Annotated in this window: 103 protein-coding genes, 3 tRNA genes and 1 riboswitch (1 of these 107 running past the window's edge); of the genes, 47 read left to right on the top strand and 59 right to left on the bottom strand. The window is 73.3% G+C overall.

The features are described from left to right. The first annotated feature begins 83 nt into the window (after nt 1–83). The 4 genes from D7M15_RS09235 to D7M15_RS09250 all read left to right on the top strand — a co-directional run bounded on the left by D7M15_RS09235 (nt 84) and on the right by D7M15_RS09250 (nt 4,875). A complete protein-coding gene (locus tag D7M15_RS09235; RefSeq protein WP_121517066.1) occupies nt 84–1,400 on the top strand; it encodes an extracellular solute-binding protein in 1,317 nt (438 codons plus the stop codon). Between the two features lie 13 nt (nt 1,401–1,413). Continuing rightward, the gene (locus tag D7M15_RS09240) at nt 1,414–2,457 is read left to right on the top strand and encodes a sugar ABC transporter permease (RefSeq protein ID WP_121517067.1); all 1,044 of its coding nucleotides are present in this window, start codon (nt 1,414–1,416) and stop codon (nt 2,455–2,457) included. A gap of 12 nt (nt 2,458–2,469) precedes the next feature. Then, complete coding sequence (locus D7M15_RS09245) at nt 2,470–3,306, top strand: carbohydrate ABC transporter permease (protein ID WP_121517068.1); 837 nt, start codon at nt 2,470–2,472, stop codon at nt 3,304–3,306. A 111-nt stretch (nt 3,307–3,417) separates the two neighbouring features. After that, a complete protein-coding gene (locus D7M15_RS09250; protein ID WP_121517069.1) occupies nt 3,418–4,875 on the top strand; it encodes a GH1 family beta-glucosidase in 1,458 nt (485 codons plus the stop codon). A gap of 343 nt (nt 4,876–5,218) precedes the next feature. Here D7M15_RS09250 and D7M15_RS09255 read toward each other — a convergent pair whose 3' ends face one another. Next, nucleotides 5,219–6,613: a HAMP domain-containing sensor histidine kinase gene (locus tag D7M15_RS09255; protein ID WP_121517070.1), complete on the bottom strand. Its 1,395-nt coding sequence runs from the start codon at nt 6,611–6,613 to the stop codon at nt 5,219–5,221. 34 nt (nt 6,614–6,647) lie between these two features. Then, nucleotides 6,648–7,346, bottom strand: a complete 699-nt coding sequence (locus D7M15_RS09260; protein ID WP_121517072.1) for a response regulator transcription factor — start codon at nt 7,344–7,346, stop codon at nt 6,648–6,650. A gap of 182 nt (nt 7,347–7,528) precedes the next feature. Here D7M15_RS09260 and D7M15_RS09265 point away from each other — a divergent pair, with 182 nt between their 5' ends. After that, nucleotides 7,529–8,146: a hypothetical protein gene (locus D7M15_RS09265; protein ID WP_121517073.1), complete on the top strand. Its 618-nt coding sequence runs from the start codon at nt 7,529–7,531 to the stop codon at nt 8,144–8,146. Between the two features lie 48 nt (nt 8,147–8,194). On the opposite strand, the gene D7M15_RS09270 is transcribed toward D7M15_RS09265, so the two are convergent. Together D7M15_RS09270 and D7M15_RS09275 are read right to left on the bottom strand one after the other, a co-directional pair. Beyond that, nucleotides 8,195–9,052 (bottom strand): fused MFS/spermidine synthase, encoded by an 858-nt coding sequence (locus tag D7M15_RS09270; protein WP_121520478.1) that lies wholly within the window; start codon nt 9,050–9,052, stop codon nt 8,195–8,197. 164 nt (nt 9,053–9,216) lie between these two features. After that, nucleotides 9,217–9,609 (bottom strand): hypothetical protein, encoded by a 393-nt coding sequence (locus D7M15_RS09275; protein ID WP_121520480.1) that lies wholly within the window; start codon nt 9,607–9,609, stop codon nt 9,217–9,219. A gap of 234 nt (nt 9,610–9,843) precedes the next feature. Here D7M15_RS09275 and D7M15_RS09280 point away from each other — a divergent pair, with 234 nt between their 5' ends. Then, complete coding sequence (locus D7M15_RS09280; RefSeq protein WP_121517075.1) at nt 9,844–11,397, top strand: tetratricopeptide repeat protein; 1,554 nt, start codon at nt 9,844–9,846, stop codon at nt 11,395–11,397. A gap of 62 nt (nt 11,398–11,459) precedes the next feature. On the opposite strand, the gene D7M15_RS09285 is transcribed toward D7M15_RS09280, so the two are convergent. Then, entirely contained in the window at nt 11,460–12,056 is a 597-nt protein-coding gene (locus D7M15_RS09285) for a histidine phosphatase family protein (RefSeq protein WP_121517076.1), read from the bottom strand. A 161-nt stretch (nt 12,057–12,217) separates the two neighbouring features. On the opposite strand from D7M15_RS09285, the gene D7M15_RS09290 reads away from it, so the two are divergent. From D7M15_RS09290 to D7M15_RS09330, 8 genes are all read left to right on the top strand, one after another. Then, nucleotides 12,218–13,336 (top strand): phosphatase PAP2 family protein, encoded by a 1,119-nt coding sequence (locus tag D7M15_RS09290; RefSeq protein ID WP_121517077.1) that lies wholly within the window; start codon nt 12,218–12,220, stop codon nt 13,334–13,336. After that, entirely contained in the window at nt 13,317–14,516 is a 1,200-nt protein-coding gene (locus tag D7M15_RS09295; protein ID WP_121520482.1) for a hypothetical protein, read from the top strand. The genes D7M15_RS09290 and D7M15_RS09295 overlap by 20 nt, the downstream gene beginning before the upstream one ends. Next, entirely contained in the window at nt 14,507–16,039 is a 1,533-nt protein-coding gene (locus D7M15_RS09300) for a hypothetical protein (RefSeq protein ID WP_121517078.1), read from the top strand. The genes D7M15_RS09295 and D7M15_RS09300 overlap by 10 nt, the downstream gene beginning before the upstream one ends. Before the next feature lie 74 nt (nt 16,040–16,113). After that, complete coding sequence (locus tag D7M15_RS09305; protein ID WP_121520484.1) at nt 16,114–17,451, top strand: AAA family ATPase; 1,338 nt, start codon at nt 16,114–16,116, stop codon at nt 17,449–17,451. A gap of 172 nt (nt 17,452–17,623) precedes the next feature. Then, nucleotides 17,624–17,989, top strand: coding sequence for a hypothetical protein (locus D7M15_RS09310; protein WP_121517079.1), 366 nt, complete (start codon nt 17,624–17,626; stop codon nt 17,987–17,989). 218 nt (nt 17,990–18,207) lie between these two features. Then, nucleotides 18,208–19,092: a bifunctional DNA primase/polymerase gene (locus D7M15_RS28185; RefSeq protein WP_165906167.1), complete on the top strand. Its 885-nt coding sequence runs from the start codon at nt 18,208–18,210 to the stop codon at nt 19,090–19,092. Continuing rightward, nucleotides 19,083–19,156: transfer RNA gene (locus tag D7M15_RS09325), tRNA-Lys, on the top strand. Before D7M15_RS28185 ends, D7M15_RS09325 begins: the two co-directional genes overlap by 10 nt. A gap of 429 nt (nt 19,157–19,585) precedes the next feature. Next, entirely contained in the window at nt 19,586–20,626 is a 1,041-nt protein-coding gene (locus tag D7M15_RS09330) for an IS30 family transposase (RefSeq protein ID WP_165906359.1), read from the top strand. Between the two features lie 91 nt (nt 20,627–20,717). On the opposite strand, the gene D7M15_RS09335 is transcribed toward D7M15_RS09330, so the two are convergent. Continuing rightward, complete coding sequence (locus tag D7M15_RS09335) at nt 20,718–21,926, bottom strand: M6 family metalloprotease domain-containing protein (protein ID WP_121517082.1); 1,209 nt, start codon at nt 21,924–21,926, stop codon at nt 20,718–20,720. 394 nt (nt 21,927–22,320) lie between these two features. On the opposite strand from D7M15_RS09335, the gene D7M15_RS09345 reads away from it, so the two are divergent. Continuing rightward, entirely contained in the window at nt 22,321–24,282 is a 1,962-nt protein-coding gene (locus tag D7M15_RS09345) for an EAL domain-containing protein (RefSeq protein WP_240649202.1), read from the top strand. 63 nt (nt 24,283–24,345) lie between these two features. On the opposite strand, the gene D7M15_RS09350 is transcribed toward D7M15_RS09345, so the two are convergent. From D7M15_RS09350 to D7M15_RS09360, 3 genes are all read right to left on the bottom strand, one after another. Then, the gene (locus D7M15_RS09350) at nt 24,346–25,437 is read right to left on the bottom strand and encodes an LLM class flavin-dependent oxidoreductase (RefSeq protein WP_121517083.1); all 1,092 of its coding nucleotides are present in this window, start codon (nt 25,435–25,437) and stop codon (nt 24,346–24,348) included. A gap of 162 nt (nt 25,438–25,599) precedes the next feature. Next, the gene (locus D7M15_RS09355) at nt 25,600–26,325 is read right to left on the bottom strand and encodes an aspartate/glutamate racemase family protein (RefSeq protein ID WP_121517084.1); all 726 of its coding nucleotides are present in this window, start codon (nt 26,323–26,325) and stop codon (nt 25,600–25,602) included. 87 nt (nt 26,326–26,412) lie between these two features. Further along, on the bottom strand, nt 26,413–27,366 hold the full coding sequence (locus D7M15_RS09360) for an aspartate/glutamate racemase family protein (RefSeq protein WP_121517085.1): 954 nt from the start codon (nt 27,364–27,366) through the stop codon (nt 26,413–26,415). A 204-nt stretch (nt 27,367–27,570) separates the two neighbouring features. Here D7M15_RS09360 and D7M15_RS09365 point away from each other — a divergent pair, with 204 nt between their 5' ends. Together D7M15_RS09365 and D7M15_RS09370 are read left to right on the top strand one after the other, a co-directional pair. Continuing rightward, on the top strand, nt 27,571–28,533 hold the full coding sequence (locus D7M15_RS09365; protein WP_121517086.1) for a D-2-hydroxyacid dehydrogenase: 963 nt from the start codon (nt 27,571–27,573) through the stop codon (nt 28,531–28,533). A gap of 102 nt (nt 28,534–28,635) precedes the next feature. Further along, nucleotides 28,636–30,039 (top strand): amidase, encoded by a 1,404-nt coding sequence (locus tag D7M15_RS09370; protein WP_121517087.1) that lies wholly within the window; start codon nt 28,636–28,638, stop codon nt 30,037–30,039. A 124-nt stretch (nt 30,040–30,163) separates the two neighbouring features. On the opposite strand, the gene D7M15_RS09375 is transcribed toward D7M15_RS09370, so the two are convergent. Beyond that, nucleotides 30,164–30,664 (bottom strand): DUF3830 family protein, encoded by a 501-nt coding sequence (locus D7M15_RS09375; RefSeq protein WP_121520486.1) that lies wholly within the window; start codon nt 30,662–30,664, stop codon nt 30,164–30,166. Nucleotides 30,665–30,786: 122 nt separating this feature from the next. Here D7M15_RS09375 and ehuB point away from each other — a divergent pair, with 122 nt between their 5' ends. The 6 genes from ehuB (at nt 30,787) to D7M15_RS09405 (ending at nt 35,051) form a co-directional block, all read left to right on the top strand. After that, the gene (gene ehuB / locus D7M15_RS09380) at nt 30,787–31,692 is read left to right on the top strand and encodes an ectoine/hydroxyectoine ABC transporter substrate-binding protein EhuB (protein ID WP_121517088.1); all 906 of its coding nucleotides are present in this window, start codon (nt 30,787–30,789) and stop codon (nt 31,690–31,692) included. A gap of 2 nt (nt 31,693–31,694) precedes the next feature. After that, nucleotides 31,695–32,435: an ectoine/hydroxyectoine ABC transporter permease subunit EhuC gene (ehuC, locus tag D7M15_RS09385; RefSeq protein WP_206337468.1), complete on the top strand. Its 741-nt coding sequence runs from the start codon at nt 31,695–31,697 to the stop codon at nt 32,433–32,435. Then, nucleotides 32,432–33,082, top strand: coding sequence for an ectoine/hydroxyectoine ABC transporter permease subunit EhuD (ehuD, locus tag D7M15_RS09390; RefSeq protein WP_121517089.1), 651 nt, complete (start codon nt 32,432–32,434; stop codon nt 33,080–33,082). Before ehuC ends, ehuD begins: the two co-directional genes overlap by 4 nt. After that, on the top strand, nt 33,072–33,887 hold the full coding sequence (ehuA, locus tag D7M15_RS09395; RefSeq protein WP_121517090.1) for an ectoine/hydroxyectoine ABC transporter ATP-binding protein EhuA: 816 nt from the start codon (nt 33,072–33,074) through the stop codon (nt 33,885–33,887). Before ehuD ends, ehuA begins: the two co-directional genes overlap by 11 nt. Before the next feature lie 200 nt (nt 33,888–34,087). Beyond that, nucleotides 34,088–34,846, top strand: a complete 759-nt coding sequence (locus D7M15_RS09400) for an IclR family transcriptional regulator C-terminal domain-containing protein (RefSeq protein WP_121517091.1) — start codon at nt 34,088–34,090, stop codon at nt 34,844–34,846. Between the two features lie 131 nt (nt 34,847–34,977). After that, nucleotides 34,978–35,051: transfer RNA gene (locus tag D7M15_RS09405), tRNA-Lys, on the top strand. A gap of 329 nt (nt 35,052–35,380) precedes the next feature. Here D7M15_RS09405 and D7M15_RS09410 read toward each other — a convergent pair. From D7M15_RS09410 to D7M15_RS09420, 3 genes are all read right to left on the bottom strand, one after another. Continuing rightward, nucleotides 35,381–35,593 carry a DUF397 domain-containing protein gene (locus D7M15_RS09410; protein ID WP_121517092.1) on the bottom strand — a complete coding sequence of 71 codons (213 nt, stop codon included), beginning with the start codon at nt 35,591–35,593 and terminating at the stop codon, nt 35,381–35,383. Nucleotides 35,594–35,703: 110 nt separating this feature from the next. Then, nucleotides 35,704–35,916 carry a DUF397 domain-containing protein gene (locus D7M15_RS09415; RefSeq protein ID WP_121517093.1) on the bottom strand — a complete coding sequence of 71 codons (213 nt, stop codon included), beginning with the start codon at nt 35,914–35,916 and terminating at the stop codon, nt 35,704–35,706. Beyond that, nucleotides 35,898–36,728: a helix-turn-helix transcriptional regulator gene (locus D7M15_RS09420; protein ID WP_240649204.1), complete on the bottom strand. Its 831-nt coding sequence runs from the start codon at nt 36,726–36,728 to the stop codon at nt 35,898–35,900. The genes D7M15_RS09415 and D7M15_RS09420 overlap by 19 nt, the downstream gene beginning before the upstream one ends. Before the next feature lie 126 nt (nt 36,729–36,854). On the opposite strand from D7M15_RS09420, the gene D7M15_RS09425 reads away from it, so the two are divergent. The 6 genes from D7M15_RS09425 to D7M15_RS09450 all read left to right on the top strand — a co-directional run bounded on the left by D7M15_RS09425 (nt 36,855) and on the right by D7M15_RS09450 (nt 42,430). Then, nucleotides 36,855–37,100 (top strand): hypothetical protein, encoded by a 246-nt coding sequence (locus D7M15_RS09425; RefSeq protein ID WP_121517094.1) that lies wholly within the window; start codon nt 36,855–36,857, stop codon nt 37,098–37,100. Then, entirely contained in the window at nt 37,097–37,351 is a 255-nt protein-coding gene (locus tag D7M15_RS09430) for a hypothetical protein (protein ID WP_121517095.1), read from the top strand. Before D7M15_RS09425 ends, D7M15_RS09430 begins: the two co-directional genes overlap by 4 nt. Before the next feature lie 134 nt (nt 37,352–37,485). After that, a complete protein-coding gene (locus tag D7M15_RS09435; protein ID WP_127201732.1) occupies nt 37,486–37,788 on the top strand; it encodes a hypothetical protein in 303 nt (100 codons plus the stop codon). Continuing rightward, nucleotides 37,785–38,237, top strand: coding sequence for a hypothetical protein (locus tag D7M15_RS09440; RefSeq protein ID WP_121517097.1), 453 nt, complete (start codon nt 37,785–37,787; stop codon nt 38,235–38,237). Before D7M15_RS09435 ends, D7M15_RS09440 begins: the two co-directional genes overlap by 4 nt. Before the next feature lie 62 nt (nt 38,238–38,299). Further along, nucleotides 38,300–39,034: a DUF2470 domain-containing protein gene (locus tag D7M15_RS09445; RefSeq protein ID WP_121517098.1), complete on the top strand. Its 735-nt coding sequence runs from the start codon at nt 38,300–38,302 to the stop codon at nt 39,032–39,034. A 99-nt stretch (nt 39,035–39,133) separates the two neighbouring features. Next, nucleotides 39,134–42,430 (top strand): type I polyketide synthase, encoded by a 3,297-nt coding sequence (locus D7M15_RS09450; RefSeq protein ID WP_165906227.1) that lies wholly within the window; start codon nt 39,134–39,136, stop codon nt 42,428–42,430. 57 nt (nt 42,431–42,487) lie between these two features. Here the strand turns inward: D7M15_RS09450 and D7M15_RS09455 are convergent, their stop codons facing one another. From D7M15_RS09455 to D7M15_RS09465, 3 genes are all read right to left on the bottom strand, one after another. Next, nucleotides 42,488–43,222: an antibiotic biosynthesis monooxygenase gene (locus D7M15_RS09455; RefSeq protein WP_121517100.1), complete on the bottom strand. Its 735-nt coding sequence runs from the start codon at nt 43,220–43,222 to the stop codon at nt 42,488–42,490. 141 nt (nt 43,223–43,363) lie between these two features. After that, nucleotides 43,364–44,395: a DUF3533 domain-containing protein gene (locus D7M15_RS09460; protein ID WP_121517101.1), complete on the bottom strand. Its 1,032-nt coding sequence runs from the start codon at nt 44,393–44,395 to the stop codon at nt 43,364–43,366. A gap of 144 nt (nt 44,396–44,539) precedes the next feature. After that, entirely contained in the window at nt 44,540–45,166 is a 627-nt protein-coding gene (locus tag D7M15_RS09465) for a lytic polysaccharide monooxygenase auxiliary activity family 9 protein (protein ID WP_121517102.1), read from the bottom strand. 569 nt (nt 45,167–45,735) lie between these two features. Between D7M15_RS09465 and D7M15_RS09470 the strand changes: the two genes are divergently transcribed. Together D7M15_RS09470 and D7M15_RS09475 are read left to right on the top strand one after the other, a co-directional pair. Further along, nucleotides 45,736–48,033 carry a cellulose synthase catalytic subunit gene (locus D7M15_RS09470; RefSeq protein WP_240649205.1) on the top strand — a complete coding sequence of 766 codons (2,298 nt, stop codon included), beginning with the start codon at nt 45,736–45,738 and terminating at the stop codon, nt 48,031–48,033. Continuing rightward, nucleotides 48,030–50,036, top strand: coding sequence for a kelch motif-containing protein (locus D7M15_RS09475; protein WP_121517103.1), 2,007 nt, complete (start codon nt 48,030–48,032; stop codon nt 50,034–50,036). Before D7M15_RS09470 ends, D7M15_RS09475 begins: the two co-directional genes overlap by 4 nt. Nucleotides 50,037–50,156: 120 nt before the next feature. Here D7M15_RS09475 and D7M15_RS09480 read toward each other — a convergent pair whose 3' ends face one another. From D7M15_RS09480 to D7M15_RS09495, 4 genes are all read right to left on the bottom strand, one after another. Continuing rightward, entirely contained in the window at nt 50,157–51,401 is a 1,245-nt protein-coding gene (locus D7M15_RS09480; RefSeq protein WP_240649206.1) for a glycoside hydrolase family 6 protein, read from the bottom strand. Then, on the bottom strand, nt 51,398–52,174 hold the full coding sequence (locus D7M15_RS09485) for a class F sortase (protein WP_346428789.1): 777 nt from the start codon (nt 52,172–52,174) through the stop codon (nt 51,398–51,400). The genes D7M15_RS09480 and D7M15_RS09485 overlap by 4 nt, the downstream gene beginning before the upstream one ends. A 4-nt stretch (nt 52,175–52,178) precedes the next feature. Next, nucleotides 52,179–52,982, bottom strand: coding sequence for a hypothetical protein (locus D7M15_RS09490; protein WP_240649207.1), 804 nt, complete (start codon nt 52,980–52,982; stop codon nt 52,179–52,181). Between the two features lie 138 nt (nt 52,983–53,120). After that, a complete protein-coding gene (locus D7M15_RS09495; protein ID WP_121517104.1) occupies nt 53,121–53,900 on the bottom strand; it encodes an HAD-IIA family hydrolase in 780 nt (259 codons plus the stop codon). A gap of 303 nt (nt 53,901–54,203) precedes the next feature. On the opposite strand from D7M15_RS09495, the gene D7M15_RS09500 reads away from it, so the two are divergent. Then, entirely contained in the window at nt 54,204–55,259 is a 1,056-nt protein-coding gene (locus tag D7M15_RS09500; protein ID WP_240649605.1) for a Gfo/Idh/MocA family oxidoreductase, read from the top strand. Between the two features lie 13 nt (nt 55,260–55,272). Here the strand turns inward: D7M15_RS09500 and D7M15_RS09505 are convergent, their stop codons facing one another. Then, nucleotides 55,273–56,130 carry a fumarylacetoacetate hydrolase family protein gene (locus tag D7M15_RS09505; RefSeq protein WP_121517106.1) on the bottom strand — a complete coding sequence of 286 codons (858 nt, stop codon included), beginning with the start codon at nt 56,128–56,130 and terminating at the stop codon, nt 55,273–55,275. 369 nt (nt 56,131–56,499) lie between these two features. Next, nucleotides 56,500–57,942, bottom strand: coding sequence for a DUF445 domain-containing protein (locus tag D7M15_RS09510; RefSeq protein WP_121517107.1), 1,443 nt, complete (start codon nt 57,940–57,942; stop codon nt 56,500–56,502). Nucleotides 57,943–58,115: 173 nt separating this feature from the next. Here D7M15_RS09510 and D7M15_RS09515 point away from each other — a divergent pair, with 173 nt between their 5' ends. Beyond that, nucleotides 58,116–59,459, top strand: coding sequence for a GDSL-type esterase/lipase family protein (locus D7M15_RS09515; RefSeq protein ID WP_206337342.1), 1,344 nt, complete (start codon nt 58,116–58,118; stop codon nt 59,457–59,459). A 66-nt stretch (nt 59,460–59,525) separates the two neighbouring features. Here the strand turns inward: D7M15_RS09515 and D7M15_RS09520 are convergent, their stop codons facing one another. From D7M15_RS09520 to D7M15_RS09530, 3 genes are all read right to left on the bottom strand, one after another. Further along, entirely contained in the window at nt 59,526–60,614 is a 1,089-nt protein-coding gene (locus D7M15_RS09520; protein ID WP_121517108.1) for an ATP-binding cassette domain-containing protein, read from the bottom strand. 43 nt (nt 60,615–60,657) lie between these two features. Further along, on the bottom strand, nt 60,658–61,422 hold the full coding sequence (locus D7M15_RS09525; protein ID WP_121520502.1) for an ABC transporter permease: 765 nt from the start codon (nt 61,420–61,422) through the stop codon (nt 60,658–60,660). Nucleotides 61,423–61,534: 112 nt separating this feature from the next. Then, the gene (locus tag D7M15_RS09530; RefSeq protein WP_121517109.1) at nt 61,535–62,347 is read right to left on the bottom strand and encodes an ABC-2 family transporter protein; all 813 of its coding nucleotides are present in this window, start codon (nt 62,345–62,347) and stop codon (nt 61,535–61,537) included. A 262-nt stretch (nt 62,348–62,609) separates the two neighbouring features. Here D7M15_RS09530 and D7M15_RS09535 point away from each other — a divergent pair, with 262 nt between their 5' ends. Together D7M15_RS09535 and D7M15_RS09540 are read left to right on the top strand one after the other, a co-directional pair. Further along, on the top strand, nt 62,610–64,952 hold the full coding sequence (locus D7M15_RS09535) for a transglycosylase domain-containing protein (RefSeq protein ID WP_121517110.1): 2,343 nt from the start codon (nt 62,610–62,612) through the stop codon (nt 64,950–64,952). Between the two features lie 71 nt (nt 64,953–65,023). Continuing rightward, nucleotides 65,024–65,092, top strand: a riboswitch (guanidine-III (ykkC-III) riboswitch). Nucleotides 65,093–65,123: 31 nt separating this feature from the next. Next, on the top strand, nt 65,124–65,444 hold the full coding sequence (locus D7M15_RS09540; RefSeq protein WP_121517111.1) for a multidrug efflux SMR transporter: 321 nt from the start codon (nt 65,124–65,126) through the stop codon (nt 65,442–65,444). 22 nt (nt 65,445–65,466) lie between these two features. On the opposite strand, the gene D7M15_RS09545 is transcribed toward D7M15_RS09540, so the two are convergent. Together D7M15_RS09545 and D7M15_RS09550 are read right to left on the bottom strand one after the other, a co-directional pair. After that, on the bottom strand, nt 65,467–65,769 hold the full coding sequence (locus tag D7M15_RS09545) for a co-chaperone GroES (RefSeq protein ID WP_121520504.1): 303 nt from the start codon (nt 65,767–65,769) through the stop codon (nt 65,467–65,469). 166 nt (nt 65,770–65,935) lie between these two features. After that, nucleotides 65,936–66,277, bottom strand: coding sequence for a DUF3618 domain-containing protein (locus D7M15_RS09550; RefSeq protein WP_121517112.1), 342 nt, complete (start codon nt 66,275–66,277; stop codon nt 65,936–65,938). Between the two features lie 226 nt (nt 66,278–66,503). On the opposite strand from D7M15_RS09550, the gene bcp reads away from it, so the two are divergent. From bcp to D7M15_RS09565, 3 genes are all read left to right on the top strand, one after another. Then, nucleotides 66,504–66,971 carry a thioredoxin-dependent thiol peroxidase gene (gene bcp, locus D7M15_RS09555; RefSeq protein ID WP_121517113.1) on the top strand — a complete coding sequence of 156 codons (468 nt, stop codon included), beginning with the start codon at nt 66,504–66,506 and terminating at the stop codon, nt 66,969–66,971. 105 nt (nt 66,972–67,076) lie between these two features. Then, nucleotides 67,077–68,609, top strand: coding sequence for an MFS transporter (locus tag D7M15_RS09560; RefSeq protein WP_121517114.1), 1,533 nt, complete (start codon nt 67,077–67,079; stop codon nt 68,607–68,609). Nucleotides 68,610–68,639: 30 nt separating this feature from the next. Then, nucleotides 68,640–68,724: transfer RNA gene (locus D7M15_RS09565), tRNA-Leu, on the top strand. Nucleotides 68,725–68,747: 23 nt separating this feature from the next. Here D7M15_RS09565 and rdgB read toward each other — a convergent pair. The 4 genes from rdgB to D7M15_RS09585 all read right to left on the bottom strand — a co-directional run bounded on the left by rdgB (nt 68,748) and on the right by D7M15_RS09585 (nt 71,081). Continuing rightward, on the bottom strand, nt 68,748–69,368 hold the full coding sequence (gene rdgB / locus D7M15_RS09570; protein WP_121517115.1) for an RdgB/HAM1 family non-canonical purine NTP pyrophosphatase: 621 nt from the start codon (nt 69,366–69,368) through the stop codon (nt 68,748–68,750). A 46-nt stretch (nt 69,369–69,414) separates the two neighbouring features. Then, nucleotides 69,415–69,804, bottom strand: coding sequence for a hypothetical protein (locus tag D7M15_RS09575; protein WP_121517116.1), 390 nt, complete (start codon nt 69,802–69,804; stop codon nt 69,415–69,417). 201 nt (nt 69,805–70,005) lie between these two features. Then, nucleotides 70,006–70,749 (bottom strand): ribonuclease PH, encoded by a 744-nt coding sequence (rph, locus tag D7M15_RS09580; protein ID WP_121517117.1) that lies wholly within the window; start codon nt 70,747–70,749, stop codon nt 70,006–70,008. 98 nt (nt 70,750–70,847) lie between these two features. Further along, nucleotides 70,848–71,081, bottom strand: a complete 234-nt coding sequence (locus D7M15_RS09585; RefSeq protein ID WP_121517118.1) for a PTS glucose/sucrose transporter subunit IIB — start codon at nt 71,079–71,081, stop codon at nt 70,848–70,850. A gap of 264 nt (nt 71,082–71,345) precedes the next feature. Here D7M15_RS09585 and D7M15_RS09590 point away from each other — a divergent pair, with 264 nt between their 5' ends. Next, nucleotides 71,346–72,620, top strand: a complete 1,275-nt coding sequence (locus D7M15_RS09590) for a PTS transporter subunit EIIC (RefSeq protein ID WP_121517119.1) — start codon at nt 71,346–71,348, stop codon at nt 72,618–72,620. Between the two features lie 89 nt (nt 72,621–72,709). On the opposite strand, the gene D7M15_RS09595 is transcribed toward D7M15_RS09590, so the two are convergent. Next, nucleotides 72,710–73,471, bottom strand: a complete 762-nt coding sequence (locus tag D7M15_RS09595) for an MBL fold metallo-hydrolase (protein WP_121517120.1) — start codon at nt 73,469–73,471, stop codon at nt 72,710–72,712. A 206-nt stretch (nt 73,472–73,677) separates the two neighbouring features. Here D7M15_RS09595 and D7M15_RS09600 point away from each other — a divergent pair, with 206 nt between their 5' ends. Continuing rightward, nucleotides 73,678–73,872, top strand: coding sequence for a hypothetical protein (locus D7M15_RS09600; RefSeq protein ID WP_121517121.1), 195 nt, complete (start codon nt 73,678–73,680; stop codon nt 73,870–73,872). A 32-nt stretch (nt 73,873–73,904) separates the two neighbouring features. On the opposite strand, the gene D7M15_RS09605 is transcribed toward D7M15_RS09600, so the two are convergent. The 8 genes from D7M15_RS09605 to clpS all read right to left on the bottom strand — a co-directional run bounded on the left by D7M15_RS09605 (nt 73,905) and on the right by clpS (nt 80,669). Continuing rightward, nucleotides 73,905–74,855 carry a cysteine synthase gene (locus D7M15_RS09605; RefSeq protein WP_121517122.1) on the bottom strand — a complete coding sequence of 317 codons (951 nt, stop codon included), beginning with the start codon at nt 74,853–74,855 and terminating at the stop codon, nt 73,905–73,907. Further along, nucleotides 74,855–75,142, bottom strand: a complete 288-nt coding sequence (locus D7M15_RS09610; RefSeq protein ID WP_121517123.1) for a MoaD/ThiS family protein — start codon at nt 75,140–75,142, stop codon at nt 74,855–74,857. Before D7M15_RS09610 ends, D7M15_RS09605 begins: the two co-directional genes overlap by 1 nt. Before the next feature lie 104 nt (nt 75,143–75,246). Further along, entirely contained in the window at nt 75,247–75,438 is a 192-nt protein-coding gene (locus D7M15_RS09615) for a putative leader peptide (RefSeq protein ID WP_206337343.1), read from the bottom strand. Between the two features lie 66 nt (nt 75,439–75,504). Continuing rightward, the gene (locus D7M15_RS09620; protein WP_121517125.1) at nt 75,505–75,936 is read right to left on the bottom strand and encodes a M67 family metallopeptidase; all 432 of its coding nucleotides are present in this window, start codon (nt 75,934–75,936) and stop codon (nt 75,505–75,507) included. Between the two features lie 96 nt (nt 75,937–76,032). After that, nucleotides 76,033–77,595: an alanine/glycine:cation symporter family protein gene (locus D7M15_RS09625; protein ID WP_121517126.1), complete on the bottom strand. Its 1,563-nt coding sequence runs from the start codon at nt 77,593–77,595 to the stop codon at nt 76,033–76,035. 394 nt (nt 77,596–77,989) lie between these two features. Further along, the gene (locus D7M15_RS09630) at nt 77,990–79,426 is read right to left on the bottom strand and encodes an amino acid permease (RefSeq protein WP_121520506.1); all 1,437 of its coding nucleotides are present in this window, start codon (nt 79,424–79,426) and stop codon (nt 77,990–77,992) included. A 332-nt stretch (nt 79,427–79,758) separates the two neighbouring features. Further along, on the bottom strand, nt 79,759–80,358 hold the full coding sequence (locus D7M15_RS09635; protein ID WP_121517127.1) for a DUF2017 domain-containing protein: 600 nt from the start codon (nt 80,356–80,358) through the stop codon (nt 79,759–79,761). Continuing rightward, nucleotides 80,358–80,669 (bottom strand): ATP-dependent Clp protease adapter ClpS, encoded by a 312-nt coding sequence (gene clpS, locus D7M15_RS09640; RefSeq protein ID WP_121517128.1) that lies wholly within the window; start codon nt 80,667–80,669, stop codon nt 80,358–80,360. Before clpS ends, D7M15_RS09635 begins: the two co-directional genes overlap by 1 nt. A gap of 110 nt (nt 80,670–80,779) precedes the next feature. On the opposite strand from clpS, the gene D7M15_RS09645 reads away from it, so the two are divergent. Both D7M15_RS09645 and D7M15_RS09650 read left to right on the top strand, forming a co-directional pair. Then, complete coding sequence (locus D7M15_RS09645; protein WP_121517129.1) at nt 80,780–82,123, top strand: nicotinate phosphoribosyltransferase; 1,344 nt, start codon at nt 80,780–80,782, stop codon at nt 82,121–82,123. A gap of 238 nt (nt 82,124–82,361) precedes the next feature. Continuing rightward, nucleotides 82,362–82,949, top strand: a complete 588-nt coding sequence (locus D7M15_RS09650; protein ID WP_121517130.1) for an isochorismatase family protein — start codon at nt 82,362–82,364, stop codon at nt 82,947–82,949. 41 nt (nt 82,950–82,990) lie between these two features. On the opposite strand, the gene D7M15_RS09655 is transcribed toward D7M15_RS09650, so the two are convergent. Both D7M15_RS09655 and D7M15_RS09660 read right to left on the bottom strand, forming a co-directional pair. After that, nucleotides 82,991–83,308, bottom strand: coding sequence for a hypothetical protein (locus D7M15_RS09655; protein ID WP_240649606.1), 318 nt, complete (start codon nt 83,306–83,308; stop codon nt 82,991–82,993). A gap of 474 nt (nt 83,309–83,782) precedes the next feature. After that, nucleotides 83,783–86,164, bottom strand: coding sequence for an immune inhibitor A domain-containing protein (locus D7M15_RS09660; RefSeq protein ID WP_121517131.1), 2,382 nt, complete (start codon nt 86,162–86,164; stop codon nt 83,783–83,785). A 321-nt stretch (nt 86,165–86,485) separates the two neighbouring features. Here D7M15_RS09660 and D7M15_RS09665 point away from each other — a divergent pair, with 321 nt between their 5' ends. Further along, the gene (locus D7M15_RS09665; protein ID WP_121517132.1) at nt 86,486–86,839 is read left to right on the top strand and encodes a hypothetical protein; all 354 of its coding nucleotides are present in this window, start codon (nt 86,486–86,488) and stop codon (nt 86,837–86,839) included. 39 nt (nt 86,840–86,878) lie between these two features. Here the strand turns inward: D7M15_RS09665 and D7M15_RS09670 are convergent, their stop codons facing one another. Both D7M15_RS09670 and D7M15_RS09675 read right to left on the bottom strand, forming a co-directional pair. After that, complete coding sequence (locus D7M15_RS09670; protein WP_121517133.1) at nt 86,879–87,613, bottom strand: RDD family protein; 735 nt, start codon at nt 87,611–87,613, stop codon at nt 86,879–86,881. A gap of 88 nt (nt 87,614–87,701) precedes the next feature. Continuing rightward, entirely contained in the window at nt 87,702–89,639 is a 1,938-nt protein-coding gene (locus tag D7M15_RS09675) for an RDD family protein (RefSeq protein WP_165906228.1), read from the bottom strand. A 340-nt stretch (nt 89,640–89,979) separates the two neighbouring features. Between D7M15_RS09675 and D7M15_RS09680 the strand changes: the two genes are divergently transcribed. Further along, nucleotides 89,980–90,456 (top strand): SsgA family sporulation/cell division regulator, encoded by a 477-nt coding sequence (locus D7M15_RS09680; protein ID WP_121517135.1) that lies wholly within the window; start codon nt 89,980–89,982, stop codon nt 90,454–90,456. A gap of 183 nt (nt 90,457–90,639) precedes the next feature. Here the strand turns inward: D7M15_RS09680 and D7M15_RS09685 are convergent, their stop codons facing one another. Beyond that, nucleotides 90,640–91,116 (bottom strand): Lrp/AsnC family transcriptional regulator, encoded by a 477-nt coding sequence (locus D7M15_RS09685; protein WP_121517136.1) that lies wholly within the window; start codon nt 91,114–91,116, stop codon nt 90,640–90,642. A gap of 134 nt (nt 91,117–91,250) precedes the next feature. Here D7M15_RS09685 and hppD point away from each other — a divergent pair, with 134 nt between their 5' ends. Both hppD and D7M15_RS09695 read left to right on the top strand, forming a co-directional pair. Next, entirely contained in the window at nt 91,251–92,396 is a 1,146-nt protein-coding gene (gene hppD, locus D7M15_RS09690) for a 4-hydroxyphenylpyruvate dioxygenase (protein ID WP_121517137.1), read from the top strand. Nucleotides 92,397–92,687: 291 nt separating this feature from the next. After that, nucleotides 92,688–94,061 carry an FAD-linked oxidase C-terminal domain-containing protein gene (locus D7M15_RS09695; protein ID WP_121517138.1) on the top strand — a complete coding sequence of 458 codons (1,374 nt, stop codon included), beginning with the start codon at nt 92,688–92,690 and terminating at the stop codon, nt 94,059–94,061. A gap of 71 nt (nt 94,062–94,132) precedes the next feature. Here the strand turns inward: D7M15_RS09695 and D7M15_RS09700 are convergent, their stop codons facing one another. From D7M15_RS09700 to D7M15_RS09735, 8 genes are all read right to left on the bottom strand, one after another. Next, nucleotides 94,133–95,083 (bottom strand): S16 family serine protease, encoded by a 951-nt coding sequence (locus D7M15_RS09700; protein WP_121517139.1) that lies wholly within the window; start codon nt 95,081–95,083, stop codon nt 94,133–94,135. 22 nt (nt 95,084–95,105) lie between these two features. After that, nucleotides 95,106–95,750: a helix-turn-helix domain-containing protein gene (locus D7M15_RS09705; protein WP_121517140.1), complete on the bottom strand. Its 645-nt coding sequence runs from the start codon at nt 95,748–95,750 to the stop codon at nt 95,106–95,108. A 458-nt stretch (nt 95,751–96,208) separates the two neighbouring features. Further along, nucleotides 96,209–98,002, bottom strand: a complete 1,794-nt coding sequence (locus tag D7M15_RS09710; RefSeq protein WP_121520510.1) for a DEAD/DEAH box helicase — start codon at nt 98,000–98,002, stop codon at nt 96,209–96,211. Between the two features lie 257 nt (nt 98,003–98,259). After that, the gene (locus D7M15_RS09715; RefSeq protein ID WP_121517141.1) at nt 98,260–99,432 is read right to left on the bottom strand and encodes a putative sulfate exporter family transporter; all 1,173 of its coding nucleotides are present in this window, start codon (nt 99,430–99,432) and stop codon (nt 98,260–98,262) included. Then, on the bottom strand, nt 99,432–100,064 hold the full coding sequence (locus D7M15_RS09720) for a cysteine dioxygenase family protein (RefSeq protein ID WP_121517142.1): 633 nt from the start codon (nt 100,062–100,064) through the stop codon (nt 99,432–99,434). Before D7M15_RS09720 ends, D7M15_RS09715 begins: the two co-directional genes overlap by 1 nt. A gap of 118 nt (nt 100,065–100,182) precedes the next feature. Continuing rightward, nucleotides 100,183–101,088 (bottom strand): LysR family transcriptional regulator, encoded by a 906-nt coding sequence (locus D7M15_RS09725; RefSeq protein WP_121517143.1) that lies wholly within the window; start codon nt 101,086–101,088, stop codon nt 100,183–100,185. An 85-nt stretch (nt 101,089–101,173) separates the two neighbouring features. Further along, a complete protein-coding gene (locus D7M15_RS09730) occupies nt 101,174–102,610 on the bottom strand; it encodes an MFS transporter (RefSeq protein ID WP_240649608.1) in 1,437 nt (478 codons plus the stop codon). Between the two features lie 259 nt (nt 102,611–102,869). After that, nucleotides 102,870–104,342: an FG-GAP and VCBS repeat-containing protein gene (locus D7M15_RS09735; protein ID WP_121517145.1), complete on the bottom strand. Its 1,473-nt coding sequence runs from the start codon at nt 104,340–104,342 to the stop codon at nt 102,870–102,872. A gap of 433 nt (nt 104,343–104,775) precedes the next feature. Here D7M15_RS09735 and D7M15_RS09740 point away from each other — a divergent pair, with 433 nt between their 5' ends. Further along, nucleotides 104,776–105,423, top strand: coding sequence for a CatB-related O-acetyltransferase (locus D7M15_RS09740; protein ID WP_121517146.1), 648 nt, complete (start codon nt 104,776–104,778; stop codon nt 105,421–105,423). A gap of 1 nt (nt 105,424) precedes the next feature. On the opposite strand, the gene D7M15_RS09745 is transcribed toward D7M15_RS09740, so the two are convergent. From D7M15_RS09745 to D7M15_RS09770, 6 genes are all read right to left on the bottom strand, one after another. After that, nucleotides 105,425–106,618, bottom strand: a complete 1,194-nt coding sequence (locus tag D7M15_RS09745) for an aldose epimerase family protein (protein ID WP_121517147.1) — start codon at nt 106,616–106,618, stop codon at nt 105,425–105,427. Between the two features lie 110 nt (nt 106,619–106,728). Then, nucleotides 106,729–107,454 (bottom strand): hypothetical protein, encoded by a 726-nt coding sequence (locus D7M15_RS28190; RefSeq protein WP_127201733.1) that lies wholly within the window; start codon nt 107,452–107,454, stop codon nt 106,729–106,731. Between the two features lie 25 nt (nt 107,455–107,479). Next, nucleotides 107,480–109,702 carry a hypothetical protein gene (locus tag D7M15_RS09755; RefSeq protein WP_121517149.1) on the bottom strand — a complete coding sequence of 741 codons (2,223 nt, stop codon included), beginning with the start codon at nt 109,700–109,702 and terminating at the stop codon, nt 107,480–107,482. Further along, on the bottom strand, nt 109,699–110,163 hold the full coding sequence (locus tag D7M15_RS09760) for a hypothetical protein (protein ID WP_121517150.1): 465 nt from the start codon (nt 110,161–110,163) through the stop codon (nt 109,699–109,701). Before D7M15_RS09760 ends, D7M15_RS09755 begins: the two co-directional genes overlap by 4 nt. A 519-nt stretch (nt 110,164–110,682) precedes the next feature. Beyond that, nucleotides 110,683–113,040: a molybdopterin cofactor-binding domain-containing protein gene (locus D7M15_RS09765; RefSeq protein ID WP_121517151.1), complete on the bottom strand. Its 2,358-nt coding sequence runs from the start codon at nt 113,038–113,040 to the stop codon at nt 110,683–110,685. Nucleotides 113,041–113,197: 157 nt separating this feature from the next. After that, on the bottom strand, nt 113,198–113,483 hold the 3' end of the coding sequence (locus tag D7M15_RS09770; protein WP_240649209.1) for a 2Fe-2S iron-sulfur cluster-binding protein. 2,051 nt of this gene lie beyond the right edge of the window; only the last 286 of its 2,337 coding nucleotides appear in the window; its start codon lies off the right edge, out of view — the gene reads right to left on this strand; it ends in the stop codon at nt 113,198–113,200.

Here is a 113,483-nt window from a genome sequence, read left to right on the forward strand (position 1 = left end):
TCCGTAACTCTTCAAGCCATCACACATGGGAGCGCTCCCAACCCGGTTTTTCCCTTCATGTCCCGTACATTCGGGAGGTTGCGATGCACGGCAGCAGGACCCGCTCATCCTCGTTCCGCCTGGCCGCGTTCGGCCTTGTCGCCGCACTCGGCGGCGGGCTGCTCGCAGGGTGCGCTTCGGACGACTCGGACTCGGGCGGCGACGGGGAGAAGGTCGAACTCTCCATCGGCGTCTTCGGTGTCTTCGGCTACAAGCAGGCCGGTCTCTACGACGAGTACGAGAAGCAGAACCCCAACGTCACCATCAAGGAGAACTCCACCGAACGCAACGAGGACTACTACCCCGCGCTGCTGAACCACCTCTCCGCGAACAGCGGGCTCCAGGACATCCAGGCCGTCGAGGTCGCCAACATCAACGAACTGGCCGGTATCCAGGCCGACAAGTTCGTCGACCTCGGCAAGGAGTCCGCCGTCAGCAAGGACGACTTCCTCCCGTGGAAGTGGGACCAGGCGAAGGCCGAGGACGGCAAGGTCATCGGGGTGGGGACCGACATCGGCCCCATGGGTGTCTGCTACCGCAAGGACCTCTTCGAGAAGGCCGGGCTGCCGACCGAGCGCGAGGAGGTCGGCAAGCTGTGGGCCGGTGACTGGTCCAAGTACGTGGACGCCGGCGAGAAGTACATGAAGAAGGCGCCGGGGAAGACGCACTTCACCGACGGCGCGGCCGGTGTCTACAACGGCGCCGTCTCCAGCTACGCCGAGAAGAACTACGACAAGAGCGGCAAGCTGATCTACAAGGACAGCCCCGCCGTGAAGACCTCGTGGGACCTGGCGATGCGGTCCGTCGAGGGCGGCATGACCGCGAAGCTGAAGCAGTTCGACACCGAGTGGGACCAGGCGTACGCCAACGGCGACTTCGCCAGCGTCGTCTGCCCGCCGTGGATGCTCGGCTACATCAAGGAGAAGGCGGGCGACAAGGGCGCCGACCAGTGGGACGTCGCCGCCGCGCCGAAGCCCGCCAACTGGGGCGGCTCGTTCCTCTCCGTGCCCGCCTCCGGTCCGCACAAGGAGGAGGCCGTGAAGCTCGCGGCCTGGCTGACGGCGCCGGAGCAGCAGGCGAAGCTGTTCGAGAAGCAGGCCAGCTTCCCCAGCTCGCAGGCGGCGTACGAGCTGCCCGCGGTGAAGGACGCCAAGCACGAGTACTTCGGTGACGCGCCCATCGGGAAGATCTTCTCCGACGCGGCGAAGGACATCCCCACGGCGATCCTCGGCCCGAAGGACCAGGTGATCGGCGAGACCATCGGGAACGTCGGCATCCTCCAGGTCGAGCAGCAGGGCAAGTCGCCGGACGAGGGCTGGAAAGCGGCGGTGAAGGCCATCGACAACGCGATCGACGAGTGACCGGGGCCCTTCGATGACCTCTGAGGACCTCGGCACCGCGTCCCCCGTGAAGACGGGGGACGCGGTCCCGCCGCCGGCACCGGACGCGCCCGCCGACCGCGCCGGCGGCGGCGTCGACAAGGGCGCGCCGGACGACCGGGAGGCGCGCCGCGCGGCCCGCCGCAGCCGCCGCTACCAGCGGGACGCGCGCTGGAGCCCGTACGCGTTCATCTCGCCGTTCTTCGTGTTCTTCGCGGCCTTCGGCCTCTTCCCGCTGCTGTACACGGGCTGGGCGTCGCTGCACAAGGTGTCGCTGCACACGCCGACGCAGATGGAATGGGTCGGGCTGCGCAACTACTCCCGGCTGCTGGAGGACGACTTCTTCTGGCAGGCACTCCGGAACACGTTCACCATCGGTGTCGTCTCCACCGTGCCGCAGCTGCTGATGGCGCTCGCGCTGGCGCACATGCTCAACTACCGGCTGCGCGGCTCGATGTTCTTCCGCGTCGTGATGCTCACGCCGTACGCCACGTCCGTGGCCGCCGCGACGCTGGTCTTCGCGATGCTCTACGGGCGCGACTACGGCATGATCAACTGGGCGCTCGGCTCGGTCGGCATCGACCACGTCGACTGGGAGAACGGCACGTGGACCTCGCAGTTCGCGATCTCCACGATCGTGATCTGGCGCTGGACGGGCTACAACGCGCTGATCTACCTCGCCGCCATGCAGGCCGTCCCCGACGACCTGTACGAGTCGGCCTCGCTCGACGGGGCCTCCCGCTGGCAGCAGTTCCTGCACGTGACGATCCCGTCGCTGCGCCCGACGATCCTGTTCACCGTCGTCGTCTCGACGATCGGCGCGACCCAACTGTTCGGTGAGCCGCTGCTGTTCGGCGGGACCCAGACGGGCGGGGCCTCGCACCAGTACCAGACGCTGGGCCTGTACATGTACGAGCAGGGCTGGTTCAACTTCCATCTCGGCCGGGCGTCCGCCATCGCCTGGACGATGTTCCTGATCCTGATCGTGATCGGCCTGCTCAACTGGCTGGTCGCCCGACGGCTCCAGAAGAGCGACTGAGGGGGATGCGTCATGGCACGACGCGCCGGTAGGCAACTGCACGGCGGCCCGGTGACCTACGGGGTGCTGGCCGTCTTCGCCCTCGGCTCGCTCTTCCCGCTGGTGTGGACGGCGATCGCCGCGTCCCGGGACAACCAGCGGCTCGCGGAGACGCCGCCGCCCCTCTGGTTCGGCGGCAACCTCTTCGACAACCTGTCGACGGCGTGGACCGACGCCAACATGGGCAAGGCGCTGCTGAACACGACGGTGGTGGCCGGTTCGATCGCGATCACCACGGTCCTCTTCGCCACCCTGGCCGGCTTCGCCTTCGCCAAGCTGCGCTTCCGGGCGAAGAACCTGCTGCTCCTGCTGGTGATCGGCACGATGATGGTGCCGCCGCAGCTGAGCGTCGTCCCGCTGTTCATGGCGATCGCCGAGCTGGAGTGGACCAACCACCTCCAGGCGGTGATCCTGCCGATGATGGTGAGCGCCTTCGGGGTGTTCTTCATGCGGCAGTACCTGGTCAGCGCGCTGCCCACCGAACTCATCGAGGCGGCGCGGGTGGACGGGGCGCACAGCCTGCGGGTCGTGTGGCACGTCGTGTTCCCCGTCGCGCGGCCGGCGATGGCGGTGCTGGGCATGCTGACGTTCGTCATGGCGTGGAACGAGTTCTTCTGGCCGGTCATCGCGCTGACGCAGGAGAACCCGACCGTCCAGGTGGCCCTGACCGGGCTGGGCCGGGGCTACATCCCCGACCAGTCCGTGATCATGGCGGGCGCGCTGCTCGGGACGCTGCCGCTGCTGATCGCGTTCGCGCTGTTCGGCAAGCAGATCGTGGGCGGCATCATGCAGGGCGCCGTCAAGGGCTGACCCTTCCCCGGCGGGCGGCCACGTACCGGCCCCCGCCGGGCTCGCGGGGTCCACCGCCGCGTACCCGTATCCGTACCCTCCTCCAACGCGATCACGAATGGGAGCGCTTCCATGACCGACCCCGCCGCCGACGGCAGCAGCGGACCCTCCACCGCCCCCGTCAGCTTCCCCGCGGACTTCCTCTGGGGCACCTCCACCGCCGCGTACCAGATCGAGGGCGCCGCGCAGGAGGACGGCCGTACGCCGTCGATCTGGGACACGTTCGCGCGGCAGCCGGGTGCGGTCTTCGAGGGCCACAACGGCGACACCGCGTGCGACCACTACCACCGCTACCCGCAGGACGTGGACCTGATGGCCGGGCTGGGGATGGGCGGTTACCGCTTCTCCGTCTCGTGGCCGCGCGTCCAGCCGACCGGGCGCGGCCCGGCCGTGCAGAAGGGCCTCGACTTCTACCGCTCGCTCGTCGACGAGCTGCTGGAGAAGAACGTCACGCCGCTCCTCACCCTCTACCACTGGGACCTCCCGCAGGAGTTGGAGGACGCGGGCGGCTGGCCGGAGCGCGACACGGCGTACCGCTTCGCGGAGTACGCCCAGCTCGTGGCCGACGCGCTCGGGGACCGCGTGTCCATGTGGACGACCCTCAACGAGCCCTGGTGCAGCGCCTTCCTGGGCTACGGCTCCGGCGTCCACGCCCCCGGCCGTACGGACCCCGCCGCCGCCCTGCGCGCCGCGCACCACCTCAACCTCGGCCACGGCCTCGCCACCCAGCGGCTGCGCGCCGCGCTGCCGGAGGACGCGCGGCTGTCGGTGAGCCTCAACCCGGCGTACGTGCTGGCCCGTACGGACTCGGAGGCCGACCGGGACGCCGCCCGCCGGATCGACGCGCTGGCCACCCGGGTGTTCAGCGGGCCGATGCTGCACGGGCGTTACGACGACGACCTGATCGCCGACACCCGGCGGATCACCGACTGGTCGCACGTGCGCGACGGGGACCTGGCGGACATCCACCAGCCGCTGGACGGGCTCTGCGTCAACTACTACACGCCGTCGCTGGTCTCCGGTGTCACGGCGGAGGACGCGGAGGTCGAGCGCCGGGACGGGCACGGCGCGAGCGCGCACTCGCCGTGGCCGGGCGCGGACCGGGTGGCGTTCCACCAGTCGCCGGGCGAGCAGACCGCGATGGGCTGGAGCATCGACCCGACGGGCCTCACGGAGCTGCTGCTGCGCTTCTCCCGCGAGGCGCCCGGCGTCGCGCTGTACGTGACGGAGAACGGCGCGGCGTACGACGACAAGCCGGACGCCGACGGCCGCGTCGACGACCCGGAGCGCACCCGCTACCTGCACCAGCACCTGACCGCCGTGCACGAGGCGATGGCGGCGGGCGCGGACGTACGGGGCTACTTCCTGTGGTCGCTGCTCGACAACTTCGAGTGGGCGTACGGCTACAGCAAGCGGTTCGGGATCGTGCGCGTGGACTACGAGACCCAGGCGCGGGTGCCGAAGGCGAGTGCCGAGTGGTACGCGGAGCTGGCCCGCACCGGACGGCTGCCGGAGGCACCCCGGCCGTAGGGCCGGGGCACCCCCCGCAGCGGCAGCCGACCGGCCGACCGCGAGCGGGCCGGCGACACCCCGGCGGGCCCGGGAGGGGGAAGGCCGGTGGGGCGCGGCGTGTGGGGGAACCGCGCCCCGCGCCCTTCGGGGCGGGGCGGCTGCGGACGCCGTGGCGTCCGGCTGTGGTCCAACAGGCAGCACGCTACCCGCCCCGATCCGGGCGAACGCCGCGAAGCGGGCGGGTGGTGCGGGACTTATGGCGCGCTTAAGGATGCGCAAGGGCTCGGTTAGGGCTGCCGGGCCGGGGCCGCTCCCCTGTACGGCGCGCGGGCGGGCGTACGTACGGGCGCGCGTACGACGCTCAGCGCGGTACGACGCGCCTGCGCACCCGGCGCCCGCGCCGCCGCGCCCCGCGCCCGGTCGGCCCGTCGCCGTGCAGCGCGAGCCACATCCGCACCTCGGAGCCGCCCAGCACGGAGCGCCCGATCCGTACGTCTCCCCCGGTCGACTCCGCGACCCGGCGCACGATGTCCAGGCCAAGGCCGGTCGAGCCGGGCCCGCCGTCGCCGTGGCCGCGACGGAGCGCCGCGTCCGGGTCGGCGATGCCGGGGCCCGCGTCGGAGACGAGGACGAGGACCGCGTCGGTGGTCTCCTCGCCGTCGTGCACGTCGACGGCGAAGGCGGTGCCCTCGGGCGTGTGCCGGAAGACGTTGCCGAGCATCGCGTCGAGGGCGGCGGCCAGTTCGGCGCGCGCGACGGGCACCCGTACGGGCCGGTCGACGCCCGCGAGCCGCACCTCGCGCCCCTCGTCCTCGGCCAGCGCGGACCAGAACGACATGCGGTTGCGGATCACCTCGGCGGCGTCGCAGCCCGCCGCCGCGGCGGCGTCCGGGGACGGGGAGCGCTGTTCGCGCGCGGTGCGGATGATCTGGTCCACCTCGCGCTCCAGTTGGGCGACGGCCTCGCGGGTCTGGCGGGCGTCGTCGCCGTCCCCGAGGGACGCGGCGTTGAGCCGGAGGACGGTGAGCGGGGTGCGCAGCCGGTGCGACAGGTCGGCGGCCAGCTCCCGTTCGTTGGCGAGGAGGCGTACGACCTGGTCGGCCATGGCGTTGAACGCGACGGCCGCGGACCGCAGTTCGGTCGGGCCGCGCTCCGGGACGCGTACGCCCAGCTTGCCCTTGCCCAGTTCGTCGGCGGCGTGCGCGAGTCCCTCGGCGGGTCGGACCATGCGGGTGCCGAGGCGGTCGGCGAAGGCCACCGACCCGACGATCAGGGCGAGTCCGACGCCCGCGAGCACGAGCCACGAGGTGGCCACGCCCTGCGTGATGTCGTCGTCGGGCACGAAGACCTCGACGACGGCGACCTCGCTGCCCATGACGGCGGTCGGCTGGAGCAGGGCGTAGCCGCCGGAGACGGCCATGAGGGAGGCGCGTCCGCGCCGTGAGGCGGCGTCCACGTCGCCCTGGCGGGAGTGCCAGGTACCGATCTCGACGGCCTGCCGCCCCTGTCGTCCGGCCGGTACGTGCACGGCGATACGGCCCTCCGCGCCCGCCTGGCTGCTGGCGACGGCGCGTTGCAGCTGCTGCCGGTCGGTGGTGATGGCGAGGACGGGGCCGATGGCGGCGGCCTGGCGTTCGGCGTTGGAGATGGCGCGGTCGCGGGCCATCTCCTTGACGACGAGGCCGAGTGGTACGGCGAAGGCGACGACCACCATCACGGTCACGGCCAGGCACACCTTGACCAGTGCCCATCTCATACGGGGGCGCCACCCCTCTTGCCCCGCACGCCCTTCACGCCGGTGGCTCCAGCTTCACGCCGACGCCGCGCAGCGTGTGCAGGTAGCGGGGGCGGGCCGCCGTCTCCCCGAGCTTGCGGCGCAGCCACGACAGGTGCACGTCAATCGTTTGGTCGTCGCCGTACGACTGCTGCCAGACCTCCGCCAGCAGCTCCCGGCGGGCCACCACGACCCCCGGGCGGCGGGCGAGGAACGCCAGCAGGTCGAACTCACGGCGCGTCAGGTCCAGCGGTCTGCCGTCCAGTCGCGCCTGTCTCCGTAACGGGTCCACGGCCAGCCCGCCCACCCGTACCTCCAGGTCCTGCGCGGGCACGGCCCCCGGCCCGACGCGCGCGTGCGAGCGGCGCAGCACGGCGGCCATGCGGGCGGACAGGTGCTCGACGGAGAACGGCTTGACGAGGTAGTCGTCGGCGCCGTCGTTGAGCAGCCGGACGATCTCGGCCTCGTCGTCGCGGGCCGTCGCGATGATCACCGGTACGTCGGTGATCCCGCGCAGCATCTTCAGCGCCTCCGAGCCGTCCAGGTCCGGCAGCCCGAGATCCAGCACGACGACGTCGAAGCCGACCTGGGCCACCTCGCGCAGTGCCTCCAGTGCCGTGCCCACACTCCGTACGGTGTGTGCGGCGTCCGTGAGATGCCTGATGAGTGCGGACCGGACGAACTGGTCGTCCTCCACCACGAGCACGCGAGCCATGCGCGGCACGCTACGACATTCCGCGCCGGAGCACCCCCGTGGGGACGGACGGATTCCCGTACGGGCGGCGGGAGTCGGGACGTACCGGCCCGTGGCGGACCGGACGGAGCCCGCCCGGGCGGTGTCCGCGCGATCGTCGCGAGCCCGAGAAGATCGCGCGGGCATCGCCTAAGCTCCGCCCCATGCGACGGACTCTGCTGAGCGCGGGCGCGTGGACCACGGCGACCGGGGCGGCCGTCACGCTGTCGTGGTTCGCGGTGCACACCATGTTGGCGGGCACCGCGTACGACCCGCCGCGCGCGCTGCCGGTGTCCGAGGCCGCGGCGTCCCAGGAGGCGTCCGACGGCGCCACGCCCCGCTCGTCCTCCACGCACCGCCCCCGGCCGAGCGGCTCCGGCGCCTCGCCGGACGGCGGTTCGGAGAAGCCGTCCGAGACGTCCGACGGGGGCGGGGACGGCGACGGGAACGGCGGCAAGGGCGGTACGGACGGCGGCGCGGACGACGCCGGGAGCACCCCGCGGGACCGGCCGACGCGCACGGAGTCGCCCGCCGCCCCCACCACCCCGGAGGGCAACATCCGCAGCTACTCCGTGGAGGGTGGCCGCGTCGCCTTCGACCTCCGCCAGGACTCGGCCGACCTGGTCTCCGCGACGCCGAACCCCGGCTGGGACATGCAGGTGTGGGAGGGCGAGGGGTGGATACGGGTGACGTTCACCGGCAGCGGCGGCTCCCGTTCCACCTCCGTCTTCTGCACCTGGAACGGGCACCCGCCGATGATCGAGCACTACGAGGAGGGCTGAGCGCCGGGACCGGGCACCGGCCGGAGCGCCGAGGACGCCCGCCCCCGCTCAGTCGAAGACCCCCGCGGGCGGCGCCGGGGACGGCACCGCCGTCGCGTCGCTGACCGGGCGGGCGCCGCCCGCGAAGTCCGCGAGCGCGGCGCCGTGTTCGACCCGGCCGGGGTGCGGGTCGGCGGCCGTACGGCGGGTCAGTTCGGCGACGGGCAGCTGTCGGTCGGCCGCCAGCAGCACCGCGTTCCCGAAGCGCCGCCCGCGCAGCACGGCCGGGTCCGCGACGACGCACACCTCCGCGAACGCGGCCCGTACGGTGGCGATCTGCGCCCGCAGGTACGCGAGCGGGCCCGCGCCACCGCCCACGCCGGGGGCCGAACCCCCCGACCCGTCCGCGAGGTTGGCCGCGTAGAACGCGCCGGGGCGCAGCGTACGCCGCACCTCCGCGAGGAACTCGCCGCTCGTCAGGTGCGCGGGCGTGCGCGCCCCGGCGAACACGTCGCACACCACCAGGTCCGCCCACGCCTCGGGCACCCGGTCGAGCGCCGCGCGCGCGTCGGCGGACCGTACGCGGATCCGCCACCCGGCGTCCCACGGCAGTTCGGCGCGTACGAGGCGGACCAGCGCCGCGTCCCGCTCGACGACCTGCTGGGTGGAGCGCGGGCGGGTGAAGGCCGTGTAGCGCGCGAGGGTGCACGCGCCGCCGCCCAGGTGCAGCACGTGCAGCGGGCGGCCGGGCGGGGCGGCCAGGTCGGTGATGTGGCCGAGCCGCCGCTGGTACGCGAAGTCCAGGTACGCCGGGTCGTCCAGGTCGACGTGCGACTGGGGCGCGCCGTCCAGCAGCAGCGTCCAGCCGCGCGGGCGGTCCGGGTCGGGCAGCAGCCGCGCCAGCCCGCCATCGACCGGTGCGCTCAGCGGTTCGCGCCGCCGCCGCGTGCGCCGGTCCGGTGCCGTACCGCCGTCCCGGTCACGCCTGTTCCTCGCCTTCGCCACGGCACCATTCTGGCGCGTGCCCGCGCGGGCGACCCGCCGGGGCGGCGCGGGAGTCAGGGGTGCGGGGACTCATGCCGTGCGGGGGCTCAGGTCGTGCCCTGGCAGGGGCGGTCGCTGCGTACGCACCGGTCGACCGCCTCGATCGTCCGGGCCGCCTCCCGCAGCGCGGCCCGGAGTTCGGCCGGTCCGGTCGCCGGGGTGTGCGCGCCGTCGGGCGGCACCAGCCAGCCGGTGCCCCGTACGGGCGGCGCCCCCGGGGGCAGGGCGCCGACGCCGTACGTCTCGGCGCACGCGCTCCCCGGCAGGTCCCAGGAGGCGGCCGTGCCGGGCGGTACGAGGAAGCCGAGGGTGGCGCACTCCCCGTCGTGCAGCACGGGCCCGACGCCGGTGCGCAGCCGCAGGATGTCGACCGCCTCCAGCCCCTGCCGTGCGGGAACGGTCACCAGGTCGCAGGGTGGGTCGGACCGGTCGGCGTACATGGCGCGGGCCTCCGCGAGTCGTTCGGCTCCGATGGCAGCACCTGTGTCCAGCACGAGGACCACTCCTCCGCAGTCGCTGCGTTCGCTTGTGGAGAGTCCAACGCGACACGGCGTCAACAGCTACGGCGGCGGAACGCTGCAAAGGATGGCAGTTCATGGCGGATCGCGGGGGAGATTTCCGTTTTGTAGGCAAACCCTGCGTGGCGACACCATCACAGCCGGTACCGTCCGGACATGGCGTCGTCACCATCCACGTCACCGGGCGGGCCCCACAGACCCAACACGGCGTTCCGCCGGCTGCGGGGCAGTCTCTCACCGGGCGAGTTCGCGGCGGCCGTACGGCGGTCGGCGCGGGACATCGGTGAACGGGTGTCCTGCGACGCCCGTTACGTCGGGCGCGTCGAGTCCGGGGAGATCCGCTGCCCCAACTACGCCTACGAGCGGGTGTTCCGGCACATGTTCCCCGGGCTGACGCTCGCGGACATGGGCTTCGCACCCCGGGAGTCCGTGCGCGGCCGGACCGCGCGCGCCCACCGGGCGGAGGGGGGTGAGAGCGCGCCCCCGGCGGTCCCGGTCCGTGGGACGGAACCCGGCGGGGCCCCGGGACGTCAACTCCCGGAGGACCTCGGCAGCAACACCCGTGGTCTCGTACCGCACGGGCACCGGCAGCAACATCCGTACCGACCACAACACCCGTATCACCCGCAGCACGTGAACCACCCGCAACAACACCCACCACACCCGCACCACCCGCACCATCCCCCGCAACCCGAGAGCGACGAGGAGAGCGACGTGCTACGTCGCGCGTTCATGACCGGCGGTCCCGCCGCACTGGCGGCCGTACCGCTGCACGGCGAGGCCGCCGCCGCGCCCCGCGCCGCCCACTCCCCCCGCCCCGGCGCCGCCGAGGCGGAGGCCGTGGAGCGGGCCGTACGGCAGATCCGGCTGCTGGACGACCGGTACGGCGCCGACGGACTCTACGAGCGCGCGGGCGACACCCTGCGCGCCGCCTACGAGTTGCTGGACGCCGGGGCGCACCGGCGCGAGGTCTCCGACCGGTTGCACGCCGGCGCGGGCGAACTCGCCATTTCCGTCGGCTGGCTGGCGCACGACTCGGGCCGCTTCGAGGACGCGCGCTCCCACTACGCCGAGGCCCTGGCCACCGCCCGCGTCGCCGCCGACCCCGCGCTGGAGGCGCACGCCTTCTGCAACACCGCGTTCCTCGCCCGGGACGCCGGGCGCCCGCGCGAGGCCATAAGGGCCGCGCAGGCGGGCCAGCAGGCCGCCGCGCCGCTCGGCTCCGCCCGGCTCGAATCGCTGCTCGCGCTGCGCGAGGCCGGGGGCTGGGCGGGCATGGGCGACCGGGCGGGCTGCGCGGAGGCGCTGGGGCGGGCGCACACGCTGTTCGCGCGCGGCGCCTCGGACGCCGACCCGGCGTGGATGTCGTTCTTCGGCGAGGCGGAGCTGGAGGGCCTGGAGGCCCAGTGCTGGGCGGCGCTCGGCGACTGGGAGCCCGCCACGGCGCACGCCCGCCGCGCGGTCGACCTCCAGGAACCCCACTTCGTACGGAACCGGGCCCTGTTCACCGCCGAACTCGCCGGTGACCTCGCCGCCCGGCGCGAGCCCGAGGAGGCCGCCGCGGCCGCCACCGAGGCGCTCGCGCTGCTCGGCCCCGTGCGCTCCGGCCGCATCCGCGCCATGCTCACCACCACGGCCCGCACCCTCGACCCGTACCGCCGCACCCCGGCGGTCGCGGCCTTCCTCGACCGCCAGGCGCGTACGGCGTGACCGGGCGTGACCGCGTGCACGGCGTGCGTACGGCGTGACCGCGCGCCCGGCGCGCGCTGCCGTCAGCCCAGGTGCCCGGTGTCGTTCCAGCGCTCGACGGCCGGGGCGCCGTACGACCAGCCGAGGATCGACAGCGACGCCGGGTCCAGCTGGACGCGCGCCCCGAAGTCCAGCCCGAAGCCGAGCCAGCGCGCCCCCAGCGCCCGCAGCACGTGCCCGTGCGCGAAGACCAGCACGTCGCGGTCGGCGGAACGGGCCCACTCCACGACCGTGTCGACCCGCGCGGTGACGTCGGCGATCCGCTCCCCGCCCTCGACGCCGTCGCGCCAGATGAGCCAGTCGGGACCGGCGCGTTCCGCGATCTGGGGGGAGGTCAGCCCCTCGTACGCGCCGTAGTCCCACTCCAGCAGCGCGTCCCAGTCCTCCGCGCGCTCCCCGAAGCCCGCCAGCGCGCACGTCTCGCGGGCCCGCGCGAGCGGGCTGGTACGCACCTCCACGTCCGGCAGGCCGTCCCAGGGCGGGCCCTGGAGGCGCGCGCCGAGCAGCTCGGCGCCGCGCCGTCCCTCCGCGAGGAGCGGGACGTCCGTACGGCCGGTGTGCTGTCCCGTGCGGGACCACTCCGTCTGGCCGTGCCGGACGAGCAGGATGCGCGCTGCCATGGGTTTGCCCTCCGTCGGAGCCGGATGCTGGACTGACCGTCCCATCATCACCCAGGGGGTCGCGGGCAACCCGACGGAGGGGCTGCGCGTCCCTTCCCCCGGCGTACTCCGTACAGTCGGGCGCACGCCACCCTCACTTCACCGTCACGGAGGCCGCTCGGATGACCGTTGTGCGTCGGATGCGCTGGTGGGCCGAGCTGCCGTTGCTCATCGCGATGTACGCGCTCTACTCGGCCGGGCGGCTCGTGGTCAGCGACGACTCCACCGCGCGCGCGGTGGACAACGGGCTCGCGATCCTCAGCTTCGAACGCGACCTCAGTCTGAACTTCGAGCACCCCCTCAACCGGGTCCTCACCTCCGAGGCGTGGATCGGCATACCGGCCGACTTCGCGTACGCCTCCCTGCACTACCTCGTCACCCCCGGCGTGCTGATCTGGCTGTGGAAGCGCCGCAAGGGCGAGTACCGCGCCATGCGCACCTGGTTGATGCTGTCGACGCTGCTCGGCCTCGTCGGCTTCACGCTGGTGCCGACCTGCCCGCCGCGGCTGCTGGACGCCACGCACGGCTTCACCGACACGATGGCGCAGTACGGCGACTACGGCTGGTGGAGCACGGAGGCCAGCGCGCCGGAGGGTCTGGGCGGACTGACCAACCAGTACGCGGCGATGCCCAGCCTGCACGTCGGCTGGGCCCTCTGGTGCGGCGTCGTGCTGTGGCGCCACGGGCGCCGCTCGGGCTGGCTGCGGACGCTGGCCGTCGCGTACCCGCTGAGCACCACGGTCATCGTGATGGGCACCGCCAACCACTACTTCCTCGACGCGGTCGCGGGCGCCGCCGTCATGGGCGTCGGCCTGCTGCTGACCCCCTCGGCGCTGCGCGGCGCGGACCTGCTGCGGCAGCGGCTCACACCGGTCCTGGAGCCGGTGCTCGAACCGGTGCTGGGACCCGTACGGGACGCGCTGGCACGGCGGTTCGGCACCGGCGACCCGGAGCCCGGCACGGACGGCGGGGACGGCGCGGCACGGCACGGGGCGGCCGTTGTCGGTGGCGGGTGCGAGACTTCGGCGCGTACCGCATACCCCGGCGAGGCGCGCGAGGCGAAAGCCGATGACGACATCCCACGGCAGCACGGCCGTGTCGGCACAGCAGACAGCAGACGGTCAGGAGGAAGCCCGGAGAGAGCCGCGACAGCGGGCCGTGCCGCGCCCTCCGGCGGACCCGGACGCGTCGGCTCCGACGGCGGCGCACGCGCCGACGCGGCTGCGCCGGCGGCTCGCTGAGCTGCGCGGCGGCCCGGACGTGCCGCCGCGCCCGCTGGACGCCCGCGCGCTCGCGGCCCTCGCCGCCAACCCTGGGTGCCGCCGCCGCGCGCTGCTGGACGGCGCCGGGGTGGACAAGACGGCGCTGGCGTCGGCGCTGGGCTCCCCCGCGCCCTTCGGGCAGTCGCAGTTCGCCCTCGTCCGGGGGAACTCCTTCGAGGCGCGCGTCACCGCCGACGGCGGCGCCGAGCTGATCGGGCTGCTGTGCGCCCGTACGGAGGGCGGGGCGCTCACCCCGCCGGACCCGGGAGACGTGGCCGTGCCCGACCTGGCGGCTGACGGCCCGGCGGGCCGTGCCGCCCGGACCCGGATCGAGCTGGAGAAGGCGACGGCGGCGGGCGGTTGGGCGTTGCTGCGGCATCCGATGGTGGCCGTGGAGATCGCCGGTTCGACGGCCTTCCTGGAGCCGGACGCGGTGGCGGTGCGGCCGGACGGCGGGTGGACGGTCGTGGAGATCAAGTCCTTCCCGATCCTGGACGGTTCGGCCGATCCCGCGAAGGTGGGCGCGGCGGCGCGGCAGGCGGCGGTGTACGCGCTGGCGCTCGGCGGGCTGCCGGGCGGCGCGGAGCGGGTGCGCGCGGAGGCACTGCTGGTCTGCCCGAAGGACTTCTCGAACCTGCCGACGGCCGCCGCCGTCGACCTCCGCAAGCAGCTGGCCGCCACCCGGCGGCAGTTGGCGCGCCTCACCCGGCTCGACGAGATCGCCGGTTCCGTGCCGGAGGGGACGTGCTTCGACCCGGCGCTCCCGACCGGTGAGCTGGTCGCGGCGGTCGACACGGTCCCGGCGGAGTACGCGCCGGAGTGCCTGGCCAGTTGCGAGCTGGCCTTCCACTGCCGCGCGCAGGCCCGTACGGCGGGGTCGGTGGCGGCGCTGGGGCGGGCGGTGCGCGGCGAGTTGGGCGGGCTGACGACGATCGGCGCGGTGCTGGCGGCGGCCCGCGGGGACGACGCGGACGCGGCGGGTACGACTGCGGCTGCCATTGCGGACGTCGGGGGCCTCGGGGACGGCGGCCCGGACGCGGACCCGGCGGCCGTGGCGCTGCGCCGGGCCGCCCGGCTGCGTACGGAGGCGCTGGCGGAGGCCGGGTACGGCACGGGCGTGACGGGCGGCGCGGAGGACGGGGCGGCCGGATGTCCCTGATCACCACGCTCGCCCGCATGGAGGCCGCGGAGACGGGCCGCGCGCAGCCCGCCGCGACCGTACGCCACCGGTGGCTGGCCGAACGGCCCATGGTGTTCGTGCCGTTGACGACCGCGGGCGAGGCGGGCGCGCCCCTCGGCGCCCTCGTCGGCACCGACCGCGCGCACCCCCTGCTGCTCACCGTGCGCCAGCCGCGCGACCGCGACCTGCGCTTCGCCTTCCTGGGCGACCTGGCGGACGCGATGCTGCCGCACCTGGAGTCCGCGCAGGACGACGTCGAGACGGAGCAGCGCGGCGACGAGGTGACGGAGCTGTGCACGGACGCCCCGCAGCTGCTCGTGCCGAACGGTCCGGGCGTCGACTTCGTACGCCTGCTGGGCCGTTCGACCCGCTTCCGGCGTACGGCCGAGGAGGACCCCGAGACGCCGTTCCCGGCGCCCGCGCGGCTGCCCCTCCTCGGCCGCTGGCTCACGCACTACGGCGAACGGGCGCGCGTGCCCGGCTCCGCGCTGCTGCTGCCGATGACCGAGCTGCTGGTCCGGCACTGGGCCACGGGCCAGAGCCAGGTGGAGGACCAGCATCTGGGCGCGCTGCTCGGCTGGCTCCTGCCCGAGGGGCGTACGCGTCGGGAGGGCCCCGAGGCGCGCGACGGCGCCGGGCAGCTGCTGCTGCCCCCGGCGGGGCCCGCGACGGACCCGGCGTTCGACAACAGGCTGCTGGCCCCGGCCGTCGAGCGGTACGACGCGGGGCTGCCCGGCGCCGCCGAGCGGCTGGACGAGCTGATCGCGTCCCAACTGCGGCCCACCTGGGACCTGATGTGGCAGGGCCTGGACCTGCTGCGGACGCTCCCGGCGGGCGGCGGCGTCGCCGACCGGTGGCGCCGCGACCGCTTCTCGTACACGCACCACCGCGACCGCGTACGGGCCGGTGAGCCGCCCCAGCCGCGCCACGACGACGCGGTGACGGCCGCCGCCAAGCTCGCCTCCCGCGAGCAGGCGCAGGCCCGGCTGGAGGCGCAGGAGGCGCTGGACGACCCGCTGGCGATGGCGGGGCGGCGGCTGGCCGGTGAGGCGTTCGCGGGCGAGGTGGTCGAGGTGGTGCCGGAGTGGACGGAGGGCGGCCGACCGCGCCCGCGCCCGCTGGTGACCGTACGGACCGGGGACCACCCGCACCTGAGCGAGCGCGGCAAGGTGCACCGGGCGCTGCCGGAGGAGTACGGGGGCGGGAAGCAGAGCGCGGAGTACGTGCTCGACGGGCCGCACCGGGAGGGGCTGCTCACGGTGCGGCTGCTGACCGGGATGGGGCGGGGGAAGGAGCCCGCCGCCGGTTCGGTGCCGGAGCCGGGCGACCGGGTGTGCTGGACGCTGTTCGAGCACACGCCGCGCGGCGGGCCCGGCCTGCCCGACCCGGAGGACACCCCGTGGACGCACGGCGGGCCGCCGGGCGGCGCCGCCGACGCGCTGCCCGTGGCCGCCGTGACGGCCCCACCGCCCGACGCCGAGACCGCGGAGGACTTCCTGTGAACGCCCTTTCCACGGACCCGGGAACGGGCCCGAACGCGGACCCGGGCGCGGGCCCCGGCGCGACACGCGCACCGGTGCGCGACCCCGGCGAGGCCGCCGCCCGCGCGACCGCCGCCATCCTGCGCGACACGCTGCACGGCACGCACCGCGGCGTCGTCGTCGACTCCCCGCCCGGCGCCGGGAAGTCGACCCTCGTCGTACGGGCCGCCCGCGAACTGGCCGCCGCCGGGCACCCGTTGATGGTGGTCGCCCAGACCAACGCGCAGGTCGACGACCTCGTCCACCGCCTCGCCGTGGCCGATCCCGAACTGCCGGTGGGCCGCCTGCACAGCAGCGACCCCGACCCGTACGACCCGGTCCTCGACCAGCACCCGTCCGTCCGCACCTCCGCCAAGGCGGGCGACCTCGCCGGGCTGGACGTCGTCGTGTCGACGGCCGCGAAGTGGGCCTGGGTGAAGGCGGAGGAGCGCTGGTCGCACGCGATCATCGACGAGGCGTACCAGATGCGTTCGGACGCGCTCCTCGCCGTGGCCGGTCTCTTCGAACGGGCGCTGTTCGTGGGCGATCCGGGGCAGCTCGACCCGTTCAGCCAGGTCGGCGCGGAGCAGTGGGCGGGGCTGTCGTACGACCCGTCGGCGAGCGCGGTGACCACACTGCTCGGGCACAATCCGGAGCTGCCGCAGCACCGGTTGCCCGTGTCGTGGCGGCTGCCCGCGTCGGCGGCGCCGCTGGTGTCGGCGGCCTTCTACCCGTACACCCCGTTCCGCAGCGGCACCGGCGAGGGCGACCGCACGCTGTCGTTCGGCGTGCCGGGCGACGGTTCGGCGGTGGACGCGGTGATCGACGAGGCCGCGGCGGCGGGTTGGGGCCTGCTGGAGCTGCCCGCGCGCACCACGCCGCGTACGGACCCGGAGGCGGTCGCGGCGGTCGCCCGCGTCGTCCGGCGGCTGCTGGCGCGCGAGGGCGCGGCGGGCAGCGCGCGTACGGGCGGCGGCGTCGACACCACCGCGCTGACGGCCGACCGCGTGGCGGTGGGCACGGCGCACCGGGACCAGGCGGCTGCCGTACGGGCGGCGCTGGCGGACCTGGGGGTGCGCGGCGTGGCGGTGGACACGGCGAACCGCCTCCAGGGGCGGGAGTTCGACGTCACCGTCGTGCTGCACCCGCTGTCCGGGCGTCCGGACGCGACGTCGTTCCACCTGGAGACGGGGCGGCTGTGCGTCCTGGCGTCGCGGCACCGGCACGCGTGCGTGGTGGTGTGCCGTGCGGGTGTGCCGGAGTTGCTGGACGCGCATCCGTCGGCGGAGCCGGTGCGACTCGGCGTGACGGTGAAGTTCCCGGACGGCTGGGAGGCGAACCACGCGGTGCTGGCGCATCTCGCCGCGCACCGCGTGCCGTACGTGCCGAGCTGAGCGCCGCCGGAGGTACGTACGGGACGCGGCGGGCGAACGGATCCGGTCGCCGTACGGACACACCTCGACCACATCCGGTCGCCTTCCGGTCGCGGACGGGCCTCGACCGGAAAAGACGGCCGCTTGCGCGGCACGGGACAATGGACGGCGGCAACGAAACAGGAGGTCCCCCATGCCCGAGCCGCACGCGGCTTCCGAACCGCCGGCCGGCAGCGCCCCCCGCTTCCGCCGACCCGCTCCGCTGCTCTTCGAGCCCGCGGACACCATGGCCGACGAGGAGCACTTCTTCGACCTGGAGTCGATGGACGACCCGCGCGAGCTGCTGGACCGCGCGACCGAGCTGACGCTCGCCTTCCGGGCGGCGGCGGACCGTGCCATGGAGTTCCAGGCGATGGCGGCGGCGCAGCTCGCCGACCGCAGCCGCTTCGACCGGCTGCCGGACGAGGCCATCGCCCAACGTGCGGACTGGACGGAGGACTACGCCCGCAAGATGATCGAGTTCGGGCACCAGCTGCTGAACGACCGCGCCGAGGAGTAGGCCCGGGGCGTACGCGGCGACGGACGGACGGGGGCCGCGTACCGCCGGAGCCGCGCGCCCGCGGCCGTACGGGGGCCAGCGACCGTACGGGGAACGTGCCCGCGGGATGCACGCAACGCATGTGCGCGGGCGCGGAGAGTACCCGACACCGCCATGTCCCGCGCGGTTTCCGCCGATTCACACCGTCGCCGTCCGGCGTCCCGGTACTTGTGGACGTCATGAGCGAATCCGGCGATCCGACCGCGTGCGCCCCCGTCACCCGCGTCACCCCCGCAGGCGCGGACTGGCTCGCCTCCGCGAGCCGCTTCCCGCGCAGCGTCCACGCGTTGTGGGCACTGCGTCCGGGGGCGCCGAGCGTGCTGCCGTGCGGGACGGCGTTCGACGTCGTGAGCACCCCGGTGCTGTACGGGCGCCGCCTGCTGGAACGGCTCTGGGCCAACGGCCCGGGGAGCGGCCCGGTCGCGGTGCACCGCTCCCGCCTCCTCCTCTTCACCACCCCGGGCAGCGCGGACCGGCTCCTCGCGCTGCTGCGCTGGGAGGAGTGGGACCGCGCGGGCAGACCCGGGGACGGACAGGGCGGGGAACGCCCCGAAGAAACGATCCCCCCGCTGCTCTGCCACGGCGCCGGTGACACCGTCACCGTCCCGCCCCTGCTGCCCGACCCGGCCCCGCGCCCGGCGGCGGGGCCCGACCCCGCCGACACCACCACCGACCCCGACGTGGGCGCGCTCACCGGCCTCCCCGCCGTCGCCGCCGCGATCTCCGCGCCCGGTGGCCCCCACGCGCCCGGCGCCCCCTCCGACGCGGCGCCCGCCGGTGACTCGCGCTGGCTGGTCGCCCCCGGCGTGCGCCGCCCCTGGCTGCCCGGCGCCGAGGTACTGCTCTGGGCGCACGTCCGCGTCCGGCGCGACGACGCCGCCGCCCGCGCGGCCCGCGAACACGGACACCGGCACGGACACGGGCGCGCGTACGGGACCGGGCACGCGTACGGCGACGGCGGCCGGGAGCCCGACGCAGGTCGCGGCGGTGACGGCGGGGCCAAACCGATTTTCGCTCCGCGGGATCGTGGTGCTAAGGTCTACGACGTCAGCAGGCGCCGCTAGCTCAGTTGGTTAGAGCAGCTGACTCTTAATCAGCGGGTCCGGGGTTCGAGTCCCTGGCGGCGCACCGACAGTCGAAGGCCCCCTCGTCCTTGGGTTCTAACGGTCCTCGCAACACCTGCGATCTGTGGGAGTTGCGAGGACCGTGGCTGTTGGGCGTGATGATCTTGCAGGGTTGAGGGAGCGTTTCCTTGCGCGGCTGGATGTCGTGGGGAATGTGACCGTGGTGGCGCGTGAGCTGGGGGTGAACCGGAACACGGCTTTCGGTTGGGCTCGGAAGGCCGGACGGATTTCGGTGCGTCTGCCGCGCCGGCATCCCGGGCGTGACGAGTACGAGCGGCTTCGGGCCGCTGGTGTCGCACGGCGGGTGGCGGCCCGGCAGGTTGGTGTGAACGAGCGCACGGCCAAGGACTGGGACTGGGGCGTCAAGAAGACCAGTTCTTCGCGCACTTATGCCGACGGGCGCCGTGTCGACTACGCCACCGGGACCGTCACGATGTGCGGTGTGACCACAGCACCGGTGGGCCTGACGGCCCTGGACAAGCAGCTCGACCCGCGGTTTCTGACACTGGCCGAGCGTGAACGGATCCGCGATCTGCGCGCGACAGGCACGTCGCTGCGGGCGATCGGACGGGCCCTGGGACGGTCGGCGAGCACCGTCAAGCGGGAGATCGACGCGAACTCGGGCAGCGAGGGCTACCAGCCCTACGCGGCCCACCGGGCGGCCGCCTCGCGCAGGCCCCGGCCCAAGGACCGCAAGCTGCTGCGCGAGGGACGGCTGCGACGCTTCGTGAAGGACGGACTGCGCAGGCGGTGGTCACCGGAACAGATCTGCCACGCTCTACGCAGGGAACATCCCGACGACGAGAGCATGCGGGTGAGCGTGGAAACGATCTACCAGGCGCTGTATTTCCAGGCTCGCGGCGGCCTGAAGCGGGAAGTACAGGCAGCCATCCGCTCCGGCCGGACCCGCCGCAAACCACGCCGGGACCCCCAGCGGCGCACACCGCGGTTCAACGACCCGATGATCATGATCAGCGACCGGCCCGCCGACGTCGAGGACCGGGCCGTGCCCGGTCACTGGGAAGGCGACCTGATCATCGGCGCAAACGGCCGTTCCGCGATCGCCACCCTGGTCGAGCGCAGCACCCGCTACACCATGCTGGTCCACCTGCCGGGCGGAGCCCACGACGCCGAGACCGTCCGCGACGGCCTCGTCACCACGGTCCAGACCCTGCCCGCCCACCTGCGCGGCTCCCTCACCTGGGACCAGGGCAGCGAGATGGCACGCCACAAGCAGTTCAGCACGGCCACCGACATGCCCGTCTACTTCTGCGCCCCGGCATCCCCCTGGCAACGCGGCTCCAACGAGAACACCAACGGACTGCTCCGCCAGTACTTCCCCAAGGGCACCGATCTGAGCGCGCACAGCCCCGAAGACCTCGAACACGTCGCCCAGGAACTCAACGGACGCCCACGCAAGACGCTCGGCTGGGATACCCCAGCCGAGCGTCTACGTGATCTACTCACCACCTAAAACCAAGTGGTGTTGCAACGACCCCTCGAACCCAAGGTCCGCGAGGGGGCCTTCGGCGTTCCCGGACACCGGGCGCCGGACACCGGGCGGCTCACCCGCGCGTGATCTCCACGTCCCAGCCCTCGTCGGGCGTCCAACGCCCCACCTCCACGCGGAGTTCGCCGTCCTCCGAGACGTAGCGCTCCCCCGCCCCCAGCGGCGCGTCCGCGAGCGGTGGGTAGACCGAGTCGCGCGGGCACGCGGCGGTGTCCGGGTGCCCGTCGACCACCTGCACCGGTCCGTCGGCGGACGCGGTGTCGGCCCGTACGCGGTAGAGCAGTACGCCGCCCCGGCACAGCCCGACGTCGTTGCCCACGGGGGCGCGCGCCTCGACGGCGAGCGCCTCGGCCGGTCCCGTACGCACCACCGCGAGCCGGGTGTCGGCGCGGCCCGGCCGGGAGCCCATCGGCGCGCTCAGCGGGCGCAGCGCGTACCGGCCGGTGCCGGGACCGGGGCCGAGGCAGGCGACGTTCCGCCGACCCAGCCAGCCCAGCTTCCACTTGTGCCAGCCGAAGGGCTCGGGCGCCAGTCCGAACTGGCTGCCCATCAGGTCCCAGTCGCCGACGTGCGTGTCCCAGTCGGCGTTCCCGCGCTCCGGCCGGTGGTAGAGGTCGGGCAGGTCGAAGACGTGGCCGGTCTCGTGGGCGAGGACGTGCCGGTCGGGCGGGTGCCGTTCGAAGACGGTGACGACGCGCGGCACGTCGGCGTCGTCGACCCGCAGCGGCTCGTCGAAGTTGACGACCTTGGTGGCGTCGGAGTTCACGCCGGGGGCATCGGGGTCCGCGACGAGGTACACGATGTCGTACGCGCCGAAGTCCACGCGCGGATCGGCGGCGGCGACGGCGTCGTGCAGGAACGTGCCGCGCAGGGCGGGGTCCCAGTCGCGCTGTATGCCGTAGACGCTGGAGTCCGCGGGCATCCGCACCCACTGCCGCAGCGGGTGGAGCCGCAGGTCGAAGCGGCCGTACGAGGCGCGGGCGAAGAAGTCGGAGGTGGCCGGGAAGTGGTCGGCGACCAGCTCGCCCGGGGTGACGATCGGCTTCCAGTCCGGGAAGGAGAGGAAGACCATCAGCGCGTCGAGCGACCGTACGGGGCGGGCGTACGACGTGTTCCAGGTGTCCAGGCCCTCGGAGTGGTGGTCGTCGGTGCGCGGGAGGGCGCAGGGGAACGGGGCGTCCGCCACGGCGGTGGCCGGTCCGGCGACGAGGCCCGTGCCGATGATCGCGGTCAGGCTCGTGAGGACGTGCGCCGTACGGCGCATCGGGCGCCGCCCGGCCACGCCCTCCGGTATGAGCCATCGCGCCACGTGTCGACCTCGCGGGGGTGGGGAACAGGTACCTGCTCCACGATGCCCCGCTTCGCGTGCTTTGCACCGTTTCGCTACGCCGCTCGGGTTACCCGCGATATGACTACCGTGGGTGATTTCCGACCGAGGACGACCGACTCGTTTCGGATGGGTGACAGGAGCGGTCAGCCGCGTGCGCGGTCACGCCCCACCGCGCGCTCCGGAGCCCCTCGGCGCGCGCCGGGCCGCTGGCGGGCCCGTCCGGCGAACCTCTATGATCGGCACATTTCCAGCGCGGACCCGCTCGCGAAGGGCCCACGCGCGGCCACTCGCCCGGTCCGCGGGCGACGAGTCACCGCGGGAGTGATCGGTGAACGGACCCTTCGAAGGACCGGGCGCGGCCCCCGGTGACACCACCGAGAGCGTCCCGGAAACCCTCACTGAGAGCGATCACGGCAGCCGTCGCGCCGACGACGACGGCCCCCGCCCCAGCGACTTCCGCGCCGCCTTCAACGCCGCCCAGGTCGCCATGGCCGTCGTGGACCGCGACGGCCGCGTGCGTACGGCGAACCGCGCGCTGGAGGCGATGCTCGGCGCCGTGCCCAACGGCCTGGTCGCCGCCCCGGTGGCCGGGCTCGGCGGCATGGACCTGGCGGAGGCGGACCTGCTGACGGGAGCGGGCCGGTCCGCGGAGTCGGACCCGTCCGGCGCGGACCCGCCCGGCGCGGAGAGAGCCGTACGGGACGGCGCCCCCGACCCGTACGACACGCGCCCCGGCGCCGTGGTCCCCGAGCCCCGCGCCCGTACCGGCGCGGTGGGCGACGGCGCGTGGGACGGCGCGCGCGCCACCGCGCCCACGCAGCGGCGTACACGCCGCCTCAAGCACGCCGACGGGCACACGCTGTGGGCGGAGATCACCGTCACCCCGACCGCGTACGGGAAGGGCGGCGGGCCCGACGAGGCGCTGCTGTCCGTCGTGGACGTCAGCGAGCAGCGCTCGCTGCGGCAGCGGCTGAGCCACCTCCAGCAGCACGACCCGGTGACCCGGCTGCCCAACCGCGCGCTGTTCTTCGCCCGGCTGTCGGCGGCGCTCTCCGGCTCCGCCACCGGCCGCATCGGCATCTGCTACCTCGACCTCGACGGCTTCAAGGCCGTCAACGACACCCTCGGCCACCAGGCCGGGGACGAGCTGCTGGACGCCGTGGCGCGCCGGCTGGCCTGGTGCGCGGAGGGCGGCGGGCACCTGGTGGCGCGGCTCGGCGGCGACGAGTTCGCGGTGCTGGTCGACGGCTCGACCGGTACGGAGCAGCTGACGGACCTGGCGACGACGCTGCTGCACGCGCTCCAGCGCCCGTTCGAGCTGCCCGGCCAGCGGCTGGCGGTGTCGGCGTCCATCGGCGTGGTGGAACGGGAGACGGCGGGGACCAGCGCGACGGCGCTGATGCAGGCCGCCGACACGACGTTGTACTGGGCGAAGGCCGACGGCCGGGCCCGCTGGACCCTCTTCGACCCGGAGCGGAACGCGGACCGGGTGACCCGGCAGGCGCTCTCCAGCACGCTGCGCCCGGCGGTGGAGCGCGGCGAGTTCCTGCTGGAGTACCAGCCGATCGTCGGGCTGGGCGACGGGGCGCCGCTCGGGGTGGAGGCGCTGGTCCGGTGGGGGCACCCGCAGTTCGGGCGGCTGGGGCCGGACCGCTTCATCGAGCTGGCGGAGGAGAACGGGGCGATCGTGCCGCTCGGCCGCTGGGTCCTCGCGGAGTCCTGCCGCCAGGCCCGCCGCTGGATGGACGCGCACGGCGGACGGCCCGTCTTCGTCAGCGTGAACGTCGCCGTGCGCCAGGCGTGGGACTCGGACCTGGTCGCGGACGTCGAACGCATCCTGGCCGAGACCGGCGTGCCCGCCGCGCTGCTCCAGCTGGAGCTGACCGAGTCGGCCGTGATGGGGTCCGCGGGGCGCCCGCTCCAGGCGTTGCAGGCGCTCAGCGAGATGGGCGTACGGATCGCCATCGACGACTTCGGCACCGGCTACTCCAACCTCGCCTACCTCAGCCGCCTCCCGGTGCACACGCTGAAGCTCGACGGCACCTTCGTGCGCGGATTCCGTACGGCGCCGCACCCCAACCCGGCCGACGAGACGATCGTCTCGGCCCTCGTGCAGCTCGCGCACAAGCTGGACCTGACGGTGACGGCCGAGTGCGTGGAGAGCCGGGCGCAGGCCGAACGGCTGCGGCGGATCGGCTGCGACTCCGGCCAGGGCTGGTACTTCGCGCGGCCCATGGCGCCCGAGGGCGTCTCCGCCCTCCTCGACCGGCGGGCCCGCGCGGCGGGCTGAGGGCGGTCGGCTGAGGGGCGCGCGGTACGGGGCACCGGGTACGGCGGAGGCGCCCCGCCCGGCCTACGTGTCCGCCCCCGCGGACGGCAGTGCGTACGCGTCGGCGATCAGCTCGTAGCTGCGGACGCGCGCCTCCGGGGTGTGCGCGTTCGCCGTGATCATCAGCTCGTCGGCGCCGGTGCGCTTGGTGAGCGCGTCGAGGCCGTCGCGTACGGCGTCGGGGGTGCCGTGCACGATGTTGCCGAGCCAGCCGTCGACGAAGTCCCGTTCCACGGCGCTGAACTCGTACGCCTCCGCCTCCTCCGGCGTGGGCACCAGCCCCGGGCGGCCGGTGCGCAGCCGGAGCATGGACAGGGCGCCGGTCAGCACCTGGCGGCGCGCCTCGCGCTCGTCCTCGGCCGCGAGGGCGGCGACGCCGATCAGGGCGTACGGCTCGGCCAGCGCGGCGGACGGGCGGAAGGTGGAGCGGTACAGCTCCAGGGCCGGGACCGTGTTGGCCGCCGAGAAGTGGTGCGCGAAGGCGAACGGCAGCCCCAGCTGCCCGGCCAGCCGGGCGCTGAAGCCGGACGAGCCGAGCAGCCAGATGGGCGGGCGCCCGCCGTCGCCGCCCTGTACGGGTCCGGGTACGGCGTGGATGCGGGCGTAGCGGTGACCTTGGGGGAAGTCGTCGTCCAGGAAGCGGGTCAACTCCGCGAGCTGCTGCGGGAACTCGTCGGCGCCCTCGCGCAGGTGGTCCGTACGCCGCAGGGCAGCCGCCGTCGCGCCGTCCGTGCCGGGCGCCCGGCCCAGGCCGAGGTCGACGCGGCCCGGCGCGAGCGCCTCCAGGGTGCCGAACTGCTCGGCGATGACGAGCGGCGCGTGGTTGGGCAGCATGACGCCGCCGGAACCGAGCCGTACCCGCTCGGTGTGGGCCGCGAGGTGGGCGAGGATCACCGCCGGGGACGTGCTCGCGACCCCCGGCATGGAGTGGTGCTCGGCCACCCAGAAGCGGGTGAAGCCGCGGTCCTCCGCGAGGCGCGCGATCCGGGTGGAGGCGCGGAGCGCGTCACCCGCCGTACGGCCGACCCCCACGGTCACCAGGTCGAGGACGGACAGCGGCACGGGGGCCGCGCCCCTGGCCTCGCCGCGGATGGGGTCGGTGCGGTCGTCGGCCACGGCTGGCCCGCCTCCCTGCTCGTCAGCTGCGCGTACGCACCGGGCAACCGGCCGCCGCGCCGCGCTATTCCCCGACGGGAGGCGGGAGGTGCGGGCGGGCGGCGCGGGCGCGGGGCCGGGCGGCGGGCCGGGCGCGGGGCCGGGCGGCGGGCCGGGCGCGCGTCAGGCGAACAGCCTGCCCAGCGCGGGCGTACGCACCCGCCGGTCCAGCAGCCGCAGCCCCTCCCAGGCCGTGACCTGGTTCGCGGTGAGCACCGGCTTGCCGAGCGCGGCCTCCAGCTCCGGGACCCAGGCGGCGGTGTGCAGCGCTGTGTCCGGCAGCAGTACGGCGTCCGCGTCCGGGTGGTCGCCGCCACGGGCCAGCGCGAGCACCTCCTCGCGGCCCCAGGTGCCGACCTCCGCGGCGGTGATGATGCCGCTGCCGCGCATCGCGACGACCTCGGCGCCCGCCGCCTTCAGGAACGCGGTGAACAGCGCGGCGACGTCCTCCGGGTACGTGGCCGCGATGGCGACCCGTTCCGCGCCCACCTCCCGTACGGCGTGGGCGAAGGCGAACGACGTGCTGGACGCGGGCAGCCCGGCCGTCGCGGACAGCTCGCGCACCTGCGCCTCGGCGCCCTCCCAGCCGAAGACGAAGCTGGCGCTGGTGCACGCCCACACGACGGCCTCCGCGCCGAGCGCCTTCACCTCCTCGACCTTCGCCGCGAGGCGGGCGGCGGAGCCCATCTCCAGGAGCGCGTCGACGCGGTGGGCGTCCTCGCCGATGTCGGTGTGGACGAGCGGCAGCCGTACGTCCGCCGCCCCCGCCTCCCGGACGATGCCCTCCAGCCGGGGGAAGTCGTCCTCCGCCGAGTAGCCGGGGTAGAGGAACCCCACCGCCTGTGCCATGTACGCCTCCCTGCGCGGTCGTCGCGTGTGCTCTGCCGGGTCGCTCGTCCGGGTGGTTCGTCGGGGTCGCTCGTCCGGGTGGTCCGGTCAGCCCGCGGGCTGCGCCCCGCCGCCCCGGTCGTCCGGGCCGGACGGCGGGTACAGCGGGTCGTACGCGTCGAGCGGCTCGCCGCCGCCCTCCAGGTCCGCGCCCGCGAGCGCCGCCTCCGGCGTCGACTGCGGCGGCACCGCGTCCGCCAGCGGCGGGCCGTGGCCGGCGGCCGGGGACGGCCCCGGATCGGGCGCCATCGCCGCCGGGCCGCTGCGCGCGACGGGGTCGAGCAGCGCCTGGTACGGGCCGACGGCCTGTACGCCGACGCGCCGCAGCGCGGCCCACATCGTCACCTGGTTCGCGGAGAGCACCGGCATCCGCAGCTCGGCCTCCAACTGCGGGATGACGTCGTACGTCGGCAGGTTGGTGCAGCTGATGAACAACGCGTCCGGTGCGTCGACGGCCGCCTCGCGGGCCATGTCGACCACGTCCCGGTACGGCACCCGCCAGATGTGGCTGGTGAGGCCGAGGTAGCTGCGGCCGGTGACCGCGATCCCGGCCTCCGCGAGGAACTCCTCCAGCGAGTCGGTGACCGACTTCGTGTACGGGGTGACGACCGCGACGCGGCGCGCGTCCAGCTCCCGCAGCGCCTCCAGCACGGCGCCGGAGGTGGTGAGGGCGGGCACCTCGCCCGCCTGCTCCATGGCGGCGGTCATGGCCCGCTCACCGGCGATGCCGCCGACGAAGCTGCCGGAGGTGCAGGCGTACGCCACCGTCTCGGGCGCGACGGCGGTGAGGGCGAGGACGGCCTCGTGCAGCGTCTCGTGCTCGCTGACGAGCCGCGCGAGGTCGAGGCTGACCTCGACGGGGACGAACGGGGTGCGGGTCAGGTGCAGCGAGACGTCGTCGGGGACCCAGCGCCACAGCTCGCGGTCGAGGGCGAAGTCGAACGGCGCGACGATCCCGACGCCGCGCTGCGGCTGCGGTCCACCGAGGAAGGAGACATCCATTGCGGAACCCCAAGGAGACGGAGGGGCGGCACGAGGCCGAAATGAAGGAGATAGCCGTGCAAGACGCCGGGAACGCCGGGCAGATGCCTTTGTTGACGAAGGTAGAGCGCCGTCCCTACCGTGGTCAATCCTCACTTCTTCGGCGCTTCGACGACCCCGTTACCCCACTCCAGTCGGCTCTCGTTTCGAAACGGTTTCCTGCCTATGTCCGAAACATCTGTTCTTGTCCTGGACGCCGATCCGCCGCCCCGCCTGGACCGTCTGGAGGGCCGGGCGCGGGTGCTGCACGCCGACGCGAAGTCGCTGGCAGAGCGCCTGCCGGAGGCCGACGTGCTGCTCGTCTGGGACTTCCTCTCGGACGCCGTACGGGAGGCGTGGCCAGGCGGGGGCGCGCGCCCCCGATGGGTGCACACACCGAGCGCGGGAGTGGACCGTTTGCTTCCCGAACTGGCCGGTTCCGATGTGGTGCTGACAAATGCGCGCGGTGTCTTCGACCAGCCCATCGCGGAATACGTCGCGGGACTCGTCGTAGCCATGGCCAAGGATTTCTTCGGCAGTCGGGAATTGCAGCGGCAGCGGCGTTGGAAGCACCGCGAGACGATGCGCGTGGGCGGTACGCGCGCGGTGGTCGTCGGCTCCGGACCCATCGGCCGGAAGACCGGGCGGACCCTCCAGGCGCTGGGCGTCGAGGTGGACCTCGTGGGCCGTACGGAACGCGACGGCGACCCCGACTTCGGCCGGGTGCACGGCGGCGCGGCGCTGCACGGGCTGCTCGGCGGCGCGGACTGGGTGGTGTGCGTGGCGCCGCTGACGGAGGCGACGCGGGGGATGTTCGACGCGGCGGCCTTCGCCCGGATGAAGCCGGGCGCCCGCTTCATCAACGTCGGGCGCGGCCAGCACGTCGTCGAGGACGACCTCGTCGAGGCGCTGCTGGAGCACCGCATCGCGGGCGCGGCGCTCGACGTGTTCGCGGCGGAGCCGCTGCCGGTGGAGAGCCGCCTGTGGGACGTGCCCGGCCTGGTGCTCTCCCCGCACATGAGCGGGGACACGGTCGGCTGGCGCGACGACCTCGCCACGCAGTTCCTGGACAATTTCGACCGCTGGTACGCGGGCGAGCCGCTGCTGAACGTGGTCGACAAGCAACTGGGGTACGTACCCGGGGGCTGACGGGAGCGGCCCGCCGCCCGCCACCACCGACCGCGTACCCGCGTACCCGCCGAGCCGTACGGGACCGACCGTCCGGGGGCAGCACCGTCCGAGGAGGATGCGTTGACCGATCTCACCGCCCTGACCGCCGCCCGGCTCGTCGCGGGCTACGCCGCCGGCGACTTCTCCCCCGTCGAGGTCGCGCGCGCCACGCTGGAACGCGCGGAGGCCGTACAGCCGCGCGTGAACGCGTTCGTCCGCGTCAACGGCGCGGAGGCGCTCGCGGACGCCCGTTCCAGCGAGGAACGCTGGCGGCGCGGGGAGCCCGCCGGGCCGGTCGACGGCGTCCCGGTGACCGTCAAGGACATCCTCCTCCAGCGCGGCATGCCGACCCTGAAGGGCTCCTGGTCCGTCCGCGAGGACGGCTCGGCCTGGGAGGAGGACGCCCCGTCGGTGGCGCGGCTGCGCGAGTCGGGCGCCGTCTTCCTGGCGCGCACGACGACCCCGGAGTTCGGCTGGAAGGGCGTGACGGACAGCCCGCGGCACGGCGCGACCGGCAACCCGTACGACCCTGAGCGCACCGCGGGCGGCTCCAGCGGCGGCGCCGCGGCGGCCGTGGCGCTGGGCGCGGGGCCGTTGAGCCTGGGTACGGACGCGGGCGGGTCGGTGCGCATCCCCGCCTCGTTCAGCGGGATCTTCGCGCTGAAGCCGACGTACGGGCGGGTCCCGATGTATCCGGCGAGCGCCTTCGGGACGCTGGCGCACGTCGGCCCGATGACGCGGGACGCGGCGGACGCCGCCCTGCTGATGGACGTGGTCTCCGCGCCCGACCCGCGCGACTGGGCGCAGCTCGGCCCGGTGCCCGGCGGCTTCCGGGACGGCCTGGCGGGCGGGGTGGCCGGGCTGCGGATCGCGTACTCGCCGACGCTCGGCGGCCAGGTCGAGGTCGACCCGGCGGTCGCGGCGGCGGTACGGCGCGCGGTGGAGCGGCTGGCGGAGCTGGGCGCCGTGGTGGAGGAGGTCGACCCGGAGCTGCCGGACCCGGTGGAGGCGTTCCACACGCTGTGGTTCAGCGGCGCGGCCCGGATCACGCAGGACTTCACCGAGGAGCAGCGCGCCGCGATGGACCCGGCGCTCCGCGAGGTGTGCGCGGAGGGCGCGCGCGCCGGGGCGCTGGAGTACCTGGCGGCGGTCGACGTACGGATGGCGCTGGGCCGGACGATGGGCCTCTTCCACGAGCGCTACGACCTGCTGGCGACGCCGACGATGCCGATCACCGCGTTCGCCAAGGGTGTCGAGGTGCCGGTGGGCTGGCCGAGCCCGCGCTGGACGAGCTGGACGCCGTTCACGTACCCGTTCAACATGACGCAGCAGCCCGCGTGTTCGCTGCCCTGCGGGGTGGACGGCGCGGGGCTGCCGATCGGCCTCCAGCTGGTGGCCGCGCGGCACGGGGACGCGCTGGTGCTGCGGGCGGCGCACGCGCTGTACGAGGCGGGGGCCGCCGAGATCCCCGCGCCGCCCGCGTAGGGCGTACGGGTCGGGGGTACGGTCCGCGGGCCGTACCCCCGACGTCGTGGACCGGGGGCCGTGACCTCCGGACGCCGTGAACAGGCGCCGGGCGCCGTGACCTTCGCGCTCAGGCCCGCCGCGTTCAGGCCCGCCGGAAGCTGAGGGTCTCGCCCAGCGCGCCCGCCCGCCACAGGTCCTGGCACGCGTCGGCCATCCGGTCGAGGCCGTCCACGACGGCGCCCCAGACGATGCCGGGGACCCACCCGGCGTCACCGTTGATCAGCAGGTTGTTGCGCTCGTAGAAGAGGGCGAGGTCGACGACGGTGGTGCGGCCGCGGTGGTCGGCCCGTTCCTCGTAGCCGTACGACGACGTGGCCAGCTGGGTCTGCGTGAAGGTGAAGTAGCAGAGGTCGCCCGGGATCGGGGTGATCGTCGGGTTCTCCAGGGGCGGTTCCTCCGGGGCGAACGGCGGGAGGAGGGCGTAGATCTCGTTGCGGGCGTATTTCGCGTGGTAGACGTCGCCGCCGAGCGGGAGCGCGTTCCACACCGCGTCGCAGGTGATGGGCGCCCGGTCGTCGAGCAGCTTCGCGGTGCAGGCCACTCCGCGTTTGTCCAGGGACACTTCGATGAAGCGGTCCGGCATCATGCCTCCCTCGGTCGATCGTTCACCCGTCAATACTGACGCAGCGGTCAAGACGACAACGACCACGTCAAGGGGTGGAAACGATTCGCATAACTCCGTCCTCCCTGGGTAGCGGCGCGCCCATGGCTCCACCACTCAGAGCACGCAGACCATTCGACGGAAAAGGCATCAGCCGCCGCTCGCTCCTCGCGGGAGCGGCGGCAGCGGGTGCGCTCGGCGTCGCAGGATGCAGCCGCGCACCGGAAGAGGGGGAAGTGGAAGGGGGTGACCTGCTCGAACAGCTGCGGGACAAGGGGAGTGTCCGCGTCGGCATCGCGAGCGAGCCGCCCTTCGGCTACATCGACGACAACGGCGACGCCACCGGCGAGGCACCCGAGATCGCGAAGGTGCTCTTCAAAAGGCTCGGCATTCCCGAGATCAAGGCCATTCCGGTCGAGTTCGGCGCACTGATTCCCGGCCTCAAGGCACAGCAGTTCGACGTCGTCTCCGCGGGCATGTACATCAACCCGGACCGCTGTGAACAGGTGCTGTTCGCCGATCCGGACTACATCATGCTCGACTCGTTCATCGTGCCGAAAGGCAATCCGCACAACCTGCGTTCCTACAAGGACGTCGCGGACAAGAAGCTGAAGATCGCCTCCGGGAAGGCGTACGCGGAGATCGCCTACGCCGAGTCGTACGGCCTGGAGGTCGAGGTCTACCCGGACCAGGTGGCCGGGCTCAACGCCGTCACGACCGGCCGCGTGGACGCCTTCGCCGGGACGAACGTCACCGTGGAGACCGTGGTCAAGGGCAGCCGGAAGGCGGAGGCCATCCCGGCGTTCCAGCCCATGGTGGACGGCGAGCCCGCGTACGGGGCCGGGGGCTTCGCGTTCCGGCTCAGCGAGAAGAACTTCCGCGACGCCTTCAACAAGGAGCTGCACAAGCTGAAGGAGAACGACTACGAGGAGCTGCTGGAGATCGTCGGCCCGTTCGGCTTCGGCAAGACCGAGATGACCGACAAGACGGCGAAGGAGCTGTGCGGCTGATGATGACCTCAGGCATGTTCAGCACGTGGTTCCTGCCGGGCATCTGGATCACGATCCAGGTGACCGTCTACAGCGCCGCGCTCGCCGCGGTCGTGGCGTTCGTCATCGGCCCGCTGCGCACCTCGCCGTACTGGATCGTCCGCTTCCTCGCGGGTGTCTACTTCGAGGTCTTCCGCGGTACGTCGGCCCTGGTGCTGATGTTCTGGATGTTCTTCGCGCTGCCCCTCTTCGGCTGGCAGCTCGTCCCGATGTGGGCGGGTGTGAGCGCACTGGGCCTGACGTACGGCGCGTACGGTTCGGAGGTCGTACGCGGCGCGCTGGCCGCCGTCGCTCCCGCGCAGCGCGAGGCGGGGATCGCGCTGAGCTTCACCAGGACGCAGCGGCTGCGGCGCATCGAACTGCCGCAGGCGTGGCCGGAGATGATCCCGCCGTTCAACAACCTGCTCATCGAGCTGCTCAAGGGCACCGCGCTGGTCTCGGTCATCACCGTTGCGGACATGACGTTCGCGGGGAACCTGGTCCGGCTCGGCAGCAACGAGAGCGCGCCGATCTACACCCTGCTCCTCGTCCTCTACTTCGTGCTCGCCTTCGTCCTCACCCGGGGCATGCGGGCACTGGAGCGGCACGCGAGGGCCGGGATCGGCCAGGCGCCGGAGCGGGAACCGGGAATCGTCAGCAGGTGGCTCGGCGCGCGCAAGGAGCGCGCGCAGGCCGGTGGCCAGGCCGCGGGAGGCATCGGATGAACGACTGGGACTGGTCGAACGTCGACAAGTTCATGCCGCACTTCTGGGACGGGTTGGCGGTCACCCTCCAGGCCCTGCTCCTCGGCTCCCTGATCGCCTTCTCCCTCGGCCTGGTGTGGGCCATCGCGCAGCGCTCCCACGTGGTGTGGGTGCGCTGGCCGGTGACCGCCGTGACCGAGTTCATCCGGAACACGCCACTGCTGGTGCAGCTGTTCTTCCTCTTCTACGTGGTGCCGGAGTGGGGGCCCGAGTTCTCACCGCTGACCACCGGCATCATCGGCCTCGGCCTGCACTACTCGACGTACACCGCGGAGGTCTACCGCGCCGGTATCAACGGCGTGCCGGACGGCCAGTGGGAAGCGGCCATCGCGCTCAACCTGCCCAAGCGGCGCACCTGGACGTCGGTGATCCTGCCGCAGGCCATCCGCCGCGTGATCCCGGCGCTCGGCAACTACGTGGTGTCGATGCTGAAGGACTCGCCGATGATCGCCGTGATCGGGGCGTTCGAGATGCTGGGCGAGGCCCAGCAGTACAGCAACGTGACGTTCACCACCGAGGCGATCACGGTGGTCGGTGTCGCCTTCATCGTCATCGCGTACCCGGCTTCCCTTCTGATCCGACTCCTGGAGCGTCGTCTTGTCCGCTGACAACAAGCCCACGAAAGAGACCGCGAACCCCGCCGCCGACGGCAGCGAACTGATCCGCTTCGACGGCGTCACCAAGCGCTTCGGCAGCAACGTCGTACTGGACCACATGGACTTCACCGTGTCGTCCGGGAAGCACGTCACCCTCATCGGCCCGTCGGGATCGGGCAAGACGACGATCCTGCGGCTGCTGATGACGCTGCTGAAGCCCGACGAGGGCACCATCAAGGTCGCCGGGGACTACCTCACGCACGAGGAGCGGAACGGCAAGCTCGTACCGGCGGGTGAGAAGCACGTACGCGAGGTGCGCAAGAAGATCGGCATGGTCTTCCAGCAGTTCAACCTCTTCCCCAACATGGGCGTCCTGCGCAACATCACCGAGGCGCCCGTGCACGTGCTCGGCCTGCCCAAGGAGGAGGCCGAGCAGCGCGCCCGCGAACTGCTGGAGATGGTCGGGCTGACCGAGCACATCGACAAGTACCCGTCGCAGCTGTCCGGCGGGCAGCAGCAGCGCGTCGCCATCGCCCGCGCGCTCGCGATGCGGCCGCAGGTGCTGCTGCTGGACGAGGTCACCTCGGCGCTCGACCCGGAGCTGGTCGCCGGGGTCCTCGACGTGCTGCGGGACATCGCGCACACCACCGACATCACGATGCTGTGCGTCACGCACGAGATGAACTTCGCGCGGGACATCTCGGACGACGTCCTGATGTTCGACTCCGGGCGGGTCATCGAGTCGGGCTCGCCGGAGAAGATCTTCTCCGAGCCGGAGCACGAGCGGACGCGCGAGTTCCTGAGCGCGGTGCGCTGACCGTACGGCGCCCCGCGCCCGGCCCGTACGCGGTCCCCGTCCCCTCCATGGGGCGGGGACCGCGTCGCATCCGCTCGGGGCATATGCCGAATGCAGCAACAGCCGACGCCGTACGGCCTGTTGGCGGTTATCGTGTGACGGATACGCGTGACCCACCGCTCCGGTCACGATGCAGACGGTCACAACCTCCAGGGGGCACCGTGGCGCTCAGGCCGGAACCCACCGCACCGTTCCACTCGGTGCAGTACGCGCTGCGCGTGCTCGAATCCGTCGCGGGCCACCGCGACGGCGCGAACGAGGAACAGCTGTCCCGCGAGACGGGCCTCCCCTCGGGACACCTCTCGCACCTGCTGCTGATGCTGCGGCGCGAGGGCTATCTGGAGCAGGTGTCCGACGGCTCGTACGTGGTCGGGGAAGGGCTGGTGCTGCTCGGCTCGGGCGGCGGCCGGGAGCGGGCCCTGCGGGAGAGACTCGACCGCACCCTCTCCGAACTGCGCGACGCGCTGGGCGCGGCCATTTACCTCAGCCGCTACGCGGACGGCGAACTGGAGGTGCTCCAGACCTCGCAGAGCGACACCGCGCCGCTGGTCAACGAGTGGGTCGACTTCCGGTCCGCCGTACACGCGACCGCGATCGGCAAGTGCCTCCTCGGGCAGCTCGACCACGACGGCCGCCGCGACCACCTCTCCCGGCACCGTACGGCCCGGCTCACCTCCCGGACCATCACGGACGAACGCCTCCTGCTCAACACCCTCGCCCAACAGCCGCCCACCGTGCCGGTGTTGGACCTCCAGGAGTACGCGGTCGGCACGGTCTGCGCCGCCGTCCCCGTCACGGCGGGCGCGTCGGTCGGCTGCCTCGCCCTGTCCCTGCCGGTCGAGAACGCCCACCGGCTGCGCAAGTCGGCGGAGGCGCTGAACAGGCGGGCGGCGCCGGTGATGCTGTCGCTGGCGATCTGAGCGGCGGGGCGGGGTGCCGCGACGGTGCTGCGGGGCGGGGGCGCCGGGCGGGGTGCGGGCGGGGTGCCGGGGGCGCCGGAAGATGGTCGGGAGCACCGTTCCGGACCCGGTAGCATTGTGGCTGTCAGCAGGCGCCGCTAGCTCAGTTGGTTAGAGCAGCTGACTCTTAATCAGCGGGTCCGGGGTTCGAGTCCCTGGCGGCGCACCGACACCCGAAGGCCCCCTCGTCCACGAGGGGGCCTTCGGCGTTCCCCGGAAGCGGGCCCATGCCCCGGGGCGATCGTTCAGCGGCCGGAAGGCCACGTTCCCGTACGTTCCCCGACCGGAGGGAAGCGCCGCCGATGAAGCCTCCGGCACGTGAACCACGGAACGCGAGTACGCCGAGGACCCGACCCTGGCCACCTGGTGCGTCGAGGCGTTCGACACCGTCTGGCGACGGGCCACCCCGCACGAGGAGTACGAGCCGGTCCAGGGCAGCCAGCTGCGCTGGCGGCACGTCCTCGCCTGACCCGAGGAGCCCGACAACGGACGTTGTCAGGCGGGGAGCTGGCCCGTCCGTACGGCAGTGATGAACGCGGTCCAGGCAGTGATCGGGGGCTTGAGGGTGCCCCGGTACGGGGCCTTGCTGTCCCGCACGGGTACGACACCGGGAAAGCCGTCCGCGACCTCGACACAGTCGCCGCCGTCCTGGTTCGAGTAACTGGACTTACGCCACGTGGCGCTGGTCAGCTCAGGTCCGTCCACCATCGCGTCTCTCCTCGATCGGGCTCCGGGGGCTGCTCACCAGAAGCATGCCGCGAACACGACTGCCCCAACCCGCATACGGATTGGGGCAGTCACGTGAGCAACGGGCAGTGTCAGCCGTCGAGTTGACCCGACCGTACAGCCTTGACAAACGCGGTCCAGGAAGCGCTCGGGGGCTGGAGGGTGCCCCGGTACGGGGCCTTGCTGTCCCGCACCGGTACGACACCGGCGAAGCCGTCCGCGACCTCGACGCAGTTGCCGCCGTCCTGGTTCGAGTAACTGGACTTCCTCCACGTCGTGGCGCCGGTCAACTCGGGTCGGGGCATGAGGTCTCCTCCAGCAGGGTGCGGATGAACTGCGCAGACGCATTGGGCGGCAGCGCCAGGTCCCGCAGCAGATCGTACGAGAGCTTCAACCGCTCCACCTCCCCCGGTTCCTCGGTGAGGTCTCCGCTGTAGCCCGACTCCGTGTAAGCCACGGCGGAGCCGTCGGCCAACCACAGGATGGTCAGCGACGTTCCGACGAGTCCGTGCAGACCGGCGGACAGCGGCACGATCTGGAGCATGACATTGGGAAGATCGGCCACTTCTAGCAGGTGTTCCAGCTGCTCCTGCCAGATCTTCGAGTCGACCGGGGTGCGGCGCAACGCGGCCTCGTCGAGCAACGCACGGTAGTGCGGCGGGTCTTCGCGGGTCAGTATCTCCTGCCGACCGAGCCGTGCCGCTACCTGTTCCTCCAACTCGTGCTCGTCCTTGGGTCGGGCCGCCCGTAGCAAGTCCTCGGCGTAGGCACGGGTCTGAAGCAGTCCAGGCACCGTGTTCGACACGTACTCGTATCGAACGGTGGCTTCCTGTTCCAGCTCCATGAACCGGCGGTACTTGTCGCGGAAAGCGTCCTCCTTGCCCAGCTGCCAGAGCAGTTGCAGGTGGCGCCCGGTCTCGTACACGGCATCCAGGGCCGCCATGACCTGCGCGGACCCGAGTTTCTCGCCGCGCTCCAGCTTGTGCAGGTACGACCGGTCGAACGTGGTGAGCGAGGCCAGTTCGGCGAGCGATCTCCCCGACTCCTCCCGCAGGCGGGCCAGTTCACCAGCCAGCATCCGACGCGCGGATGGGCGGCTGGACTTCCTCTCGGCCACATCTCCTCCTGTGTCCCCTGCCCTGTGGGCCACACGTCGGTACTTTCACGCCGCGTCGCCCTCGTCGAGTCTGTGAGTAGTCGAGCACAGAACGTGAGCATCGAGCAATGCAGGAAAGGAACCGCTATGGACGACGACATGACGGCTTCGGCTCAGCCTCCTCTCGATCCGGTGGAGGCGGCGGAGCAGGCGGTGGTGCTGTTGCGGCACGCGTTGGAGGCGGCGGGGGTGGCGTTGCCGGATCTGGGGGTGGACGGCTGCACCTGCGGCTACGTGGTGGTGCATCGGCCGATGGTGGAGCTGGGGCGGGTGGCTCCGGATGTGGCGATCCGGCTGGCCGGGGTGTTGGCGCGGGGGGCGTTGGCGTCGTGAGTGGCGAGGTGCGGCCCGCCGGGGGTGCCGCCGCGGTTCCCGTCGTGGGGGCGGTGGTGGTGGACACCGGGTGTGGTGACCGGGTGGGCGAGTTCCGTGGGGTGGCGGGCCCGTACTGGTTGTTGCGGCCGGTGCGCGGTGGCAGGGAGTGGGAGGCGGACCCGGGGCACGTACGGGCTGCGAGCGCGCGGGAGCGGTTGGCCGCGTGGAACGCCCGCTGCAACGCGCGGAGTCGGGGTGAGGTGCTGTGACGGGCGTCCCGACTCCGCCCGTACGAGCCGGTGTTGACCAAGCGGGCCTGGTGTTCCGGGCGCGGGTGTACGCGGCGGGCCCGGTGTGGGGTACGGGCCGGAGCGCGGGCTACGTCCTGGGTACGTACGGATCGTTGTCCCCGGTGTTGGCGCTGCGGTGGTTGCGCGGGGAGGCGTTGCTCCTCGCGGACCGCCTCGACCCCGACCCGCGGCACTGCCCGTACCTGACCCCAGGACTGCGCCCGTCACCGGCGCCGGTGGCGGGTTGCGCGGACCGGCTGCGGGCGTGGGCGGGCGACACGGTCGGTCTCCGTACGACGCGCGCGGGGTTGAAGGACGGACGTGCGGTGTCGGTGGTGTTCGAGGACGAGGACTGCGCTTACACCCTCTCCGCGTGGCCCGAACACCCGCACCAGGCACGGCAGACGGCCGCGTGACGCCGCGACGCGGCAGCCCCGGCCGGGACGAGCGCGCGGCCGCGCGGGAGGCGGCCCGCGCCGACCGGGAGGTGATCACGGCACGGTACGACGCGCGGGAACCGGTCAGCCGGATCGCCGCCGACTACGGCGTCTCCCAGACCTGGCTGCGCTTGCGACTCGACGCGTGGGGCGTCCCACGCCGCCCCGTCCACGACGCCCACGGCCACCGCCGTTCCCCCGCCCATGTCTTCAAGGGCCGCGCCGCCCGACCCCGTACGCACGCCGAAGTACGGGCGGCACGGGCCGAGTTGATCCGCGACCGTGCGCGGGTGACCGCGCGCTACCAGGCGGGCGCCTCGCTGACCCGCCTCGCCCGCGAGTACCGCGTCACCGTCTCCTGGCTCGCCGACACCCTCGACCGCTGGGACATCCCCCGCCGCAGCGGTCCCGGGTCGGAACGGCCCTGACGGAACGGCCGCATTAGGTTAGCCTTACCTAAGCCATCCTCCGTCGCCCTGGGAGCCCTCGCATGCGTCTCTTCCGCAGCCGCGCCACGCAGCCGACACCCGCCGAACGCGTCCAGTCCATCCTGGCCGTCGCGCACTCGATGACCGTGGTGTGCGGAGGCCGCCGGTACGAGGTGCACCGGCTGCACGGCTCCGGCGCGCACGGCCACGTCCACCTGCACGCCCCCGTCGACCCCGGCACCCCCCGCGAGCACGGCGAGCACGGTGACCCCGGCGAGGCGGCGCCCCGCGTCCCCGTACGGCTGGAGTTGACCGACGTCGCCCCCACGCCCGTACGGCAGCGGCTACGGGCGCGGCTGACGCTGACGGGGACGCTCCCGGCGCCGTACGACCCGGAGTCGGCGGAGAGCGCGTGCATGGAGTTCGGCGGCGCGGAGCTGGAGGAGGCCGGTACGCGTACGTCCGTGCCGCTGGACAGGCTGCGGGAGACGGCGGCCGATCCGCTGGCGGGCTGCGAGGCGAGCATGCTGACGCATCTGCTGGACGGTCACGCGGAGTACGTACCGCTGCTGCTGCGCCTCGTACGGCCGCACCCCGGGAAGGGATTGGTGCGCGCGCTTCCGGTCGCGTTGGACCGGTACGGGCTGACGTTGCGGCTGGAGTTCGCGGGCGCGCACCGGGACGTACGGCTGGCCTTCGCCACGGCCGTGTCCGACCCCGCCGACCTGGGCACTCGCATCCAGGGGCTGGTCGCGGCGGCACGCCGGGCGTCGCATCCCAACCACCTGCCCGCGTGAGGCGGTTCGGGGCGGGGCTGAACGGCGCAGCCTGATTGTTTCGGTCTGATTATTTCGGTCTGGTGAATTCCCGGCATGATCGCACGGACACTGACCCACATGGTGGACTCGGCTGGCGCACCCGACGCGACGGACACGGACGCCGGGGCGGCTCAGCACGGGAGACGGGGCGGCTCCCCGGCGGACTGGGGCCAGGTCCCGATCGACCATCCGCTGCTCGGCGCCGCGGTCGAAGTGGCGGGCGGCGACGGCCTGTTGCTGACCGGCAGCCTCTCCACCGAGGCTCAGCCGTGGCTCGCGGACCACGTGGTGCACGGCGTCCCGCTGCTCTCCGGCGCCTGCTTCCTGGAGCTGGCCCTGCTCGCGGGCGCGCACGTGGGCTGCCGCACCCTCGACGAACTCGTCCTGGAGGCGCCGTTGCCCCTGGGCGACCACGGCACCGTACGCGTCCAGGTCGCCGTCGGGGAGCCGGACGGCGCGGGCCGCCGGACGGTACGGGTGTACGCGGCGACGGACGACGGCAGCGGGGAGAAGCCGCTGTGGCGGCGGCACGCCGACGGGGTGCTCAGCGAGACGGAGGACGAAGCGGAGACGGAGACGGAGACGGAGACGGAGACGGAGACGGAGACGGAGACGGAGACGGAGACGGAGACGGAGACGGAGACGGAGACGGAGACGGAGACGGAGACGGAGACGGAGACGGAGACGGAGACGGAGACGGAGACGGAGACGGAGGCGGAGACGGAGGCGGAGGCGGAGGACGAGGCCGCGGACGAGGTCGACGCGGAGGTCGCAACCGAGGCCGGAACCGAAGCCGAAGCGGAAGCGGAGGTGGAGGCCGAGCCGCCGCCCCGCCCGAGGAAGCCCCCCACGGAGGCGGACCCGCCCCCAGCCCCCGACGCTCCGCCCACCCCCCTCGGCGCCGACGCCTGGCCCCCCGCCGGGGCGGAGCACGTCCCCCTCGACGGCCACTACGCCCGCCTCGACGCCCGGGGCAACGGCCACGGCCCCGCCTTCCGCGGCCTGCGCGCCCTGTGGCGGCGCGGCGACGAGACGTACGCCGAGGTGGCGGTGCCCGGCGACGGGCCGCACGACGCGCGCTTCCAGCTGCACCCCGCCCTGCTGGACGCCGCGCTGCACGCGACGGACCAGCCGGGGGCGGACCGGGACGGGCGGGCGCGCCTGTCGTTCTCCTGGCAGGGCGTACGGCTGCACGCCGACGGCCGCCCCGGCGGGGCCGGTTCGGGTGCGGTGACGGCGTTGCGCGTACGGCTGGCGCCGTCCGGCGACGGCGGTCTCGGCCTGCTGGCGGCGGACGAGTCGGGCACGCCCGTGGCGAGCGTCGCCGCGCTGCGGACCCGGCCCGTACGGGCGGAGGTGCTGCACACGGCGGCCGACCCCGTGGCCGAGGTGGCGTACCAGGTGGACTGGCTGCCGCTGGCCTCGCCCGGCGCGGGTGGCGTACTGGAGCAGGTCGTCGCGCACGAGGCGGGCCGGGACCGCTGGGCGGTGCTGGAGGAGGAGCGTTCGGGGCTGAGCGGGGCGGTGCGGAGCATCGGCCTGAGCGTGGACGCGTTCCCCGACGTGGGGGCGCTCGACGCGGCGGTACGGGCGGGGGCGAGCGCCCCCGGGACGGTGCTGGTGCCGTGTCCGCCGACGAAGGAGCCGCTCCCCGAGGCCGTACGCGCGACCGCCGGGTACGTGCTCGGCGTCGTCCAGGACTGGCTGGCCGCCGAGGCCCTGGCGGGGACGCGGCTGGTGGTCGTCACGCAGGGCGGTGTGAGCACGACGCCGGACGACGCGTACGGCGGGGACGCGGCGGCGGCCGCCGTGTGGGGCCTCGTACGGTCCGTGAACGGCGAACACCCGGGCCGTACGGTCCTGTTGGACGTCGACGCCGGGCTCGGCTCCTCCCCGCGGCCGACCGAGGACGGGCACGCGCTGGGCGTGCAGCTGGTCGCCGCCCTCGCCTCCGGTGAGCAGCAACTCGCCCTGCGCCGAGGCGTCCTGCGCGTCCCCCGCCTCACCCCGGGCACGGGCACGGGCCCGTGGCCGCCGCCGGACCCGGGCGACGGCCCGCCCGTACGGCTCGACCCGGAGGGCGTGGCCCTGGTCACGGGCGGTACGGGCATGATGGGCGGCGTCCTGGCGCGGCACCTCGTACGGGAGTACGGCGTACGGCACCTGCTGCTCGCCTCGCTCGACGGGCCGGAGGCGGCGGCCCGCGCGGAGCTGGAGGAGCAACTGACCGCGCTGGGCGCCTCGGTGGCCTTCGCCGCCTGCGACCTGGCGGATCGGGACGCGGCGGCGCGACTGCTCGACGGGCTGGACCGGCCGCTGACCGCCGTGGTGCACGCGGCGGGCGTGCTGGACGACGGGCCGGTTGAGGAGCTGGACGCGGACCGGCTGGACGCGGTGCTGCGCCCGAAGGTCGACGCGGCCGTGCACCTGGACGAGTTGACGCGCGCCCCGGACCCGGCGCTGTTCGTGGTGTGCGCCTCGGTGGCGGGCGTGTTCGGCGGCCCCGGGCAGGCCAACTACGGTGCGGCGAACGCCGCGTTGGAGGCCCTGGCCGTACGCCGCCGCGCGCTGGGCCGCCCGGCGGTGTCCGTGGCGTGGGGCGTGTGGTCGCCCCGTCGGGGCATGGCGGCGCGGCTCAGCGACGCGCACTGGGCGCGCGTGCTGCGCGCGGGGGTGCTGCCGGTGACGGACCGGCAGGGTGCCGCCGTCTTCGACGCGGCCCTGGCGGGGACGCGCGCGGACGTGGTGGGGGCGCGGCTGGACCTGCCGGGGATGCGCCGCCGGTACCGGCCGGTGCCGGCGTTCTTCCGCGAGGTCGTCCGACCGGCACCGGGAGCTGCCCCGGCGGCGGGGGCGCGTACGGGATCGGGGCCCGGGGCGCGTACGGGCTCGGCGACGGGGGCGCGTACCGGCCCGGGGGCGGGGGTGGCCGCCGCGGCGGCACGGCTGCGTACGGCGCCGGGCGAGGAGCGCGTACCGCTGCTGCTCGACCTCGTACGCCACTGGACCGCCGACGCCCTCGGCGCCGAGGGACCGGCGGGGATCGCGGCGGACGGCGACCTGCTGGCCGCCGGGCTGGACTCGCTGGGCGCCGTCGAACTGCGCACCGCACTGGGCGAGTCGACGGGACTACGGCTGCCCGCCACGCTCGTCCTCGACCACCCGGTGCCGACCGACCTGGCCGAGCGGGTGGCGGGGCTGATGCCCCCGCCACCGCCGCCGGCCGCCCGCCCCGCCCGCGCGCCGCACCGCCCGCGGGGCGCGGCCGGGCGCCCGGTGGAGCCGCGCCCGCACGGGGCGGGCGCCGCCGGGCCGGGGGCGGACAGCGGGCTGCGGAGCACCCTGCGGGGGCTGCGCAGGTGGTGGGCCGGGTAGGCGGTGCTCCCGTCCGGCCCGGGCCCGTACGTGCGGGGTCCGTGCTCCGGCGCGGCCTCAGTCCGGGACGAGGCCCCGGGCGAACGTGTGCCGGGTGACGGTGCTCGACGTGATCCCCGGGTACGTCCGGACCCGCCGCCACGCGGCGCTCGGCGAGCCGACGCCGTCACCGGGCGCGGCGAGCGCGGCGCGGTGCGCCCGCGCGCTCTCCCACTCGGCGTAGTTGAGGACGTGCGCGCCGTCCGTACTGGTGTGGAAGTGCGCCGAGATCCCGCCGGGGTGCGGGGCCGGATCGTCCGCCAGCGCCTCGAACACGGCGTCCACCCAGGCCCGTTGGCGTGCCGCGTCCGGCGCCGCGAAGGCCACCTCGACGGTCACGAAGCAGCCCGGCACCCGTACGCCCGACCCGGCCCGGGGGTCGGCGCCGGAAGCCGCACCGGCCCGGCCACCGCTGCGGTAGCGGGTGTGGACGCGGGCGCCGATCCGTTCGACGTCGGGCACCGCCGCGAAGATCTCGTCGGTACGCTCGTCGCGCCCCGCCCGCTGGAACGCGCGGAACGCCTCCTCCCCCGTCCACTGCGAGTAGTGCAGCACCGAGCCGCCGTCCTCGGCCGCGTAGAGGCCGTACGCGAGCAGGTCCGGGGTCGGCCACGGGCGGGCCGCCCAGGTCGCGGCGATCGCGTCGACCGTGGCGGCCTGCCGGTCCGGACCGGACGTGCGCCACCGGCTGAAGACGGCCACCCCCAGGTCGGGGCGGTCGGGGCGGGGCGGGGTGCGGACGACGGCGGTCACGGCGGCTCCTCGGGTGCGGTCTGCGTACCGGCGCGTACCGGCGCCGACCACCCTGCGGCTTGAAGTCCGGTTCAGGTCAACCGGTCCGGATCGACCGGTTCGGGCGCCCCGACCGGGACCCGTTCGGACCGGCAGGCCCGTTCAGACCGGCAGGACCGGGTAGCCGCGCAGCGGCGGGGGCTCGGTGGGGCGGTGACGCGCCGCGAGGGCGAGGGTGACGGCGACGGACGCGGCGGCCCAGACGGCGAGCGTCCACAGGGGCCCGGCGAGCGCGTGCGCGTCGAAGTAGACGGTGTTCCGTACGGCGCTGACACCCGCGCCCGGCGGCAGCCAGGAGCCGATGGCGCTCCAGAAGCCGGGGATCATGTGCTCCTGGTAGGCGCCGCCCGCGCTGGGGTTGCCCAGCACCACCAGCAGCACGATGGCCAGCCCGATGCCGAACACGCCGCACAGCGTCTGGAGCGCGATCGTGAGCGTGCACGCGGCGAGGACCACCAGCGTGCCGATGCCCCACAGTTCGGGGAGGTGGCCCGGGAGGGCGCCGAGCACCGGGCCGACGATCACCGCGCCGCCCAGCCCGGACACGACGGCGTACACGGCGGACACCAGGAGCCGTACGACGGCCCGCCGCACGGTGGCGGGGCGCGCCCCGGCGGTGACGCCGAGCATCGCGGCGGCCAGGTAGCCGCCGACGAGCCAGCCGACGACGAGGTAGAAGGCCGTCAGGCTGCCGTTGTCCTGTCCGCCCGCGGGCGCGATGTCGACGGTGCGCAGCGTGCGGTCCTGGTCGCGGGCGAGCGAGCGGCCGATCTCCGTGACGGCGGAGGTGACGGAGCCGCCCGCGCCGGAGGCGACGAGCAGGGTGTCGCGGCGGCCGTCGGGGTCCATGACGTACGCGCCGTCGGCGTCGCGCCGCATGACGCGGGCGCGTGCCTCGCCCTCGTCCCGTACGACGGTGCTGCGCACCGGTCCGCCGGGCAGCGCGTCGAGGCGGTCGGCGACCTGCTGGGGCGCGACGACGGCGAGCGGTACGCGACGGGGCTCGGGGTGGTGGAACGCCCCGACGTAGCTGAGCAGGAAGCCGAGTTGGACGAGCAGGACACCGAACATCAGCAGGAACGCGCGGGGTGTGATCGCGTCGCGCAGCTCGGCGAGGAGGAGGCTGTGGCGCATGGGGAAACGTATCCTTACAGGCGATTTGCCCCATGCTTACCCGATGCGGTCCCGGCCGGGCGGCGCGGCGCGCTGCCCGGCCGGGACACGGACCACCGGCCGCCGCGCGCGGCCGTCCGACCGCTCGCCCGACCGGCCGCCCCGTCAGAACTCGACGTCGGCGCAGGAGTAGAACGCGTTGGAGGTGTCCGCGACGTTCCAGACCCCGACGATCAGGTGGTGGCCGGACTTGTCCGGCAGCTTGCCGTCGTGGGTCTCCTTCTCGGCGGGCTGCTCGCCGTCCATCGGCACGGTGAGGAACGGCTCCGGCTCCAGGTCGGCGCGGGTCAGCTTCTTCGCCGGGTCCCAGCCGTCCTTCGTGACGAAGTACTGGTAGTCGGTCGTCGAGTGGCGGGCGGTGTTGGTCCAGCTGAACGTGTGGTCCGCGCCCGGCTCCAGCTTGGTGGTGGGCCACTCGCCGTCACGCGGGTCGTCCAGCGCGGCGAAGCCCTCGTTGCCGCCCGCGCATATGGTGCCGTCCTCGGGACCCGCCCCGGGGAAGCCCTTGGGGCCCTCGACGCTCTGCGGCTCGTTCTCGACGGCGCCGCAGTCGGCGACGTCGCCCTGGGCGCAGTGGACCTGACGGCTGGTCGGGGAGTCGGCGTAGCCGTGCCCCTGGGCGGAACCGGTGGTGACGAGGACGGTCGCCCCGGCGATGCCCATGGCGGCGACGGCGGTGGCGACGGCCTTGCGCCCGACGGTGGCGCGCTTGACGGAGGTGCTCTTGCGCATGCCTGCTCCAGTGATGTGGGGGGTCCGCACGGGTACGAGCCGTACCGGCGGGCGCCGGTCGTGCTCACGTACGGCTCCGGTCCGGACTGGTCCAGACCAGGCCCACGACGCTAACGCCGGGTCTTCCGCCATGTCCAGACCAATGGCGGAACAGCGGCGGGACGGGGGCGGCGCACCGCCCCGAGATGCCGCGCGACGACGGAAAGCAGCCCCGCTGACCTCCCGTCAGCCGTAACACACCGGCCATCCCCGCTGCACGAACCGCCGACACTTCCGTCACATCGTGCGCGCCGAAAACCCTGCACAGGGCGCGAATACGGCAAATGCTTGTTGCACCGGAGCGCCCTCTCACGGGAGCCTGCCCTCTGGTCACCGCCCCTGGGAAGGCCGGAACACGAACACACGGCACTCCCCGCACCGGCCGACATGTGTGCGCGGCGTGGAACCGGAGAACGTACTCCTCAGTCTCAGCGGATGGCGGCCCGGACCGCCGTGTCCGGGACGGTGGGGCACGGACGCGGAGCGAGGACGACGAGCGCGGCGGACGCGCGTGTGGGGGGGAAGTAGAGATGACGTCGACACCCGACGGCCCCTGGCTGCCCGAGCGGCCGGACGACGCCCCCTTACCCGAGGGGGGTTCGCCACGGGAGGCGCCGCGCGTACCGCGCCAGCCCACGGCGCCGTCGCCGCCTTCGTACGGGCCACCGCACGACGCGCCGCACGGCCCGCCGTACGGCCCGCCGTACGGGCCACCCTCGTACGAACCGCCCCGCCAGCACGGCGGCGACCCGGCCCCCGCGCCCCGCCAGCCGCGCTTACCGCGCCCCCGGTCCGGCCCGGCGCACGCCGCGCCCGCCCCCGCGCGGCCGCCCGCCGAGGACGACGACCCGACCCGGACCACCCGGCTGCGGCTCCCGCGCCACCGCCGCCCCGACCCGGCGGGCGACGACCCCGGCACCGCGCCCCACGCCACGCCGGGCCGCGCGACGCGCTGGCCCCGCAAGGAACTCCCCCGCTACGACTACGAGCACTACAGCCGCCTCGCGGGCCCCCTCTCCCAGCCCGACCGGGACCAGCCGTACCGCGTCCGCTACCGCAGCCTGCTGGCCGACGAACCGCACCGCGTCCGGGCCGCGTTCCTCCTCTGCCTCGCCCCGCTGCTCTCCGCCGGGCTGCTGCTCTGGCTGATGCAGCCCCAGCACTGGACCGAGCGCGACAACGGCGAGGTCTCCGACCTGGTGCTGAAGCTCGACATCGTGATGCTGGTGTCGATCGGCCTCATCGAGCTGTTCCGCACGCTGAACGTCATATCCAACGCGCACGCCACCCTCGTCGCCCGCGACCCCGTCCCGGTCGTGCCCGAGCCGGGCACCCGCGTCGCGTTCCTCACCTCGTTCGTGCCGGGCAAGGAACCGCTGGAGATGGTCACGCGGACCCTGGAGGCGGCCGTACGCGTCCGGCACCGCGGCACGGTGCACGTGTGGCTGCTCGACGAGGGCGACGACCCGGAGGTGAGGGAGGTGTGCCGGCGCCTGGGCGTACGGCACTTCTCCCGCAAGGGCGTGGCCCGCTGGAACCAGGAGAAGGGCCCGCACCGCGCGAAGACCAAGCACGGCAACTACAACGCCTGGCTCGACGCGCACGGCGACGACTACGACTACTTCGCGTCCGTCGACACCGACCACGTCCCGCTCCCCAACTACCTGGAGCGGATGCTGGGTTACTTCCGCGACCCGGACGTCGGCTTCGTCATCGGCCCGCAGGTCTACGGCAACTACGACAACTTCGTCACCAAGGCCGCCGAGAGCCAGCAGTTCCTCTTCCACGCCCTGATCCAGCGGGCGGGCAACCGCTACGAGGCGCCGATGTTCGTCGGCACCAGCAACGCCGTGCGGATCAGCGCCCTGAAGGGCATCGGCGGGCTGTACGACTCCATCACGGAGGACATGGCGACCGGCTTCGAGATGCACCGTTCGCGCAACCCGGGGACCGGCAACCGCTGGCGGTCGGTCTACACCCCGGACGTGCTCGCCGTCGGCGAGGGCCCGAACGCCTGGACGGACTTCTTCACGCAGCAGCTGCGCTGGTCGCGGGGTACGTACGAGACGATCCTGACGCAGTACTGGCGCGGCCTGTTCACCCTGGGCCCCGGCAAGCTGTTCAACTACACGATGCTGATGATCTTCTACCCGATCTCGGCCCTGAACTGGATCCTCGCCGCCCTCAGCTGCGCCCTCTTCCTCGGCGTCGGGGCGTCCGGCGTACAGATCGACCCGACCATCTGGATGATGCTCTACGGCAACGCCTCGGCCCTCCAGATCGGCCTCTACGTGTGGAACCGGCGGCACAACGTCTCGCCCCACGAGCCCGAGGGCTCCGGCGGCCTGGCCGGGATGCTGATGTCGGCGCTGTCCGCGCCGATCTACGCGCGGTCGCTGTTCGACACGGTGCTGCGGCGCAAGAGCGGGTTCGTGGTCACCCCGAAGGGCGACTCCGCGAGCCCGGACACGTTCTTCGGCACGTTCCGCGTCCACCTGTTCTTCATCGCGGTCTTCGGCGGCTCGTTCGTCGGCTCCGTCTTCCTGGGCCACGACCACCCGGCGATGCTGACGTGGGCGGCGCTGGCGATGCTGATCACCGCGGCGCCGATCATCGGCTGGCGCGTCACCCTCCACGCGGAGCGCAAAAAGCGCAAACATGGACGTACCAGACGGCGGAGCGGTCGGCGCGGGGCCCAGGGCCAGGACGGACAGGGCCCCCCGCCGGGCGGGCCCCCGCCGCCCGGCACGGACCCGGCAGCCCGCCCGGACCCGTCCGCGACCCACGACGAGACCATGCAGACCGCCCTTGGGGGACGTGACCAATGAACTACCGCCCGAGCCGCCGCACCCGTCGCCTGGCGATCGGCGCGGCGGCCGTGCTCGTACTGGCGGGTTTCAACGGCCCGGCGCTCTACAACATCGCCACCGACCAGTACCACGACTACAAGATCGACCAACCCGGGTACAAGGCGGAGAACGGCCACTGGAAGGTCGTCGACATCCCGGAGAAGTACCGCGTGAACACCATCCACGCGGCCCTCCTCCAGACCGGCAAGGTCCTGCTGGTGGCCGGTTCCGGGAACGACGCGAAGCAGTTCGACGCCGGTACGTTCCGCACCACCCTGTGGGACCCGGTGGCCGACACGTACAAGAACATCCCCACCCCCGCCGACCTCTTCTGCACCGGGCACACCCAACTCCCCAGCGGCAACCTGCTGGTGGCGGGCGGCACCCAGCGGTACGAGTCGCTGGAGGGCGACGTCGACAAGGCCGGCGGCCTGATGATCGTCTACAACGAGAACCCCGACCGGGCGAAGACCCTCAAGAAGGGCACCCGCTTCACCGGCCGGAAGAACGGCAAGACGTTCGTCTCCAACTCCAACGTCCTCGTCCCCCGCGCCGAGAAGAAGTCCGACCCGGCGACCGGCGAGGTCGAGGTCACGCCCAAGAGCGCCCGCGTCTACGTCGAGTCGCCGGAGGAGGGCGAGGAACACCAGACCGGCACCCAGGACCAGTACCTCGTCGACGGGCTCCGCGGCGCCGACCGGAAGAACGTCTACGGCATCGCGCAGAAGCTGTCCTTCGACAAGAAGGACTTCCAGGGGATCAAGGACGCGTACGAGTTCGACCCCGTCGCCGAGCGCTACGTCACCGTCGACCCGATGGGCGAGGCCCGCTGGTACCCGACGCTGACCACCCTGGAGGACGGCTCCGTGCTGTCGGTCTCCGGGCTGGACGAGATCGGGCAGGTCGTCCCCGGCAAGAACGAGGTGTACGACCCGGACACCAAGAAGTGGGAGTACCTGCCGCGGACCCGCTTCTTCCCCACGTACCCCGCGCTGTTCCTCGCCCGCGACGGCAAGGTGTTCTACACCGGCTCCAACGCCGGGTACGGGCCCGCCGACAAGGGGCGCGTGCCGGGCGTCTGGGACCTGAGCACCAACGAGTTCCGCGAGGTGCCCGGCATGAGCGACCCGGACGTGCTGGAGACCTCCATGTCCGTGCTGCTGCCGCCCGCGCAGAAGCAGCGGTACATGGTGCTGGGCGGCGGCGGGGTCGGCGAGAGCGAGAAGGCGACCGCGAAGACCCGCATCGCGGACCTCACCCGCGACGCGCCGCGCTTCGAGGACGGGCCCGACCTGTACGCCGACGCGCGCTACCCGAGCAGCGTGATCCTCCCCGACGACACCGTGCTCACCACGAACGGCTCCGGCGACTACCGGGGGCGCGGCGACAGCAACGTACTGAAGGCGTCGCTCTACGACCCGGAGAAGAACGAGTTCCGCGACGTCGCCGACCCGCTCGTGGGCCGCAACTACCACTCCGGCGGGCTGCTGCTGCCGGACGGGCGCGTCATGACGTTCGGTTCCGACTCGCTGTTCTCCGACAAGGCCAACACCAAGCCGGGCGAGTTCGAGCAGCGCATCGAGCTGTACACGCCGCCGTACCTGCACCAGGACGGCGAACGGCCCGAGCTGGAGGACGCGGGGAAGCCGCGGAAGACCGTGAAGCTGGGCGGCACGGTGGCGTACGAGACGAAGGACGCCGCGTCGGTGGAGAAGATGCGGCTCGTACGGCCGGGCGCCTTCACGCACGTCACCAACGTCGAACAGCGGTCCGTGGCCCTGGACTTCGAGCGGACGGCCGACGGCCTGCGCGCCACCCTGCCGGACGACCCGTCGCTGGTGCCGCCGGGCTGGTACATGGTCTACGCCGTGGACGGCGACGGCGTGCCGTCCGAGGCGACCTGGGTGAAGGTGCCGGTCGACGCCTCGGCCCGCACCCACCGCACGACGGAGGAGGCGCCGCCGGTGACCCCGGGGGCGTAGGCGCCCGGAACGGCACGCACACAGGCCGGTGGCCCGGTGCTCCCACGGGGAGCGCCGGGCCACCGGCCTGTGTACGGGTGCGGGCGGGCGGTACGGGTGCGGCGGGCGTACGGGCGGGCGTTACCGCTTGGCGTTGCGCGCCAGCTCCAGCGCGTACTCCGGATACCACTCGCCCGCCTTCGGGCCGCCCTTGCAGGCGCCGTCCGACTCGCCGGGCCGCTTGATCCAGAGGTACGCGTCGACCAGCTCGTCGCCGGTCTCCGTCGTCGGCACCTCACCGAGCGCCCGGCCCGGCGGGTTGCACCAGGACTCCGTGTCGTGGCCGCGGGCCGGGCCGTTGCCGTTCCGGCTGGTGTCGATGACGAACGGCTTGCCGCCGACCATCGACGACAGCTTCGTGCCGTACGCGGTGTTGGAGGCGGTCGTCTGGTAGTTCGACACGTTCAGCGCGAAGCCGTCCGCCTGGTCGATGCCCGCGCGCTTCAGCGGCTCGACGAGCCCGCCGGGGTCGCGGACCCAGTCCGGGTTCCCCGCGTCCAGGTACACCTTCGTGTTCGGCTGCTGCTTGAGCCTGCCGACGGCCTCCTTCAGCAGCGCGTACCGCTCCTCGTGGAACTGCCGCGGCGTGCAGCCCTCCTGGAGCAGGTGCGGCAGCGCGTCCGGCTCCACGACGACCGTGGCCTTCCGGTCCCCGATGCCCTCGACCACCTCGTCGAGCCAGGCGCGGTACTCGTCGCCGCCGCCCGCGCCGCCCTGCGAGTACTGCCCGCAGTCGCGGTGCGGCAGGTTGTAGAGGACGAGCAGCGCGCCGAGTTCGTCCTTCGCGGCGGCCTCGGTGAAGCCGCGCGTCTGTCCCCCGGGGTCCTCCACGCCGATCCACTCGGCCACCGGCTGGCTCGCGATCCGCTCGATCAGCTCGGCCTTCTCGGCGTCGTCCCGGTCGCGGTACTCGGCGACCTGCCGGGCCGCGCTGCCCTCGGGGTTGATCCAGTACGGCGCGTCGGCGCGCGACGGGGCCTTCGACTCGCCGTCGTCCTCGCCCGAGGAGTCGCCGCCGGAGGAGCACCCCACGAGGAGCACCGCCCCCGCCAACACCCCGCTCGCGACGGTCCGTACGCGGGCGGCGCGGCGCGCGCGTACGCGCGGGTGGGCACACGGGCGGGCGCGGCCGACCGCGCTGCGGCCGACGTCGGTGCCGTACATCCACTCCCCCTCGGAGACGACCAGGTACCGGTCGCGCCCATCGTTGCACAGCGGCACGGCCCGTCGCGGGGGTTGTGGACGAGCCACCGCAACGCCCCCGAGCGCGCCGTACGGGCCGTCCGTGGCGGCGCCGCCACGGGCCCCGGCTGCCGGATCGTTCATGCGGAACGCGTCCCGGTGAGGTACGCGGAGACGACCACGTTCGCGTCGTACGCGCGCCGCTCGCGGTCGAACGTGCCGCCGCAGGTGAGGAGTCGCAGCTCGGCGCGGCCGTCCCGGTGCGGCCCGTAGACCCGGGCGGCGTCGAAGCGGTCGCGCGTCACCACGTCCACCGACTCGACCGTGAACTCCGCGACGACCCCGTCCGCCCGCGCCACGTCCACCTTCGCGCCGCGCTTGACACTGCTCAGCGGGTAGAAGACGGCGCGGCTCCGGTCGGTGTCCACGTGCCCGACGACGACCGCCGCGCCGGACGCGCCGGGCGTCGGCCCGCCGCCGTACCAGCCGACCGCGCCCGGATCGGCGTACGGCGGCGCGGCGACCGACCCGTCGCGCGCCAGCGAGCGGGTCAGCACCCGCGCGTGCACGCCGATCCCGTCCACGTCGAGCCGCACCGGGCGGGCCGTGCCCGCCACCGGGTCGAGGGGTACGGGCAGTGGCGGCCCTTCCTGCAACTGGCGCCCCACGGCGGGCACTTCGCCGAGCGCGGCGCCGCCCGAGCCGTCGTCGGTGACGCCGCGGGCCCACAGCCAGAGGCCGAGCAGCAGCACGGCCCAGGCGGTGCCGGTGAGGACGCGGGCCGCCCGGCCGGGGGGCGGGGGGCCGGGCACCGGGTCGTGCGCGCGGTGGTCCGTCGCTCCGTACGCGGTGCGGCGGGCGGTGTCGCGGGGGTCCTCCTCGCGGGGGTCCGTGTCGCGGACGCGGTGCCTGGCCACGCCGTCAGCGCCCGTCCACCGCGCGGCGCGCCGCCCGGTGCCGCACGCGGGGCACGGCGCGGGCGGCGCCGAGCAGCGCGGCGGCGCCCACGAGGCACGCGCCGACGGCGGCGGGGCCGGGGCCGCCGGGGTCCGGGGCGGCGGCCGTCGCGCCGCCACCGGCGCGGACGGGGGCGACGGGCGAGGTGTGCGGGGCGGGCTGGTCGGCGGGCGCGGCGGTCGGCGTGGCCGGGGGTTCGGCGGGGTGGTCGGGCGGCTGTTCGGCGGGGCGGGGCGCGTCCGGGCCGTCGCGTCCGACGACCGTGACGACGGCGGCGCCCCGCTCCGGCGCGCCCCGCTCCGGCGCGGTCCGCACCGCGCGGTCCGTACCCCCCGCGCCGTCCGCCCCGGCTCCGTCACCGCCGCAGTCCACCTCGACCACGTACCGGCCCGGCGCGGCGTCCGCCCGTACCCGCGCCATACCCGTCAACTCCCCCTCGGCGGCGGGCTCCAGGGCCGCCGCCGACCCGAACGCGGCCGACGCCGCCGACGCCGTCCCCGCGCCCGCGCAGTCCCCGGCCCGCAGCTCCAGCCGGTCCCCCGGCCGCGCCTCACGGGGCGTCACCACGACGCCGCCCGCCCCCGGTTCCCCGGGGAGCGCGGCGGGCGCGGCGGCGGAGGCGGCAGCGGCGGGTCCGGCCACGGCTGCGGACGCGGCGAGCACCGCCAGCAGCACGCCGTACGGCACGGCGCCGCCGCCGTGCGCGCGTACGCGTCCGGGTACGGGGAGTGAGCACCTGCGGGCGTGCTCGGGTCGTGTCCGGGACATGGGAACCTCCGGGTCGCTGCTCCCGAACATCCCCCCGCGCCGCCCGTTCCGCACGCCGGGAGCCCCGGACGCTGCGCCGTTCGGGCCCCGGACCCGGGCCCCGGACGCGCGGCGCCCGGGGTGCGGAGCCCGTACGCGTCAGATCCGGTCGACCAGGTCCGCGATCGAGTCGACGACCGTCGAGGGCCGGAACGGGTGCCGGTCGATCTCGTCCGGCCGGGTCAGCCCGGTCAGCACGAGGAACGTCTCCATCCCCGCCTCCAGCCCGGCGAGCACGTCGGTGTCCATCCGGTCCCCGATCATGGCGCTGGTCTCCGAGTGCGCGCCGAGGGCGTTCAGTCCGGCGCGCATCATCAGCGGGTTGGGCTTGCCGACGAAGTACGGGGCGCGGCCCGTCGCCTTGGTGATCAGCGCGGCGACGGAGCCGGTGGCGGGGAGCGCGCCCTCGGCGGAGGGGCCGGTCTCGTCGGGGTTGGTGGCGATGAAGCGCGCGCCGTCGTTGATCAGCCGGATCGCCTTGGTGAGCGCCTCGAAGCTGTACGTGCGGGTCTCGCCGAGGACGACGTAGTCCGGGGCGTGGTCGGTGAGGACGTACCCGATGTCGTGCAGCGCGGTGGTCAGCCCGGCCTCCCCGATGACGTACGCCGTGCCGCCGGGACGCTGGTCGTCGAGGAACTGCGCGGTGGCGAGCGCGGACGTCCAGATGTTCGCGATCGGCACGTCCAGGCCGATGCGGGAGAGGCGGGCGTGCAGGTCGCGCGGGGTGTAGATGGAGTTGTTGGTCAGCACCAGGAAGGGCCGCCCGGACTCCTTCAGGCGCGCGATGAACGCGTCCGCGCCGGGCACCGGGATGCCCTCGTGCATCAGCACACCGTCCATGTCGGTGAGCCAGGACTCGATCGGCTTGCGTTCTGCCACGTGACGGCTCCTGCCAGGTGTCGTGGTGGTGGACCGGCGCCTGGTCCGGGTGCGGTCCCGGTGCCGACGGGAGCCGCCCGCCGGACGCGCCGCCGGAGCCGACTACCGCGTTCAGCCTAGGCGGTGTCCCGGCGATCTTCGAGGGCCGCTCCCGCGCCACCGCGTCGGCCCCTCGTACGGGACGCCGCCGCAGCGTGTGCAAGGGTTGCCCGTATGAGCGCCGCCGGTACCGACCCGCAGTCCAGCACCGCCCCGCTTCCCGCCGGAGCCCGTACCGACGCCCCTCCGCGTTCCGGCGCGGACCTGCGGGTCGGGCTCGTCGGCTACGGACTGGCCGGGTCCGTCTTCCACGCGCCCCTGGTCACGGCGACCGAGGGGCTCGTCCTCGACACGGTCGTCACCTCGGACCCCGGACGGCAGGCCGAGGCGCGGACGGCGTACGGCGACGGACTCACCACGGTGGCGCACGCGGACGAGCTGTTCGCCCGCGCCGACGCCCTCGACCTCGTGGTGATCGCCTCCCCGAACCGCACCCACGTACCGCTCGCCCGCCGGGCGCTCGACGCGGGCCTGCCCGTCGTCGTCGACAAGCCGCTCGCCGCCACCGCCGCGGAGGCCGACGAACTGGCCGCACTCGCGGACGCGCGCGGGCTGCTCCTCTCCGTCTTCCAGAACCGCCGCTGGGACAACGACTTCCGCACCGTCCACGCCCTCCTCGACGACGGCGCCCTCGGGGAGGTCCGGCGCTTCGAGTCGCGCTACGAGCGCTGGCGGCCCCGGCTCAAGGGCGGCTGGCGCGAGTCGGGCGACCCGGCCGAGGTCGGCGGGCTGCTGTACGACCTGGGGAGCCACCTGGTCGACCAGGCGCTGACGCTGTTCGGCCCGGCGGCGACCGTGTACGCCGAGGCGGACGTACGGCGGGAGGGCGCGGCGGCGGACGACGACACGTTCGTCGCCCTGACGCACCGCGACGGCGTCCGCTCGCACCTGTGGATGAGCGCGACCAGCGCCCAACTCGGGCCGCGCTTCCGGGTCCTGGGCAGCGCCGCCGCGTACGTCAAACACGGCCTCGACCCGCAGGAGGCGGCGCTCCGCGCGGGCGCCCGGCCCGGCGACGACGCGCCGTGGGGCACCGAACCGGAGGCGGAGTGGGGCGCGTTGGGCTCGCTCGACGGGACCGAGCCCGTACGGACGCTGCCCGGCGACTACCCCGCGTACTACGCCGGGATCGCCACCGCCCTCCGCACCGGCACGCCCCCGCCGGTCACCGCGCGCGAGGCGGCGGCGACCCTGCGGGTGCTGGAGGCGGCCCGCACGTCGGCGGCGGAGGGCCGCACGGTCGTGCTCACGGCGAACTGACCCCGGGCACCGCCTAGGCAGGTGCCAGGTGTTGGCGTTGGCGGCCCAGGCCGTCGATCTCCAGTTCCACGACGTCGCCCGGCCGCAGGTACGGCTTGGGGTCCGGGTGGCCCATGGCGACGCCCGCCGGGGTGCCGGTGTTGACGATGTCGCCGGGGTGGAGCGTCATGAACCGGCTGACGTGGCGCACCACTTCGGCCACCGGGAAGATCTGCTGGGCGGTGCTGCCGTCCTGCCTCAGTTCGCCGTTCACCCACAGCCGGAGCCGTAGTGCCTGCGGGTCGGGCACCTCGTCGGGGGTGACCAGCCAGGGGCCGAGGGGGTTGAACGTCTCGCAGTTCTTCCCCTTGTCCCACTGGCCGCCGCGTTCGAGCTGGAACTCCCGCTCGGACACGTCGTGCGCCACCGCGTACCCGGCGACGGCCGCCAGCGCCTCCTCGTCGGACTCCAGGTAGCGCGCCGTACGGCCGATCACCACCGCCAACTCCACCTCCCAGTCCGTCTTCACGCTGCCGCGCGGTACGAGCACGGTGTCGTACGGGCCGACGACCGTGTCCGCCGCCTTGAGGAAGACGATCGGCTCGGCGGGGACGGCGGCGCCCGTCTCCCGCGCGTGGTCGTGGTAGTTGAGGCCGATGCAGACGGCCTTGCCGATCCGGGCGACGGGCGGCCCCGTGCGGAGCCCGGCCGGGTCGAGTACGGGCAGGGCGCCGGACGCGGCCGCGTCCCGTACGCGTTCCAGGGCGGCGGGGTCCGCGAGGAGCGCCCCGTCGATGTCCGGCACCACACCGGAGAGGTCGCGCAGGACCCCCGAACCGTCCAGCAGCGCGGGGCGCTCGGCGCCCGCCGTCCCGACTCGCAGCAGCTTCAACTGACTCTCCCCTGTCGTGCGCACGCCGTCGCGGGCGTGGGCGTGGGCGCGATGGGGACGGCCATCGACACGAATCGGACGATCGTCCAGGAGCGGGGGCGGACCCGCAACCCCGTGTTCACGACGTGGGACCGGGCCCGGGAGCGACGTCCGCACGGGGCACGGAAACGGCCCCCGCGCGCGGGGAAAACGGTGCCCCTCCGCACGGAGAACCGTGCCCCTCCGCACGGAAACCGGTATCCCTCCGCACGGAGAACGGCGTCCCTCCGACGAGAAGTCGCCCTCCGCGCGCGCGGAGAGCGGAAAGCCCCCGCGCGCCTACGGCGTCGTCCCCCGCGCGGTGTGCGGAACGCCACTGCGGACTGCGCCTCACGCGCCGAGCAGGTGTGCCACCGTGTGGATGGTCAGCCCCGCCAGCGCGCCCACCACCGTGCCGTTGATCCGGATGAACTGGAGGTCACGACCGATGTTCGCCTCGATCTTGCGGGACGTCAGCTCGGCGTCCCACCCGGCGACGGTCTCCGTGATGAGCGAGGTGATCTCGTTCCGGTAGGTCGTCACCACGTACACCGCGGCGCCCTCGATCCAGCCGTCGACCTTGCCCTGGAGGCGGTCGTCCTCGGCCATCCGGCGGCCCAGCGACAGCAGCGACGCCCGCGCCCGTACGCGCAGTTCGCTCCGCTCGTCCTCCGCCGCGGCGACCATCATGGCGCGCACCGAGGACCAGGCGGAGGCGATGAGGTCCTGCACCTCGGCGCGTCCGAGCACCTCCCGCTTCAGCCGCTCGACGCGCTCCCGCGTCGCCGGGTCGGACCGCAGGTCGCGGGCGAAGTCGGCCAGGAAACGGTCCACGGCGCCGCGCGCCGGGTGCTGCGGCATGTCGCGCATCTCGGTGACGAAGCGCAGGAGTTCGCGGTAGACGCGGTCGCCGACGCGCCGGTCCACGAAGCGCGGCGTCCAGCCCGGCGCCCCACCCGTGACGGCCTCCATCACGGAGTCGCCGTGCAGTTCCAGCCATTCGACGGCCCGTACGCACACCAGGTCCACGATCCGGCGGTGCCCGCCGTCCGCGACGATCTTCTCCAGCATCGTGCCCAGCCCCGGCGCGATCTCCTGCGCGTCGGCCCGCCGGGTGATGGCCTCACCGACGACGGCCTGCACGTCGGAGTCGCGCAGTACGGTCAGGGCGCCCCGCAGCGCGGTCGCCAGCTCCTCCGTGACGCGGTCGGCGTGGTCCGGCTCGCCCAGCCACGTGCCGAGTCGGCCGCTGATGCCGACGGCGCGCAGCCGGTCCCGTACGACCTGCTGCGAGAGGAAGTTCTCCCCGACGAAGTCACCGAGGCTCCGGCCCAGTTGGTCCTTCTTGGACGGGATGATCGCCGTGTGCGGGATGGGCAGCCCCAGCGGCCGCCGGAAGAGCGCCGTCACCGCGAACCAGTCGGCGAGCGCGCCGACCATGCCCGCCTCGGCCGCGGCGGCCACATAGCCCGCCCAGGCCCCGGCGCCCGACTTCTCCGCCCACGTGGCGAGCGCGAAGACCACCGCCATCGCGATCAGCGCCCCGGTGGCGATGGCCTTCATCCGGCGTACGCCGCGCTGCTTCGCCCGGTCCGCCGCCGTGAAGCCGCCGAGACCGCCGCCGGGCCCGGGACCACCGCCCGCGGCGCCGCCGCCCGGACCGGCACCCGGCCCCGGCCCGGCAGCCCCGCCCGTACCGGCGCCACCGCCCGCGTCCGCCCCGGCACCGCCTGTGAGTGCCCTCACACGCCCCCGTCCCACCACGGCGCTTTCACCGGATTCCGTACGTTCCATCCGCTCCACCTGTCCGGACCGACCCTTACCCCATTGTCCCAATCCGCTCCCCGGAGGGAACGCTCGACGCCGCCCTCGCGTCTGTGCGTGCGAGGCGCGGCCCCACCCGTGGGATCATGGACGCCGATCACTCGGAGCCACGGGCTCCGTCTGCCCGAGGAGAGTCACCGCGCATGACCAGGAACATGGGTTATGCCCTGCTGGCCGGACTGGCCGCCGTACTGGTGCTGATCTCGACCGCGATACTCATCGGGGCCGGGACCGGCAGGGACGACACGGACGCCACGCCGCCACCCCGCAATCCCGCCGACCCCGCCGGTTCCGGCACCTGGGTCGGTTCCTGGAGCTCACCCGCCACCGGGGCGGAGCCGCTCAACCCGCGCCGGGGCCGCGCCACGATCGACCCGACGTCGCGGGAGGGCACCCCCGAGACGACCGTACGGAACGTGGTGCACACCTCCGTCGGCGGCACCCGCGCGCGCGTGCGGCTCTCCAACCTGTACGGCACCAGCGCGCTGACCGTGTCGCACGCCACGCTCGCGCTCGCCGCCGCGCCCAGCAACCCGACGGCCGCCGCGGGCAGCATGCGCGCGCTCACGTTCGGCGCGAAGCGGGACATCGTGATCCCCGCAGGGGGTGAGGTGACCAGCGACGCGGTACGGCTCAACGTGCCGTCCGCCGCCGACGTGCTGGTCAGCGTCTACACCCCGGACCCGGCGGGCGCGGTGACCCACCACTCGTACGCCCGCCAGACCAGCTACGCCTCCCGCGGCGACCAGGCGGCGGACGTGGCGGGCACCGCGTACACCGAGCAGGTGCCGTACTGGCGTTACGTCACCGGCCTCGACGTCTGGAGCACCGAGGCCGAGGGCTCGGTCGTGGTGATGGGCGACTCCCTCACCGACGGCGTCTCCTCCAGCCCCGGCGCGAACCGCCGTTGGACGGACTTCCTCGCGGAGCGGCTGCGCACCGAGCCGGACGCGCCGCGCTACAGCGTGCTGAACAGCGGCATCAGCGGAAACCGCATCCTCGCGGGCGGCACCACCAGCCCGCCGTGGAACAACCCCAGCGGCCTGTCCCGGATGAAGCGCGACGCGCTGTCGCAGAGCGGCGTGAAGGCCGTCATCGTCGAGATGGGCCTGAACGACCTGCTGCGCACGCCCCGTCAGCGCGACCCCGACAAGATCGTGCGGGGCCTGCGGGACCTGGTGCGGCAGGCGCACGCGCAGGGCGTACGCGTCATCGGCGGCACCCTCACACCGTTCGGGCGGCACCGGGGCTACGGCACCGAGGTCGACGCCGTACGGCACCGGGTGAACGAGCAGATCCGGTCCGGCAAGGTCTTCGACGCGGTCGTGGACTTCGACGCGGCGCTGCGCGACCCGGCGCACCCGGAGCGGCTGCGTACGGCGTACGACTCGGGCGACCACCTGCACCCGAGCGACAACGGCTACCGCGCGATGTCCGAGGCCCTCGACCTGAAGGTGCTGCGGGGCGCCGCCGCCGCGAAGCTCTGACGCGAGGGGGGCCCGGGGTCCAGGGCCCGGCCCGCCCGTGGGGCCGGGCCCGTCAGCCCGCGCCCGTCAGCCCGCGGCCGGGCGCCGCTGCTGCGCGTACATGCGGGCGATCACGTCCTCGATGTCCGGCTCCCGCAGCGACAGGTCGACCAGCGGGTGGTCCGCCGCGATCCGCGCCACGATCGGCGCCGCGCTGGCCGACGCCGGGAACGCGAGCCACTGCCGCGGCCCCTCCGTACGTACGGTCCGCGCGCCCGGTACGCCCTCGATGGGCGGCAGTTCGCGCTCCAGGTCGACCACGAGGGTGCGTTCGCTCTCGCCCACCTCGTGCAGCCCGGCGAGCGCCCCGTCGTACATGAGACGGCCGTGGTCGATGACGATCACGCGCTCGCAGAGCTGCTCGATGTCCGTCAGGTCGTGGGTGGTGAGCAGGACGGTGGTGCCGCGTTCGGCGTTCAGGTCCCGCAGGAAGTCCCGTACCTGCGCCTTGCTGATCACGTCGAGGCCGATCGTCGGCTCGTCCAGGTAGAGCACCTCGGGGTCGTGCAGCAGGGCCGCCGCGATGTCCGCGCGCATCCGCTGGCCGAGGGAGAGTTGGCGTACGGGTACGTCCAACAGCTCGCCCAAGTCGAGGAGTTCGACGCAGCGGTCGAGGTTCGCGCGGTAACGCTCCCCGGGGATCCGGTAGATGCGGCGCACCAGCGCGTACGAGTCGCGCAGCGGCAGGTCCCACCAGAGCGTCGTGCGCTGCCCGAAGACGACCCCGATGCGGCGCGTCAGCCGCGTACGCTCCCGGGCCGGGTCGATCCCCGCGACCCGCAGACGGCCACCGCTCGGGGTGAGGATGCCGGTGAGCATCTTGATGGTGGTCGACTTGCCGGCGCCGTTGGGGCCGATGAAGCCGACCATCTCGCCGCGCGCCACGGTGAAGTCGATGCCGTCGACCGCCCGCACCTCGCGGCGTTCGCGCCGCAGCACGCCCGTACGGCGGCGCACCTGGAAGACCTTCTCCAGCCCGACCGCCTCGACGCACACCTCCGCGCCGCCGCCCGTCGGCCCGTACGTCTCCCGGCCCGTCTCCCGGCCGGCGCCGACGCCCGTCCCGCCGCCCGTCGCGTCGCCGTCCGTACGGCTCTCCGCGCCCGACTCGCCCATCCCGTACCCCTGTTCGGCGTTCCGCTGTTCCGGTTTCCTTCGTTCAACTGCCCGTGCTCTGGTAGCCGCGCAGCCCCGCGCGCCACACCAGCCCCGCCACCACGCAGCACAGCGCGGCCACCGCCGGGGACGCGAAGTCCACCCAGCCCGGCAGCCGCAGCGGGTCGTCGTGGCCGAGGACGTGCAGCGCGGGCAGCCAGTTCACGAACGCCAGCGGCACCACGAACGTCACCCCGCGCAGCAGCTCCCGCGCGAAGACCGTCGGCGGGTACTGGAGCATCGTCGTACCGCCGTACGTGAACGAGTTCTGCACCTCCGCCGCGTCCTGCGCCCAGAACTGGAACGCGCCACCGAGCACGTACACCGCCCCGAAGATCGCCGCGCCGCTCACCACCATCACCGGCACCAGCAGCAGCCGCCCCGGCGTCCAGTCGAGGTCCAGCGCCGTCACCGACCAGCCCAGCAGCAGCACCGCCTGGAGCAGCCGCCCCACCCGGCGCAGCGCGAACCGGTCCGCGGCCACCTGCGCGAGCACCGGCACCGGGCGGACGAGGAGGGTGTCGACCGTGCCGTCGCGCACCCGCGAGCCGATCCGGTCGAACGAGCCCAGCAGCAGGTCCGCCAGGCCGAACGCCGCGCTGGACGTGGCGTACAGGAACGCCACCTCCGGCAGCGTGAACCCGCCCAACTCGTCGATGTGCGTGAACATGATGACGATCGCGAGGAAGTCCAGCAGCGTCGTCACCAGGTTCCCGACGACCATCAGCACGAACGACGTGCGGTACGCCATCGTGGAACGCACCCACATCGCGGCGATGAACCCGTACGCGCGCACGCCCCAGCGGGCCCGTACGACCGCCTCCCGCACCGCCCGTACCGCGCGCGCGTCCCGCACGCCCGGCGCCGCCGCCCGTTCCGCCTCAGCCACCCTGGACCACCACCTTCGTCGTCGCCGCGGACTGGAGCGCCCGCCCGGCCGCCAGCAGCACCAGCGCCCAGCACGCCTGGAAGCCGAACGCGCCCGCCAGTCCGGCCGCTCCGCTCCGCTCCTCCAGCAGCACGTCCGCGGGCACCTGGAGCATCGCCGCCCAGGGCAGCTGCCGTACGACCTCGCCGAACGCGCCGGGGAAGACGTTCAGCGGCAGCAGCATCCCGGAGAAGAACGTGCTGAGCAGCGTCCCGAGCGTGCTCAGCCCCGACCCGTCGAGCAGCCAGAACGCGCTCAGCGCCAGCAGGTAGCGGAAGGCGAAGCTCACGACGACCGCGAGCCACGTGGACAGCAGGAACGCCAGCCAGGTCAACGGCGAGGAGGGCAGGGCCAGTTCGAAGGCGAACGCGCCGACGGCCATCGGCACCACGCCCCGCCCCAGCAGGTGGAACGCCGCCCGCCCGCAGTCGGCCGCCAGCCACCACAGCTGGAGGTCCACCGGCCGGTACAGGTCGACGGCCACGTCACCGGTACGGATGCGCTCCTGGATCTCGTCCTGCGCGCCGCCGCCGATCAGCGCCACCGCCGCGAGCAGCGCCTGCCCGGTCCACACGAACGTGAGGGCCTGCGCCTGGTCGTAGCCGCCGAGCTGGGGCCGGGAGGTCCACAGGGCGGTGTAGGTGTAGGCGACGATGAAGCCGAAGACCGTGTTGGTGAACACTCCCGCCGCGGTGGCGACACGGTACGTGGCGTACCTGCGGAAGCTGCTGCCCGCGACGGTGAAATAGAGTCGCGCGCGACGCATCCTTTTCCGCTCCTTCTCCGTCTATTGAGTAGCACCTCCGTGCGCAGCCGCGGCTGACGCCAAGCGCGTGACCCTAGCCGAACGGGTTCGTGGACGGCCAAGGGTTTTCGCACCCCGTACACCGAGCACCTGGTGTCCTACGGCACGCCACAGGTGGGTCACGGGTGCCGCCGATGGCGGGTGGTCGGGACGGATGATGCGACAGTGGGTCACGGGGCGTCGACACGCATCGCCCGGCCCTGGACGAGGAGCGCCTGCATACATGAGTGACGTGCCGAACGACATGGCGGAGGGCCGTGCCGAGAGCCACGGACCGGGCCCGGACACCCCCGGACCGGCCGCACCGGGGGCGCCGCGCAGAACCGGCTGGCGACGGCTGGTCCCCACCTGGCGGATCGTCGTGGGCTCCGGCCTGATGATCGTCCTCCTGCTGTCCGGCGGGCTGGTCGCGGGCTACCTCCTCGTCGACATCCCGGCCCCGAACCAGTCGGCGGCCGCCCAGAACAACGTGTACCTCTACTCCGACGGCACGCAGATCGCGCGCGACGGGGAGATCAACCGGGAGAACGTCACCCTCTCCCAGATCCCCAAGCGCACCCAGCGCGCCGTCCTCGCGGCCGAGGACCGGAACTTCTACAACGAGTCGGCCGTGAACCTCAAGGCCATGACCCGCGCGGGCTGGAAGATGGTCACCGGCGGCGGCAAGCAGTCGGGTTCCACGATCACCCAGCAGTACGTGAAGAACTACTACCTGACGCAGGAGCAGACGGTCACGCGGAAGGCCAAGGAGTTCTTCATCGCGTTGAAGCTGGACAACGAGGTGAGCAAGGACGAGATCCTCCTCGGGTACCTCAACAGCAGCTACTTCGGCCGGAACGCGTACGGCATCCAGGCGGCGGCGCACGCGTACTACGGCAAGTCCGCGACGGAGCTCACCGTCCCGGAGAGCGCCTACCTCGCCGCGCTGGTCAACGCCCCCGGCGCGTACGACACCCGCGCGCACCCCGAGAACAAGGACCGCGCCCTCGCCCGCTGGAACTACGTGCTGGACGGCATGGTCGAGCAGGGCTGGCTGGACGAGGGCAGGCGGGACGCCATGAAGTTCCCCGAGCCCGGACCCATCAAGCCGCCCAACGCCCTGTCGGGGCAGCGCGGTTACCTGGTCGAGGCCGTGAAGAACTACATCGTCGACAACGGCATCGTCGACGAGCGGCGGCTCGCCTCCGGCGGTTTCCGCATCACCACGACCCTCGACCGGAAGAAGCAGGACGCGCTCGTCGAGGCCGTCGACAAGCGGCTGATGAAGCAGCTGAGCGACGACCGCAAGGTCGACAAGTTCGTCCGGGCGGGCGGCACGTCGATCGACCCGGAGACGGGCGAGGTCGTCGCGATGTACGGCGGCAAGGACTTCGTCCAGCAGTACGTGAACAACGCCACCCGCCGCGACTACCAGGTGGGTTCGACGTTCAAGCCGTTCATCTTCACCTCGGCCGTGCAGAACGACTCCACGACGCAGAGCGGCCAGGCGATCCGCTCCCGGACGATCTACGACGGCACCAACAAGCGCCAGGTCATGAGCGACGGCCAGCCGACCGACTACGCCCCGGCCAACGAGGACGACCGCAGCTACGGCCAGATCCCCGTCACGACCGCCATGGACAAGTCCGTGAACTCGGTCTTCGCGCAGATGGGCGTCGACGTCGGCCCGCAGAAGGTCAAGGACACCGCGATCGACCTCGGCGTGCCGAAGGACACACCGAACATGCCCGCGGACGGCTCCATCGCCCTCGGCGTCGCCACCGCCTCCACGTTGGACATGGCGGAGGCGTACGCCACGTACGCCCGGCACGGCATGCACCGCGACAGCAGCCTGGTGAAGAAGGCGACGCGGGGCGGCGAGGTCATCAAGCTGCCCGGCCGCGAGGAGAAGCGGACGGTGCCGCGCGAGGCCGCCGACTCCACCACCGCCATGCTGGAGAGCGTCGTCAAGGGCGGCACCGCCGTCGCCGCCCAGTCCGCGGGCCGTCCGGCGGCGGGCAAGACGGGCACGGCGGAGGAGGACCGGGCCGCCTGGTTCGCGGGCTACACGCCCGAACTGGCCACCGTCATCAGCGTGATGGGCCAGAACCCGGAGGGCGGCCACGAGCCGCTGTACGGCGCCGCGGGCCTCCCCCGCATCAACGGCGGCGGCTTCCCCGCGGAGATCTGGGGCGCGTACACGGCGGACGCGCTGAAGGGCGAACCGGTCGAGGAGTTCGACCTGGAGACCGGCAGCGACGATCCCGGGCCGCCGACCGTACCGCCGGACTCCGGCGGCCAGACGGGCGACACCCCGCCCGGCGACCCGACGACCGAGCCGCCGAACACCCCGTCCGACACCCCGGAGGAGCCCAGCCCGCCGGAGGAGACCCCGCCCACGGAGGAGCCCAGCGGACCGGGCATCCCGCCGACGGGCGGCCTGGAGGGCGGCGCGACGGACGGCTCGACCGGCGGTGACCCGGGCGGCGCGAACGGCGCCGACGGCGGGGCGAACGGCGACCCGGGCGGCGGCGCGGTCAACGGCGACCCCGGCGGCGGCACCATCCCCATGGGCCGACGCGACTGACGCGGCACGGCGCACGGGCCGCACGGCACACGGACGGCGCGGGGCGTTCCTCCTCCGGGAGGACGCCCCGCGCCGTCTTTGCTAACGTCGGGAGGAACCCGACGAGACGCGCCGTACCGGGACCGCAAAGACGACGCACCCCGTAAGTGATTTCTTCACGGAGGTGCCGTCATGGCCTGGTTCCTGCTCGTCGTCGCCGGTCTGCTGGAGGTCGGCTGGTCGATCGGCCTCAAGTACACCGAGGGCTTCACCCGCCTCTGGCCGAGCGCCGCGACCGTCGTGGGCTTCGCCGCCAGCATGTACCTGCTCGCGCAGGCCACCCGTACGCTGCCGATCGGCACCGCCTACGGGGTGTGGGTCGGCATCGGCGCGGCGGGCGCCGCGGTGCTCGGCATGGCCGTCCTGGGCGAACCGGCGACGGCGGCCCGGATCTTCTTCGTCTGCCTGCTGCTCGTCTCGGTGGTCGGCCTCAAGGCCTCCTCGGGCCACTGACCCGGCGGGGCCGCACGGCGGTCTACAGGTACAGGCCGGTGGAGTCCTCGGAGCCCTGGAGGCGCTCGGCGGCCACCGCGTGCAGGTCGCGTTCGCGCATCAACACGTACGCCACGCCGCGTACTTCGACCTCGGCCCGGTCCTCCGGGTCGTACAGCACCCGGTCGCCGGGCTCCACCGTGCGCACGTTCTGCCCGACCGCGACCACCTCGGCCCAGTTCAGGCGGCGGCCGACCGCGGCCGTCGCCGGGATGACGATGCCGCCCGTGGAACGGCGCTCGCCCTCCGGGATGTCCGTGCGGACCAGGACGCGGTCGTGCAGCATGCGGATGGGCAGCTTGTCGTGCTGCGGGGAGTCGGGTACGGCGTTCTGGGAACTCACGGCACGACCGTATCCCAAGCCCCCGTACGGCACCCCGCCCGTCCGCCACATCGGCCGTACGGCGTCCGCGTCCCGCCACGACGACCGCGCCACGGCGGCCCGCGCGCGGTCAGCGGCGGCGGCGCCCCCGCCCGTCGTCGCGCCGCGTGGACAGCGCGACGAGGCCGCCGACGACGGCGACCGCCACCAGCGCGGCGGGGACGATCCGGTCCATGCGCGGCGCGCCGTCCTCGTCGACGAAGCGCGCGCGTACGTTCTCCACCTGGCGGTTGGCCGCGACGTACACGCGTCCCGCCGTACGGTCCACCGTGGCGGCCGCCTGCGCCTTGGCGTCGCCGACGATCGTCTTCGGGTGCACGCGTACGGCGATCTCGTCCAGCACGACGGCGAGATCCTGCCGCCTGCTGGCGATGTCCGCCTCGATGTCCGCGGGGGTCCTGGCGTCCGACACCGTGCCGCCTCCGTCACTGCTCGTGGGACTCGGCCCGTTCCGGGCGGTTCCGGCCGGGTTCCGTACTGTACTGACACTGTTCTGACCGGACGACAGTCTGTCAGTTGGGACACGGCCGCGCCCCGCGGCACCCCCGAACGGGGACCTCGCTACGCTCGACACCCCCGGCCGCGGCGCCCCCGGGCGTACGGCCGCACCTCCGCGCGAACCCCTTCGAGGAGCACCGATGAGCGAGCGACTCCAGCCCGGCGACACCGCCCCCGCCTTCACCCTGCCCGACGCCGACGGCAAGGACGTCTCCCTGGCGGACCACGCCGGGCGCAAGGTCATCGTCTACTTCTACCCGGCCGCGCTGACCCCCGGCTGCACCAAGCAGGCGTGCGACTTCACGGACAACCTGGACGTCCTGGCGGCGGCCGGTTACGACGTCATCGGGGTCTCCCCCGACAAGCCGGAGAAGCTGGCGAAGTTCCGCGAGAAGGAGGACCTGCGGGTCACGCTCGTCGGGGACCCCTCGAAGGAGACGCTGGAGGCGTACGGCGCGTACGGCGAGAAGAAGCTGTACGGCAAGACGGTGACCGGCGTCATCCGCTCCACCGTCGTCGTCGGCGCGGACGGGAAGGTCGAGCGGGCGCTCTACAACGTGCGGGCCACCGGGCACGTCGCGAAGCTCCTCAAGGACCTGGAGGTCTGAGCCGGGCGGGCCGGGCCGGGGCGGCGGGCGTACGCGGGGTACGCGGGGTCACCCGGCGGGCGCCGTCGGCGGATTGAGCCGCGTGATCCGCGGTACCCATCCCGCATGCACCACGAGGCGTCAGCACCCCCCGACCCGGCGGCACTCCGCCGTCACCGCGTCCTCTTCCGGGCGATCGAACAGCGCCTGCGCCCGAAGGTACGGCGCAGCGACATCACCGTGAGCGACGAGCGGGCCGTGAAACGCGCCGTGAAGGCGGCCGCGCTCGGCAACGCCATGGAGTGGTTCGACTTCGGCATCTACGCCTATCTGACCGTCACCATCGGGCACGTCTTCTACTCGGGCGCGAGCGACGGCGTGCAGACCCTGGCGTCGTTCGGCACGTTCGCGGTGTCGTTCCTCGTACGGCCGCTGGGCGGGATGTTCTTCGGGCCGCTCGGCGACCGGGTGGGCCGCAAGACGGTGCTCGCGCTGACGATGATGCTGATGGCCGCGGGCACGTTCGCGATCGGCCTCATCCCGAGCTACGACACGATCGGCGTGTGGGCGCCGATCCTGCTGATCCTCTGCCGGATGGTGCAGGGCTTCTCCACGGGCGGCGAGTACGGCGGCGCGGCCACGTTCATCGCGGAGTACGCCCCGGACAAGCGGCGCGGCTTCTACGGCAGCTTCCTGGAGATGGGCACCCTCGCCGGCTACACCTTCGCGGCGGGCCTGGTCCTCGTCCTCACCACCGTGCTCGGGGACTCCGGGATGGAGTCCTGGGGCTGGCGCGTGCCGTTCCTCGTCGGCGGCCCCATCGGCGTCGTCGGGCTCTACCTGCGGCTCCGGCTCGACGAGACGCCCGCGTTCAAGCGGCTGGAGGCGGAGCAGGCCGCCGGACGCCCCGCGGGCGCGGACCCCGAGGCGCGGGGAACGGAGAACGGCGGGCCGCACCTGTCGGAGGACGCGCCGCAGAAGGAGCTGAAGGACATCTTCGGCACCCACTGGCGCACGATGCTCCAGTGCGTGTGCCTGGTCGCCGCGTACAACGTCGCCAACTACATGCTCCTCACGTACATGCCGACGTACATCACCGAGGAGTTGGGGCACGAGGAGTCGCTGGAGCTGGTCTCCGCCATCGTGACGATGCTCGCCATGATGACGGTGATCGTGCACCTCGGCGCCCGCAGCGACCGCGTCGGACGGAAGCCGCTGCTGATGACGGGCATGGTCGGCTTCCTGGTGTGCACCGTGCCCGCGTTCGCGCTGTTCCAGCAGGGCGGTCGGCTCGCGATCTTCGCCGGGATGCTGCTGCTCGGCGCCTGCCTGGTCTGCCTGCTCGGCACGATGTCCGCGACCCTGCCCGCGCTGTTCCCGACCGACGTGCGCTACGGCTCGCTGGCCATCGGCTACAACCTGTCCGCGTCCCTCTTCGGCGGCACCGCCCCCGTGATCATGGAGGCGCTGGTGAGCGGCACCGGCAGCAAGCTGGCCCCGGCGTTCTACACGACGGGCTTCGCCGTGGTCGGCATCATCGCGGTGGTCACGCTGAAGGAGACCGCGCGGCAGCCGCTGGAGGGCTCGCCGCCGTCGGTCGCCACCCGCGAGGAGGCCGAGGAGATGGCGCGGGGGCAGGCGCAAACCCCGGCCTTCTGAGGGCCGTACGCCGCAGTACGATACGGGGGCGCGCGAGTGCCGGAATTGGTAGACGGGACGGCTTTAGGTGCCGGTGTCTTCGGACGTGGGGGTTCGAGTCCCCCCTCGCGCACCACTCTCGTACGGGCGCCTGCGGGGTCAGCCCAGCAGGTCGCGGATCACCGGGGCCAGGGCGCGGAAGGCACGGCCCCGGTGACTGATCGCGTTCTTCTCCTCCGGCGTCAGCTCGGCGCACGTACGGCCCGCGACCAGTTCCGCCGGGCCGTCGGGCTGGAGGATCGGGTCGTAGCCGAAGCCGCCGTCCCCGGCGGGCGCGTGCCGCAGCACACCGCGCAGCGTGCCCTCCGCGACGTGCTCCGTGCCGTCGGGCAGCGCGAGGGCGGCGGCGCAGGCGAAGTGGGCGGCGCGGTGCGGGGCTTCGATGTCGGAGAGCTGGGCGAGGAGCAGCGCGAGGTTCGCCGCGTCGTCGCCGTGCGTACCGGCCCAGCGCGCCGAGAAGATGCCCGGGGCGCCGCCCAGCACGTCCACGCAGAGCCCGGAGTCGTCGGCCACGGCGGGCGCCCCGGTGGCGGCGGCGAGCGTACGGGCCTTCAGCAGCGCGTTCTCCGCGAAGGTGACGCCCGTCTCCCGTACGTCGGGGACGTCCGGGTAGGCGTCGGCGCCCACGAGGTCCAGGGTCACGCCCGCCTCCGCGAGGATGGCGCGCAGCTCGGTGACCTTGTGGGCGTTGCGGGTGGCGAGGATCAGACGCTGGCTCATGGCGCCCGATTCTCGCAGGAACGGGCGCCGTGCGGCCGGGCGGGGATCACTCCGACTTGCAGACCTTCGTCAGCTCGTCCGCGGCGTCGACGATCGGCTGTATCTCGGGGTCGCGGCCCTGGTCGACGTCCGTACCGGCGTCCTCGACCGCCTGGTTGAGGTCCTTCACGGCCTGCTCGACGTCGGCGTCGTCGGCGTCCTTGTCCAGCTCGTCGAGCTTCTTGTCGATCCGGTCGAGCGCCTCGCGGGCGTCGGTGTCCGTGGTGTCGTCGGAGGCGTCCCGCACGGCCTGCTGGAGGTCCTCGACGGTGCCGGCGACGGTGACCGCGGTCTCGGCGCAGTCCAGCGCCTTGTCGAGGTCGTCGCAGCCTGCGGTGAACGACGCGGTGACGGCGACGAGGGTGACGGTGGCGGCCAGTGAGGCGATGCGGCGCACGGGCGGACCCTTCTGTGGGGTACGGGCGGTGGTACGGACTTCCGCGGATGCGGGCCGAGCCGTACGGCATGACCCGTACGGCCCGTACCCCCACAGACGCGTAAAGCCCGTGCAAAGTTGCCCACGCCGCTCCGGCGTGCGGAAGCGCGCGTACGGCGACCGCGTGCGCCCGGTGGTCCCGGTGGCCCCGCCCGGTGGTCCCTACTCCCGCGCGAGCGCCCGGCGTTGGACGCCGTCCAGCTCGGCGCAGCCCTTGACGGCCAGGTCCAGCAGGGAGTTCAGCTCGTCGCGGCTGAACGGGGCGCCCTCGGCGGTGCCCTGGACCTCGACGAAGCGGCCGTCGTCGGTGCAGACCACGTTCATGTCGGTCTCGGCGCGCACGTCCTCCTCGTACCGGAGGTCGAGCAGCGGCACGCCGTCGACGATGCCGACGCTGACGGCGGAGACGGCGCCGGTGAGCGGCTGCGCCTTCGCCTTGACCAGCTTGCGCTCCTGCGCCCAGGACACGGCGTCGGAGAGGGCGGCGTACGCGCCGGTGATGGCCGCCGTACGGGTGCCGCCGTCGGCCTGGAGGACGTCGCAGTCGAGCACGACGGTGTTCTCCCCGAGGGCCTTGAAGTCCACGACGGCCCGCAGGGCGCGGCCGATGAGGCGGGAGATCTCGTGCGTACGGCCGCCGATCTTGCCGCGGACGGCCTCGCGGTCGCCGCGGGTGTTGGTGGCGCGGGGCAGCATGGCGTACTCGGCGGTCACCCAGCCCTGGCCGCTGCCCTTGCGCCAGCGGGGCACGCCCTCGGTGACGCTCGCGGTGCAGAGGACCCTGGTGTCGCCGAAGGAGACCAGGACGGAGCCCTCGGCGTGCTTGCTCCAGCCGCGTTCCAGAGACACGGGGCGCAGCTGGTCCGGTGTCCTCCCGTCGATGCGGGGGACGTCGCTCTGAGACATGGGGGCGAGCCTATCCGCAAAACGGTGGGGCCCGTTCCGCGGGAACGGGCCCCACCGGCGGGTCACTTCGGGACCCGGCGCTCACGTCGCGCCGTGGCTCACATCATGTCCTCGATCTCGGAGGCCACCGGGTCCGCGTCGGTGCCGATGACGACCTGGATCGCGGTGCCCATCCGGACGACCCCGTGGGCACCGGCGGCCTTCAGGGCCGCCTCGTCGACCAGGGAGGGGTCGACGACCTCGGTGCGGAGACGGGTGATGCAGCCCTCGACCTCCTCGATGTTCTCCAGACCGCCGAGTCCGGCGACGATCTTCTCAGCCTTGCTGGCCATGTGCTTCTCCTGGGGTCTCGGCCCTGCGGACGCAGGGCGTCCGTGGCGCGGTGCGCACACGGTAGTCCACGATCGGTCGGGTCGGCGGGCGCCCGTACAACGGGTGGCGAGGGGCGTGAGTGCCCGATGTGATCCACGCCACTCGTCGCAACGGATTCCCCGTCCGCCGTGCCCATGTTAAAAATGGTCTAAACCACTCAATGGATTAGACCATTTATGGGGCCCGTGTCCACATTCGGCGGTGCCCGACACCGGGAGGAAGCTATGTCCACGGCGAGCGCTTCGGCGGATGCCGGCAAGAAGGGCGGCGGCGGCTCAGGCGCCATGGCCGTCGCCCAGCGGATCGGCCGCAGCCTCATGCTGCCGATCGCCACGCTGCCCGCGGCCGCGCTGATGGTACGCCTCGGCCAGACGGACATGCTCGGGGACGCGGACCTCCCGAAGTTCCTGAACCGTGTCGCCGAGTTCCTCGCCGCGGGCGGCGGTGCGCTGCTCGACAACATGCCGCTGCTGTTCGCCGTGGGCATCGCGGTCGGCTTCGCCAAGAAGTCGGACGGCTCCACCGGCCTGGCCGCCGTGGTGGGCTACCTGGTCTTCAAGACCGTCCTGGAGACGTTCTCCGACGACAGCCTCCCCAAGGAGGCGTCGGTGGTCGACGGCAAGATCGTCGAAACCGCCGCGCCCGTGAACGCGGGCGTCCTCGGCGGTGTCGTCATGGGCATCGTCGTCGCGCTCCTCTACCAGCGCTACCACCGCCAGAAGCTCCCCGACTGGCTGGGCTTCTTCGGCGGCCGTCGCCTCGTGCCGATCCTCTCGTCCTTCGCGGGCCTCTTCATCGGCATCGTCTTCGGCTACATCTGGCCCGTCCTGGGCACCGCCCTGCACGACTTCGGCGAGTGGCTGGTCGACTCCGGTTCCGTCGGCGCCGGCATCTACGGCGTCGCCAACCGCGCGCTGATCCCCGTCGGCATGCACCACCTGCTCAACTCGTTCCCGTGGTTCCAGGCCGGTGAGTACGAGGGCGCCCACGGCGACATCGCGCGCTTCCTCGCCGGGGACCCGGACGCGGGCCAGTTCATGACCGGCTTCTTCCCGATCATGATGTTCGCGCTGCCCGCTGCCTGCCTCGCGATGTACCACTGCGCGCGCCCCGAGCGCCGCAAGGTCGTCGGCGGCATGATGTTCTCGATCGCGCTCACCGCGTTCGTGACCGGTGTGACCGAGCCGATCGAGTTCACGTTCATGTTCATCGCGCCGGTGCTGTACGCCATCCACGCGGTGCTGACCGGTGTGTCCATGGCGCTGACCTGGGCGCTGGGCATGAAGGACGGCTTCGGCTTCTCGGCGGGCGCGATCGACTTCCTGCTGAACCTCGGCATCGCGACGAAGCCCTGGCTGCTGGTCGTGGTCGGCCTCTGCTTCGCGGTGGTCTACTACTTCGTCTTCCGCTTCGCGATCCTGAAGTTCAACCTGCCGACTCCGGGACGCGAGTCGGACGAGGAGATCGCGGAGGAGGAGAAGGCGCAGTACAAGGCCTGATCCACCAGGGTTGATCCCCGCACGACCCACGTACGCGGCCCCGGAGCTGATCGCTCCGGGGCCGCGTGCGTACGGGGTACGGGCGCGCGTCACATCTCGTAGACCGCCCCGGCGCGGGCCAGCTCCACCGGGCCGTCGAAGGCCGCCTTCGCGTCGCGCAGGTTGGCCTGCGCGTCCGTCCACGGCGGGATGTGCGTGAGGACCAGCCGCCCGGCGCCCGCCTCGGCGGCGCACTCCCCGGCCTGACGACCGTTCAGGTGCAGCTCGGGCAGGTCCTCCTTGCCGTCCGTGAAGCTGGCCTCGCAGAGGAAGAGGTCCGCGTCCCGCGCCAGCGCGCCGAGTTGGGGACAGGGGCCGGTGTCGCCGGAGTACGTGACCGTACGGCCGGTGGCCCGGTGCTCGACGCGGAAGCCGTACGCCTCGACGGGGTGCGTCACCAGCTCCGTGCGGACGACGAAGGGACCCAGCTCGAAGGTGCCGCCGGAGGTGATCGTGCGGAAGTCGAAGACCTCGCTCATCGACTTCTCGGAGGGCGTGTCGTCGTACGCCGTGGTCAGCCGCTTCTCCGTGCCGTCCGGGCCGTAGACGGGGATGGGGGCGCAACGGCCGCCCTCGTAGCGGTAGTAGCGGGCGACGAAGTACGCGCACATGTCGATGCAGTGGTCGGCGTGCAGGTGGCTGAGCGCGACGGCGTCCAGCTCGTACAGGCCGCAGTGGCGCTGGAGTTCGCCGAGGGCGCCGTTGCCCATGTCGAGGAGCAGCCGAAAGCCGTCAGCTTCGAGGAGGTAGCTCGAACAGGCCGAGTCCACGGACGGGAAGGACCCGGAACAGCCGACGACGGTGAGCTTCATGGAGCGGGAACCTCCGGTTACGGCCCGTTGCGGTCCCCATGCCCTGGCGGGTGGCTGGGGGTTTCCCGAGCGTAAGCCGCGTGGACCCGGGTGACTCCTCCACATCGCTGTGGTGTGGGCGGAATCACCAGCCCGGGGTACGGTCGGGGGCCGGGGACTCTCGTACAGCCATACGGTCACGCAGCGCGTGGTCGGAGGGGGCGCGCGTGGAGACGTGGTCGTGGGCCGCGCTGGGCGGGGTCGCCCTGCTGGCACTGGTGGCGACGCTCGTGGACGGCCTGGGTCGGCTCGGCCCGCGCAGGCGGCGCGGAGGCGGGAGCGGCGACCGTCCCGGGGACAGCGGCACCGACCGCGACGGCACCGACCCCACGGACGGCGACGGCCGCCGCCCGGAGCCGTAGCCCGGACGGCGGCCGCGTGCCGCGTCGGATGGTCAGGCCCAGAGCTGGCCGTGGAGCGCGGCCACCGCCGCCTCCGTGGTCGGGGCGGTGTAGATGCCCGTCGAGAGGTACTTCCAGCCGCCGTCCGCCACCACGAAGACGACGTCCGCCGACTCCCCCGCGCGCTCCGCCCGGCGGGCGACGCCGAGCGCCGCGTGCAGGGCGGCGCCCGTGGAGACGCCCGCGAAGATGCCCTCCTCCGCGAGGAGTTCACGGGTACGGGCCACCGCGTCCGCCGAGCCGACGGAGAAGCGGCCGGTGAGCACCGACTCGTCGTACAGCTCGGGCACGAAGCCCTCGTCGAGGTTGCGCAGCCCGTAGACCAGGTCGTCGTAGCGCGGTTCGGCGGCGACGATCCGGATGTCCGGGCGGTGCTCGCGCAGGTAGCGCCCGGCGCCCATCAGGGTGCCGGTGGTGCCGAGGCCCGCCACGAAGTGGGTGACCGACGGCAGGTCGGCGAGGATCTCGGGGCCCGTGGTGGCGTAGTGGGCGCCCGCGTTGTCCGGGTTGCCGTACTGGTAGAGCATCACCCAGTCCGGGTGCTCGGCGGCCAGCTCCTTGGCGACCCGTACGGCCGTGTTGGAGCCGCCCGCCGCCGGGGACGGGACGATCTCCGCGCCCCACATGGCGAGCAGCTGGCGGCGCTCCTCGCTGGTGTTCTCGGGCATGACGCACACGATGCGGTAGCCCTTGAGGCGGGCGGCCATGGCGAGCGAGATGCCCGTGTTCCCGGAGGTCGGTTCGAGGATGGTGCAGCCCTCGGTGAGCCGACCGTCCTTCTCCGCCCGTTCGATCATGTGCAGGGCCGGGCGGTCCTTGACCGAACCGGTCGGGTTCCGGTCCTCCAGCTTCGCCCACACGCTCACGTCGGCGGAGGGCGAGAGCCGCGGGAGGCGGACCAGCGGGGTGTTGCCGACCGCCTCCAGCGGGGACCCGTAGCGCATCAGGCGGGCGCTTCCGCGCCGCCCGCGACCGCCGGGAGGATGGTCACGCTGTCGCCGTCGCTCAACGGGGTGGCGATGCCGTCCAGGAAGCGGACGTCCTCGTCGTTGAGGTAGACGTTCACGAAGCGGCGCAGCTCGCCGCCGTCCACGAGCCGGTCCCGGATGCCCGCGTGGCGGGCTTCGAGGTCCGTGAAGAGTTCGGCGACGGTGGCGCCGTCCCCCGTGACGGTCTTGGCACCGTCGGTGTAGGTGCGCAGGATGGTCGGGACGCGGACCTCGATGGCCATGGGTGTGCTCCTGTGGGAGAGGGAGGCGGGCGGGGCGTACGTACGGCCGCGGCGCGGTACGGCGCGGGTCCGGTCGGACGTCGGGACGCGGGGACGCCGGGGCGTCAGCCGCGACCGCGGGCGCGCGCGGCGGCACGGCCGCCGGGACACGTCGCGCTCGCGAGGCGGCACAGGTCGACGTGCAGACGTGCCGTCCCGCAGCCGAAGGCTCCGAGGAGGCCCGTCGCGGCGCGCGCGGAACCGGGCACCGAGGTGCCTCCGCTTTCCGGGAACGCGCTCACGTCGTGGACAACCATGGGCTCATCGTAACGATTCCCGGGCCCCGGAAGCCGCTCTCGTACCAGCATGCGGACCCACCCGTCTCACTCGCCGTACGCCGGGACCGTACGCACGTCCTCCTCGGTCACCTCGCCGCCCACGATGCGGAACGACCGGAAGGAGACGGGCCCTTCGTCGTTGCCGCACTCGGCGGTGGACACCAGGACGTAGTGCGCGCCGGGCTCGTTGGCGAGGGAGATGTCCGTACGGGACGGGTACGCCTCGGTGGCGGTGTGCGAGTGGTAGACGACGACGGGCTCCTCGTCCCGGTCGTCCATGTCGCGGTAGAGCTTCAGCAGGTCGGTCGAGTCGAACTCGTAGAAGGTGGGCGAGCGGGCCGCGTTCAGCATCGGGACGAAGCGCTCGGGCCGGTCCGTGCCCTCCGGTCCGGCGACCACGCCGCACGCCTCGTCGGGGTGGTCGGCACGGGCGTGCGCGACGATCCGGTCGTACAGCTCCTGGGTGATGGTCAGCATGGTGTGCAGGATAGGTCGGCACGGGAACGGGGCCCCGCCCGCGCCCCCCGAGGGGTGCGGGCGGGGCCCCGGTGCCGTACGGGGACCGGCGGCCGGTCAGGCCTCCTTGGCCGCTCCCGCCGTGGCCCAGCTGGCCTCGATCTCCTCCTCGGTCTCGCCCGCGTCGCGCCGGCGGGTGTACTCCAGGACCTTCTTCAGCTCCTGCTTGACCACCGGGGTGAGGAAGTACAGGCCGACGATGTTGAAGAGCGCCGCCATGAACAGCGTCGCGTCCGAGAGGGACACCAGGGTGCCGAGGGACATCAGGGCACCCATCACGACCGTGAGACAGAAGACGATCTTGTAGATCAGCTCCGAGATCTTGCTGTCGCCGAACAGGTACGTCCAGCTCTTCATCCCGTAGTAGCTCCAGGTGATGAGCGTCGAGAAGGCGAACAGCAGGACCGCGACGGTCAGCAGGTGCGGGAACCACGACAGGGCGGTCTCGAAGGCGTCCGAGGTGACCGAGATGCCCTGGCTGGTGCTGCCGTCCACGGCCTTGCCCGCGGCGGCGTCGTCGCGCAGGCCCTCGTACATCGGGCCGCCCGCGACGATGATCGTCAGCGCCGTCATGGTGCAGATCACGACCGTGTCGAGGAAGGGCTCGATCATGGCGACGAGACCCTCGGTCGCCGGGTGCTTCGTCTTCACCGCGGAGTGGGCGGTGGGCGCCGAGCCGATGCCCGCCTCGTTGGAGAACGCGGCCCGCTGGAAGCCGATGATGAGCGCGCCGATCAGGCCGCCCGCGACGCCCTCGGGGTTGAACGCCTCGGTGACGATGGTGGCGAAGGCGCCGGGCACCTCACCGATGTTGAAGCCGATCACGAGCAGGCAGGCACCCACGTACAGGATCGCCATGGCGGGCACCAGGCGGCTGGTGACGGCGCCGATGGCCTTGATGCCACCGAGCAGGACGAGGGCGACGAGAGCGGCGATGACGGCCCCGTACAGGAACGCGCCGGTGGACCCGCTGAAGAAGCTGTCCTCCTTGCCGGTCACGGCCGTGACCTGCTCCAGGGACTGGTTGACCTGGAAGAGGTTGCCGCCGAAGAAGGTGAAGAACAGGAGCATCGAGCAGGAGCCGACCGCCAGGACCTTGCCGAGGACCGGGAAACCGCGCTCCGCCAGGCCCTTGCGCAGGTAGTACATCGGGCCGCCGGAGACGGTGCCGTCCTCGTCGATCTCCCGGTACTTCACGCCCAGCGTGCACTCCACGAATTTCGTGGCCATGCCGAGCAGACCGCAGAGGATCATCCAGAACGTGGCACCCGGGCCGCCGATGGAGACGGCGATGGCCACACCCGCGATGTTGCCGAGGCCGACGGTGCCGGAGACGGCGGAGGTGAGCGCCTGGAAGTGGCTGATCTCGCCGGGGGCGTCCTTCTGGTCGTACTTGCCGCGTACGAGCCGGAAGGCGGTCCTGATGTAACGGACCTGGGCGAACCCGAAGTACCCCGTGAAGATGAGCCCGGCGGCCACCAGCCAGCCGACGATGAGCGGGAAGTCCGTACCGAAGACGTGGACGTCGTAGAAGACGATCTCGTTCGCCTTCGTCGCTATGGGCTCGAAAACATCATTGATGCTCTCGTCGACCTTGTCGGTCCAGGATTCGCTTGCCATGGGGATTCCTCTGGCCGTTTCCGATACGTGGTCACGGTGGACGGGAGAGCCGCCCGCGACCGGCGCGCCCCCGATGCACGAGGACCGAACCGCCGACCCGGACTTGGCAACTCCTTGACGATGTTTTGGCTTTTGGTGTTCCTACCACGCACAGCTACCGACCTGGTGCTTCGAAGAAGAAGCAGTCACATCACATCGGAGTAACGCCTCGGGAATTTCCCCGCGAAGGAGACATTCTCCTCCATCAATGTGCAGTGCACATGAATAATGCGCGGACGTGATCACACGGAGTCACGACGGCACGGTCAGAAGCGCGGGAGGCTTCCGCGCACGGAAAAGCCCGTGGGGCGTACGGGAATCCGTACGCCCCACGGGCAGCAGTCCGCCGAGTGCGTCAGCCGACGGGCTCCTTGGCGTTCTCGCCGCTCGACGGGCCGCCGCCGAGCAGGACGTCCTGCTCGCGCCGCTTCAGCACCTGCCAGCCGACGGTGAGGCCGATGGCCCAGCCCACGGCGACGTACAGCGAGATCCGCGCGTCCTCGTCCATGGCGACGAGCACCAGCACGAAGATCAGGAACGCGAGCGCGATGGAGCTGGCGATCGCGCCGCCCGGCGCCCGGAAGGGCGAGCTGGGCAGGGTGCCGGCGACCACGGCGCGGCGGTAGAGGATGTGGCAGGTCAGGATGACGCACCAGGTCCAGATACCGGCGGCCGTGGAGACCGAGGTGACGTAGCCGAACGCCTTCTCCGGCACGAAGTAGTTGAGGACGACGCCGATGGCCATGACCGACACGGAGAGCGCGACGCCGTTGGCCGGGGCGTGACGGCGGTTGAGCTTGCCGAAGAGGCCCGGCGCCTGCTTGTTGGACGCGAGGTCGCGCAGCATGCGGCCGGTGGAGTACATGCCGGAGTTGCACGACGAGAGCGCGGCCGTGAGCACCACGAAGTTGACGATGCCCGCGCCCAGCGGGATGCCGATCTTGGCGAAGGCGGCCACGAACGGGCTGACGCCCGGCTCGAACTCGGTCCACTTCACGACGGACAGGATGACCAGCAGCGAGCCGACGTAGAAGATCGCGATACGCCAGGGCAGCGTGTTGATCGCCTTGGGCAGCGTCTTCTCCGGGTCCTCGCTCTCGGCCGCGGTGACGCCGACCAGCTCGACGGCGAGGTACGCGAACATGACGCCCTGGAGCGTCATCAGGCTGTCCCCGATGCCGTTCGGGAAGACGCCGCCGTGGTCCACCAGGTTCGAGGCGGTCGCGGTGTCACCGGCGTCGGAGAAGCCGAGGGTGAGCACGCCGAGGCCGATGACGATCATGCCGATGATCGCGGTGACCTTGATCATCGAGAACCAGAACTCGACCTCGCCGAAGATCTTCACCGAGATCAGGTTCACGCCGAACAGCACGATCAGGAAGACCAGGGCGCTGAACCACTGGGGGATGTCCGGGAACCAGTAGTTGATGTAGATCGCCGAGGCGGTCAGCTCCGCCATGCCGGTCACGACCCACAGCAGCCAGTACGTCCAGCCGGTCGCGAAGCCGAAGAACGGGCCGAGGAACTCCCGCGCGTACTCGACGAAACCGCCGTCGACGTGCCGGTAGAGCAGCAGCTCGCCGAGGGCCCGCATGATGAGAAAGACGACGACGCCCGCGAGGGCGTACATCAGGATGATGCTCGGGCCGGCCTTCGCGATGTTCGCGCCGGCGCCCATGAAGAGGCCCACACCGATCGCGCCGCCGATGGCGATCATCTGGACCTGCCGCGGGCCCAGTCCCCGTTCCAGCTCCTCGCCTGCGGGCTCGGGGGCCCCGGCTGAGGACGCCATGTCCTGCTCAGACTTCATTGGTGATGCGCCTTTCTCCACACCGGCTCCCCTCACGGAGCCGGTTCCGTACAGCCGGACGGAGCGTGCGTGCCGACGGACGACCGCCGGACGACACCGCGGCGCAGGGGCAGCGTCCGCGGCGATTTCGATCGTGCAGGTGTACCACGGCGGAAGGTTCCGATCGGGCACACGAATGTGCCCCACACCACACGAATCCATGGACAGAAAGGGACATCGGCCGTCAGATACAACCCCCGTGTTGGGCTGATCTTTACCTGGAATTGAGGGCCCTCTGAGCCTGGCCCGACAGCGCTCCGGAGCCCCTCGGGAACTCAGCGTACGAGCGTCTCCACCAAGGTCTCCTGGAGGGCGCCGAGCCACAGGTACGCCATCACCATCGGCTTGCGCGGATCGCCGTCCGGGAGGTCGTACAGCCCGCCGCCGCCCTCGTCGTCCGTGACCTCCAGCCGGGTGCCGATGGCGAGCCGCAGATCGTTCAACGTGCCCAGCCAGCAACGGGACTGAGCCGCCGTCAGCCGGAGCACCGCGCCGCCGTCGGCGCGCGCCGTGAGGGCGTCGAGGCCGTGGACGACGGCGAGGGCGTTCTCGCGCTTCCCGGCCCGCAGGTCGTTCTCGGTGAAGCGGCGGAAGTCCCGGGAGGCGGTGCGGGCGTCCTCGTCCTGGTCGCCGGGCCTGCTCTCCGGGTCGCGGTACGCGTCGGGGAAGAGGCGCGCGAGCACCGGGTCGGACGGGGGTTCACTCGGGCCCTCCGCGAACAGCGCGGCGAGCGGGTCGTCACCCTCGGCGGGCTCGTCGCCGGGGCCGACCAGCTCCAGCAGCTGGACGGCGAGGCTGCGCAGGATGGAGATCTCCACCTCGTCGAGCGCGAGCGCGGCGCCGCCGTCGGCGGTGGCCTCGAACTGCCCGGACATCAGCGCTCCCGGGTGAGGGTCGCCCAGAGGCCGTACCCGTGCATGGCCTGCACGTCGCGCTCCATCTCCTCGCGGCTGCCCGTGGAGACGACCGCGCGGCCCTTGTGGTGGACGTCCATCATCAGCTCCTTCGCCTTCTCCTTGGGGTAGCCGAAGTAGCTCTGGAAGACGTAGGTCACGTAACTCATCAGGTTCACGGGGTCGTTGTGGACGACGGTCGCCCAGGGGACGTCCGACTCGGGCACCTCGTAGGGCGCCTCGCTCGACTCCGGACGCTCGATCTCCGTGGGGGCGACACTCACGGGTTCCATGCTGCCACCCCGGGGGGTGTCCCGCGCAAACGGCTCCCGTCCGGGTGGACACGGAGAGTCATGCCCATGGATATCGTCACTCTGACGAAATCTGCGGTAGCATGGCCCGTATGAACACTGCTGAGCTGGAACTGCCGGTGTCCGTGCCGTCCACGGCGCTCTTCACCGACCAGTACGAGCTGACGATGCTCCAGGCGGCGCTCCGCTCCGGTACGGCGCACCGGCGGTCCGTCTTCGAGGTCTTCACCCGCCGCCTCCCCGAGGGCCGCCGGTACGGCGTGGTCGCCGGGACCGGCCGCGTGCTCGACGCGGTGGAGAACTTCCGCTTCGGCCCGGACGTGCTCGACTTCCTGCGCTCCCGCGCGGTCGTCGACGAGGCCACCCTGAGCTGGCTCGCGGACTACCGCTTCGGCGGCGACATCCACGGCTACCCCGAGGGCGAGGTGTACTTCCCCGGCTCCCCCGTCCTGCGCGTCGAGGGCACCTTCGCGGAGTGCGTGCTGCTGGAGACCGTCGTCCTGTCGATCCTCAACCACGACTCCGCCGTCGCCGCCGCCGCGTCCCGCATGGCCGTCGCCGCCGGGGACCGGCCGCTGGTCGAGATGGGGGCCCGGCGCACCCACGAGCTGGCGGCGGTGGCCGCGTCGCGCGCCGCGTACGTCGGCGGCTTCAGCCGGACCTCCGACCTGGCGGCCGGGTTCCGCTACGGCATCCCCACCTCCGGCACCAGCGCGCACGCCTTCACGCTGCTGCACGACAGCGAGCGGGACGCGTTCACGGCGCAGGTCGAGTCGCTGGGGCGCGGCACGACGCTGCTGGTCGACACGTACGACGTGGCCGAGGCGGTCCGTACGGCCGTGGAGGTCGCCGGGCCGGACCTGGGCGCCGTACGGATCGACTCCGGCGACCTGCTGCTGGTCGCCCACCGGGTACGGCAGCAGCTGGACGAGCTGGGCGCGCGGGACACCCGGATCGTGGTGACGAGCGACCTGGACGAGTACGCCATCGCGTCGCTGGCGGCGGCGCCGGTCGACTCGTACGGCGTCGGCACGCAGCTGGTGACCGGGAGCGGGCACCCGACGTGCTCGATGGTCTACAAGCTGGTCGCGCGCGCGGACGACGCGGACGACGGCGGTACGGGCGGCGGGGGCGCGCTGCGGCCCGTCGCGAAGCGGAGCCTCGGCGGCAAGTCCACCGTGGGCGGCGCGAAGTGGGCCGCCCGGCCCCGCGACGCGGACGGCGTCGCGCGCGCCGAGGTGCTCGGTACGGGCGCGCTGCCGGAGGAGCTGGCGGACGTGCGGCTCCAGGTGCCGCTGGTGCGCGCGGGGCGGACGATCGGCCGCGAACCGCTGGACGCGGCGCGCGACCGGCACCGCGCCGCGCTGGCCGGGTTGCCGCTGTCCGCGACGCAGCTGTCGCGGGGCGAGCCCGTGCTGCCGACGGAGCAGCGGTGACGGGCGACCGCCCGCGGCGCGGGCGTTCCGGCGGTCCGCGCGGTGGGGGTTCCGGCGGGCTCCGGCGCGGGCGTTCCGGCGGGCTCCGGCGCGGGCGTTCCGGCGGGCTCCGGCGCGAGGGTTTCGACGGTCCGCGGCGCGGGACACAGGGGTACCGGCCGCGGCGTGCGGCACCGGGTGAATACTCTCGGACACGGTGGCGGAGCCACCCCCCATCCCCGGCCGAAAGGTGTGCGCCATGCACCGGGCACTGATCATCGTCGACGTGCAGAACGACTTCTGCGAGGGCGGCAGCCTCGCGGTCGCGGGCGGCGCGGACGTCGCCGCCGCCATCACCGAGCTGGTCGGCGCCGCGACGCCCGGCTACCGGCACGTGGTCGCCACCCGCGACCTGCACATCGAGCCCGGCGACCACTTCTCCGACCAGCCGGACTACGTCGACTCGTGGCCCCCGCACTGCGTCGCGGGCACCGAGGGCGTCGGCTTCCACCCCAACTTCGCCCCCGCCATGGCCTCCGGCGCGGTCGAGGCGGTCTTCGACAAGGGCGCGTACTCGGCGGCGTACAGCGGCTTCGAGGGCGCGGACGAGAACGGCGTGGCGCTGGGCGACTGGCTGCGGCAGCGGGACGTGCGGGAGGTGGACGTCGTGGGCCTCGCCACGGACCACTGCGTACGGGCGACCGCGCGGGACGCGGCGGCGGCGGGCTTCCGTACGCACGTGCTGCTGGAGCTGACCGCGGGCGTCGCGGCGGAGACGACGGAACGGGCGTTGGCGGAGCTGCGCGACGCGGGCGTGGAGCTGACGGGCGAGCCCGTCGTGCGCTGAGCGACCGCCGGGCGGGGCCCCGGGGCCCGTGGGCCGGGCGCTCAGCCCCCCGCGGGCCGGGCGCCCGGTGCCCGTGACGCGTGCGCGTGGTGGTGCCGCAGCAGCGTGCCTATCGGGTGCCACGCCTCGGTCTCGTCGCCCGGCCGGGCCCGCCAGACCAGCCCGTCGGGGTGGTGCAGCACGGCGGTGATCTCGTCGGGCGTCGGCGGCTGGGTGTTGCCCCGCAGGTAGACGGCGCGGAGGCCGAGGTTCCGCAGCCGGGTCAGGGCGCGGGCGCGGTTGCCCGCGTGCACCAGCACCCGTACGCACGGCTCCTCGGGGGCGGCCAGGACGCCCGTGCGCGGGGCGGCGGCGCGCACGGTACGGGCCGCGTCGGCGTGGGCGGACCAGCGGCGCCGCTCGGGCGCCCACGGGTCGTCCGGCGACAGGCGGTGGCGCCACGGCGCGGGCGCGCCCTGGGGCGCGGCCGTCGCGCCCGGCCCGGCGGGCCACGGCACGGGCGCCGTACGGCGGTCGCCGCGCGCGTGCGGCGCGGCGGCGACGGCGCGCGGGTCGGCGCCGGGCGGCGCCGCGCCGGGGGCGGGCCCCGGCGGCCCGCCGGTGGCGGCGGCCGACGTGCCCGGCGCCGGAGCCGCGCCCGCACCCGGGCTCGGCAGTGACAGCGCGACGATCACACTGCCGTCCGGAAGCTGGGCGAATCCGCCTACAGCCATGATCAACAACTCCCCCGCAGACTGGTCGTCAGAAGAACCTCGTGGGGGCATCTAAACGTGATCGGCCGCTCCCCGCCAGGGGGTAGCGGCCGATCATGTTTTGACCTGCAACGATGCAAATCAGCGCTTCGAGGGTCCCACCCCGACCGTGATCGACTTACCGTTCCAGGGCTGCTTCAGGATGCTGATCCGGGTGTTCGTGTCCGGCACCTTCACACCCGCCTGCGGGTTGCTCTCGTACCAGTACGTCCCCTTGTGGTCGTCGAATACCGGAGTGCCCCACTTCGACTTCACGACGGTCTTCTTGCCGTTCGTGTGGAGGTTCATCCCGTTCGACGGGTACCAGCTGAAGGGCGAGTCGTACGCCTGCACCCGCCCGCGCATCAGGCTGTCGTCGTGCTTCCAGCGCTCCGGCTTGGCGTGCGCGTCGATCGGCAGGATCAGGCCCTCACCAGGGTGGACACCGACGTTGTTGTCCGCCTGCGAGGTGTCCCAGAGCCAGAGCAGCAGGCCCTTCTGGTAGTCGTAGCGCTCGACCCAGTCCGGGCGGGTCGAGGCCCAGCCGAAGTTGTACGGGCCGTGCGCGAGCGACTTGTCATAGCCGACGTGCTGCCGGTTCTCGGCGATGTAGAACTGCTCGTAGTCCTTCGTGAAGGACTCACCGATGCGCGAGAAGCCGGTCGCCGTCCAGCCGTTGTCGTCCGCCTCGGCGCCGTCCTCGAAGACCTTCTCGCCGTCCGCGGTGACCGAGAGCGCGTCCGCGGCGAAGCCCTTCTGGGCCACTCCACCGTCCGTCAGATAACGGAAGCGAACGTCGATCTTCTTGCCCGCGTAGGCGTCCAGCGGGAAGACGAGGTCGCGGTACGACTCCGACACACCGCTCAGCGCGGGGCGGTCGCCGCCGTCGCGCGGGATGGCCTCGCCGTCCGAGGTGCCGTCCAGGGGCGTCCAGTTGGCGCCGCCGTCGGTGGAGACCTCGGTGTAGAGGAAGTCGTAGTTCTCCTCGATGTCCCACCAGCCCTTGAGACCGAGCGAGGCGCTCGACTTGCCCGTGAGGTCCACGGAACGGCTCAGGGTGTTGCGCAGGTCGTCACCGCTGCCGCTCCACCACTGGTGCTCACCCTCGGCGGGCTTGGTGATGGTGGTGGTGACCTTCTTCTTCGGCAACTCCACCATGAGCGCCTGGGGGTTCTTCGTCTGGTAGCTCTGATACCCCAGCTTGTGCGTGGACTTGGTGGCCGCCTTCGCGGACTCGTAGTCCAGCCAGCCCAGTTGGAACTTGTCCCAGGCGTTCAGGTCGCCCGCCGAGTCACCGATCGCGTCCTTGCCCTTGTTGAGCCAGGAGCCCGAGGACATCAGGGACCAGAAGCCGACCGAGTTCTCGCCGGTGCCCGTCGTGTCGTAGTGGTCCGGCAGGCCGAGGTCGTGGCCGTACTCGTGGGCGAAGACGCCGAGTCCGCCGTTCTCCGGCTGCGCGGTGTAGTCACCGACCCAGATGCCGGTGTCACCGATCTCCGTACCGCCCGACTTGTTGCCCTCGGGGCCGGTGTGGCCCGCGTCGGTGCCGTACGCGTACCAGCGGTGCGCCCAGATCGCGTCCTCGCCCTGGACGCCGCCGCCGGCGGACTCGTCCTCACCGGCGTGGATGAACTGGAAGTGGTCGATGTAGCCGTCGGGCTCGTTGAAGTCGCCGTCGCCGTCGAAGTCGTAGCGGTCCCACTTGTCGTACTCCGCTATGGAGTCCGCTATCTCCTCGTCCGAACGGCCTTCCGCCTTCTGGCCCTTCACCCACGCCTCGACGCCGTCGCGGATCGCGTCCCAGACGGTCGGGCAGGTGGTGTCGCCGCAGTAGTTGGAGCCGTAACGCGCCTCGTTGTAGTCGACCTTGACCCAGTCGGAGACGGCGCCCTCGACGGAGTAGCGGCCGGAGGACTGCTTCTCGTAGTACGTCTTGAGGGAGTCGGTGCCCTCCCCGAAGTAGATGTCCTCGAAGTGCTCGCGGTCGAAGTCCTCCTTCCAGTACGTCGAGTTGTCGTCCTTGCGGTCCGGCTTCGCGATCTTGTTGTGCAGCGGACCGGCGTCACCGCCGTACTCCGGGTCGACCTTGTCGCCGAACTCGACGAGGATGGTGAAGATCTTGTCCGTCTTCTCCCGGGCCAGCTCGACGTACTTGTCGTCGCCGAGCTTCATCACCTTGGAGTCCTTGCGGGTGAAGGTGTCGACGTCACCCTTCTCCCCGTCGCCCGCGGCGAGTTTGGTGAGGGCCGCCTGACGCTCCGCGCGCTGCTTGGCGCTGAACGGACCGTCCAGATTGTGGCTGTGCTCCTCGCCGCCGTGCCCCGCGTCGTCCGCGTGACCGGCCTGCCCCGCCTGCTGTTTCGGCTGGGCGTCCGGCTGGGCCTGCGCGGTCCCGGCGGGCAGCAGCACCGCGGCACCGACAGCCGCGAGCACGGTGGCCAGCGCCGCCGAGGTGGATCTGATGGATCTCCGTCTGCTGTTCACCAGTCGGTGTCCTCCCGTGAAAATGCAGTGAACTTGACGGGAAGCATTCGACCGGAGTGTCACGGGAAAAGACAGCCCTTGATTAAACAGGGAGCACAGCAGTAGGTTGCTGCGTCCATCTGTCGGGATGCCCGCAGACCCCGTGCGCCCGTGCGCCCCCCGTGCAACGGCGACGTGGGTGAGGTCACGCTTACCGTGGCACCTGGTGGGCAATTCGCATCGTAGAGTCGTTCGACGGCGCGCATCCACACCGGTCGTCCGACTCCGCGTACTTCCCGTACGCCCCGTACTCCCGACAGTCTCCTGAGGACGGATACCGCCATGCCGCGTCCGACCCCCGCACAGCTCGCCTACGGTTCGGTCACCGTCGTCTCCTCGACACTCGCCATGCTGCTGCTCTCGGGGGTCACCTCGGGCGCGGGCGTCATGGTGATCGCCGTGGCGGCGCTCGCGTCGGGACTCCTCGTCGCCCTCACCGCGCCCCTGGCCCGTACGGCCCTCGGCTCGCGCGGCCGCGCGACCGCACCGGCCGCCACCGCGCCCACCGCCTCCACCGCCGCGGCCGCGACCGCCGCACCGGCGGCGGCGCGTACGGCGGACGACGGGCCGTCGGCCCGGGTGCGCCACGGGCGGCCCGCCGGGGTGCGCCCGCAGGTGTCGTCCGCGCGCCGCTGAACGGCCCGCACGGGCTGGGCCGTTGAACGGGCCAGGCCCTCAACCCGCCGTCACGGCCACGGTCTTCGCGGCCTTGTCGTGGAAGCACCGGCGGTACGGCTGGTCCCAGGTGCAGGACAGCACGTTCACGAGCCAGAACAGCGACCCGATGCACGGGACCAGCGTGGGCAGTTGGTAGACCGCCGCCCGCGTCCAGGCCGGGGAGCCGGTGGGCACGGAGCCGTCGTGCAGCATCGCCACGCGGATGTTCATGACCTTCTTGCCGACCGTCTGGCCGGACTGCGAGAGCATGACACCCTCGTAGAGGAAGTACACGACGGTGTAGAGGCTGCCCTGCCAGAAGGCGGCCCTGTTGTCGTCGTACGAGAAGCCGGTGAGCAGCCCCATCACCAGGCCCAGCGGGATGCCCACGATCAGCGCGTCGATCAACCGCGCCACGACCCGCTTCCCGAGCGGCGCCAGCGGCGGCATCCCGGCCAACGGGTCGGCGGCGCCGCCCGCGTGACCGTACGGGCTCGCGCCGTACGGATCACCGGGCGCGGGCTGCGCTCCCCCGCCGTACGGGGAACCGCCGTACGGGGAACCGCCGTACGGGCCCGCTCCCGAGCCGTACGGGCCGGTGCCGTAGGGCGCGCCGCTGCCGTACGGGGAGCCGCCGCCCGGCGGGGGTTCGCCGTACGGGGAGCCGCCCGGCGCCTGGCCGGGCGGGGGCTGGGACTGCTGCGCGGGCGGCGGTTTCCGGAACGGGTCGCCCGAAGGCTGCTCGGTGCTCATGGCTTCGAGTGGAACGCGCGCCACAGCACCCCGCAACCGCGGACGCGGTCGGGGCCCCCGCGCCGGGGTCACCTCCGTGCGGGCGCGGTCACTTCCCCGCGACGAACGTACGGGCCGCCTTGTCGTGCCAGCACTGCCGCCACGGCTGGTCGAACACGCACCAGAGGACGTTGACCACACCGATGACGAGCACGGCCAGCACGTTGTACGTCAGCCACCGCACCACGGCCGCGCCCATCGCCGGGGTGTCCTGGCGCTCGACGTCCAGGACGCGCAGGCCGAGCAGCCGCTTGCCGAGGGTCTGGCCCCAACGGGCGGTCGGCAGCGCCTCGTAGAGCAGCCCGAAGACGAGGAAGACACCGAGGACCACGGCCAGATAGCCGCCGGTCGTGCCGTCGATCAGCCACACGTCGCGGGTCACCCCGGCCTGCTCGACCGCGTCGATCTTCTCCTGGACGTGGTCACCGGCCTTGCCCGCGAACGGGACCGCCGCGAGGGCGCCCGCCCCGAACACGAAGAAGCCGTCGATCACCCGCGCCGCCAGCCGCCGTCCCGGCGAGGCGGGCCGCGCCTGCTGCCTGGCCTGCGCGAACGGGTCGGCCACGGGCGGGCGCCAGGGCGTCACGGCGTCCGGGCCGCCGCTGGGCGCCTGCGCGGGCAGGCCGCCACCGGCGGCGGACGGCTGCGCCAGGTCGTGCACGTGCTGGGCCCACGGGGGGCGCGCCGCGTCCTGCGCGGGGGCGGCGCCGTGCGCGGGGGCGGCCTGTCCCGCGCCGTACGCGGCCGGGGCGTCGGCGCCGTACGGCTGCCGCGCGGCGGGGGTCGCCGCCGGGGCGGCGTGCGCGGGCGGGGCGTCCTGCGGCGGAGCCGCAGCGGCCGACGCGGCGGAGGCGGCCGACGCGGAGGCGGCCCGCTGGCGGGCGTCGGGGGCGGCGCTGCCGCGCAGGATGTCCGCGCGGCGCAGCCGGGTCGTGTGCTCGGACCGTCGCCCCGGCGGGGCCGGGGACGCCTCGGCGTCCGGAGCCGCGCCCGTACCCGGACCCGCGTCCGGCGCGGGGGTGGCGTCCGCGACCGCGTCGCGGGAGCCCTCGGCGGGGCGCGGGATGCGCAGGCCGACGGTGTCCTTCGGGTGGCCGCCGGACGGCTCCTGCCCGGCGGGGCGGCCCACGGGGCCCGCCGACAGCTCGGCGCCGCCCGCCGCCGGGAAGCCCTGCGGGCCCTGCGGCCCGCCCGCGCCCGCGTCGTCGGACCGTCCCCAACCACCGCGCGGGTCCGGCGCGTTCGCCGTGCCGCCGGGCGCCGCGTCGGCGCCCCCGGCACCCGCCGGGGAGCCGTCCGGCTCGCCCCAGGCGAGGCCGGAGGCGGCGCCGCCGTAGGCGGACTGCTCCGGTACGCCCTGCCCCTCCGGTACGCCGGACCGCCCCGGGTCGCCGGTGTGCCAGTCACCGGCGGCCTCGGGCCGGTTGCCGTGCAGGCGGCGCGGGTCGTCCCAGCCGGTCACCGGCGGCTCGTGCGGGGCGACCTCGCCGGACGCGCGGACCGCCGGGAGCCCGGCTCCGTCCGTCGCGCCGGGGCCGGGGGTGCTGCCGGGCAGGCCGCCCTCGTCGAAGAACATCGGGCCCGTGTCGTCGGCGGACGCGGCGCCCCAGCCGCCCCCGGTCTCGGGGGTGCCGGTGCCCTCGGGGACCGCGGCGGGTTCCGGCTCGTGCCGCTGCTCCGGCACCGGCCGCCCGTCCCCGGTCACCACACGGCCCTCCAACGGCGCGCCGCCGGACCCGGACCCCGTACCGCCGCCGCCCGCGCGCTCCTTCGCGCCGGACACGGCGGACGCACCGGACGCGCCCTTGCCGTCCGCCGCGCCGCCGGGCGGCTCCGGCATCGGCTCGCCCTCCTTCGGCTCCGGGCGGCTGGTGCCCGGCACCCAGGACGCGCCGTCCCAGTAGCGGATGTAGCCGGGGATGGACGGGTCCGGGTAGAACCCGGGCAGGGGGCTTCCGCTGGCGTTTCCTGCGGGTGGGGCACTCATCTGTCCAGGTCCCGTATCTCTCGACCGTTGTGTCGGGGTCGTGCGACGTGCGGCGCGCGGTGGCTCCGCTGCTCCGGCGTACGGACGGTGCCGACCGGCACGGAGACAACGCGGAGACAACATCTACCAGAAGCCGACGGCGAACCGCCCGCCGCGCTCTGCCCGTTCGGACGCGTCTCCCGGCAGTTCGGGGCCACGGATCGGACCGTTCCGCCGGTGCCGGGGGTCGTCCTGAAAATATCCTGTGAAGTCGCGTAAGGATATCCGCCCCGAGCGCTCTCCCCTTGTGCGGGACCGTCCGCGACCGCCGGACGGGCGCACGTAGCGAAAGGGCAACACGATGCACAGTGTCGTCGAACGGGAACTCGAACTCAGGCTGGTGCTCTCGCCCGAGCGCAGCATCCCCGTACCGGCCCGGCTCACCTACCGCACCGCCGAGCCGTACGCCGTCCACATGGCCTTCCACATCGGTTCCGAGTCGCCGGTCCGCTGGACCTTCGCCCGCGAACTGCTCGTGGAGGGCGTCTTCCGGCCGTGCGGCCACGGCGACGTACGGGTGTGGCCGACGAAGGTCGACTCGCGCAACGTCCTCTGCATCGCGCTGACCTCGCCGGACGGCGACGCGCTGCTGGAGGCTCCGGCCGTGGCCGTCTCGGCCTGGGTCGAACGGACGCTGCGGGTGGTGCCGCCGGGCACCGAGGCCGATCTGCTCGGGATCGACGAGGGGCTCAGCGAACTGCTCACGCCGACGCCGGGCGACGAGCTGTACCTCAACGACCCGTGGCCCTCGGACGAGACGGGGGAGGCGGGTGCCTGAGGGTGCGGGCCCCGGGCACGTACGCGAACCGGGCACGTACGCGGGAAGGCCGCGGCTCCGCCCCCGGACGCCGCCCCCGGCCCCGGACGCCGCCGCCGGCCCCGGACGCCGCCGCCGGCCCCGCGCGGGTGCCGGTGCGGCGCCGGGTTGACGGCCCCCGGGGGCGGGCGGCCCCCGGACCCGTCACCCCCCGCTCTCGCGGGCGGCCTGCCGTACGAGCGGGACGACCCGCAGCCGCACCGGGTTCTCCATCACGATCGCCGTCGAGGCGCGCACGATGCCCTCGTAGCCGACGACGCGGTCGATGACGCGCTGGAGGTCGGCGTTCGAGCGCGCCACGAGCCGGCAGAGCATGTCGCCGTGCCCGGTCGTGGTGTGCAGCTCCAGCACCTCGGGGACGTCCGCGAGGTGCGCCCGTACGTCCGCGCCCTGGCCCTGCTTGATCTCCAGGGTGGCGAACGCCGTCACCGGGTAGCCGAGCGCGCCGGTGTCCACGTCCGGCCCGAAGCCGCGGATCACGCCGCTGGACCGCAGGCGGTCGAGGCGCGCCTGCACGGTGCCGCGCGCGACGCCGAGCCGCCGGGACGCCTCCAGGACGCCGATACGGGGTTCCTCCGCGAGCAGTTCGAGCAGCCGCCCGTCGAGCCGGTCGATCGCCATGGCCTGTCCCTCCGCCTGTCGTACGCTGGTCATCCTGTGCAGATGGTCCGGCGCTTACCGGTCCGTCCTGTACATGTTGTCCGGGCCGTGCGCGAACTATTGCGCACCTTGTGGTTCGGCGTCAGCCTTCGAGCATGACTGAGACCACGCACACAGCCCCCGACACCGCCCGGCAGGCCGACCCCTTCCCGGTGAACGGCATGGACGCGGTCGTCTTCGCCGTCGGCAACGCCAAGCAGGCCGCCCACTACTACTCCAGCGCCTTCGGCATGAAGCTGGTCGCCTACTCCGGACCGGAGAACGGCAGCCGGGAGACCGCGAGTTACGTCCTGGAGTCGGGCTCGGCGCGCTTCGTGTTCACGTCCGTCATCAAGGCCGTGACCGACCACGGGCGGTTCCTCGCGGAGCACGTCGCGGAGCACGGCGACGGCGTCGTCGACCTCGCCATCGAGGTGCCGGACGCCCGCGCCGCGTACGCCTACGCGGTCGAGCACGGCGCGACCGGCCTGGTCGAGCCGCACGACGTGAAGGACGAGCACGGCACGGTGGTGCTGGCCGCGATCGCCACGTACGGGAAGACCCGGCACACGCTGGTCGAGCGGAAGGGCTACGAGGGCCCGTACCTGCCCGGCTACGCGGCCGCCCGGCCGCTCGTCGCGGCGCCGGAGAAGCGCACGTTCCAGGCGGTGGACCACTGCGTGGGCAACGTGGAACTCGGGAAGATGAACGACTGGGTGACCTTCTACAACGAGGTCATGGGCTTCACGAACATGAAGGAGTTCGTGGGCGACGACATCGCCACGGAGTACAGCGCGCTGATGTCGAAGGTGGTCGCGGACGGCACCAAGAAGGTTAAGTTCCCGATCAACGAGCCCGCGGTGGCGAAGAAGAAGTCGCAGATCGACGAGTACCTGGAGTTCTACGGCGGGCCCGGCGTGCAGCACATCGCGCTGGCGACGAACGACATCGTGACGACCGTACGGACGATGCGCGCGGCGGGCGTCGAGTTCCTGGACGTGCCCGACTCGTACTACGACACCCTCGGCGAGTGGGTCGGCGACACCCGCGTCCCGATCGACGTGCTCCGCGAGAACAGGATCCTCGCCGACCGCGACGAGGACGGCTACCTGCTCCAGATCTTCTCCAAGCCCGTCCAGGACCGGCCGACGGTGTTCTTCGAGATGATCGAGCGGCACGGCTCGATGGGCTTCGGCAAGGGCAACTTCAAGGCGCTGTTCGAGGCGATCGAGCGCGAGCAGGACAAGCGCGGCAACCTCTGACCGCACCGGTCCGCACCGCGTACCACGTACGACGCCCCCGTACGACGCACCGCCCGTCCCGGCCGAGCCGGGGCGGGCGGTCGCGCGTACGGGCGGCGCGGGCACGGGCCCGTACGGCGGCGGCGTCGCTCAACCGGGCGACCCCGACGACGACTTCACCTCCGGGCCGCGCACGCTGCCGGACGGCGTGGCCGTACGGGTCGCGGCCCGCGCGCCGCGCCGAGGCGGAAAACGAGGGGAAGCCGCGCACCGTCTGTTGCCCGCCCCGCACCCGGGTGCGACGCTGCTGGCATGAGCGCGCTCCTCGAACAGCTGCGGTCCGGACTGCCCGCCGGGGCCGTCGTCACCGATCCGGACGTGGTGCGGTCGTACGCCCACGACATGGCGAGCTTCTGCGAGGCGGGCACGGCCGCGGTCGTCGTCCAGCCGCGCACCGTGGAGGAGGTGCAGCACGTCATGCGCACGGCGACGGCGCTGCGCGTACCGGTCGTGCCGCAGGGCGCGCGTACGGGCCTCTCCGGCGCGGCCAACGCCACCGACGGGTGCGTCGTGCTCTCCATGGTCCGGATGGACCGCATCCTGGAGATCGACACCGTCGAGCGGATCGCCGTCGTCGAACCGGGCGTCGTCAACGCCACGCTGTCCCGCGCGGTCAACGAGCACGGCCTCTTCTACCCGCCGGACCCCTCCAGTTGGGAGGAGTGCACCATCGGCGGCAACATCGGCACCGCGTCCGGCGGCCTCTGCTGCGTGAAGTACGGCGTCACCGCGGAGTACGTGCTCGGCCTGGACGTCGTCCTCGCGGACGGGCGGCTGATGTCCACCGGCCGCCGTACGGCGAAGGGCGTCGCGGGCTACGACCTGACGCGGCTGTTCGTCGGCTCCGAGGGCAGCCTCGGCATCGTCGTACGGGCGACGCTCGCGCTCCGGCCCGAGCCGCCACGGCAGTTGGTGCTGGCCGCGGAGTTCCCGTCGATGACGACGGCGGGCGAGGCGGTCTGCCGGATCATGGAACGCGGGCACGCGCCGTCGCTGCTGGAGATCATGGACCGGACGACGCTGCGCGCCGTGAACGACATGGCGCGGATGGGCCTGCCCGAGACGACGGAGGCGCTGCTGCTGGCGGCCTTCGACCTGCCGCACGAGGCGGCCCTCGCGGAACTGGCCGCCGTCGGCGAGGTGTGCGCCGCGGCGGGCGCCACCGAGGTGGTGCCCGCGGACGACGCGGCCGAGTCCGAACTGCTGCTGAAAGCACGGCGGTTGGCCCTGGTCGCGCTGGAGAAGGTGACCGGCACGACGCTGATCGACGACGTGTGCGTGCCCCGTTCCCGGCTCGCGGAGATGCTCGACGGGGCGGCGGCCATCGGGGACAAGTACGGCCTGACGGTGGGTTCCTGCGCGCACGCGGGCGACGGCAACACGCACCCCATCGTGTGCTTCGACCCGACCGACGCGGACGAGGCGCGGCGCGCCCGCGAGTCGTTCGACGAGATCATGGCGCTCGGCCTGGAGCTGGGCGGCACGATCACGGGAGAACACGGCGTGGGCGTGCTGAAGAAGGACTGGCTCGCCCGCGAACTCGGCCCGGTCGGGCTGGAGATGCAGCGCGGCGTGAAGCAGGTCTTCGACCCGCACGGCCTGTTGAACCCCGGCAAGCTGTTCTGACCGGACGGGTCGGGCGCGCCCGACCCTGCGCCGCGCCCGCACTCCCTCGTACGTGAGGGTGCCCGGAGGTGTCAGCAACCGGGCACGTCACGCCCGTCCTTGAGCGCCTTCAACGCGTCCACCGCGCCGTCCAACGTGGTGACCGGCACCAGCCGCAGGCCGTCCGGGGTGTTCGCCCCCGCGTCCGCGCACTCCTCCTTCGGCACCAGGAAGACCGTCGCGCCGTCCCGCCGGGCGGCACGCGTCTTGAGGGGTACGCCGCCGACCGGCCCGATCTCGCCGTTCTCCTCGATGGTGCCGGTGCCCGCGACCGTACGGCCGCCCGTCAGGTCGCCGCCGCGACCGTCGCCGTCGAGCATGTCGATGATGCCGAGGCTGAAGAAGAGGCCCGCGCTGGGGCCGCCGACGTCCGCGAGGTTCAGCTCGACCCGTACGTCGTCGGGGGACAGCCGGAGCTGGCGCAGCGCGGCCCGTACGGCGACGTCCTGCGACTCGCGCATCTCCGCCGCGTTGTGCTCGCGGACCTCGGCGGGGTTGTCACCGACCGGGTAGACCGAGTCGCGCGGCATCACGGCGCGGTCCTCCGCGAACCAGTCGCGCACGACGTCCTTCAGCCGCACCGACGCGTCGGGCGCGGTGGCGGCGATGGTCGTCATCAGCAGCTCGCCCTCGGTCTCCCGGACGCGTTCGCCACCGGTGATCGCGATGACGGGTTCGTCGCGGTAGTCCCCGACGACGTTCGCGGTGAGGCCGGGCTGCGCCACGGAGAACGGCAGCGGGGCGGCGGCCGCGACCGCCAGCAGGGCGACGACGGGCACCGCGCAGACCGCGAGCGTACGGCGGCGGCGCCGTACGCTCGGTACGCCGAACAGCCCCGTGGGGGACGGCGATCCGGTCGCGGCGGCGGCGCTCCCGGAGTCGGCGTGGGAGGCGGCTTCGGAATCAGCTTCGGAGGCGGCTTCGGAGCCGGACGCGCCCGACGGCGGCGGATCGGACGGCGACGGCTGGCGGGTCGGTGGCATGGGTCGAATCTAGTTCACGGGCTCACCGCAGCGCGTCGGCGACCTCCCGCGCCGCGTGCACCACCCGGTCCCCCACCTTCTCCGGCACCACCTCGGACAGCATCACCACGCCGACGCTGCCCTCGATGCCGAGCACCCCCAGCATGGGCGCGGCGGCGCCGCTGGCCCCCGTCTCCAACTCGCCGTGCGTGAGCACGTATCCGGGCCCCTGGTCGCGGTCGGGCCCGCGCCCGGCGAGGATCGCGCGGCCCGCGGCGCCCCGGTCGAGGGGGTGCCGGAAACCGGTGCGGTACGCCACGTGGTAGTCGGTCCAGCTCGGCTCGACGACGGCGACGGCCAGCGCGTCCGCGCCGTCCGCGAGCGTCAGGTGCGCCGTCGCGCCGACCTCCTCGGCCAGCGAGCGGAGCGCGGGCAGCGCGGCCTCCCGTACGAGGGGGTGGACCTGGCGGCCCAGTCGCAGCACCCCGAGGCCGACGCGGGCGCGTCCGCCGAGGTCGCGGCGTACGAGGGAGTGCTGCTCCAGGGTGGCGAGCAACCGGTAGACGACGGTGCGGTTGACGCCGAGCCGCAGGGACAGCTCGGTGACGGTCAGGCCGTGGTCGGTGTCGGCGAGCAGCTTGAGGACCCGCAGTCCCCGGTCGAGCGTCTGAGAGGTCTCCGCCGTCACGACGCCCCCCTTCTCGGGTGAGTGGCGGACGGCCCACGGGGAGTGCCGTGCCGCCGTCCGGCGGCAGCGTAGCTACTCCACGCGGGGAGCCGACGGCCGAAGTGGCACAGGAATACGCGTAGTTGCCTCTGCGTGTGCATACGTCACCGGCCACGCTCCGGGGCGGGGGTCGCTCCGGGGCGGGTGCGTGAGCCGAAACCTAGCGAGGGTTACCGCTCACCGGAAGGGTCCGTCCAGAATCCGGGCACCAACCGCCCGTTATGTCGGGAATACGACGGGGCTCGGGCCGGTGACGACGGGCTTCGCCGCGCCCGCGCCCCGGCGGCCACCATCGGATACCGGCCACCCGGGAACGTACGGGCGGCGGCGGGCGTACGGCCGTACGGAAAGCGCGCAACGGGCAGGGGGCAGCGGGCAGCGGGCAGCGGGCGTACGAGAAGCGGGGGCGCGTACGCCCCTCACCGCATCCGCGTGGCCCACTCCCGCACCTTGTCGATGCGCTGCCGCAGCTGCCCCGCCGTCGCCTCCGCGCTCGGCGGGCCGCCGCACAGGCGGCGCAGCTCGGTGTGGATCACCCCGTGGGGCTTGCCGCTCTGGTGGACGTAGGCGCCGACGAGGCCGTTCAACTCCTTGCGCAGCTCCATCAGTTCCTTGTGGGTGACCACCGGCCGCCGTTCGGCGGGCAGTTCGAGCAGGTCCGCCTCGTCGTCCGGCTTCTTGCGGCTGTGCGCGATCTGCCGTGCCTGCCGCTTCTGGAGGAGCATCTGCACCTGGTCCGGTTCGAGCAGCCCGGGGATGCCGAGGTAGTCCTGCTCCTCCTCGCTGCCCGGGTGCGCCTGCATCCCGAACTCGGCGCCGTCGTAGGTCACCCGGTCGAAGACCGCGTCCGACTCCAGTGCCTCGAAGGGGAGTTGGTCGTCGTCGCCGGTGTCCTCGTCCTCCTCGCGTTCGGCCGCCGCGAGCAGTTCGGCCTCCTCGGCGTACGGGTCCTCGTCCGCGGCCTTCTTCGGCTTGTCCAGGACGTGGTCCCGTTCCACCTCCATCTCGTGCGCGAAGGTGAGGAGCGTCGGGATGGTCGGCAGGAAGACGGACGCGGTCTCGCCGCGCCGCCGCGACCGTACGAACCGGCCGACCGCCTGCGCGAAGAACAGCGGCGTGGAGATCGTCGTCGCGTACACCCCGACCGACAGGCGCGGCACGTCCACGCCCTCGGACACCATGCGGACCGCGACCATCCAGCGGTCCTCGGACGCCCGGAACTCCTCGATCCGCCCCGAGGCGCCGGTGTCGTCGGAGAGGACGACGGTCGGTTTCGCGCCGGTGATCTCCCGCAGCAGCTTGGCGTACTCGCGGGCGGAGTCCTGGTCGGTGGCGATCACCAGCCCGCCCGCGTCCGGTACGGCCTTCCGCACCTCGCTCAGCCGCTGGTCCGCCGCGCGCAGCACGGCGGGCATCCAGTCGCCGCGCGCGTCGAGCGCCGTACGCCACGCCTGCGACACGGCGTCCTTCGTCATCGGCTCGCCGAGCCGCGCCTCGATCTCGTCGCCCGCCTTGGTCCGCCAGCGCATGTTGCCGCTGTAGGAGAGGAAGATGACCGGCCGGACGACCCCGTCGTGGAGGGCGGTCCCGTAGCCGTACGTGTAGTCGGCGACGGAGCGGCGGACGCCGTCGTTGCCCTCCGCGTAGCTGACGAACGGAATCGGGTTGGTGTCCGAGCGGAACGGCGTGCCGGTCAGCGCCAGCCGCCGCGTCGCGGGCTCGAACGCCTCCAGGCACGCCTCGCCCCAGGAGCGGCTGTCCCCGGCGTGGTGGATCTCGTCGAGCACGACGAGCGTCTTGCGCTGCTCGCACCGGTTCCGGTGGAGCATCGGGCGGACGCCGACGCCCGCGTACGTGACGACCACGCCGTGGTACTCCCGGCCGACCGGGCCGGAGCTGTACTCCGGGTCCAGCTTGATCCCTATGCGGGCCGCCGCCTCCGCCCACTGCGACTTCAGGTGCTCGGTCGGCGCGACGATCGTCACCTGCTGCACGACGTGGTGGTGCAGCAGCCAGGAGGCGAGGGTGAGCGCGAACGTCGTCTTGCCCGCGCCGGGCGTCGCGACGGCGAGGAAGTCGCGGGGCTGCGCCTCGACGTACTCGTCCATCGCGCCCTGCTGCCAGGCGCGGAGCTTGCTCGCCGTGCCCCAGGGGGCGCGGCCGGGGAAGGCGGGTGAGAGGTGGTGCGTGGTGGTGGTCACGGTCTCCGTCACGGTCACGGTTGCGTGGGTGGGCCGGTGGTGCGGGTGCGGTGCTCGGGTCGTACGGGTGCGGCGCGGCACGGGCCGTACGGGTCGGGGGCGTCGGACAGCCGCGCCAGCCTACCCGTGCGGTCCGCGCGCGCACGGGGCGCGCGGGGGTGCCGGAGGCGGGTGGGACCCACGTCACACGGGGTGCGGTGGCGTGTTCCCGACGGTCGGGGCGGCGGCGCGCGGGCCCGTACGGGGGCCGCGCGTGGGCCGTACGGCGGTCACGCCGTGAGGACCACGCCCGCGTACGACACACCGGCGATGACCACCCAGGCGCACAGCCCCAGCGCGGCGACGCGCGGCCCCGTACGGGCCAGCGTCGGCAGGTGCACGGCGGTGCCGAGCCCGAACAGGGCGGCGGCGAGGAGGAGTTCCTGCCCCGTCTGCGCCGCGTCCAGCGCCTCGGCCGGGACGTGACCGGTGCTGCGCACGGCCATCATCGCGACGAAGCCGCAGACGAACAGCGGGACGAGCGGCGGCCGCGCGCCGACCCGCCCGCCCGCGTCACCGTCACCGTCCCCGGCACCGGCCGGGCCCGTGGCGTCGCTCGCGGCCCGCCGCCGTACGGCCAGGACGACGCCCGCCACCAGGGGCGCGAGCAGCAGCACCCGCATCAGCTTCACGAGCACCGCCTCACCCAGCGCCGGGCCGCCCGCCGTACCGGCCGTCGCCACGACCTGCCCCACGTCGTGCACGCCCGCGCCGACCCAGCGGCCGAACTCGGCGTCGCTCAGGCCCAACGGGTGCTGGAGCAGGGGCAGTACGGCGATGGCGAGGGTCCCGCAGAGCGTGACGAGCGCGACGGAGACGGCCACGTCCCGTTCGTCGCTGTCCTTGGCCTCGCTCACGGCGCCGATGGCGGAGGCGCCGCAGATCGAGTAGCCCGTGGCGACGAGCAGCGGCTGGTCGCCCTCCAGCCCGAGCCTGCGCCCGAGCCACAACGTGCCGCCGAACGTCACGGCCACCACCGCGCACACCATGGCCGCCGTCGCCCAGCCCAGCCCCAGCACGTCGCCGAGGCTCAGCTTGAGCCCCAACAGCACGACGCCGACGCGCATCAGCCGCTTTCCGGCCAACGTCAGCCCGGGGCGCGCGGCTCCGCACACGAACGTACGGAGACCCGGTACGTGCGCCACCGCGACGCCGAGGACGACGGCCGCCGTCATGGCCGGTACGCCGGGCAGCGCCCGGTGCGCCGCCTCCGCCACCGCGACCCCGGCCGCGGCGAGCGCGAGTCCGGGCAGCGGCCGCAGGCGCGACGGCCGGGCGGCGGGCGCGGGTCGGGGTCCGGGGGCGGGTTCCGGCGCGGGTTCGGGGGCGCGTACGGTCCCGGGCGCGCGTACGGGCTCGGCGGCGGGCGCGCGTACGGGCCGGGGCCCGCCCAGCAGCGCCATCAGTGCTCGGTCGCGGGAAGGTCGTACACCCGTCGCACGCTCGTCCCCAGGCGTCCGATGTCCGCGCCGTACAGATGCAGGGAGACCGCCTTCTCCGTACAGCCGTTCCACACCCGGTGGATGTCGCCGGGCGGCGCGAAGCCGCACACGGAACCCGGCGGGTTCACGACGTCCTCCGTGGCGACGAGCCGCGCCGGGTCGCCGTCGGCGCCGGGACCGGCGGGGACGAGGCGGTAGCGGCGCTCGTGCTCCTCGCCCTGGTGGACGCCGGTGACGCACCAGGAGACGTGGTCGTGGATCGACGTCCGCTGCCCCGGCAGCCACACGAGCGCGACGACCGAGAAGCTGCCGTCGGCCTCGGAGTGCAGCAGGTGCTGGCGGTAGTGGGCGACGTCGCCCTCGTACTGCTCCGGCGTCAGCAGGTCCGCCGCCCCCAGGTGCGGGGCGAGCTTCTCGCCCACCAGGTACGCGGTGACGTCCGGCGCCAGACCCCGTCCGACGGCCTCCCGCACGTCGGCGACGAGCGCGTCGAGGCGCTCCGTCGTACGGACGGCGGTGCCGGTGCCGCCTCCGGCTCCGCCGGCGGAGGTGGGGGCGCCGACGGAGGCGGAGGCGGGGGAGGAGGTGGCCATGTCCGCAGCGTGGCGGCGGCCGGGGCGCCGCGTCCAACGACAGTCTGTTGGCCGCACCCCAACTCCCGCTTATACGTGGGCGCGAGCCGTCCCCCGTAGCCGCTCCCCGCCCCCCAGCTCAGCACCCGACGCGGTTCGCGGCGACCGCCTTGAGGCCGTCCAGCACCAGCGCGGTCGCCGGGATCTCCAGGTGCTCCCGCAGCACGTACGCGGAGACCTGGCGGCGCGACGCCGGGTCCAGCGGGCGGCCCGTGACCTTCTCGTGCACCAGGAACGACAGCACCAGGCCCGGCATCATCGCGATGCCCAGCCCCTCCGCGACGAGGCTCTGCACCACCAGGTTGTCGTCGGTGGTGAACACGATGTCCGGCGCGAAGCCCAACTCGGCGCACTCGTGCAGGAAGTTGCTGCGGCAGCGCAGGCACCCGGCGATCCAGCGTTCGTGCGCCAGCTCCTCCAGCCGCACCGCCCGCCGCCACGCCATCGGGTGCCCGGCGGGCAGCAGCACCGTCAACTGGTCCTCCAGCAACGGGATCTCGACCAGCTCCGGCGGCACCTGCTCCCGCAGGCCGGGATAGGTGAAGGCGAGGGTGATGTCGCACTCGCCCCGTACGACGCGCGCCAGCGACTCCGGCGGCTCGCTCTCCTGCAACTCGACCCGTACGCCCGGGTGTTCGACGGCCAGCCGGGCCAGCGCCTCCGGTACGAGCGTCGCCCCCGCGCTGGGGAACGCGCACATCCGCACCCGGCCCGCGCGCAGCCCCGTCAGCGCCGCCATCTGCTGCTGCGCCGTCGCGATGCTGTCGAGGATCACCCCCGCGTGCCGGGACAGCGCCTCCCCCGCCTCCGTCAGCCGCATGCGCCGCCCGACACGGATGAACAGCGGTGTCCCCACCGCCCGTTCGAGCGCCTTCATCTGCTGGGTGATCGCGGGCTGGGTGTAGCCGAGGGCGCGGGCGGCGGCCGAGTACGAACCGGCGCGCACCACCTCGTCGAACGTCCGTATGTGCCGCGAGTCGAACATGCCCGAACCATAAGCACGATTTGGGAACCGGCGGCAGTCCCCCCGTACGACCGGCGGTCACCGACCCCGCTCCGTACCCGGCCGCTCACCTCTCCGTACGGTGCAGCCGCCCCGCCACCACGATCCCCAGCGCCGCGACCGCCGCCGCCACCGCGTACACCGCCGCGAACGCGACCGGGCTGCCCGCCTCCGCGCTCCGCGCCGCGTCCCCGGCGTGCGCCGCGCCCGCGCTCGCGTCGCCGCCGCCGAGGGCGGCGAAGGCGGCGCCGGTCACGGCGAGCAGCAGGATGTTGGAGAGGCCGTCGGAGGTCTGGAGGGCCGCCGAGTTGTTGCCCGCCTCGTCCGGGGCGGACAGCTGGAGCAGCAGCACGCTGGTCGACGAGATGACGAGCCCCATCCCGTAGCAGCCGAACGCCATCAGCACGGCGAGCGACCAGACGGGCACCTCGTCCAGGAGCACGGCGGGCGTGTACGCGATCGCCGCCGTGACCAGCACCATGCCGAGGCGGGTGAGCCGCTCCCGGTACGGCTCCGCCCGCGGCCGCGACTGCGTGAACGAGCCCAGCGCCCAGGTCGCGCCGCCCGCCGCCAGCGTGAACCCGGCCATCGTCACCGACAGCCCGCGCTGCGTGACCAGCATCAACGGGACGAAGCTCTCCGCCACGATGAACGAGCCCGCCGCGATCCCCCGCAGCAGGACCACCGCGGGCAGCCCGCGCGCCGCCCGGTACGTGCCGCGCGGCAGCAGCCGCAGCGCCGCCGGGACGAGCAGCGCGGCGCCCGCCGACGCGGGCAGCAGCGCGAGGGGGCGCAGGTCCTGGCCCGCGTACTGGAGCAGGCCCGCGCCCACGGCCACCGCCAGCGCGAGCCGCAGCCGCCGCCGGTCGAGGGGCGCGGCGCCGCCCTCCCCCGCCGGTCCCGTACGGGGCGGCGGGCCGGACGCGCGGCGGCGCAGCGGCGGCAGCATCACGGCGAGCGGCAGCGCCACGAGCAGCGGGATGCCGAGGAACACCCAGCGCCAGCCGAGCTGTTCGGTGACCGCGCCGGAGATAAGCGGCCCGACGACGGCGGGCACCACCCACGACGCGGCGAACGCGGCCATCACCGTCGGCCGCAACCGTTCCGGATAGGCGCGGCTCACGGTGACGTACAGCGCGACGATCACCAGCCCGCCGCCCGTGCCCTGCACCGCCCGCCCCAGCACGAAGACCCACATGCCGGAGGCCGCGCCGGACAGCACCAGCCCGGCCGCGAACGTGACGATGCCCGTCACCAGCGGCGGCAGCGGGCCGCTGCGGTCGGCCCACGTCCCGGCGACGGTGATGCCCAGCAGGCTCGTCGTGAAGTACGCGGAGAAGGCGTACGCGTACAGGTGCACGCCGTCCAACTCGTCCGCCGCCACCGGCATCGCCGTCCCCACCGCCGTCGCCTCGAAGGCGATCAGCAGCACCACGGACACGATGCCGAGGGTGAGCGCCCGGTGTGCGGCGCTGAGCACGGTCCGCTCGCGCTCGGGTATCACCGCCGGGTCCGCCGCGGGGAGCGCGGGGAGGGGTGGTGTGGGGACCGGTGGCGCGTTGAGCACCTGGTCGGGCGCGCTCCGGGAGGTCTCTGCCGCGTGCGCGTCCGCCGTCGGCGCGGACGCATCGTCGTAAGCCGTCACTCGCGCAACGGTAAGGCCCCACCGGGCCGCTGACCCCTGTCCCCGGTACGTGATCCGCTGCACCGTTGGACCTACGCCGCCCGCCGGAACCGGCGGGCGGCGTCACCGTCGTACGTCCCTACCGCGCGAAGCGCGTGCCCAGCTCCGCGCCCGGCTCCGGCGCGCCCAACTCCCCCGGCCCGAACGACCGTACGCCCGCCGTCGACAGGCCACCGGTCGTACCGCGCAGCACCCACGCCGCGCCCGTGTCGGTGAAGCCGTTGCCGTCCTCGCCCGGCGTACCGATCCCCAGGTCGCGCCGCCCGTCGCCGTCCGCGTCCTGGAGCGACACGGCGCTGCCGAAGTAGTCGTTCTTCTCCGCGACGCCCGGCACCCCGGCCGTCGACTGGTGGAACGCCTGCGCGCCCTTGCCGCTCAGCCCGGCCTTCGCGCCCTTCAGCAGCACGATCGCGCCGGTTTCCTTCTGCCCGGCCTCCAGGTCCTCGTGCGGGACGCCGACCGCGATGTCCGCGATCCCGTCGCCGTTCACGTCCCCGGCGGAGAGGGAGTAGCCGAACTGGTCGCCGTCCTCGTTCGCCCCGGGCACGCCCGCGCTGTTCTGGTCGATCTTCGCGGTACGGGTGCTGAGGCCGTCCTTCGACCCGTAGATCACCTTCAGCGTCCCGTGGTCGTACGGCAGGTTCTCCACCACGCCGCCCGGCACCGTACGGATGACCAGGTCGCCGTAGCGGTCGCCGTCCACGTCGCCGACGGTCGCGGACGCGGCCGCGTCGAACGGCGTCGACTTGTCCGCGAGGCCGTCCTTCCCGCCCTTCCAGAACAGGCTGCGCTCCGACATCTCCTCGAACGCGTGCGTGCTGACCAGGTCGTCGGCGCCGTCCCCGGTTACGTCGCCCGCGACCAGGTCGACCGGCCCGAAGATCTTGTCCGTGGTCAGGTCGCTCGTCCGCGCCGCGTGCCCGTCGCGCGTGAACGGCCCGTACAGCACGCGCATGCCGACCGTGTCCTCGTCGTCGGGGTCCCCGGCGACGAGGTCGGCGTGGCCGTCGCCGTCGAAGTCGCCGCCCACGAGGTCGTTGCCGTCCGTACGGAGGTCGGCCGCCAGCTCCGTACCGCCCGTCAGGCCCTCGGCGGAGCCCCACACCACGGTGACGTTCTCGGAGTTGGGGTCCTGCACCGCGAGGTCCGTACGGCCGTCGCCGTCGAGGTCGCGGGCGACGGAACGGTAGCCCCACCACGCCTGCGCGGCCGGGTCGCCCGGCACGCCGTCCGTGGCCTGGCTGACCACCTGGCGGTGGCCGGTGTCGGCGCTCGCGGGCGAGCCGTACACCACGGCCACGTAACCGGCCTCCGCCTTGCCCGCGACGGTGGCGGCGGGGGCGGTGAGCAGCTGGTCCGCGTAGCCGTCGCCGTTGAAGTCCGCGTCGGGCGCGACCCCGGCGGGCTGCGCGCCCGCCCGTGCGGGGGCGTCCGGCGCGGCGGGCGCGCCCGGCGCCGCGCCGGCCGTGTCGACCGCGAGGGCCGACGCGGCGGCCAGCAGTACGGCGAGCCCGGCGGAACGGGCGATCCTCGCGTTCGGTCGATGGCGCATGTCTCTCCCGTGGAGTGAGGTCCGGGCGGCGCCACCCGCGGCGTGGTCGGCGCGCGGGGTGGCGGTGGGGCCGAAGGGCTGGGCGGCGCCCGGAGTTGGTGGCGGGTTCGTCTTTCGTCCACCCAGCCAGACAGACGACCGCGGCCGATGGTTGTGCGCCGGGGCGCGACCCGTACGCGGGGGCGCCGGGGCGGAGGCGGGGGCGCTGCGCCCGGCGCCGGGGCGGAGGCGGGAGCGCTGCGCCCGGCACCGGGGCGGAGGCGGGAGCGCTGCGCCCGGCACCGGGGCGGGGGCGCCGGAAACCCGGGGGCGCCGGGGAGCGGCCGGTGGCATGATCGACGCCGCCCGCGCACCACCCGCCCGCGCGCCGTGCGCCGCCCGGCCCGTACCGCGTCCCCCTACCCCGTACCTCCGCCGAAAGGGCCCGCCCGCCATGCCCCGTGTCCCCGCCGACCCGACCGTCCTGCACCCGTTCCCCGACCAGCCGCGCGTGGTGCTGCTGAGACCGCTGGTGACCTCGGAACTGATCGAGGTCGGCGAGTTCACGTACTACGACGACCCCGACCACCCCACCGCGTTCGAGACCCGGAACGTCCTCTACCACTACGGCCCCGAGAAGCTCCGCATCGGCCGGTTCTGCGCCCTCGGCACGGGCGTCCGGTTCCTGATGAACGGCGCCAACCACCGTATGGACGGCCCCTCCACGTTCCCGTTCCCCATCATGGGCGGGTCCTGGGGCGAACACTTCGACCTGATCACCGGGCTGCCGGGCCGGGGCGACACCGTCGTGGGCAACGACGTGTGGTTCGGGCACGGCGCCACCGTCATGCCCGGCGTACGGATCGGGCACGGCGCCGTCGTCGCGGCGGGCTCCGTCGTCGTGGACGACGTCCCGGACTACGGCGTCGTCGGCGGCAACCCGGCCAAGCTGATCCGCCGCCGCTTCGACGACGACACCGTCGCCCGGCTGCTGGCCGTCGCCTGGTGGGACTGGCCGCTGGACCACCTCACCGAGCACCTGCGCGCGGTCATGTCCGGCACCCCCGCCGACCTGGAACGCCTCGCGCCGCCGCCCCGCTGACTCACCCGGCGGAGAACCCGTACACGGTGCTGCTGCGGTACGTACCGCCGGGCCGCAGCACCGTCGACGGGAAGTGCGGCTGGTTCGGGGAGTCCGGGAAGTGCTGGGTCTCCAGGCAGAATCCGTCGCCCTGCCGGTAGCGGCGGCCACCGCTGCCCACGGTCGTACCGTCCAGGAAGTTCCCCGTGTAGAACTGCACGCCCGGCTCCGTCGTCGCGACCGTCATCACCCGACCCGAGCCCGACTCCCGTACGGTCGCCGCCACTTCGGGTCCCGGCGTGACGCCCTTGTCGAACACGAAGTTGTGGTCGATGCCCCGCGCGTACCGCAGTTGCGGGTCCGCCGCGCGCAACTCCGCCCCGATCGCCCGGCCGTGGCGGAAGTCGAACGGGGTGCCCGCCACCGGGGCCAGCTCGCCCGTGGGGATCAGGTCCGCGCCCACGGGCGTGTAGCGGGCGGCGGCCATCCGCACCTCGTGGGCGTGGACGGTGTCGGTGCCCTCGCCCGCCAGGTTGAAGTAGGTGTGGTTGGTGAGGTTCACGACGGTCGGGCTGGTCGTGGTCGCCGTGTAGTCGATGCGCCACTCGCCCGCGGCACCGAGCGTGTACGTGACGCGGACGGCGAGGCGGCCGGGGTAGCCCCCCTCGCCGTCCTCGCTGACGCGGGTGAGGGCGATACCGACGGGGGCGGCCCCGTCCGTACCGTCCGCTCCCCCGGCTCGGCCGGTTCCGTCGGCTCGGCCGGTTCCCTCGGGCAGCGGCTCGACGTGCCAGACGCGCTTGTCGAAACCGGCGGGGCCACCGTGCAGGCTGTTCGGGGCGTCGTTCACCGGCAGCTCGTACCGCACCCCGTCGAGGGCGAACCGGCCGTCCGCGACGCGGTTGCCGTAGCGGCCGATGAGCGCGCCGAAGAAGTGGGTGTTGTCCGGGCCGGTGTAACCGTCGAGGGTGGCGTAACCGAGCGCCACGTTCGCGGTACGGCCGTCGCGGTCCGGGACCTCCAGGGAGTGCACGGTGCCGCCGTACGACAGGACGCGCAGCCGGGTTCCACCGTTCGCGAACGTCCACACGTCCACCTCGGTCCCGTCCCCCAGCCGCCCGAACGACTCCCGCCACGGCACCTCACGCCCGGCACGGGACGTACGGGGGGCGGTGTGCGCGGGGTCGGCGGCCGTCAGGGAGTCCTGGGATGTCATGGGTGGGGCCCCTTCACCACGGGTGCGTTGGTGCGTTGGTCAGGACGCTCGCTCGCGCGGTCCGCGATGCCGACAGGCTACGGCACCCCGCCCCGCGGAACGCCTGCCCGTCACCGCTGGACGGGCCCCGACTCGGGAACGCGCGGCAGCGGCAATCCGGCCTTCATGCCATGCGGAGCCTCCATCACCACCTCAACCTCAGAATCCGGGCTCAAGTCGAGGTCGTTGACACAGCCCAGCTCCGCGCGCATCTTCTGGGCGGCGATCAGGAGAACTTTCGCAATCATGGCGTCGGTTGACCTCTTGTCGCGGTCGACGGGCCAATGCGAGTTGATCGACACCTGCACCACTCCGCCAGCACCCGAAGCAAGGGCGCAGGAATAGAACAGGCGCGTAGGAGTCCAGGAGTCGAAGTAGTAATCGTCGACGAGCGCGGAGCCAGCAGTGTAATAGAAGTGCCCTCGTTCCGTCTTCTCCGGCGGCTGCGACCACCCGAAGTCCAGCTTGACCGTTCTCATACCGGCTTCCCCGTCAACTGGGCCTTTGAATGCACAAACGTTCCTCAGCCCCTCCTTTCCTTTCGTGTCATGACGCACCTCATCGATCATGGATGCTGCGACTTTACTCAACCTGGACCGCTCGCCACTACTGAGAGGCAACACGCTCTCACCCTGTGAAATTTCAGCCAGAGTTTTTCCGCCAAGTTTTCCTAGGAGTCCGTCGCAGACCTGCACCATAGGCTCGGGCGAACGTGACGACGCCTCCACCGAAGACCTCTCTGAACCTTCACCGAAAGAACAACCAGCAAGAGCCGCGAGAAGAGCGAAGATCACCACGAAGCCCACCGCGGGCATGGGGCCCTCATCGCGAGTTGTCTGTATCCGAATGAATCCTGCCACGATTATAACCATTCTCGATATGATTCATGTGGTCTTGATATTTCTTGTCGCCAAGTGGAATCTCATCCATATGACCCCGGATGGCCTCCGTCGCGTTCTCCAGCGCTCGCTGGTCGAATTGATCGAGCGTGTGGATCGACTGTCCGCTGTTGTCGTAGGTGTCCGACGCGAGGGCGTTGTTGATGGCCTCGTTGATCGCGGAGACCGAAGCCGCGCCTCCGCCGCCGATGGTCGCCGGGATGAGGATGCTGCCCTCCGGGGCGACGGCGCCGGCCACGCCGCCGACGGTGTAGACGGCGACCGAGGCGACGTTCTTCTTCCAGTTGGCGGCCTCTTCGAGCTTCGCGTTGCGTTGTGCCGCGTCGTCGCGGAAGTCGGCGCCGATCTGTTCCGCGCGGGCCTCGTCGAGGGCGCCGTGTCCCTTCGCCCCGATCTCGGCCGCGCGGTAGACGTCGTCGGTGCCCGCGAACTGGTGGATGCGGCTGGCGACGAACCCTTCCTCCGCCGCCGACATGATGCGGTACGACTCCTCGTCGCGGCCGAGTTCGCGCATGAACCCGGCGGCCACCGCGGGGTCGATGCCGTGCCCGTCGGTGCCGGTGATCCGGCCGCTGCCGATCTGTTCGGCGGCGCCCCCGTAGTCCTCCAGCCCGTAGTTGAGGTCGTCCACGTACGCCGCGCCCATACGGCCCAGACTGTCGCTGATGCCGGGTTGGGCCTCGCGCGGGCTGTACGGCCCGCCGTAGGTCTCCATCACCCGGTGCATCACCTTGATCTCGTCGGGGCCGCGGTGCAGCCCCGACGACGGGTCGCCGGGCGGAGCGCCCGTGACCGCCGCCTCCAGGGCGCGCCCCAGTTCGTCGTGGCCCGCGGCCCGTTCGGTGCCGCCGTACGGGAGTGCTACGTCGGGCCAGTCCCGTACGGTGCCCTGCCCCGTCTCCCCCGGGTTCCCCACGACGTAGTCGAACGTGGCCGGGTCGGTGAAGAACGCCGTGGACGCGCCCGGGTTGCGGCTCATCCCCCGCATGAGGTCGGCCAGCGGGTCGTTGCCCCAGGGGTTGTCGAGCTGTTCGACGCTGTACGCGTCCGTGCCGCGGTGGGCGGTCCACAGGTCCGCCGGGCTCCGGCCGTCCGCGGCGGCGTCCCTCTCGAAGCGGACCAGCGAATCCCCGTACGTGTGCAGGAAGCGGTCGTCGTAGTCGCCGTGGCGCAGCAGGTCGGCCATGACCTGGTAGCCGCGCGGGGCGTAGTGGCCGCCTTGGCGTTCGGGCCCCAGGTCGGTCATCTCCCGCTCCCAGCGCCGCATCGCCGGGCTGTCGGAGCGGGTCGCGGTGCCGAGCGTCTCGCCCAGGTGTTCGCGTACGCGGGCGAGGAGCCGGGCGCGGGGGGAGCCCCTCTCCGCCGCGTACGGGGCCATGCCGTGCCAGAAGTCCACGGTGCCCTGCGCGCCGACGCGCTTGGCGAAGGTCTCGGCGAAGGTCGGGTCCTTGGCGTGGCGGGCGAGCAGGTCGTCGAGGCCGTTCAGCTCCGTGGCCGTCATGTCCGCGCCCTTGTCGGCGAGTTGGACGGCACGTTCGGCGGTGTTGACGGAGATGTCGCCGGAGGCGCCGCCGTTGAAGCCGTGGGCGGAGCCCTTCCCGTCGTCGTCGACGGTGACGTTCACGAGGGCGGTCCGCAGGTCGGCGTCCGCGTCGCAGACCGCCTGGACCCGCTTCCGGACGGTGCTCGTCCAGTCGGCCTCGGCGGCGGCCACCGCGCCGGGGTCGTTCTTGACGGCGCGCAGTTCCTCCGGGGAGAGGTCGGTCCATGGCTTCGCGTTCCAGTCGACGCGGACGCGGCCGGTCTGCGTGTCGACGTGGTAGCCCTTCGCCCTGGCGTCGGAGAGGGTGGTGCTGAGGGCTTCCTTGAGCCTGCTCAGCTGCTTGTGTCCGGCGGAGAGAAGTGCGGACACCGCCCGCGCCTCGGCCTTGGCGGCGGTGAACTCGTGTGCCGTCGCGGTGGAGTGGGTCCGCGACGCCTCGGCGGAACGGCCCTGCCAGGTCCCGTTGCCGAGGGTCTTGCGTATGTGGGTGTCGTAGTCGGTCTTCAACTCACCGAACCGCTCGCCCATCGACTTCCAGGACTTCGCCGCCGTACTCAGCGTCGACAGGTCCGTGTCCAGGATGTCCTGGCAGGTGAGTGTCACTGCGCCCGCCCGTCGGTGTCGGGAGCTCCGGGCGCGTCGCGCGGGCCGCTCCGCGTGAACCGGGAGCTGATCACGGACTCGTTCCCGGAGAAGAGGGTGTTCGTGGTGGTCAGGGCCGAAGCCTCACCGCTCAGCCTGGTGGTGAGCGCCTTCACCTGACGGTCCCAGGTCGCCAGGCAGTCGTCGAGGCCCTTCTCGGTCTCCCAGCCGCGGAGTGCGCCGACGAGGCAGCCATTCCCGCCGGTGCCTCCGGCGACCGCCTGCGAGCCGCCGTCCGCCTTGGCGCCGGCCTTCTGCACCTGGGGGCCCAGGGTTTCGCGTATGTACGCGGCGGCCTGCCGTTTCTCGCGTTCCTCGTGGGAGAGGTCACCGTGGGACCCGTCCCCGGCGGGTGCCTGGTCGAGTCGGGTACGAGTGGCCGCGTCGGCATGGCGTCGGGCCCACTCCTCTTCGAAGGTCATGCGTTTCCCCCATCAGGTCGGAACGGTTTCGCCGGGCGGTCGCCCGCCCCCCGGGCGGGCGTCAGCCCGCCGTGCCGTCGGGTGGGCCCGGGGGGCCGCCGTCCGGTGGGGTGCGGCCGGGGCGGTCGCGGTCGGGGGTGGCCGCGGTGCGGTGGCGGCACCCCCGGTACCAACTGCGGGGCCGGGACACGGCGTTCGCCCGCGTCCCCCGCCCCGGGGCCGTACCGTGCCGTCGCGCCGGTCCGCCTCGTGCACCCATCGTCGTGCCTACCCCTTGTCGCCGCAGCGGTCACCCTGGTCGTCGCACGGGGCACCGCTCCGGCCGTTCGCGCACCCCGTACGCCGCTTCGACAGCGGCTCGTGGGGGTGGCGGGGTGGCGGGGGTACGCCTTCGCGCCGGATCATTCTGTGACAGGGTCGTCACGGACCGCATGAGTACGCGTACTCAGTTCGCCACCGCGAGTGGCCGCCGGTCACGAGGAGTTACCCACCCTCCACGGCCCTCCGCCCCGCGTCCCCCTACTGCGGCGGCGCGCCGACCGCCGCCTGTGGTCGGATCGGCAGCCGCACGACCGGGCGGCCCGTCGCCGCCCGTACGGCTCCGGCGACCGCCGCCGGGGAGACCACGACCGGGACCGCGGACGCCGCCTTCGCGCCGAAGGGCGCGACCACGTCTCGCTCCTCGATGAGCTTCACGATGCGGATGTCCGGCGCGTCCAGGGACGTGGGCAGGGCGTACCCCGTGAGGTCCGGTCTGCGTACGACGCCCTTCGCGACGCGCAGATGCTCGCTGAGCGCCGCCCCGACGCCCTGGGTGACGCCCGCCTCGATACGGGCGTGCAGCTGACGCGGGTTGAGCACGCGGCCGACGTCCTGGGCGACGGACATCTCCACCACCCGGATCGAGCCCAGCTCGATGTCGACGTCCACCACGGCCCGCACGGCCGCGAAGGCGAGGCCCACGAACGCGTCGCCCTGGCCCGTCTCGTCCAGGGGCTCGGTGGGGTGGGGGCGGCACTGGGCCGTGGCCCACAGCTCCTTGCCCTCCAGGGTCTCGGCGACCGTCGTGGACAGCACCCCGTCGTACGACGTGATCTTGCCGTCGGCGATCGTCAGCAGCTCCGTGGACATCCCGAACTTCGCCGCGAGCGGCTGGAGGAGTTGTGTGCGCACCATCTTCGCCGCGCGCTCGACCGCGCCGCCCGACACCCACGTGTGGCGGCCGCGCGCGCCCGCGCCCGCCGGGGGCTGGTCGGTGTCGACGGAGGCGACGTGCACCTCCTCGATGCCCAGGGTCTCCTGGACGATCTGCCGCGCGAGGGTCGAGAACCCCTGGCCCGTCTCGACCGCCGCGCACAGCACGGTGGCGACCGGGCCGTTGACCTTGACGGTGGCGGTGGACACCTCGTCGGCGCCCTCGGTGCCGAGCATGTGCACCATGCCGAGGGCGTAGCCGACGCCGCGGCGCACCGCGCCCGGCTCGCCCGCGCCCTCGGGGCCGCCGGGGAGCAGCCAGTCCGCCTCGGGGCTGTCCTTGGGCAGCGGCGGCAGCGGGGCCTCGCGGACGGCGTGCAGCAGCTCGGCCACGGGCGCGGGGCAGGTGACGGTCTGGCCGGTGGGCAGCAGGTCGCCGGTGGCCAGCACGTTCCGCATGCGGATGTCGGCCGGTTCCAGGCCGAGTTCGGCCGCGAGCTTGTCCATCTGCCCCTCGTACGCGGTGCACACCTGCATCGCGCCCTCACCGCGGACGTGGCCCGACGGCGGGTTGTTCGTACGGACCGCCCAGCCGTCGACGACGGCGTGCGGCACCACGTACGGCCCGGCGGCGAAGGAGACGGCGGCGGCCAGGGCGTCGGAGGAGGTGTCGGCGTACGCGCCCGCGTCGAGGAGGATCTGCGCCTCGACCTTGAGGAGCTTGCCGGAGCGGTCGGCGTGGTGCCGGTACCGCAGCAGGGTGGGGTGCCGGTGGGCGTGCGCGAGGAACGACTCCTCGCGGGTCGCCGCGATCTTCACGGGGCAGCCGGTGCGCATGGCGAGCAGTCCGAGGGGCACCTGCATGCCGGTGTCCTCGCGGTCGCCGAGGGCGCCGGGCACCCCGGTGACGACCAGCTTGACCTGCTCGGGGGGCAGCCCGAAGCAGGCCGCGGCGAGGTCGCGGTCGGTGTGCGGGTCGGTGGACGCGGTGTAGATCTCGACACCGCCGTCGGGGCAGGGGACGGCGAGTGCCGCCTCGGCGCCGATGGGGGCGGGGTCCTGGCGGCCGATGCGGTACAGCCCCTCGACGACGACCTCGCCGGTGACGTCCGGGTCGCCGTAGCGCAGGGGGATGTGCCGGATGAGGTTCCCGTCCGGGTGCAGCGGCTCGGCGGTGAACGACTGCTCGGGGTCGGTCAGCGGCTCCAGCGGTTCGTACTCCACCGCGATCGCCGCCGCCGCGAGCCGCGCCGTGTCGGGGTGGTCGGCGGCCACGGCGGCGATGGGCTCGCCGTGGTAGCGCACCAGGTCGCGGGCGAACGCGGGCCGGTCCGCGACCCGCCGCCCGTGCGCGGCGTCGCCGGGCACGTCCTCGTGGGTGACGACGGCGCGGACGCCGGGCATGGCCGCGGCCTGCGCGGTGTCGATGGAGACGATGCGGGCGTGCGGGTGCGGGGAGCGCAGGATCGCCGCCCAGAGCAGCCCCTCGGCCCACAGGTCCGCCGCGTACGCGAAGGCGCCCTCCGCCTTCGCGGCGGCGTCGACGGGCGTCAACGAGGCGCCGAGCCCGATGCCGACCCCGTCGGGCGACCCGGCGGTGCCTCCGGCCGCGCCGAGGCGGGTGCCGTGGGCGGGGGTCGCCGTGACGGCGCCGGAGCCGTCTGCCGTACCCGTACCGGTCATGGCGCTGCCTTTCCGCGTCGTCCGGATCGCCTGGGTCGTCCGGGTCCTGGGCGTCCGGCCGGGGTGGGGCACCCGCGTTCGGACCGTCCGTATGGATGTACGTACGGCCCGGGTACGGGAGTTCCCCGGCCAGGGGGCGTGAAGGCGTACGGGCGGCTCACGCGCCGCCTCCGGGGTGGTGCGGATGCGGGTGCGCGCCCTGGTGCACGCCGCCACCGCCGGGGGGTGCCTGGTGCGGGATCCGCGCGTCGGCGTCGTCCGGGCCGGGACCGCCGTCCGCGGAACGGTTCCCACCGTCCGCGCGCGCGGGTCCGTCGTCGCCCGCGGTCCTGGCCGCGCGTTCGGCCACGACGGTGCGGACGGCGTCGAGCACGCCGCGGTAGCCGGAGCAGCGGCAGAGGTTGCCGCTGATGGCCTGCCGCGTCTCCAGCTCGGTCGGGGTG

The sequence above is a fragment of the Streptomyces sp. Z26 genome, assembly GCF_003665095.1.
GTDB classification, from domain to species: domain Bacteria; phylum Actinomycetota; class Actinomycetes; order Streptomycetales; family Streptomycetaceae; genus Streptomyces; species Streptomyces phytohabitans.

Bases quoted from the DNA above. Each gene is read 5' to 3' on its own strand.
- D7M15_RS09235 (WP_121517066.1), top strand. From the start codon at position 84: ATGCACGGCAGCAGGACCCGCTCATCCTCGTTCCGCCTGGCCGCGTTC.
- D7M15_RS09240 (WP_121517067.1), top strand. From the start codon at position 1,414: ATGACCTCTGAGGACCTCGGCACCGCGTCCCCCGTGAAGACGGGGGAC.
- D7M15_RS09245 (WP_121517068.1), top strand. From the start codon at position 2,470: ATGGCACGACGCGCCGGTAGGCAACTGCACGGCGGCCCGGTGACCTAC.
- D7M15_RS09250 (WP_121517069.1), top strand. From the start codon at position 3,418: ATGACCGACCCCGCCGCCGACGGCAGCAGCGGACCCTCCACCGCCCCC.
- D7M15_RS09255 (WP_121517070.1), bottom strand. From the start codon at position 6,613: ATGAGATGGGCACTGGTCAAGGTGTGCCTGGCCGTGACCGTGATGGTG.
- D7M15_RS09260 (WP_121517072.1), bottom strand. From the start codon at position 7,346: ATGGCTCGCGTGCTCGTGGTGGAGGACGACCAGTTCGTCCGGTCCGCA.
- D7M15_RS09265 (WP_121517073.1), top strand. From the start codon at position 7,529: ATGCGACGGACTCTGCTGAGCGCGGGCGCGTGGACCACGGCGACCGGG.
- D7M15_RS09275 (WP_121520480.1), bottom strand. From the start codon at position 9,609: ATGTACGCCGACCGGTCCGACCCACCCTGCGACCTGGTGACCGTTCCC.
- D7M15_RS09280 (WP_121517075.1), top strand. From the start codon at position 9,844: ATGGCGTCGTCACCATCCACGTCACCGGGCGGGCCCCACAGACCCAAC.
- D7M15_RS09285 (WP_121517076.1), bottom strand. From the start codon at position 12,056: ATGGCAGCGCGCATCCTGCTCGTCCGGCACGGCCAGACGGAGTGGTCC.
- D7M15_RS09290 (WP_121517077.1), top strand. From the start codon at position 12,218: ATGACCGTTGTGCGTCGGATGCGCTGGTGGGCCGAGCTGCCGTTGCTC.
- D7M15_RS09300 (WP_121517078.1), top strand. From the start codon at position 14,507: ATGTCCCTGATCACCACGCTCGCCCGCATGGAGGCCGCGGAGACGGGC.
- D7M15_RS09310 (WP_121517079.1), top strand. From the start codon at position 17,624: ATGCCCGAGCCGCACGCGGCTTCCGAACCGCCGGCCGGCAGCGCCCCC.
- D7M15_RS28185 (WP_165906167.1), top strand. From the start codon at position 18,208: ATGAGCGAATCCGGCGATCCGACCGCGTGCGCCCCCGTCACCCGCGTC.
- D7M15_RS09330 (WP_165906359.1), top strand. From the start codon at position 19,586: ATGTGCGGTGTGACCACAGCACCGGTGGGCCTGACGGCCCTGGACAAG.
- D7M15_RS09335 (WP_121517082.1), bottom strand. From the start codon at position 21,926: ATGCGCCGTACGGCGCACGTCCTCACGAGCCTGACCGCGATCATCGGC.
- D7M15_RS09355 (WP_121517084.1), bottom strand. From the start codon at position 26,325: ATGGCACAGGCGGTGGGGTTCCTCTACCCCGGCTACTCGGCGGAGGAC.
- D7M15_RS09360 (WP_121517085.1), bottom strand. From the start codon at position 27,366: ATGGATGTCTCCTTCCTCGGTGGACCGCAGCCGCAGCGCGGCGTCGGG.
- D7M15_RS09365 (WP_121517086.1), top strand. From the start codon at position 27,571: ATGTCCGAAACATCTGTTCTTGTCCTGGACGCCGATCCGCCGCCCCGC.
- D7M15_RS09375 (WP_121520486.1), bottom strand. From the start codon at position 30,664: ATGCCGGACCGCTTCATCGAAGTGTCCCTGGACAAACGCGGAGTGGCC.
- ehuB (WP_121517088.1), top strand. From the start codon at position 30,787: ATGGCTCCACCACTCAGAGCACGCAGACCATTCGACGGAAAAGGCATC.
- ehuC (WP_206337468.1), top strand. From the start codon at position 31,695: ATGACCTCAGGCATGTTCAGCACGTGGTTCCTGCCGGGCATCTGGATC.
- ehuD (WP_121517089.1), top strand. From the start codon at position 32,432: ATGAACGACTGGGACTGGTCGAACGTCGACAAGTTCATGCCGCACTTC.
- D7M15_RS09410 (WP_121517092.1), bottom strand. From the start codon at position 35,593: ATGGTGGACGGACCTGAGCTGACCAGCGCCACGTGGCGTAAGTCCAGT.
- D7M15_RS09415 (WP_121517093.1), bottom strand. From the start codon at position 35,916: ATGCCCCGACCCGAGTTGACCGGCGCCACGACGTGGAGGAAGTCCAGT.
- D7M15_RS09425 (WP_121517094.1), top strand. From the start codon at position 36,855: ATGGACGACGACATGACGGCTTCGGCTCAGCCTCCTCTCGATCCGGTG.
- D7M15_RS09445 (WP_121517098.1), top strand. From the start codon at position 38,300: ATGCGTCTCTTCCGCAGCCGCGCCACGCAGCCGACACCCGCCGAACGC.
- D7M15_RS09450 (WP_165906227.1), top strand. From the start codon at position 39,134: ATGGTGGACTCGGCTGGCGCACCCGACGCGACGGACACGGACGCCGGG.
- D7M15_RS09460 (WP_121517101.1), bottom strand. From the start codon at position 44,395: ATGCGCCACAGCCTCCTCCTCGCCGAGCTGCGCGACGCGATCACACCC.
- D7M15_RS09465 (WP_121517102.1), bottom strand. From the start codon at position 45,166: ATGCGCAAGAGCACCTCCGTCAAGCGCGCCACCGTCGGGCGCAAGGCC.
- D7M15_RS09470 (WP_240649205.1), top strand. From the start codon at position 45,736: ATGACGTCGACACCCGACGGCCCCTGGCTGCCCGAGCGGCCGGACGAC.
- D7M15_RS09475 (WP_121517103.1), top strand. From the start codon at position 48,030: ATGAACTACCGCCCGAGCCGCCGCACCCGTCGCCTGGCGATCGGCGCG.
- D7M15_RS09480 (WP_240649206.1), bottom strand. From the start codon at position 51,401: ATGAACGATCCGGCAGCCGGGGCCCGTGGCGGCGCCGCCACGGACGGC.
- D7M15_RS09490 (WP_240649207.1), bottom strand. From the start codon at position 52,982: ATGTCCCGGACACGACCCGAGCACGCCCGCAGGTGCTCACTCCCCGTA.
- D7M15_RS09510 (WP_121517107.1), bottom strand. From the start codon at position 57,942: ATGGAACGTACGGAATCCGGTGAAAGCGCCGTGGTGGGACGGGGGCGT.
- D7M15_RS09515 (WP_206337342.1), top strand. From the start codon at position 58,116: ATGACCAGGAACATGGGTTATGCCCTGCTGGCCGGACTGGCCGCCGTA.
- D7M15_RS09520 (WP_121517108.1), bottom strand. From the start codon at position 60,614: ATGGGCGAGTCGGGCGCGGAGAGCCGTACGGACGGCGACGCGACGGGC.
- D7M15_RS09525 (WP_121520502.1), bottom strand. From the start codon at position 61,422: ATGTGGGTGCGTTCCACGATGGCGTACCGCACGTCGTTCGTGCTGATG.
- D7M15_RS09530 (WP_121517109.1), bottom strand. From the start codon at position 62,347: ATGCGTCGCGCGCGACTCTATTTCACCGTCGCGGGCAGCAGCTTCCGC.
- D7M15_RS09535 (WP_121517110.1), top strand. From the start codon at position 62,610: ATGAGTGACGTGCCGAACGACATGGCGGAGGGCCGTGCCGAGAGCCAC.
- D7M15_RS09540 (WP_121517111.1), top strand. From the start codon at position 65,124: ATGGCCTGGTTCCTGCTCGTCGTCGCCGGTCTGCTGGAGGTCGGCTGG.
- D7M15_RS09545 (WP_121520504.1), bottom strand. From the start codon at position 65,769: ATGCTGCACGACCGCGTCCTGGTCCGCACGGACATCCCGGAGGGCGAG.
- bcp (WP_121517113.1), top strand. From the start codon at position 66,504: ATGAGCGAGCGACTCCAGCCCGGCGACACCGCCCCCGCCTTCACCCTG.
- D7M15_RS09560 (WP_121517114.1), top strand. From the start codon at position 67,077: ATGCACCACGAGGCGTCAGCACCCCCCGACCCGGCGGCACTCCGCCGT.
- rdgB (WP_121517115.1), bottom strand. From the start codon at position 69,368: ATGAGCCAGCGTCTGATCCTCGCCACCCGCAACGCCCACAAGGTCACC.
- rph (WP_121517117.1), bottom strand. From the start codon at position 70,749: ATGTCTCAGAGCGACGTCCCCCGCATCGACGGGAGGACACCGGACCAG.
- D7M15_RS09585 (WP_121517118.1), bottom strand. From the start codon at position 71,081: ATGGCCAGCAAGGCTGAGAAGATCGTCGCCGGACTCGGCGGTCTGGAG.
- D7M15_RS09590 (WP_121517119.1), top strand. From the start codon at position 71,346: ATGTCCACGGCGAGCGCTTCGGCGGATGCCGGCAAGAAGGGCGGCGGC.
- D7M15_RS09595 (WP_121517120.1), bottom strand. From the start codon at position 73,471: ATGAAGCTCACCGTCGTCGGCTGTTCCGGGTCCTTCCCGTCCGTGGAC.
- D7M15_RS09605 (WP_121517122.1), bottom strand. From the start codon at position 74,855: ATGCGCTACGGGTCCCCGCTGGAGGCGGTCGGCAACACCCCGCTGGTC.
- D7M15_RS09610 (WP_121517123.1), bottom strand. From the start codon at position 75,142: ATGGCCATCGAGGTCCGCGTCCCGACCATCCTGCGCACCTACACCGAC.
- D7M15_RS09615 (WP_206337343.1), bottom strand. From the start codon at position 75,438: ATGGTTGTCCACGACGTGAGCGCGTTCCCGGAAAGCGGAGGCACCTCG.
- D7M15_RS09620 (WP_121517125.1), bottom strand. From the start codon at position 75,936: ATGCTGACCATCACCCAGGAGCTGTACGACCGGATCGTCGCGCACGCC.
- D7M15_RS09625 (WP_121517126.1), bottom strand. From the start codon at position 77,595: ATGGCAAGCGAATCCTGGACCGACAAGGTCGACGAGAGCATCAATGAT.
- D7M15_RS09630 (WP_121520506.1), bottom strand. From the start codon at position 79,426: ATGGCGTCCTCAGCCGGGGCCCCCGAGCCCGCAGGCGAGGAGCTGGAA.
- D7M15_RS09635 (WP_121517127.1), bottom strand. From the start codon at position 80,358: ATGTCCGGGCAGTTCGAGGCCACCGCCGACGGCGGCGCCGCGCTCGCG.
- clpS (WP_121517128.1), bottom strand. From the start codon at position 80,669: ATGGAACCCGTGAGTGTCGCCCCCACGGAGATCGAGCGTCCGGAGTCG.
- D7M15_RS09645 (WP_121517129.1), top strand. From the start codon at position 80,780: ATGAACACTGCTGAGCTGGAACTGCCGGTGTCCGTGCCGTCCACGGCG.
- D7M15_RS09650 (WP_121517130.1), top strand. From the start codon at position 82,362: ATGCACCGGGCACTGATCATCGTCGACGTGCAGAACGACTTCTGCGAG.
- D7M15_RS09665 (WP_121517132.1), top strand. From the start codon at position 86,486: ATGCCGCGTCCGACCCCCGCACAGCTCGCCTACGGTTCGGTCACCGTC.
- D7M15_RS09670 (WP_121517133.1), bottom strand. From the start codon at position 87,613: ATGAGCACCGAGCAGCCTTCGGGCGACCCGTTCCGGAAACCGCCGCCC.
- D7M15_RS09675 (WP_165906228.1), bottom strand. From the start codon at position 89,639: ATGAGTGCCCCACCCGCAGGAAACGCCAGCGGAAGCCCCCTGCCCGGG.
- D7M15_RS09680 (WP_121517135.1), top strand. From the start codon at position 89,980: ATGCACAGTGTCGTCGAACGGGAACTCGAACTCAGGCTGGTGCTCTCG.
- D7M15_RS09685 (WP_121517136.1), bottom strand. From the start codon at position 91,116: ATGGCGATCGACCGGCTCGACGGGCGGCTGCTCGAACTGCTCGCGGAG.
- hppD (WP_121517137.1), top strand. From the start codon at position 91,251: ATGACTGAGACCACGCACACAGCCCCCGACACCGCCCGGCAGGCCGAC.
- D7M15_RS09695 (WP_121517138.1), top strand. From the start codon at position 92,688: ATGAGCGCGCTCCTCGAACAGCTGCGGTCCGGACTGCCCGCCGGGGCC.
- D7M15_RS09700 (WP_121517139.1), bottom strand. From the start codon at position 95,083: ATGCCACCGACCCGCCAGCCGTCGCCGTCCGATCCGCCGCCGTCGGGC.
- D7M15_RS09715 (WP_121517141.1), bottom strand. From the start codon at position 99,432: ATGGCGCTGCTGGGCGGGCCCCGGCCCGTACGCGCGCCCGCCGCCGAG.
- D7M15_RS09720 (WP_121517142.1), bottom strand. From the start codon at position 100,064: ATGGCCACCTCCTCCCCCGCCTCCGCCTCCGTCGGCGCCCCCACCTCC.
- D7M15_RS09725 (WP_121517143.1), bottom strand. From the start codon at position 101,088: ATGTTCGACTCGCGGCACATACGGACGTTCGACGAGGTGGTGCGCGCC.
- D7M15_RS09735 (WP_121517145.1), bottom strand. From the start codon at position 104,342: ATGCGCCATCGACCGAACGCGAGGATCGCCCGTTCCGCCGGGCTCGCC.
- D7M15_RS09740 (WP_121517146.1), top strand. From the start codon at position 104,776: ATGCCCCGTGTCCCCGCCGACCCGACCGTCCTGCACCCGTTCCCCGAC.
- D7M15_RS09745 (WP_121517147.1), bottom strand. From the start codon at position 106,618: ATGACATCCCAGGACTCCCTGACGGCCGCCGACCCCGCGCACACCGCC.
- D7M15_RS09760 (WP_121517150.1), bottom strand. From the start codon at position 110,163: ATGACCTTCGAAGAGGAGTGGGCCCGACGCCATGCCGACGCGGCCACT.
- D7M15_RS09765 (WP_121517151.1), bottom strand. From the start codon at position 113,040: ATGACCGGTACGGGTACGGCAGACGGCTCCGGCGCCGTCACGGCGACC.